Origin of the sequence: Nocardioides sp. 503, assembly GCF_004522095.1 — a bacterium.
GTDB lineage: Bacteria > Actinomycetota > Actinomycetes > Propionibacteriales > Nocardioidaceae > Nocardioides.
Map to the genome: position 1 here is coordinate 394,522 of NZ_SPUI01000002.1, position 112,932 is coordinate 507,453.

A 112,932-nucleotide genomic window follows, 5' to 3' on the forward strand; every position below is an offset into this window, starting at 1 on the left:
GGCGTTCGAGGCCGAGGGCCGCTCGGCCGTCGTGCGCTTCCGGATGCCCGACGGCGAGGTCGCCTTCGAGGACCTGGTGCGCGGGCGGATCTCCTTCCACTCCGACCACGTGCCCGACTATGCGCTGGCCCGGGCCAACGGCGACCCGCTCTACACGCTCGTCAACCCTGTGGACGACGCACTGATGGAGATCACGCACGTGCTGCGCGGTGAGGACCTGCTCTCCAGCACCCCGCGCCAGATCCCGCTGTACGCCGCCCTGCAGGACGTCGGCATCGGCATCGGCGCCCCGCAGTTCGGCCACCTGCCCTACGTCATGGGCCAGGGCAACAAGAAGCTGTCCAAGCGCGACCCCGAGGCCAACGCCCTGGGCTACCGCGACGCCGGCTTCCTGCCCGAGGGGCTCCTCAACTACGTCGCTCTGCTGGGCTGGGCGATCTCCGGCGACCGCGACGTCTTCACGCTCGAGGAGATGGTGGAGGCGTTCGACATCGGCGACGTCAACCCCAACCCCGCGCGCTTCGACCTCAAGAAGGCCGACGCCATCAACGCCTCCCACATGCGGCTCCTGTCGGTGGAGGAGGTCACGCACCGCGCGCTGCCGTTCCTCAAGGCCGCCGGCGTCGTCTCCGACCCCGTGTCCGACGCCGACGCGCAGCTGCTCGAGCTGGCGATGCCGCTGGTGGCCGAGCGCATCAACAAGCTCACCGAGGCCGTCGACATGCTCGGCTTCCTGTTCGTCGACGAGGCCGACTTCACCCTCGACCCCGCCGACGCCGAGAAGCTGCTCGACGACGACGGGCGGCGCATCGTGCAGGCGTCGTACGACGCGGTCGTCGAGCTGCGCGAGTGGTCGACCGCCTCGATCCAGGAGGCGCTCCAGTCGGCGCTGATCGAGGGTCTGGCGCTGAAGCCGCGCGTGGCCTTCGGCCCCGTGCGCGTCGCCGTCACCGGTCGTCGGGTCTCGCCCCCGCTCTTCGAGTCGATGGAGCTGCTGGGGCGGGAGCGCAGCCTCGCCCGCCTGCAGGGCGCGCTGGGCTGATGACCGGGCTGGCCTACCACCAGCTCCAGCGGGGCGGCCGCTGGTCGTGGTGGCGCCCGCTGGTGGGGGTGCTCGCGGTGGTCGCCTTGGTCTTCGTGCTCCAGCTGGTCGTCACCCTCACGGTGGCGGCGATCGTCGTCGCCCGCGGCACGCCGTTCGAGGAGGCGCTGGACCGGGTGTCGGGCGTGGGTCAGGTGATGCCGTCGTACCTCGCGGTCGTCAACCTCGGGTGGGCCGTGACGATCCCGGCCGTGTGGCTCGTGGCGTGGCTGGTGCACCGGATGAGGCCCGGCTGGCTGGCGTCGGTGGCCGGCCGGATCCGCTGGGACTGGTTGGCCGTCTGCTTCGGCCTCGCCCTGCTGGCGCTGGTCGCGACCGTGGCGGTCGGCGCCATCGTGCCGTCGCCCGCGGTCGAGACCAGCGGCGAGCTCAACGACTTCACGCGCCAGACGCGCGACTTCCTGCTGGTGATCCTGCTGCTCACCCCGCTCCAGGCGGCGGGGGAGGAGTACGCGTTCCGCGGCTACCTCACCCAGGCCCTCGGCGGCGTCTTCCGCGACCCCCGGCTGGCGATGGCGGTCGCGATCGTCGTGCCCGCGCTCCTGTTCGCGCTGGCGCACGGCGTGCAGGACCCGCCCATCTTCGTCGACCGGCTGGCGTTCGGGCTCGTCGCGGGTGCGCTCGTGATCCTGACCGGCGGTCTCGAGGCCGGGATCGCGATGCACGTCCTCAACAACTTCCTCGCGTTCGGCGCCGCCCTGGCCTACAGCGACATGACCTCCGCGCTGAACCCCACCGGCGGCACCTGGTGGAGCCTGCCGACGACCCTCACGCAGTCGCTGGTCTACCTCGGCCTGGCGGTCTGGGTGTCGCGCGCGATGGGCGTCAGGACGGTCCGGGAGCAGGGCGTTTTGGAGCCCGCCGAACCTCGCGTGTAAGGTTTCTCGTCGGCTCCTGAAGCACTGCGGAGGGAGCCGAACCGTAGTAAAACCATGGGATATGGTGTAATTGGCAACACGACTGGTTCTGGTCCAGTTATTCTAGGTTCGAGTCCTAGTATCCCAGCCAAGATCCCGGTGGAGACCGGGATTTTGTGCGGCAGATCGGCGTTCGATAGTCTGACGCAGCAACACCAGCACCACGTTGGCCCCCGTTGTGTAGCGGCCTAGCACGCCGCCCTCTCACGGCGGTAGCGCCGGTTCGAATCCGGTCGGGGGTACAGCACAGCAGAGGCCCCGCCCACCAGGGCGGGGCCTCCGCTCATTCTCAGCCCCTCCGGGCCTCGCGCTTCGCGGCAGCGGCCTCGCGCTGCTCGACGAACCTCGTGGCCTGCTCGTCCAGCGCGGCCATGGCCGCGACCAGCTCCTCGCGGGCGCGCTCGCCCTCCTCGTCGAGCCCCTCGAGCTCGAGCAGCCCCCACTGGCGCACGAGGGGCAGCACGATGTCGTCGTGGTGGATGCGCAGGTCGTAGATGCCGGCGCGCGCCATCTGGACCGCCTTGCGGGCGAACCCGGGGATCACCGAGCCCGGCATCTGGAAGCCGACGACCTCGTCGGTGATCGCCCGCATCGTCGGGCCGGGCGCGAGCTCGAGCGCCGCCTCGACGATGTTGCGGTAGAAGACCATGTGCAGGTTCTCGTCCTTGGCCACGCGGGTGAGGAGCCGCTCCGCCACCGGGTCCTCGGTGATCCGGCCGGTGTTGCGGTGCGACACCCGGGTGGCGAGCTCCTGGAACGACACGTAGGCGCAGACGTTGAGCAACGCCTTCTCGCCCGAGTCGAAGCCGGCCTCCATCGTCTGCATCCGCGCCCGCTCGAGCTCGTCGGGGTCCACCCCGCGGGTGACGAGGAGGTAGTCGCGGATGCAGAAGGCGTGCCGTCCCTCCTCGGCGGTCCAGCGGTTGACCCACTCGCCCCACGCGCTCTCGCGGCCGAAGGCGCGCTCGACCTCGCGGTGGTAGCTCGGCAGGTTGTCCTCGGTGAGGAGGTTGACCTCCAACGCCGTCCTGGCGATCGGGGAGAGGGTCGACTGCTCCACCGACCACGGGTCGCCGTCGAGCAGCGCGAAGTTGCGACCCTCGGCCCACGGCACGTACTCGTGCGGCATCCACTCCTGCGCCACCCCCAGGTGGCGGTTGAGGTTGGCCTCGACGGTCGGCTCGAGCTCGCGCAGCAGCGTGGCGGTGTCCATGTCTCGGCCTACCACAGAGGCGGGGCCGGGCGGAAGGGCCAGGCGGTCAGGCGCAGAGACCGGCCTCGAGGCGGGCCTCGGCCTGGGCCTCGGCGCGCTCGGTCTGCTCCGGGCTCGCGGGGGCGTCCGTGCTCGACTGCGACGGCGAGCCGTCCGGAGTGCCGACCGGGTCGCTGGCGCTGACGCTGCCGCCGTCGAACTCGCGACCCAGCGGGCGGTCGTTGCGGATCCGCTTCCACAGGTCGTCGGCCTTGTCGGTCCACACCAGGCGGTTGGGGTCCGGCTCGTACTCCGCGAACGGCACGGTGACGAACTTGATGTCGTCGAGCCCCGTGGTCCGCAGGTCCATGGCGAGGTCGACCAGCGCCGGGAGGTTGGCCAGCTCCTTGTCGAGCTGGAGCGATCCGGTGGCCGCGTCGAGGAACTTGTAGACGCGGTCGGGGCGCGAGAGCGTGCCGCCGGAGACCACCTTGTTGATCATCGAGGCGATGAACGCCTGCTGGCGCTTCATGCGGCCGATGTCGCCGGTCACCGAGAGGACGTAGCGCTCCCGGACGTAGTTGAGGGCCTGGCGACCGGTCAGCGTCTGGGTGCCGGCGTCGAAGTGGATGTCGTGCTCGTCGTCGTCGACGTCCTTGGGGATGCAGACCTCGACGCCGTTGACCGCGTCGACCATGCCCTTGAAGCCGTTGAAGTCCACGACGACCTGGTGGTCGATGCGGATGTCGGTGAGCTTCTCGACCATCTGCACGGTGCAGAGCGGGCCACCGACGGCGAAGGCGTCGTTGAACCACGCCAGCTTCTCGCCGGGGATCTTCCGGCCGCCGGGCATCACGCACTCGGGGCGGGTGACCAGCGCGTCGCGCGGCAGGCTCACGCCGTAGGCGTCTTTACGGTCGGCCGAGATGTGCAGCAGGATCGTGGTGTCGGAGCCGCCCTTGCCGGACTCGCCGTCGATCTTGTTGCCCTGCCCGTCGCGCGTGTCGGAGCCCATGACCAGGATGTTGATCGGCTGCTTGGGGCCCTCGACCTCCACCGCGTCCGGGCGGTCGACCTCGTCGGGGATCGCGGGCAGCGCCTCGATGTTGCCGTTGAGCTGGTGGTAGGCCACCGCGACCCCGACGCCGGTGAGCAGCGCGAGGACCAGGTGCGTCACCAGGATCACCCGGACGACCGCACGACGATGGGTGCGGTGCATCGCGCGATGCGTCGTCGGGGTCACCGGCTCGTCGGCCGGCGGCGTTCGGTCGTCGGCCACCTCGCCATCCTCCCAAACCCCTGGTTGGCGCGCGGGCGAACGCCGCAAGTCGTGAGGCCGTCGACGCGGTCGCACCGGTGTCCGATTCCCGCCAGTCACGTCCCCGCGCGTGGGCCATGATGGAGGCATGCAGACGAGCGAGCGATGGGACGCGGAGTCCTGCTACCGCGCCGTGCGGTCGCGCGACCGTCGCTTCGACGGCATGTTCTACACCGCCGTCCGCACGACCGGGATCTACTGCCGGCCCTCGTGCCCGGCGCGCACGCCGGCGTTCGCCAACGTGACGTTCCACCCCAGCCCCGCCGCCGCGCAGGCCGCGGGCTTCCGCGCGTGCAAGCGCTGCCTGCCCGACGCGACTCCGGGCAGCCCCGACTGGGACATCGCCGCGAGCGCAGCCGGTCGGGCCATGCGCCTGATCGCCGACGGCGTCGTGGACCGCGAGGGCGTCGACGGACTGGCCCGCCGGGTCGGCTACACCCCGCGGCACCTGTCGCGGCTGCTCGTGGCCGAGCTCGGCGCCGGACCGCTGGCACTCGCCCGGGCCAAGCGTGCTCAGACCGCCCGGGTGCTGATCGAGACCACGGACCTGTCCTACGCCGACATCGCGTTCGCGGCCGGCTTCTCCAGCGTCCGTCAGTTCAACGAGACCGTGCGCGAGGTCTACGCCGGCTCACCGACCGACCTGCGGGGCCGACGCGGTCGTCGCTCGACCACCGGCACCGTCACCATGCGTCTGGCGGTCCGGACGCCGTTCGCGGGCCGGGCGCTGCTGGCCTTCCTGGCCTACCACCTGGTGCCGGGCGTCGAGGTCGCCGGACCCGGGTGGTACGCGCGCACCCTCGACCTCCCGCACGGTCCCGGCACGGTCCGCCTCGACATCGAGGACGCCCTGGAGCCGGGGGAGACGGCGTTCGTGACGGCGACGTTCGCGCTGCACGACCTGCGCGACACCGCGGCGGCGGTGGAGCGCGCGCGTCGGCTCGTCGACGCCGACTGCGACCCGCTCGCCGTGGGCGACCACTTCGCGCACGACCCGGTGATCGGCCCGCTGGTGGGCGCGACGCCCGGCCTGCGCGTGCCGGGTCAGGTCGACGGTGACGAGGTGGCGGTCCGCACCGTGATCGGCCAGCAGGTCAGCGTCGTCGGCGCGTGCACCGTGGCCGGACGGATGGTCGCCGCCCACGGCCGGCGGATCGACTCCGACGTCCCGGGTCTGACGCACCTCTTCCCCGACGCGGCCACGCTCGCGACGGTCGACCCCGAGACGCTGCCGATGCCACGAGCCCGGGGCCGCGCGCTCGTCGGCCTGGCCGCGGCGCTCGCCGAGGGCACGGTGGCGCTGGACCGCGGCCCCGACCGCGACGCCGTGCGCACCGCCCTGCTCGACCTGCCGGGCATCGGCCCCTGGACCGCCGACTACGTCGCCATGCGCGCCCTCGGCCACCCCGACGTCTTCCTGCCGACCGACCTCGGGGTCCGCAACGCCCTCGCCGGTCTGGGCCACGACCCGGTCGCCGTCGTGGCCGACACCGACGCGTGGCGTCCCTGGCGCTCCTACGCGCTCATGCACCTGTGGAACACCCTGATGCCGGCCGTCGCTCCGGCGCCCACGACCGGCCCGAACGAGGAGAACTGACATGTGGACGACCATGGACTCACCCATCGGCGAGCTGCGGATCGTCGAGCAGGCCGGCGCGGTCACCGCGATCGAGTTCTCGCCGTTCGCCCCGGCGGACGGACGGGTGCGGGGCGCCCGTGACGACGCGCACCCGGTCCTCGCCGAGACGGTCCGCCAGCTGACGGCGTACTTCGAGCGCGACCTCAAGGAGTTCGACCTGCCGCTCGCCCCCGTGGGCACGGTCTTCCAGCAGCAGGTGTGGGAGCAGCTCGCCGGGATCCCCTACGGCCAGACCGCGTCCTACGGCCAGATCGCCGCGCAGCTAGGCCGCACCAACGCCGCGTCGCGCGCGGTGGGCCTGGCCAACGGGAGCAACCCGATCCCGATCGTCATCCCCTGCCACCGCGTCATCGGCGCCAACGGCACCCTCACCGGCTACGCCGGCGGCATCGCCCGCAAGCAGACGCTGCTCGAGCTCGAGCAGGATGCGCTCTTCTGACCTGAGCGCGAAGCGCTCCGGTCAGAAGTGGAGCGCAGGTCGCGCGACGGAGCTGTCGAGACCCGGTGAGACACATGCCGACCCGGGGGACGCCCCAGTGGCCGAGGCCCTGCGAACCTCACCGGGTTTCGAGACGGTCGCTGCGCGACCTCCTCAACCCACGAGGTCCCCGCCGCTACTCTGCCGCGGCGCGGCGCAGCGACTCGGACAGCCGCTCCGCGGCGGCGAGTACGGCGGGCGCGTGCATGCGGCCGGGCTGGCGCGAGAGGCGCTCGAGCGGACCGGACACCGACACCGCGGCGATGATCTTGCCGCCGGGGGAGCGGACGGGGGCGGAGACCGACGCCACGCCCTGCTCGCGCTCGCCGATGGACTGCGCCCAGCCGCGGCGGCGGATGCCGGACAGGGCGGCGGCTGAGAAGGCGGCGTTCTGCAGGCCGCGGTGCATGCGCTCGGGGTCCTCCCACGCAAGCAGCACCTGCGCCGCGGAGCCCGCGCGCATCGTGAGCTGGGAGCCGACCGGGATGGTGTCGCGCAGGCCCGAGGGGCGCTCGGCGGCGGCCACGCAGACGCGGTGCTCGCCCTGCCGGCGCCACAGCTGGGCGGACTCGCCGGTGATGTCGCGCAGCCGGGCCAGCACCGGGCCGGCCGTGGCCAGCAGGCGGTCCTCGCCGGCGGCGGCCGACAGCTCGGCCAGGCGCGGTCCGAGCACGAAGCGGCCCTGCATGTCACGGGCCACGAGCCGGTGGTGCTCGAGGGCCACGGCGAGCCGGTGGGCGGTCGGTCGGGCGAGGCCGGTGCCGGCCACCAGGCCCGCGAGCGTCGCCGGACCCGACTCGAGCGCGGTCAGCACGAGTGCCGCCTTGTCGAGCACGCCGACCCCACTAGAGTTGTCCATATGGCAATACTGCCGTCTCATAGGATGGGATGCAAGTACCCAGGGAGCCCCGACGTCGTGAGACTGGTCTCGCCCCGGCCCGTATCGAATGGTGAGATCCGAGTCTCAGATCATGGGACGAAGGCGTAGCGTGGGGCGCGCACGGATCAGCGGGAACGAAGGAGTGGAAGCCATGGGCAGGACCATGTCCGAGAAGGTCTGGGACGAGCACGTCGTCCGATCGAGGGCGGGCGAGCCCGACCTGCTCTACATCGACCTCCACCTCATCCACGAGGTGACCAGCCCGCAGGCCTTCGACGGCCTCCGGCTCGCGGGCCGCCAGGTCCGCCGCCCCGACCTGACGCTGGCCACCGAGGACCACAACGTCCCGACGGTCGACTGGGACAAGCCGATCGCCGACCCCGTCTCCCGCACGCAGGTCGAGACGCTGCGCCGCAACGCCGAGGAGTTCGGCGTCCGCCTGCACCCGCTCGGCGACGTCGAGCAGGGCATCGTCCACATCATCGGCCCGCAGCTGGGCCTGTCGCAGCCGGGCATGACGATCGTGTGCGGCGACAGCCACACGAGCACCCACGGTGCCTTCGGTGCGATCGCCTTCGGCATCGGCACCTCCGAGGTCGAGCACGTGCTGGCGACCCAGACCCTCATGCAGGCCAAGCCCAAGACCATGGCGGTCACCATCAACGGCAGCCTGCCCGCCGGGGTCACCGCCAAGGACATGGTGCTCACCCTGATCGCCCACACGGGCACGGGCGGTGGACAGGGCTACATCGTCGAGTACCGCGGCCAGGCCATCGAGGAGCTCTCGATGGAGGGCCGGATGACGGTCTGCAACATGAGCATCGAGTGGGGTGCCAAGGCCGGCATGATCGCTCCGGACCAGACGACGTTCGACTACATCGAGGGTCGTCCCGAGGCGCCGAAGGGTGCCGACTGGGACGCCGCCGTCGCGCACTGGAAGACGCTCGTCACCGACGCGGACGCGCAGTTCGACGAGGAGATCGTCCTCGACGCGAGCGAGATGACGCCGTTCGTCACCTGGGGGACCAACCCCGGCCAGGGCGTCCCGCTGGGCGCGACCGTGCCCCGTCCCGAGGACTTCGAGGACGCCCAGGACCGGGTCGCCGCCGAGAAGGCCCTGCAGTACATGGCGCTGGACGCCGGCACCCCCATGCGCGAGGTCAAGGTCGACACCGTCTTCGTCGGCTCCTGCACCAACGGCCGCATCGAGGACCTCCGCCTGGCCGCCGAGATCATCCAGGGCCACACCGTCGCCCCCGACACCCGCCTGCTCGTCGTGCCCGGCTCGGTGCGCGTGCGCCTCCAGGCCGAGGCCGAGGGCCTCGACACGATCTTCAAGGACGCCGGCGCCGAGTGGCGCGGAGCGGGCTGCTCCATGTGCCTGGGCATGAACCCCGACACGCTGGCCCCGGGCGAGCGCAGCGCGTCCACGTCCAACCGCAACTTCGAGGGTCGCCAGGGCAAGGGCGGCCGCACGCACCTGGTGTCGGTGCCGGTCGCCGCGGCGACCGCCGTGCGCGGCACCCTCTCCTCGCCCGCCGACCTCGAGCCCGTCGCCGTAGGGAGCAACTGACCATGGAGAAGTTCTCGAGCCACACCGGCGTCGGCGTCCCGCTGCGCCGCAGCAACGTCGATACCGACCAGATCATCCCGGCCGTCTACCTCAAGCGCGTGACCCGCGACGGCTTCGAGGACGGGCTCTTCAGCGCCTGGCGCAACGACCCGACGTTCGTGCTCAACAACGAGGCGTACGCCGCCGGCTCGGTGCTCGTGGCCGGGCCCGACTTCGGCACCGGCTCGTCGCGCGAGCACGCGGTGTGGGCCCTGCAGAACTACGGCTTCAAGGCGGTCATCTCGCCGCGCTTCGCCGACATCTTCCGCGGCAACTCCGGCAAGGCTGGCCTGCTCGCGGCCCAGGTCGACGAGAAGGTCGTCCAGCGTCTCTGGGACCACCTCGAGGAGAACCCCGGCGCCGTCGTCACCGTCGACCTCGAGTCGCGCACGGTGCGCGCCGGTGAGGGACCCGACGCGATCGAGGACTCCTTCGACATCGACGACTACACGCGCTGGCGGCTGCTCGAGGGGCTCGACGACGTGGGCATCACGCTCTCGCACGCCGACGACATCACGTCCTACGAGGCCCAGCGCCCGCGCTGGAAGCCGGCCACGATCCACGCCGGCTGACACCACCCGTTCACCCGCACAGGTGACATCCGTTTGACCGCGGGGTGTCGAATCGTCCGAGGAAGCACACCCTCCGGACGAAAGGCCTCACCGTGCCCCTCCTCGACTCCCACGGCATCTCCCTCAGCTACACCGACTCCGGGGGCGCGGGCCGCCCGGTCGTGCTCATCCACGGCTGGCCCCTCAGCGGCGCCTCGTGGAGCGAGCAGGTGCCCGCGCTGACCGACGCCGGCTACCGCGTCGTCACCTACGACCGTCGTGGCTTCGGTGGCTCCGACAAGCCCGACACCGGCTACGACTACGACACGTTCGCCGCCGACCTGGCCGGCGTGCTCGAGGGGCTCGACCTCACCGACGCCACCCTCGTCGGCTTCTCGATGGGCGGCGGCGAGGTGGCGCGCTACCTCGGCACGTACGGCGACGGGCGGATCCGCTCGGCGGTGTTCGCCGGCGCCGTGCCGCCGTACCTCCTCAAGACCGAGGACAACCCCGACGGGGGCCTGGAGGAGAAGGACGTGCAGGACATGCTCCAGGGAGCGGCGACCGACCGTGAGGCGTTCCTCGAGGGGTTCACCACCGGGTTCTTCTCGTCCGAGGGCGAGCTGAAGGTCACCGAGGAGCAGCGGCAGCAGGCACTGGCCCTGGAGGCCGAGGCCGGGGACGCCGGGCTGGTCGGCTGCATCACGGCCTTCGCCACCACGGACTTCCGCCCCGACCTCGCCACGATCGCCGTGCCGACCCTCGTCATCCACGGCGACTCGGACGCGATCGTGCCGTTCGAGGTGTCTGGAAAGCGCACCGCTGACAGTGTTTCGGGCGCCGAGCTCGTCGTCGTGGAGGACGGGCCCCACGGATTCAACGTCAGTCACGCCGACGAGCTCAACCGTCACCTGCTCGCGTTCCTGGAGAGGTAAGCACCCGAGCGGAATGCTCGATATCCCAAGCAGGTAAGGGATAACTCGCGCATTGCCGCAATAGGTCGAGGGCGTTTCCCCGTCAGCGGTAGGGGAAATGCCCTCGACCTGGGAAAACGTCGCGAAAAATAGGTGGGCGGTTCGTCGGCGTGGTGATTGTGGGAGCGCTCACGGATGCCTAGCGTGCGTTGATGAAAGTCGAGCAAATGTCTCGACACCAGTTCATTGGAAGGGAAGCTAGTGAACAAGTCACAGCTCATCGACGCACTCGCCACTCGCTACGAGGGCAACCGCAAGGCTGCCTCGCACGCGCTCGAGTCCGTCCTGGACACGATCACCCGTGAGGTCGCCAAGGGCGAGAAGGTCGCCATCACGGGCTTCGGCTCCTTCGAGAAGAGGATCCGCGAGGCTCGGTGGGTCCGTAACCCGCAGACCGGTGCGCGCATCAAGGCCAAGAAGACCGCGGTGCCGAAGTTCAGCGCCGGCGCGGACCTGAAGAACGTCGTCTCGGGCGCCAAGAAGCTGCCCAAGCTGACGGTCGCCGCGACCACCGCTCCTGCCAAGAAGGCAGCGGCCACGGCCAAGAAGGCGGCCGCTCCGGCCAAGAAGGCGGCACCGGCCAAGAAGGCCGCTCCGGCGAAGAAGACCACCGCCAAGAAGGCCGCTCCGGCCAAGAAGGCGGCTCCCGCGAAGAAGGCCGCTCCGGCCAAGAAGGCGGCACCCGCAGCCAAGAAGGCGGCCCCCGCCAAGAAGGCCGCTCCCGCGAAGAAGGCCGCCCCGGCCAAGAAGGCGGCACCCGCAGCCAAGAAGGCGGCCCCCGCCAAGAAGGCCGCTCCGGCCAAGAAGGCCGCGGCCAAGAAGGCGCCGGCCAAGAAGGCCGCTGCCAAGAAGTCCTGACCCACTGGCGTCACCGACCGGGCCGTCCTCCTTCGGGAGGGCGGCCCGTCGTCATGTCAGGCCGAGCTCGCCGACCATCCGCGCGGTCTCGACGCCCACCCCGAGGGTGACCGCCTCACGCAGGTCGTCCAGGTCGTCCACGTCCCGGCGCAGCGTGGGCAGCTCCAGCCGCAGCCCCAGGGCGCCCGACACCTGGTGGGCGTGGCTCGAGTCGACGCCGAAGTGCGGGTCGAACTCGTCGTACGGCGCGGTGTAGAGCGTGCTGCCCGTCCCCTCGGCGTCCGCGACGAACGACGGGCCGTCCGGGACGAACGACGTGAGTGCGAGGTCCAGCTCCTCGGGCCGCAGGGCCGGCAGATCCGCGAGCAGCGCGGCCGGAAGGAGGTCGGGCCAGCGCCGCCTCGCCTCCGCGACGGCCTGGCGCAGGGCGGCGTTGAGGTCGCTGGTGTCGCCGTCGGGGACGGTCGCGCAGCCGAGGGCGGCGAACTCGCGCGAGAAGGCCGCGTCGTCGGTCGCGACCAGCACCTCGGCGACGCGCTCGCAGGCGAGGCAGGCGGCCACGGTGTCGAGGGCGAACGCGCGGGCCAGCCCCCGTCGCTGAGCGTCGTCGAGACCGACGATGCGCGACTTGCCGAGTGCGGGGGACTTCACCGGCACGACGACGACGTACGACGGGGCCACCCGACGATCCTGTCAGGCGCCGACACCGGACGACACGTGGTGCTCGTCACGGCGGCGAGTAGCGTGCTCCCGTGAAGGTTCGTGTGCGCAAGCTGCAGGAGAGGCGGGGCTGGGCGTTCGGCTTCGCGGTGCTCATCGTGAAGCCCACGTTGCTGGCGACGACCACCCATGAGTGGATCGACGGCGACAAGCTGCCCGAGTCGGGCGGCTGCGTGCTGGTGCTCAACCACGTGTCGCACCTCGACCCCCTCACCGCCGCGCACCTGGTCTACGACCACGGCCGGATCCCGCACTACCTCGCCAAGTCGGGGCTCTTCAGGAACCGCGCCCTCGGGGCCTTCCTGCGCTCCGCCGGTCAGATCCCGGTGGAGCGGATGAGCCGCAACGCGGCCGGGGCCTTCGACGCCGCCGTCGCCGCCGTGCGCGACGGGCAGTGCGTCGTGGTCTACCCCGAGGGGACGCTCACGCGGGACCCCGACCTCTGGCCGATGACCGGCAAGTCCGGCGCGGCACGGATCGCGCTCGAGACCGGCTGCCCGGTGATCCCGGTCGGGCAGTGGGGCGCCCACGAGATCCTCTACCCCTACGCGAAGAAGCCCGACGTGTTCCCGCGCAAGAGGATCACCATGAAGGTGGGGGACCCCGTCGACCTCACCGACCTTCTCGACCGGCCGCGGGACCAGCACGTGATCCAGGAGGCCACCGACCGGATCATGGCGGCGATCACCACCCTGGTCGAGGATGTCCGAGGCGGGCGAGCACCCGCGGAGCGGTTCGACATGCGCAGGGCCGGCATCAGGCCGACCGGCAACCCCCGGAAGAAGGACGACGCGTGAGCAACAAGGTAGCGATCCTCGGTGCGGGGTCCTGGGGCACCGCCTTCTCGATCGTCCTCGCCGACGGCGGCAACGACGTCACGATCTGGGGCCGTCGCGAGGAGGTCTGCGCGAGCATCAACGACCAGCACGAGAACATCGACTACCTCCCGGGCATCCAGCTGCCGCCGACCGTCTCGGCCACGCACGACCCGGAGGAGGCCCTCGCCGGCGCCGACGTCGTCGTGCTGGCGGTCCCGTCGCAGTCGCTGCGCGACAACCTCGTCGAGTGGGCGCCGTACGTCGGCAAGGACGCGGTCATGGTCTCGTTGATGAAGGGCGTCGAGCTCGGCACCCTCAAGCGGATGAGCGAGGTCGTCGCCGAGGTGACCGGCGCCGGCCCCGAGCGCATCGCGGTCATCAGCGGGCCCAACCTCGCCAAGGAGATCGCGCGCCGCGAGCCCGCCGCGTCGGTCGTCGCCTGCGAGGACGAGGAGGTCGCGCGGATGCTGCAGAACCGCGTGCACTCCGCGGCGTTCCGCCCCTACACGAGCGTCGACGTGCTCGGCTGCGAGCTGGGTGGCGCCTACAAGAACGTCGTCGCGCTGTCGGTCGGCATGGCCGTGGGCCTGGGCTTCGGGGACAACACGACGGCCTCGGTCATCACCCGCGGGCTGGCCGAGACCGCGCGCCTGGCCATGAAGCTCGGCGCCAACCCCCTGACCCTGATGGGGCTGGCCGGGCTGGGCGACCTCGTCGCCACCTGCTCCTCGCCGCTCTCGCGCAACCGCACCTTCGGCGAGAAGCTCGGCCAGGGCCTCACCACCGAGGAGATCGTCGCCTCGACCCGTCAGGTGGCCGAGGGCGCCAAGTCCTGCCGCTCCCTGCTCGCCCTCGCCGAGCGCTCCGGCGTCGACGCCCCGGTCGCCCACCACGTCGACGCCGTCGTCGCCGGCACGATGACCGCCAAGGACATGGTCGACGCCTTCATCGCCCGCGACACGAAGGCAGAGACCGACTGAGCGCCTAGGGCACCAGCGTGTCCAGCGCCTGCGCCAGGTCGCGCCAGAGGTCCTCGACGTCCTCGACGCCGACGGACAGGCGGACGAGGCCGTCGGGGATCGTGACCGGCTCGGCCTTCCAGCGGCGCCGCCGCTCGAACGTCGACTCGACGCCGCCCAGGCTGGTGGCGTGCACCCACAGCCGGGTCTTCTGCACGAGCAGGTCGGCGGCGAGCGCCTCGCCGGCGAGCACGATGGAGACGATCCCGCCGAAGCCGGGGTAGCGCGTCTCGGCGACCGCGGGGTGCTCGCGCAGCCGGGCGACCAGCTCGGTGGCGTTGGCCTGGGAGCGCTCGACGCGCAGGTGGAGCGTGCGCAGGCCGCGCAGGGCCAGCCAGGTCTCGAACGTGCCGGGGATCGCGCCCAGGAGGTCGCGACGGCCCTTGAGGACGGCGTGGAGCTCGTCGTCGGCGGTGACGACCGCGCCCATGAGGACGTCGCTGTGACCGGCGAGGTACTTGGTGGCCGAGTGGACCACGACGTCCGCGCCGAGGGCGAGCGGCTGCTGGAGCAGGGGAGTGGCGAAGGTGTTGTCCACGACGACGTAGGCACCGTGCTCGTGGGCGGCCTCCGCGATCGCCGCGATGTCGGCGATCTCGAGCGCGGGGTTGGTGGGCGACTCGAACCACACCAGGGCCGCGTCGACGCAGGCGGCGGCGACGGCCGCGGTGTCGGTGATGTCCACCAGCTCGGTCGTGATGCGGCCGCGGGCCTCGAGGTCGGCGAGCTGGAGCAGGGTGCCGGTGTAGGAGTGCGCGGGGGCGACCACCTTGCCGCCCTGGGCGACCAGGTCGAGCACCGTGCTGACAGCCGCCAGGCCGCTGGAGAACGCCAGGCAGCGCCCGCCCTCCAGGGCTCCGAGCGCCTCCTCGAACGCCGCCCACGTGGGGTTGCCGTAGCGGCCGTACTCGAGCTGCCCGCCGGCGACGTAGGTCGACGTCATGGTGATCGGGGTGTTGAGCGGCTGGTCGGGGACGTGCGGGGGGCGACCCGCCGTGACCGCGATCGTGGCTGGCTGCAGGTCGGGCGAGTCCTCGGGCATGGCGAAAGCGTAGGAGACTAGGGTCGACGCGATGAACGCCCCCACCCCCGAGCGCAAGCCCCGCGTCGCCGTCGTGTTCGGCGGGCGCTCCAGCGAGCACGCGATCTCGTGCGTGACCGCCGGCAGCGTGCTCGCCGCCATCGACCGCGACGCCTACGACGTCGTCCCGATCGGGATCGCCCCCGACGGTCGCTGGGTCCTCGAGAGCGGTGACCCCGAGCGGCTGCGCATCCAGGGCGCCGACCGGCTGCCCAGCGTCGACGGCGACCTGGCGCCGGTGGCGCTGTCCCGCGCGGCCGGTGCGACCGACCTGGTCGTCTCCGAGCCCTCCAGCCCGCCTCGCACGCTCGGCGAGGTCGACGTGGTCTTCCCGCTGCTGCACGGGCCGTGGGGCGAGGACGGGACCATCCAGGGGATGCTCGAGATGGCAGGGGTGCGCTACGTCGGCGCCGGCGTGCTGGCCTCGGCGGTCAGCATGGACAAGGCCTACATGAAGGTCGTCCTGGGCGCCGCCGGGCTGCCGCTCATGCCGAGCATCACGGTCACCGCGCGCGAGTGGGCGGACGCGCCGTCCGCCGTACGCCACAGGGCGGCGGAGCTGGGCTACCCGCTCTTCGCCAAGCCGGCCCGGGGCGGCTCCAGCATCGGCATCTCCAAGATCCACGACGAGTCCGAGCTCGCGCAGGCGCTCGAGGACGCGCTCGTCCACGACCCGAAGGTCCTGCTCGAGGTGTCCGCCGAGGGCGCCCGCGAGGTCGAGTGCGGGGTCCTGGAGCGCTTCGACGGGGGCACGGACACCAGCGTGCCTGCGGAGATCCGGATCACCGGCGAGCACGAGTTCTACGACTTCGCCGCCAAGTACCTCCCCGAGGAGCACACCGAGCTCGACGTCCCGGCCGACCTGCCCGAGGACGTCGCGACCCGCCTGCGCGAGCTGGCGGCCCAGGCCTTCACCGCCGTGGGCTGCGAGGGCCTGGCGCGCGTCGACTTCTTCGTGCGCCCCGACGGCTCGCTGGTCGTCAACGAGCTCAACACGATGCCGGGCTTCACCCCCCTGTCGATGTTCCCGCGCATGTGGGCCGCCACCGGGCTGGACTACCCGGCGCTGGTCGACCGGCTGCTCCGCCTGGCGCTCGCGCGCGAGACCGGCCTGCGCTGAGCCTCAGTCCGGGGGAGCAAGGCAGGGCTCGACGAGGTCCAGGTCGGCCGCGAGCGGTGTCGCGACGCCGGCCAGCGCGTCAGGGACGCCGTCGGGACGGTAGTCCGACGGGATCCGGACCGAGACCAGCGGCGAGTGGGTGAGCGACCACACGGTGATGTCCTCGTCCTGGTTGCCCGCCTCGATCAGCGAGGGGTCGCCGAACCAGCCCACGCCCTCCACCTCCTGGCAGGCCCAGGTGACCTCGTCGAAGTCCTTCGGCTCGGCGGCCCCGCAGGTGACCACGATCGCCGGGTCGCCCCACGCCGCGCCCAGGGCGTCGTCGGGCTCCACGTCCACCCGGTCCAGGCCGGCGAGGCTCCCAGGCAGGTCGTCGACGAAGTCCCGGCACGCGGCCGCGTCGGCCTCGCCGAGGTCGACCGACTCGACCTCGGGCGGGCCGCTGCAGGCGGCGAGCGTGCTCATGAGGACGACGGCGCCGGCGGACGCGACGACGCCCCGGGCCCAGCGGGCCACGGGGCGTCGTACGGGACGGCGGAGGTGACTCAGCTCAGCGCCTCAGATGTGGACGACGGGGCAGGTCAGCGTGCGGGTGATCCCGTCGAGGGTCTGCACCTTGGCCACGACCAGCTTGCCCAGCTCGTCGACGTTGCGCGCCTCGGCGCGCACGATCACGTCGTAGGGGCCGGTGACGTCCTCGGCCAGCGTCACGCCCTTGACCGCCGCGATGGACTTGGCGACCTCGGCGGCCTTGCCGACATCGGTCTGGATCAGGATGTAGGCCTGGACGACCATGGGGGTCTCCCTCAATCTCGGTGACGACGGTGTGACAGTGGTGTGACGGTCAACCTATCGCGCCCGGCGTGAGTGTCCATAGCCGCATGGATCCCAGCATCTGGTGGGATGCCTGCATGACGTTCCCGCCCGACGCGACCTTGGCCGACGCCGGTGAGTTCGGCCTCATCTCCGAGCTGGTCGGGCTGTTCCCCCAGGGCGAGCACGTCCTGGTCGGCCCGGGCGACGACGCGGCCGTGCTGCGGGTCCGCACCGGCCACGTGGTCGTGTCCACCGACCTGATGGTCCAGGGCCGTCACTTCCGCCGTGACTGGGCCAGCGCCGAGGACGTCGGCCACCGGGCCGCGGCCCAGAACCTCTCCGACATCAACGCCATGGGTGGGCGCGCCCACTCGCTGACGGTCGGCATCGCCGCTCCTCCCGACCTGCCGGCGCAGTGGGCGCTGGAGTTCGCGGCCGGCTTCGCCGCCGAGTGCGGGCTCGTGGGCGCCAGCGTCGTCGGGGGAGACGTGACCCGTGCCGACGAGGTCGTCATCGCCGTCACGGTGATCGGTGCCTGCCTGCAGGCGCCCGTCGTGCGCTCCGGCGCGGAGGCCGGCGACCTGCTCGCCATCACCGGCCGCCAGGGCTGGGCCGCCGGCGGCCTCGCCGTGCTGGGCCGCGGCTTCCGCTCGCCCCGGGTCCTGGTCGAGGCCTACCGACGCCCCGAGCCGCCGTACGACGCCGGCGCGATCGCGGCCGCGGCCGGCGCCACGTCGATGATCGACGTCTCCGACGGGCTGCTGGCCGACGCCGGCCACCTCGCCGACGACTCCGGCGTCGCCATCGACGTGCGCCGCGACGCCTTCGAGGTGCCCGAGCCGCTCGTGGCAGTGGGTGCGGCCACCGGCGCGGACCCGCTGTCGTTCATCCTCGGCGGCGGCGACGACCACGCCCTCCTGGCGACCTTCCCCGACGCGGCGTCGGTGCCCGAGGGCTGGCACGTCATCGGCGACGTCCTCGAGGGCGACGCCGGCGTCACCGTCGACGGCGGGGCCTACGACGGGCCCACGGGGTGGACCCACTTCTAGGCACGACGCACGAACGGCCGCCACCCGAGGGTGACGGCCGTGCGTGGAAGAGCTTCAGGTCAGCGCGAGACCTTGCCGGCCTTGAGGCAGCCGGTGCACACGTTGAGGCGCTGCGGGGTGCCGTTGATCTTGGCACGCACGCGCTGGATGTTGGGGTCGAAGCGGCGCTTGGTGATCTTGCGCGACCACGGCCGGTTGTTGCCGAAGCCAGGCTTCTTGGCGCAGATGTCACAGACGGCAGCCACGGTGATTGACTCCTGAGTAGTGGTGATAGACGAGGGGCCCGCTCGGCGGGCAACCGCACAAGAGTATCCGAACCCCGGCCGAGCGGAAAATCGTGCCCGTCCCACTACTCTGTGGCTTCTGACACCCGACTGGGCACCCACCCCCGTGACTCTAGGCAGGCGATGGAAGAGACCCCGCGCGGCGGCATCATCGAGCTCGCGGTCGTGCTCCGGTTCGTCGACATCGCGACGGACGCGCTGGCGCGGGCGCGCGAGGAGATAGACGCGCTCAACGTCTACCCGGTGCCGGACGGCGACACCGGCACCAACATGTACCTCACGGTCTCGGCCGCTCGCGACGCGATCCGCGAGGCCGCCGAGGGTCCCGGGGGAGACCGGGACACCGCCCTCGCGGCGTTCAGCCGGGGCGCGCTGCTCGGGGCGCGGGGCAACTCCGGGGTCATCCTCAGCGAGATGCTCGGCGCGATCGCCCGCCGGATCTCCGCGTCGACGCCCCAGGAGCGCAACGCGCAGGTGATGGCCGACGCGCTGCGCCGGGCCACCGAGGCCAGCTACGCCGCGGTCGGGCGCCCCGTCGAGGGCACGATGCTCACCGTGGCCCGCGCCGCCTCCGAGGCGGCGGTCTCGCTCGCCTCGGACCCCACGGTGCGCGCCCGCGACGTGTTCACCGCGGCCGCCCGCGCCGCCCGCGAGGCCCTGGCCCGGACGCCGGAGCAGCTGCAGGTCCTCAAGGACGCCGGGGTCGTCGACGCCGGCGGACGCGGCCTGAGCGTGATCCTCGACGCCGCCGAGACGGTGCTGACCGGACGCCGCCCGGTGCCGGTCACCAGCCCGATCGGACGCCACGCGATCCCGATCCCGCTCACCGGCGGCCTGCCCGAGAACGACCTGAGCCCCGACGGCCCCGCCTACGAGGTGATGTACCTCCTGGACGCCACCGAGGCGGCGATCCCGACGCTGCGCACGACGCTGGACGGGCTGGGTGACTCCCTGGTCGTCGTCGGCGGCGACGGCCTGTGGAACGTCCACGTCCACGTGGACGACGTGGGCGCCGCGATCGAGGCGGGGATCGAGGCGGGGCGCCCGCACCGCGTGCGTGTCACCCACTTCGCCGAGCAGGTGGCCGACACTCGCCACGGCCGCGGTCACCAGCGCGACGGGCGCCGCATCGTCGCCGTCGCGGCGGGACCCGGGCTGCGCGCGCTCTTCGAGGAGGCCGGCGCCGTGGTGGTCGACGGCGGCCCCGGGCGCCGGCCGTCGACCGGGCAGGTCCTCGAGGCCATCACCTCGTGCGGCGCCAGCGAGGTCGTCGTCCTGCCCAACGACCCCGACTCGGTGCGGGTGGCCCAGATCGCCGGCCAGATGGTGGAGAACGACCCCGATCTCGACGGGCAGGTGCGCGTCGCGGTCATCCCGACCCAGGCGCAGGTGCAGGGGCTCGCCGCGCTGGCCGTCCACGAGCCGGGCCGCACCTTCGAGCAGGACGTCCTGGAGATGACCGCGACCTCCCGCCACGCGCGCCACGGCGCGGTGACGATCGCGGCCCGCCAGGCGATGACGATGGCCGGCCCGTGCGAGCCGGGCGACGTGCTCGGCGTGATCGCCGGCGACTTCGCCGTGGTCGGCCAGGACCTCGACGAGGTCGCCGGCGGCGTGCTGGGACGGCTGCTCGCCGGCGGCGGCGAGCTGGTGACGCTGGTGGCGGGGGAGAGCGCCGACGGTCTCGCCGAGCGCGCGGCCGCCTGGGTCGACCGGCACCACCCGCATGTCGACGTCGTGGTGTACGACGGTGGGCAGGAGCGCTACCCGCTCCTGCTGTCCGTCGAGTGAGAGGTCGCGCGTGATCAGCCCCGACTCCCCGGTCGCCGCCGTCTTCGGCGACGCCAAGAACAAGCGCGACAAGATCGTCAAGAACCTCCGCATCGAGACGGTCGGCGACCTGCTGCGCCACTTCCCGCGTCGCTACATCAAGACCGGGGAGCTCACCCGCGTCGACGACCTGCAGGTGGGCCAGATGCTCACCGTGGTCGGCGAGATCTCCGACAGTCGGATGCATGCCTACTCCGACCGACGCACCGGCAAGCCGGCCTACCGCCTGGAGACGGTGCTGCGCACCGACGGCCCCCGCCTGAAGATGACCTTCTTCGCCAAGTCCCAGCACGTCTCGGAGTGGCAGCAGCGCCGCCTCCCGGTGGGCCGCAAGGGCCTGTTCATCGGGCAGGCCGGCCAGTTCAACAACCAGTGGCAGCTCACCAACCCGACCATGGTGCTCTTCGGCGGCCCCGGCGACGACGAGGAGATGATCCGCCCCGAGCAGCTGCGCGGCCTCTACCCGCTCTACCCCCTCACCAAGGGCGTGGACCACTGGGACTTCCAGCGCGCGATCTCCTTCGCCCTCAGCGTGGTGGAGCCCCCGGTCGAGCTGCTGCCCGACGACGTCCTGGCGGACTACGACGTCGTCGACGCCGGCACGGCGCTGGAGTGGATCCACGGCCCCGACGAGTTCGAGCAGGTGCAGCGCGCCCAGCGCCGCTACCGCTTCGAGGAGGCACTGGTGACCCAGCTCGTCCTGGGCCGCCGACGGCGCGCGGTGCGCGCGCTCGGCGCCCACGAGCGCACCGGCGGCGACGGCGCGCTGCTGGCGGCGTTCGACGCGCGGCTGCCGTTCACCCTCACGGACGGTCAGCGCGAGGTGGGCGCCCAGATCGAGGCCGACCTCGCCCAGCCGCACCCGATGAACCGTCTCCTCCAGGGGGAGGTCGGGTCCGGCAAGACCCTGGTGGCGCTTCGCGCGATGCTGCGCACCGTCGACTCCGGCGGTCAGGCGGCCCTGATCGCCCCGACCGAGGTGCTCGCCCAGCAGCACTACCGCTCCATCACCGCGCTGCTCGGCGACCTCGCCCACGGCGGCATGCTCGGCGGCCCGGCCGAGGGCACGGCGGTCGAGCTCCTCACCGGGTCGATGACCAGGTCGCAGCGGACGGCGCCGATGTCGCGGCTGGCCAGCGGCGAGTCCGGCATCGTCATCGGCACCCACGCCCTGCTCGAGGACAACGTCATGTTCGCCGACCTCGGGCTGGTGGTGGTCGACGAGCAGCACCGCTTCGGCGTCGAGCAGCGCGCGGCGCTGACGGGCAAGTCCGTCGTGCCGCCCCACGTCCTGGTCATGACCGCCACCCCGATCCCGCGCACCGTGGCGATGACGGTCTTCGGCGACCTGGAGACCTCGGTGCTGACCGAGCTGCCCGCCGGGCGGGCGCCGATCCAGACCAACGTCGTCAACACCCAGGAGCACCCCGCCTGGATCGAGCGCGTCTGGCAGCGCGTGCGCGAGGAGGTCGCGCAGGGCCACCAGGCCTACGTCGTGTGCGCGCGCATCGAGGGCGACGAGCCCGAGGAGGGGGAGACCGACCAGCTCGAGGTCGACGAGGACGGGCTCCCGATCCCGCCGCAGCCCCAGCGGCCGCCGCTCGCGGCGGTCGAGGAGATCGTCGTGGAGCTCCAGCTCGGCGCCCTCAACGGGCTGCGCGTCGCCCGCCTCCACGGCCGGCTCCCTCCCGACGAGAAGGACGCCACCATGCGGGCCTTCGCGGCCGGGGAGATCGACGTGCTGGTGTCCACGACGGTCATCGAGGTCGGGGTCGACGTCCCCAACGCCACGACCATGGTGCTGCTCGACGCCGACCGCTTCGGCGTCTCCCAGCTGCACCAGCTGCGCGGCCGGGTCGGCCGTGGCGGGCACCCCGGGCTCTGCCTGCTGGTGACCGACCTGTCCCCGATGCTGCAGCCCACCGCGGCCGAGCGGCTCGAGGCCGTCGCCTCGACCACCGACGGCTTCGAGCTCAGCCGGGTCGACCTCGAGCTGCGCCGTGAGGGCGACGTCCTCGGCCGGTCGCAGGCCGGTGGCCGCTCCGGCCTCGTCAACCTCCGCGTCCTGCGCGACGAGGAGACGATCCTCGAGGCCCGCAAGGCCGCGGAGGCCCTGCTCGACCGCGACCCTGACCTGCTCGACTCGCCGGCGCTGGCCGTCGCGGTCGCCGACCTGGAGCTGAGCCAGCAGGGCCAGTTCATCGAGAAGTCGTGAGGCGACCGTGACCCGAGTGATCGCCGGACGTGCCAAGGGCCGCCGGCTCGCCACGCCCCGGGGTGACGCCACCCGCCCGACCAGCGACCGCGTGCGTGAGGCGCTGTTCTCCGCGGTCGAGTCCTGGTGTGGCTCGCTCCACGGCCTGCGCGTGCTCGACCTCTACGCCGGCAGCGGCGCGGTCGGCCTCGAGGCCTGGTCGCGCGGGGCCGAGGCGGTCACCCTCGTCGAGCAGGACCGCCGCACCGCAGCGCTGGTGAGCGACAACGCCCGCACCATCGGCTTCGCGCAGGCCGACGTGCGGGCCTCCTCGGTCGCCGCGACGCTGCGGCAGGCGCCGGCGGAGCCGTTCGACGTCGTGTTCCTCGACCCGCCCTACCCGCTGGCCGACGACGCGGTCGCCGCCGACCTGGCCGCTCTGGTCGAGCACGGCTGGCTCGCGGCGGGCGCCCTGGTCGTCGTCGAGCGCGCCAAGCGCAGCACCGAGCCGGACTGGCCCGACGGCCTGGTCGGCGACCGGTCGAAGCGCTACGGCGAGACCGTGCTTTGGTACGGTCACGCAGCCCAGGACGACCCGGACCCGGGCCACCCCAGCAGCTGAGGAGCCGCCGTGCGCCGTGCCGTCTGCCCGGGGTCCTTCGACCCCGTCACCCACGGTCACCTCGACATCGTGGCGCGCGCCTCGGCGCTCTTCGACGAGGTCGTCGTCGCGGTCGGGGTCAACAAGTCCAAGAGCCGCCTCTTCGACGCCGACGAGCGCCTGGCGATGCTCGAGCGCGCCTGCGCGCCGTTCGACAACGTGCGGGTCGACGGCTTCACCGGCCTGCTGACGACCTACTGCGCGGACAACGACGTCCAGGCGATCGTGAAGGGCCTGCGGGCGGTGAGCGACTTCGACTACGAGCTGCAGATGGCGCAGATGAACGCCTCGCTCACCGGCGTCGAGACCGTCTTCCTCCCCACCAGCCCCACCTACTCCTTCGTGGCCTCGAGCCTGGTCAAGGAGGTCGCGACGTTCGGGGGCGACGTCTCGGCGCTGGTCCCCGACTTCGTCAACGCCGCCCTCCTCGAGCGGCTCGCCGCCCGCAAGGCCGCCGGCGAGGCCTGAGCGCGCCCTCCGCCGGGCCGTTTTGCTCCGCCCACGACCGGGCGGATACGCTCTCCTCTGATCTGTTGTGCCCGGAACCAGAAAGTGAACCACTGAGCAACCTGGACCCGAGAGCGCCGCTCGTGCTCGACACTCGCGAGCTCGGCCGCCGCCCGGGGTCCCAGCGCGAGGTGTCACGATCGGTACCGGCGCCGGCAGATCTCGGCATCGAAGTCCTCCATGTCCCCGAAGGTGCACCGGTCGAGCTGGACCTGCGCATCGAGGCGGTCATGGAGGGAGTCCTGGTCACGGGTGAGGCGCGAGCCGCGCTCGAGGGCGAGTGCGTGCGGTGCCTGGAGCCGATCGACGACGAGATCGACGTGCGGTTCCAGGAGCTGTTCCTCTACGACGACCAGGTCACCCCCGGTGAGGAGCCGGAGGACGACGGGGTCAGCATGCTCGAGGACGACCTGCTCGACCTCGAGCCCCTGCTGCGGGACGCGGTGGTGCTCGCACTACCGTTCCAGCCGCTGTGCGAGGAGGACTGTCCGGGGTTGTGCGTCGAGTGCGGCGCACGGCTGAAGGATGATCCCGATCACACGCACGAGGCTGCGATCGACCCGCGATGGGCGGGCCTGACCGCGCTGAAGCACGACGAAGACTGACCAGCGACTACCCTGAGCTGTCCCAAGTTCTGGCAGAGCCTGACCGGGCCCCCGGTCGACGTATGAGGAGAAAACAGTGGCTGTCCCGAAGCGGAAGATGTCGCGCAGCAACACGCGCCACCGTCGCTCGCAGTGGAAGGCCGTCGCGCCGACCCTGGTGACCTGCGCCAACCCCGCCTGCGGTGCCAAGCACCTGCCCCACCGTGCGTGCGGCACCTGCGGCCAGTACGGCGCGAAGGCCGAGCGCCGTCAGGTCCTCTGAGGACCGCGCCAGACCGCTGAGCGACTACAGCGAGCTTCGAGCAGCGCTCGGTGACCCGATCCTGGATCCCGGGCTGCTCGAGCGCGCCCTGACGCACCGGTCCTACGCCTACGAGAACGGTGGCCTGCCCACCAACGAGCGCCTGGAGTTCCTGGGCGACTCGGTGCTCGGGGTCGTGGTGACCGAGACCCTCTACGTCACCCACCCGGACCTCTCCGAGGGCCGCCTGGCCAAGCTGCGGGCCGCGGTGGTCAACGCGCGCGCCCTCGCCGAGGTCGGCCGCACCATCGGGCTCGGCGAGTACGTCAAGCTCGGCCGGGGCGAGGAGGCCACGGGCGGGCGCAACAAGGCCTCCATCCTCTCCGACACCGTCGAGGCGGTCATCGGGGCGATCCACCAGAGCGGCGGCGGGATCACCACCTCCGCCGAGGTCGTGCACCGCCTCTTCGACCCGCTCATCGAGGCCGCCTCGGCCATGGGCGCCGGCCTGGACTGGAAGACCTCCCTGCAGGAGCTCACCGCCGAGCACGCGCTGGGCGTCCCGGAGTACCTCATCGAGGACGACGGGCCCGACCACATGAAGACCTTCACCGCCCGCGTGCGCGTCGGTGAGGAGATCTACGGCAACGGGGTCGGTCGCTCCAAGAAGGAGGCCGAGCAGGCCTGCGCCGAGACCGCCTACGGCGAGATCATGCGCGCCCTGTCGGCCACCGTCGGCGTCGCCGACGCGGCGGGCGGCGCCGAGCCCGTCGTCGGTACCGACTGACGTGCCCGAGCTGCCCGAGGTCGAGGTCGTCCGGGCCGGCCTCGAGCGCCACGTCCTGGGGGCCACCATCACCCGCGTCGACGTGCTCCACGAGCGTCCCGTCCGCCGGGACCCTCGCGGGCCCCGCGGCTTCGCCGAGGCCCTGACCGGCCGCCGGATCGAGGCGGCCCGCCGCCGCGGCAAGTACCTCTGGCTGCCCCTCGACAACGGCGACGCCCTGCTCGGCCACCTCGGCATGAGCGGACAGCTCCTGGTGCAGCCGCCCACCCTGCCCGACGAGCGCCACCTGCGCGTCCGGCTGGCCCTCGACGGCGCCGACGAGGGCCGCGAGCTGCGCTTCGTGGACCAGCGGATGTTCGGCGGGCTCTCGGTCTCCGACGGGGGAGCCGAGCTGCCTCGCGAGATCGCCCACATCGCCCGCGACCCGCTGGACCCGGCCTTCGACGACGACGAGTTCGTCCGGCGGTCACGTCGCCGCAGCGCGGGCGTCAAGCGGCTGCTGCTCGACCAGGGACTCATCTCCGGCGTCGGCAACATCTACGCCGACGAGGCCCTGTGGCGCGCACAGGTCCACGGCGACCGGCCCGGTGAGCGGCTCACCGGTCCGCAGCTGCGCGGCCTGCTCGGGCACGCCCGGGAGGTGATGTCGGAGGCGCTGGGCCAGGGCGGTACGTCGTTCGACGCCCTCTACGTCAACGTCAACGGCGAGTCCGGCTACTTCGACCGCTCGCTGCACGCCTACGGACGCGAGGGGGAGCCCTGCGAGCGGTGCGGGACCCCGATCCGCCGGATCGCCTTCATGAACCGCTCGTCGTACTTCTGCCCGGTCTGCCAGCCGGCCCCGCGCCGCCGTCGCCAGGTCGCCCCCGCGGTGCCGCTCGCAGATTGACCCCGCGCGGTTGTGGTGGGACTCTTGAAGACGGCCCTCTGTGGGCCGTCCACCACTCGAACCGGAAGGGTCTGTCCATGGCCAAGGCGCTGATCGGCTACCTGAGCAGCGACCTGCGAGACCCCCGCCTGACCGCCGAGAACGCTCGGCTGCGTGCACGCGTGGGAGAGCTCGAGGACCTCGTCCTGCGGCTCGCGGAGGAGAACGACCGGCTCGTCGCCTCCCGTGCGGCCGCCCTGATCGACCTCGAGTCCGCCGCCCTGCAGGAGATGCAGCCGGCCTGAGGTCGGCTTCGCCGTACGCGTGAGTTTCACCGGGTACCCGGTGAATCTTGGGACTCGAGTGACGCCCGGGACACCCCAGGCGGCACCGTCGGCCCGACGAGGGCGGGGTTCCGCGCTTGGGGGCGGTCGGCAGGTAGGGTGAGCCGCGCTGAGCTTCCCCCGCGGCGGGCGCCCCCGCACCCGCGTTTCAGTGACGAAGACGCCCCGCCGACCACTGATGGAGTCTCGCGTTGTACCTGAAGAGCCTGACCCTCAAGGGGTTCAAGTCCTTCGCCTCCTCGACCACGCTCCAGCTCGAGCCGGGCATCACCTGCATCGTGGGCCCCAACGGCTCCGGCAAGTCCAACGTCGTCGACGCGCTCGCGTGGGTGATGGGCGAGGCCAGCGCCAAGTCGCTGCGCGGCGGCAAGATGGACGACGTCATCTTCGCCGGCACGTCCGGGCGCCCGCCCCTGGGCCGCGCCGAGGTGCTGCTGACGATCGACAACAGCGACGGCGCGCTGCCGATCGAGTACGCCGAGGTGACGATCAGCCGCACGATGTTCCGCAGCGGCGGGTCCGACTACGCCATCAACGGCACCTCGTGCCGCCTCCTCGACGTGCAGGAGCTGCTCTCCGACTCCGGCATCGGCCGCGAGATGCACGTCATCGTCGGCCAGGGCCAGCTCGACCAGATCCTGCACGCGACGCCGGAGGACCGGCGCGGCTTCATCGAGGAGGCCGCGGGCGTCCTCAAGCACCGCAAGCGCAAGGAGAAGGCGCTCCGCAAGCTCGACTCCACCGACGGCAACCTCAACCGGCTCAACGACCTGCTCAACGAGATCCGCCGCCAGCTCAAGCCCCTCGGCCGCCAGGCCGAGGTCGCCCGCCGTGCCGCCGGAGTCCAGGCCGACGCGCGCGACGCCCGCGCCCGGCTCATGGCCGACGACCTGGTCACGGCTCGCACCGCGCTCGAGCAGGAGATGGCCGACGAGACGATCCTCGTCGAGCGTCGCGAGCAGGTGGAGGCCCAGCTCGCCCAGGGCCGCGAGGCCGAGGCGGCGCTCGAGGCGGCCCTGCGCGAGGACCTGCCGGCGCTCCAGCGCGCGCAGGACGTCCAGTACGCCCTCAACGGGCTGCGCGAGCGCCTGCGCGGCACCCAGTCCCTGGCGGCCGAGCGAGTGCGCAACGCCGCCGGCGTCGCCGACGCCGAGCTCCAGCAGGGCCGCGACCCCGACGAGCTCGAGGCCGAGGCCCAGCGCGTCCGCGCCCAGGAGCAGCAGATTGGCGAGGAGGTCGAGGTCGCCCGCACCGGCCTCGAGCAGTCCGTGACCGCACGCCGTACGGCGGAGGACGCGGCGGCCGAGGAGGAGCGCCGCGTCGCGGGGCTGGTGCGTGCCGCCGCCGACCGCCGCGAGGGCCTGGCCCGTCTCCACGGGCAGGTCAACGCGCTGCGCTCGCGCGCCGCCGCAGCGGACGACGAGATCGGCCGGCTCAGCCTCGCCCGCGAGGAGGCGACCTCCCGCGCCGACCGCGCCCAGCGCGACTTCACCGCCCTGGAGACGAAGGTCGCCGGGCTCGACGCGGGGGAGGAGGGCCTCGACGCCGAGCACGAGGCCGCCACCGACGCCCTGGCCGACGTCGAGGAGCGCCTCGCCAAGACCCGCGAGGAGGCCCAGCAGGCCGACCGCGACCGCTCCACCCTCGCCGCCCGCAAGGACGCGCTCGAGATGGGCCTCAACCGCAAGGACGGCGCCGGCGCGCTGCTCGCGGCCACCGAGTCGGTGTCGGGCCTCATGGGCTCGGTCGCCGCCCTGCTCACCGTCCGGAGCGGCTACGAGACCGCGGTCGCCAGCGCCCTCGGCTCCGCCGCCGACGCCGTGGCGGTCACCGACGCCGGTGCCGCCGTGGCCGCCATCGGTCACCTCAAGGGCGACGACCTCGGCCGCGCCGGCATGCTGCTCGGCGGCCTGGCCGAGACCGACGAGCGGCCCTGGCCCGGGCTGCCCGGCCATGCGTCGTACGCCGTCGACGTGGTCGAGTGCCCCGACACCCTGCGCCCCGCCCTGACCCGCCTGCTGTTCAAGGTCGCCGTGGTCGAGGACCTCGACACCGCCCGGTCCCTGGTCGCGGACCTGCCCGACGTCACCGCGGTCACCCGCGAGGGCGACGTCCTCGGCGCCCACTTCGCGGCGGGCGGCTCGTCGAGCCAGCCCAGCCTGATCGAGATCCAGGCGGCCGTCGACGAGGCGGCCGCGATGCTGGCCGAGGCGATCGCCTCCGCCGAGCGCCTCACCTTCGACCTGTCGCGCCTGGAGAGCGAGCGCCTGGAGGCGCAGAAGCGCGCCGACGTGGCCCTCGCCAAGCTCCACGAGTCCGACGCCACCCTCGCCGCCGTGGCCGAGGAGCTGGGCCAGTACGGCTCGCAGGCGCGCTCGGCCCGGGGCGAGGCCGACCGCCTGACCCAGGCCATCGAGAAGGCCGCGAGCGCCCGCGACCAGGACCTGGCCGGCCTCGCCGACCTCGAGTCCCGGCTGGCGACCGCCGAGGACGCTCCCGACGAGGAGCCCGACACCTCCGAGCGAGAGCGGCTGCGCGAGGCCGCCAAGGCCGCACGCCAGGCCGAGACGGACGCCCGGCTCGCGCTGCGCACCCACGAGGAGCGCTCCCGCGCCCTGCACGGCCGCGCCGACAACCTGCTCCGCGCCGCCCGCGCCGAGCGCGAGTCCCGCGCCAAGGCGGCCGAGCGCCGCGAGCGGCTGCTCCGCGAGGGCCGTGCCGCCGAGGCGGTCGGCATCGCGACGTCCTACGTCCTGTCGCGCCTCGAGGTCTCCATCCACCAGGCGACGCTCGCCCGCCGGGAGGTCGAGGAGGCACGGAAGGGCCGCGAGCAGGAGCTCCTCGCCATGCGCGGCACGCTGCGCCAGCTCACCAAGGAGCACGACGAGCTGGTCAACTCCGTCCACCGCGACGAGATGGCCCGCACCCAGCAGCGCATGCGCATCGAGCAGATCGAGGAGCGGGCGCTCGAGGAGCTCGGGCTCGACGCCGACGGCCTCGCCGCCGACTACGGCCCCTCCCAGCTCGTCCCGGCGACGACGCCCGACGAGGACGGCGTCTTCGCCGACCCCGTCCCCTACGTCCGCGAGGAGCAGCAGAAGCGGCTGCGCACCGCCGAGCGGGAGCTGACCACGCTCGGCAAGGTCAACCCGCTGGCGCTCGAGGAGTTCTCCGCGATGGAGGAGCGCCACAAGTTCCTCACCGAGCAGCTCGAGGACCTCAAGCGCACCCGCAAGGACCTGCTCGACATCGTGCGCGAGGTCGACGCGCGCGTGGAGGCGGTGTTCACCGAGGCCTACGCCGACGTGAGCACGGCCTTCGACTCGACCTTCGCCCGGCTGTTCCCCGGTGGCGAGGGCCGGCTGGTCCTGACCGAGCCCGGCGACATGCTCAACACCGGTATCGAGGTCGAGGCCCGCCCGGCCGGCAAGAAGGTCAAGCGGCTCTCGCTGCTCTCCGGCGGCGAGCGCTCGCTGGTCGCGGTCGCCTTCCTGGTCGCGCTCTTCAAGGCGCGGCCCTCGCCGTTCTACATCCTCGACGAGGTCGAGGCGGCCCTCGACGACACCAACCTCGGGCGCCTGCTGGAGATCTACGAGGAGCTCCGGGAGAACTCCCAGCTGCTCGTCATCACCCACCAGAAGCGCACGATGGAGGTCGGCGACGCCCTCTACGGCGTGACCATGCGCGGCGACGGCGTCTCCGCGGTCATCAGCCAGCGGCTCAGGGAGCAGCCGGCGTGAGCGACCGCCCCACCCGCGCCGACTATGTGGCGTGGCGCACCGTCACCACGCGCTGGCGCGACGACGACGCCTACGGCCACCTCAACAACGCGACCTACTACGAGCTGTTCGACACCGCGGTCAACGCCTTCCTCTACGAGGCCACCGGCCTCGACGTGCGCTCGCTGCCGCGGATCGGGGTCGTCGCGGAGACCTCGTGCCGCTACTACCGCGAGCTGGGCTTCCCGCAGCCGATCGAGACCGGGCTGGTCGTCGACAGGGTCGGCACCTCCTCGGTCATCTACCGGATCGGGCTCTTCCAGGGCGAGAGCGACGAGGCCGCTGCCGAGGGTCGCTTCGTGCACGTCTACGTCGACAACACCGACCCGGCCCGACCCGTCGCGCCGCTGCCCGACGAGATCCGCGCCGTCGTCGGAACCCTGGTGCGACCCGCCGACTGACCAGGCCGTCTCGGCCGGGCGACCAGGGGTGTGTCACGGTGGTACCCGGGGTACCAACCGCCCCATCAGCCACATCCTCGGGAGATCTTCGTCGTGCTCACCATCGTCATCGTCATGGCCGCGATCCTGGTCCTGTGCGTCCTGGTCCTGACCTACGTCGCGTTCCCGCACCGCGGGGAGCAGGTGCCGGCCGCGCCCTGGCTCGGCGACGCCATGGCCAAGGCGGTCGACGCCGTGCCGACCCTCGACGAAGAGGCCGCCGACCCGGTCCGTCGCGGCTGACCCCACCCCTCCCGGTCCGGGGGCCGGACTGATTGGATTGCGCCATGGATGCCCTGGCTCTCGTGATCCTGCTCATCGCCGTCGCGGGACTCGCGCTCGTCGCGACCGTCACGGGGCTGGTGGTGACGCGGCGGCGGCGCCCGCAGCCGCTGCCCGACACGCACACCGACGTCCTCGGCGTCCCCACGGCCGAGGGCGAGGCGCCGGTCGAGCTCAGCTCGCCGCCGGCGACGATCGAGCCGGACGCCGCGCAGCCGCAGGCCCCGACCCTCGAGCGCCCCGAGGGCACCGCGTCGCGCCTGGTGCGCCTGCGCCAGCGGCTGGCCGGCTCGCAGGGCGGGCTGGGGCGCGGCCTGCTCGCGCTGCTGAGCCGTGACCGGCTCGACGAGGACACCTGGGAGTCGATCGAGGACACCCTGCTCACCGCCGACATCGGCGTGGCGCCCACCCAGCAGCTCGTCGACAACCTCCGCACCCGCATGCGCGTCGACGGCGGCGCCGACCCGCGCGCCGCGCTGCGGGAGGAGCTGCTCGCCCTCGTCGACCCCGACATGGACCGCCGCCTCCAGGTGACCGGGGCCGACGGCCAGCCCGGCGTCGTCCTCGTCGTCGGTGTCAACGGCGCCGGCAAGACCACGACCGTCGGCAAGATCGCCCGGATCCTGGTGGCTGAGGACCTGCGCGTCACGCTCGGCGCCGCCGACACCTTCCGCGCCGCGGCCGTCGAGCAGCTCGCCACCTGGGGCGAGCGGGTCGGCGTCGACGTCGTCCGGGGCCCCGAGGGCTCCGACCCGGCCAGCGTCGCGTTCGAGGCCGTCCGCCAGGGCGCCGAGGCCGGGGTCGACACCGTCATCGTCGACACCGCCGGCCGCCTGCAGAACAAGCAGGGCCTCATGGACGAGCTCGGCAAGGTCAAGCGCGTCATCGAGAAGCAGGCGCCCGTGACCGAGGTGCTGCTCGTGCTCGACGCCACCACCGGGCAGAACGGCATGATCCAGGCGCGCGTCTTCAGCGAGGTCGTCGACGTCACGGGCATCGTGCTGACCAAGCTCGACGGCTCCGCCAAGGGCGGCATCGTCGTGGCCGTGCAGCGCGAGCTCGGCGTGCCGGTCAAGCTCGTGGGCCTCGGCGAGGGTCCCGACGACCTGGCGCCGTTCGACGCCGGCGCCTTCGTCGACGCCCTCCTCGGCTGAGCCGGGCGCCCCGAGCCGTAACAGGGAAGTAACACAACCCGGGAACTCGTTGCCTGCCCGCAACATCCGACGGTGAACCGCGAAACCTGCACGCCCGAGGGTTCTGACCAATGAGGTGGGGACCTCGCGGCGACAACGCGGTCGCTGCTGGGGCACGTCTCCCGGTTGTGAGTTTCCTGGAGGTTCTGTGGACGGCTATTACGCCTTCATGCTCGTCGCGACAGCTCTTGTCCTGATGATGACGGTGCCGGCGCTGGCGCTCTTCTACGGCGGTATGTCGCGGTCGAAGTCCGTGCTGAACATGATGATGATGTCCTACATCGCCGCGGCGATCGTCGGCATCCTGTACGTCGCCGTCGGTTGGTCGATGGGCTGGGCGGGTGACGGAACGTTCTTCGCCAGCCCGACCGACATGCTCTGGCTGAAGGACGTCCCGACCGACGGCTACATCGGCGTGATGTTCCAGATGACCTTCGCGATCATCACCGTGGCGCTGATCAGCGGCGCGGTGGCGGACCGGATGAAGTTCTCCGCCTGGGTCGTCTTCGTGCCCCTGTGGGCGCTGCTGGCCTACTTCCCGATGGCGCACATGGTCTTCAGCTGCACCGAGGACTCGCTCATCTGCGGTCGCATCGGCGCCCAGGACTACGCCGGCGGCACGGCCGTCCACATCAACGCGGGTGTCGCCGCGCTCGTGCTCGTGCTCCTGCTCGGCAAGCGCATCGGCTGGCCCAAGGACCAGATGCGTCCGCACAACCTGACGCTCACCATGCTCGGTGCCGGCCTGCTGTGGTTCGGCTGGTACGGCTTCAACGTCGGCTCGATCGTGTTCACCGGCGCCACCGACGAGGAGAACGTCGCGCAGTTCTTCTCCGAGACCGGCCGGACCTTCGCCAACACCACGCTCGCCACGATGGCCGCCATCCTCGGCTGGCTGCTGGTCGAGCGCCTGATGCACGGCAAGGCCACCTCCCTCGGCGCCGCCTCCGGCATCGTCGCGGGCCTGGTCGCCATCACGCCGGCCGCGGGTGCGGTCGACATCGAGGGTGCGGTCGCGATCGGCGTCATCGCCGGCGCGGTCTGCGCCTGGGCGGTGGGCTGGAAGTACAAGCTGGGCTACGACGACTCGCTCGACGTCGTCGGCGTCCACCTGGTCGGCGGCATCGCCGGCACCGTCCTGATCGGCGTCTTCTCGACCTCCGACGGCGCCGGTGGCATCGACGGCCTCCTCTACGGCGGCGGTCTGGGCTCCCTGGGCGACCAGGTGCTCGGCGTGCTCGTGGCCGTGGTGTTCTCGGGCGTGATCACCGCGATCATCGGCCTGGCCATCAAGTTCACCCTGGGCCTGCGGATCGACGAGGAGGACGAGGTCGAGGGCATCGACCTCGCCGCCCACGGTGAGACGGCCTACGACCTGCACACCGGGATGGGCGGCGGTGGCGGCGGCAAGACCGGCGTGCTCGGCACCCAGCCCGTCGTCACGGAAGGAGCACGCTGATGAAGCTCGTGACCGCGGTCATCAAGCCGCACAAGTGGGAGGACGTCCGCGAGGCCCTCGAGACCTTCGGGGTGACCGGCATGACGGTCTCCGAGGTCAGCGGCTACGGCCGCCAGAAGGGCCACACGGAGGTCTACCGGGGCGCGGAGTACGACATCGCCCTCGTGCCGAAGATCCGGATCGAGATCGTGGTGGACGGCGACGACGCGGACGACATCGTCGGCATCATCGTCAAGACCGCGCAGACCGGCCGGATCGGCGACGGCAAGGTCTGGGTGAGCCCGGTCGACACCGTCATCCGGGTCCGCACCGGGGACAAGGACGAGGCGGCGCTCTAGCCGCGTGGCTCGGCGACCCGGCTGTCCGAGACAGCCGGGTCGCCGTCACGTATGTGGGGCATCATCGGAGCCCCGCCCAGCCCTCGACCCCCAGGAGCCACCGCATGAAGCTCGTCACCGCGGTCATCAAGCCGCACAAGTGGGAGGACGTCCGCGTGGCCCTCGAGTCCGTGGGCGTCACCGGCATGACGGTCTCCGAGGTCAGCGGCTACGGCCGCCAGAAGGGCCACACGGAGGTCTACCGGGGCGCGGAGTACGACGTCGCGCTGGTGCCCAAGATCCGCCTCGAGGTCGTGGTGAGCGACGAGGACGTGGACACGATCGTCTCCGCGATCCAGACCAGCGCCAGCACCGGCCGCATCGGTGACGGCAAGGTCTGGGTCTCCCCGCTCGACTCCGTGCTGCGCGTGCGCACCGGCGACCGGGACGACGCGGCGATCTGACCAGATGACCGCCACCGAACGGGCCGAGCGGACCGCGGCGGCCGACGCCCTGTGCGTCTCCGCCTACGAGGGATCCGGCGGCCCCGAGGCCGGCGCCGCCCTGGTGGCGGTGGGCGGCTACGGCCGCGGCGAGCTCGCGCCGTACTCCGACCTGGACGTGGTGCTCGTCTCCGACGAGGGCGTCGACGTCGGGGCGCTGGCGGAGAAGCTCTGGTACCCGCTGTGGGACAGCGGCAGCAAGCTCGACCACTCCGTGCGCACGATGCCCGAGATGCTGTCGGCGGCCTCCGCCGACCTGCGCGTCGCCTCGGGGCTCCTCGACCTGCGCCACCTCGCCGGCGACCCCCACCTCACGCTGCGGCTGCGCACGACGATGCTGGCCGAGTGGCGTCGCGGCGCCCGGGAGCGGCTTCCGGCACTGCACGCGCTGGTCCGCGCGCGGCACGAGCTCGTGGGGGAGCTGGCCCACCTCTCGGTGCCGGACGTGAAGGAGGCCGAGGGCGGGCTGCGCGACGCCACGGTCCTGCGGGGTCTCGTCGCGACGTGGCTGGTGGACGTCCCCCACGTCGACCTCGAGCGCAGCCGGCTGGCCCTGCTCGACGTGCGCGACCTGGTGCACGCCAACGCCGGACGCGCCACGGACCGGATCACGCCCGAGGCCTGGGGCGACCTCGCCGCGGCGCTGGGTCTCGCGGACGACCTCGCCGCGCAGGTGCAGGTGCGCGACCTGGGTCGCCGGATCACCCACCTCTCGCGGCTGGCGTGGCGGCGGGTCGACGCGGTGCTGGCCCGGCCGGTCTCGGTGAAGGGCGCGCGGCGGCCCTCGCTCGAGCCCGTCGCGCCGGGCGTCGCGCTGTCGTCCGGTGAGATCGTCCTCGACCGCAAGGCTCGACCGGCCGAGGACCCGGTGCTGCTCCTGCGGGCCGCGACGGCGGCCGCCGAGCGCGACGTCGTGCTCGCCCCCGCCACCGCCGCGAGGCTGGTGCGGGAGTGCCCCCCGCTGCCCGACCCGTGGCCGGCCGAGGCACGTCAGCTGCTGGTGCGGCTGCTCGCCTCCGGCCGCAGCCTGCTCGGCGTGTGGGAGACCCTGGAGGAGACCGAGGCGCTCACCGGCTTCCTGCCCGAGTGGGAGCGGGTGCGCTCGCTGCCCCACGCGTCGGTCATCCACCGCTTCACCGTCGACCGGCACGTCGTCGAGACCTGCATCGAGGCCTCGGCGCTGATCCGCGGGGTCGCCCGCCCCGACGTGCTGATGGTGGCCGCGCTCCTGCACGACATCGGCAAGGGCGGGCTCACCGAGCACAGCGTCGCGGGGGAGCCGATCGCCCGCACCATCGCCGCCCGGATGGGCTTCGCCCCCGACTGCGTCGACCTCATCGCGCTGCTGGTGCGCTGGCACCTGCTGCTGGCCCAGACCGCCACCACCCGCGACCCCGACGACCCGGCGACCGTCGAGCTCGTGACCTCCCGTCTGCGCACCGTCGAGGCGGTCGCGCTGCTGGGCGCCCTCACCGAGGCCGACGCCAAGGCGACCTCGCCCAAGGCCTGGTCGTCGTGGCGCTCCGGGCTGGTGCTCGACCTCGCGCGCCGGGCCCACGCCGCGCTCGACACCGGCGCCGCGCTGCCGCCGATCAGCAGCGACGACGTGCCGGTGCCGGCCGACCTGCGCGGGGACGCGGTGTTCATCTCGGTCGAGCCGGTGCCCGACGGCTCCCGCGTGACGGTCATCGCCGTCGACCGGGTCGGGCTGCTCGCCGACTTCGCCGCGATGTTCGCGCTGCAGCGCACGCCCGTGCGCGCCGCCCGGGTCTGGTCGCAGGGCGAGTACGGCGTGTCGGTCTGGGAGGTCGCCGGCGAAGACCTCGAGCCCGCCATCCTGCGGCAGAAGTTCGACGCCATCGTGGACGGACGCGTCGACCCGTCCGCGCGGCTGCGGCCCGGCGGCAGCGGCTCGCTCGCCCCCACCGTGGTGGTGCGGCCCGAGGCCAGCGACCACGCGACCGTGCTGGAGGTGCGCACCGCGGACCGTCCGGGCGTGGTCTACCTGGTGTGCGCCACGCTCGCGCGCCTCGACGTGGAGGTGCGCTCCGCGCACGTCGACACGCTCGGGCCGCAGGCGGTGGACGTGTTCTACGTGGTGGAGCCGTCGGCCGGTGCGCTCTCCGAGACCCGCGCAGCGGACGCGGCTCACGCCGTACGCGCGGCGCTCACGGGGCCGGACGGCTCGGGCACCCCCGCGGGATAGGCTGGACCACGCTAGAAGCCCCTCACCTCGCCTGCCCAAGGACGCCACACCTGTGTTTGCCACCCTCTCCGACCGGCTTGCCGACACCTTCAAGAACCTTCGCGGCAAGGGCCGGCTCTCCGAAGCCGACATCGACGCCACGGCGCGCGAGATCCGCATCGCGCTGCTCGAGGCCGACGTCGCCCTGCCGGTGGTCAAGGAGTTCGTGGGTGCCGTCAAGGAGCGGGCGCGCGGCGAGGAGGTCAGCGGTGCGCTGAACCCCGCCCAGCAGATCATCAAGATCGTCAACGAGGAGCTCGTCACGATCCTCGGCGGCGAGACCCGCCGGCTGCGCTACGCCAAGACCGGGCCGACAGTCATCATGCTCGCGGGCCTGCAGGGCGCCGGCAAGACCACGCTGGCGGCCAAGCTGGCGCTGTGGCTCAAGGAGCAGGGCAAGTCCCCGGTCCTGGTCGCGTGCGACCTCCAGCGCCCCAACGCCGTCAAGCAGCTCCAGGTCAACGGCGAGCGCGCCGGCGTGCCCGTCTTCGCGCCGGAGGCCGGCAACGGCGTCGGGGACCCGGTCGCCGTCGCGCGCGAGTCGATCGAGGAGGCCAAGCGCAAGCTCTACGACGTCGTCATCGTCGACACCGCGGGGCGCCTCGGCGTCGACGCCGAGCTGATGCAGCAGGCCTCCGACATCCGCGACGCCGTGCGCCCCGACGAGGTGCTCTTCGTCGTCGACGCGATGATCGGCCAGGACGCCGTCGTCACGGCCCAGGCGTTCCTCGACGGCGTCGGCTACGACGGGGTGGTCCTCACCAAGCTCGACGGCGACGCCCGCGGTGGTGCCGCCCTGTCGATCGCCTCGCTCACGGGCCGGCCGGTCATGTTCGCCTCCAACGGCGAGAAGCTGACCGACTTCGACCTCTTCCACCCCGACCGCATGGCCTCGCGAATCCTCGACATGGGCGACATGCTCACCCTGATCGAGCAGGCCGAGAAGAGCTTCGACTCCGAGCAGGCCATGAAGGCCGCGGCCAAGCTCAGCGGCCAGGGCGGGGAGTTCACCCTCGACGACTTCCTCGAGCAGATGCAGCAGGTCCGCAAGCTCGGCTCGATGTCGAAGATCATGGGGATGCTGCCCGGGATGGGCCAGTTCCGCGAGCAGCTCGAGAACTTCGACGAGCGCGAGATCGACCGGATCCAGGCGATCATCCAGTCGATGACCCCGGCCGAGCGGGCCAACCCCAAGATGATCGACGGCTCGCGCCGCGCGCGCATCGCCAAGGGCTCGGGCCGCATGGTCTCCGACGTCAACCAGCTCGTCGACCGGTTCTTCGAGGCGCGCAAGGTCATGATGCAGATGGCCCGCGGCGGCGGGATGCCCGGGATGCCCGGCATGCCCGGGATGCCGGGTCTGCCGGGAGCCGGCGGCAAGCGGGGCAAGCAGAAGGCCCAGACCAAGAAGGGCAAGGGCGCCAAGCGCTCCGGCAACCCGGCGAAGGCGGCCCAGGAGGCCGCCGCCGCCAAGGAGCGGGCAGCCGCCGCGGCCGCCAACCCGTTCGGCGACCCCGATGCCGAGCCCGTCGACTACGAGAAGGCCGCCGCCAACCTCAACCTGCCGCAGGACTTCTCCAAGTTCCTGAAGTGACCACCACGCTCGTCGTCGACGGCGCCAACGTCGTCGGCGCCCGCCCCGACGGCTGGTGGAAGGACCGCGCAGGCGCGGCCGAGCGGCTGCACGCGCAGCTGATGGTGGCCGACGTCCCCCAGGACAAGGTCGTCCTGGTGCTCGAGGGTGCCGCCAAGGGCGGCGTCCGCGCCGGTCGCGACGCTCACGTGACGACCGTGCACGCGAGGGGCAGTGGCGACGACACGATCGTCGCCGAGGCCAAGAAGGCCGCGGAGCGCGGCGACCGGGTCACCGTCGTCACCGCCGACCGGATCCTCATGGGACGCGTCGAGCACCACGGCGCGATGATCCTCAGCCCCACCTGGCTGCTCGACCACCTCTGACGGGCCGGCTCACCGGTCGTAGGGGACGGTGTCGGCGACGTCGAAGAGCGTGGTCCGTCCTCGGAGGTCGGCCCACTGCTCGTCCGCGACGAGTCCGTCGGTGCCGCCGCGGGCGACGTGGAGCGGTGCGAGCCCCCCGGAGTCGTGGAGCAGGACCACGAGGTCGTCCGTGCCGTCGCCGTCCACGTCGCTGACGCCCATCGACTGGACCATCTCGAGCTCAGGGTTGTCCGGAGCCGGTGCGGGACGAGCCTGCGGGTCGAGCCGGGACCCGTCGACGTCGACGACGAGGATGGCTCGGTCGTACCACTGCGGCACGAGCACGACCTCGTCGGCGCCGTCGCCGTCGAAGTCGCCGGCCCGGGGGTGGGTGCCACCACCGTCGGAGTAGCGCTGGGGACGGCCCGGGGCGGTGAAGCCGCTGCCGGTGGAGAGCGCCAGCCGCAGCCGGGAGTCGCGCCGCGTGGCCTCGGCCAGGGGCGGCCCGGTGGTCTGGAACACGAGGTCGTCGCGTCCGTCGCCGTCGAAGTCACCGGCGACGACGGCCTGGTCGTCGTCCCAGTCCGAGGCGGTGAGCCACTGCTCGGGGTCGGCGACGTAGCCGTCGCGGAACCCCAGGAACGTGATCGACAGCTCGCCGTCGCTCCCGCCGACGGAGGCGAGGTCGTCACGTCCGTCGCCGTCGAAGTCGCCCACAACGGGCTGGCCCAGGAGGGGCAGCGTCTCGGTGCGGCTCCCGTCGGCCCACACCACCGAGGTGTGCTCGCGGTCGTCGGACAGGGCGAGGCCCACGACCTCGTCGGTGCCGTCGCCGTCGAAGTCGCCGGTGAGGATCGTGCTGAGCTCGTCGATCTCGGGCGATCGTCCCAGCGGCTCCGGGTCGTCGAAGGACGTGCCGGTGGAGCGAAGGATCTCGAGGCTGCGTACGGCGGGCTCGGGCTCGTAGACGTTCATGGTCACGGCGACGTCGCCGAGCCCGTCCCCGTCGAGGTCGCCGCGCACCGGCCCGTCGCCGGCGCCGAGCGCGCCCGAGGGCCCCTCAGGAGACGCCCGCGGGGTCGACGGGTCCTCGTCGCGGCCCACGACGACGGCGGTGGTCGCGCCGACGACGAGGAGCAGCGCGAGGCCGCCGACCGCCGTCAGCCTCCGGCGGCGCCGGGTCGCGTGTCGGTGGTCCGCGACGACCGTCGGCCGCCCCTCCAGCTCCTCCAGGGCGAGGAGCTCGGCGCGCAGCGTGGCCGCGTCCGGGCGCTTGGCCGGGTCCTTGGCCAGTGTCCTGGCCAGGACGCGGTTGAGACCGCGAGCGAGCGCGGAGTCGGTCGCGAGCCGCGGCACCGGTCCCCGCTCGTGGGCCAGCGCGATCTCGATGTCCGACCCGGTGTAGGGCGGCGCCCCGCTCAGCGCGGCCCAGAGCACGCAGCCCAGCGCGTAGACGTCGCTGGCGGGGCTGGCCGGTGCGCCGCGACCGCGTTCGGGCGCGAGGTAGCCCCAGGTGCCGGCGACGCCACCGGCCTGGGTGAGCGCGGTGGCGTCCCCGGCGTCGGTCTGGGCGATCCCGAAGTCACACAGGTAGGCGTGCAGGTCGGCGGCGTCGGGGTCGCGCAGCAGCACGTTGGACGGCTTGACGTCGCGGTGGACCACACCCACGGCGTGCGCCGCGGCGAGTGCCTGCGCGACCTGGGCGCAGACGCGCAGCGCCAGGCGTGGCGGCAGGGGTCCTCGGGCGCTCAGCAGGACGCCGAGGTCGCCGCCGGCGACGAGCTGGGTGATCAGGTAGGGGAGTCCGTCGGCCTCGCCGTGGTCGTAGATGGAGACCACGTGTGGCGAGTCGAGCCGCGCCAGCACCTCGGCCTCGCGGCGGAACCTGGCCCGGAACTCGGGGGAGGCCGCCAGGGCTCCCGACATCACCTTCATGGCCACGGTCCGACCGAGGGTCGTGTCGGTCGCGGCGTAGACCACTCCCATCGCGCCCGATCCCAGGACCGCGTCGATCCGGTAGCGGCCGACCGACTGACTCACCGACGTCTTCCTCCCTGCGCCACCGAGACCGCGAGGCGACGCGGCGATCGGTCACCGCAGCCTAGGAGGTGGCGTCGGCGGGGCGGACCAGCGGTCCGCCCCGCGTCTAGACGTGGACCGATGGCGGGGTCCAGTCGTTGCGGTTGGAGACGACGTCGGCGGCGTAGGCCTGCAGCCCCTGGTGGGCGAACGTGCTGCCGTCGCCGGGTGGTTCGGTGCGGAGACCGTCCAGGGCCTTGCCCATCTCCTCGGTGATCCGCTTGAGGTCGTTGAGGAAGCCCTGATGGATGGCGGAGGCGGTGGCGGCGCTGAGCACCTCCATCTCGATGGACTCGGCGGGGATGATGTAGGTCACGAGGCCCGTGACCAGGCTGATGTTGCCGGCGATGGCGGTCGCCGGCGGGATCAGCGCGATGAGTCCGCTGACGGTGCTGACGTGACCGAGGATCTCCTCCACACCGCTGTTGTCGGTCATGGCGCCGGTCGGCCAGGCGCCGCTGCTGTTCTTCCACGCCTGCCACTGCTCCAAGGCCTCGCGGACCCGGTCGCGGGCCTTCTCGGTCACTCGCAGCATGTTGGTCTGGTAGTCCGAGAGCACCGCGGCGACCTGGGCGCTGGACGAGGCCAGTCGGGCGGCGGCGTGGAGGTAGAGACCGCACTTGTCGTTGACGTCGGTCCAGAACGCGTAGAAGCTCTCCGAGCTCCGCGAGGTGGCCGGCCAGTGCTGGTGCAGGTCCGCCAGCCACTGCGCTGCGTCGCCGTCCTGCGGCGAGACCCAGCCGGCCTCGACCTGCAGCTGGTCGGAGAGCCAACGGGTCAGGTCGGTCAGCGCCTGGACCGGGGACTCCATGGCTGAGGGGTCCGGCTCCCAGACGTTGCGGCTGGCGCTGCGGTAGACGGCCGGCACGGCACTGTTCACCCAGCTGTCGTGGCCCTCGTTCCACACCGTGGTCAGCGCCTCCTGGAACAGCTTCTCGCGCTGGGCGTTGGTGACCGTCTGGTCGAACCAGTCGGGGTGGGTGGGGTGCATGGCGACGTAGTTGGCCGTGGTCTCCCACGGGTGCGATCCCGGGATCTTGAAGTAGCCGGTCTCGAAGCACCAGCCGTCCTCCAGGTGCCGGTTCTCCTCGCTGTCGAAGAGGTCGGAGCACCTCTCGTTCCCGTCGAGCTCGCCGATGCCGTCGACGATCTCGGTGAACAGGGGGTCCAGCCGCTCGATCAGCTCGCTCACCTCACACCGCCGGCGCGCTGGGCTCGGCCGCGACGTCGGGGTCGCCGACGTACTGCTGGTGCTGCGCGAACCAGGACGCGGCCTCGGAGTCGACCTCGACGAAGTCGTCGGCCATCACGTCGAGCGCGGTCGCGGTGTCGTTGAAGGTCCGCACCATCGAGCGCAGGTGCACGAACAGCTCCACGGAGAGGGCCGACAGGTCCTCGGCGATCGGATGGTTGCCGGCCAGCGCCACCTGGGCGGTGATGGCCTCGATCGCGCCCGAGATGTCGCCGGCGCGCGCCGCGAACTCGGTCGCCTTCTCCGGCAGCACGTCGTGGGAGGCGCGGTAGATCGCACTCATCCTGATGTCGATCACCGTCATGGTCGGACCCCCTCGACTCGGCGAGCCGCCGCCGTGGACGTTTCCTTGCGCATCGTGGATGTCTCCGTCTCCGCCCGTTCGGATGGTCGGGCTGTCAAGGCATGCCCGGACCGGCGGCGGGTAATCCACGGATTTCGTGGTTTCCGGATCGGCATCGGTGGGGTAGGCCGCCGCCCTCGTCGATTCCGCAGGCTCAGCCCGCCGCCACGCGCGCGATGGCCAGGGACACGGCGCCGATGATCTCCGCGCGGTCGCCCAGGCGCCCGGCGGCCACGCGGACGGCCGCCGCGGTGTCGGGCTGGGCGTAGCGGTCGATCGAGGCGCGGATCCCGACCGCCAGGGACGACGACGTGCCGAGCGAGCCGCCGAGCAGGACCATCTCGGGGTTGAGGGCGTTGCACAGGTCGGCCAGCGCCCGCCCGACCGTGCGGCCGGCGTCGCTCAGCACGCGGCGTACGCCGGCGTCGCCGTCCGCGTCGAGCTCCAGGACGCGCTCGACGTCGAGCTCCTCGTCGTAGGCCGGCTGCAGCACGTGCAGCAGGCGGGGCGCGGAGACCAGGGTCTCGAGGCAGCCGCGGTTGCCGCAGCGGCAGATGGGGCCGTCCTCACCGACCTGTACGTGGCCGAGCTCGCCGGCGATGCCGCTCGTGCCGCGGTGGAGCCGCCCGCCGAGCACGATGCCGGCCCCGACCCCGCTGGCGACCTTGACGTAGAGGACGTCGGAGAGCCCGCGCGCCGCGCCTCGCTCGACCTCGGCCAGCGCGCCCAGGTTGGCGTCGTTGTCGACGTAGACCGGCAGGCCGAGCCGGCGCTGCAGCTCCTCGCCGGGGGACAGCTCGCGCCAGCCGGGCAGGATGCCGGTGCTGACGCGCGACGAACGCCGGTCGAGCGGCGCCGGGACGCACATCCCGGCGGCGTGCACCTCCGCGCGATCGAGGCCGGCGGTGCGCAGGGCAGCGCGGACCATGGCGGCGGTGCGGTCCAGGGTGTCGGCGCCGTGGGTGTCGACGTCGACGGTGGCGCAGTCCTCGACCAGGACGTGACCGGTGCGGTTGGCGACGGCCACCCGGACGTGGCGGTGGCCGACGTCGACCCCGACCACGCCGCCGCTCGGGGCGCTCAGCACCACGAGCACCGGAGGTCGCCCGCTGCCGCCCTTGTGCGGCCGCGCCTTGTCGGTCGTCTCGGTGACGAGGCCGCTGTCGATCAGCTCCGCGACCAGGCTGGACACGGTGGTCCGCGAGAGGCCGGTGCCGCGGGCCAGGTCGGCGCGGCTCATCGGCCCGGCGGAGAGCAGCGAGGTGACCGCACGGCGGTTGGCCGTGCGGAGGCGCTCGAGTGACCCGGTGCTGGGGGCGGTCATGGCGCAAGAGCCTAGGCACTATTCGTCCGGGACGCGCACTAAAAACCGACTGTTACGCGATCTTTACGCATTGACTCGGCCGATTGCGCGTTCCTACGTTGGCGAGGCGCCCTCGGGGGCGCGCCCGGCGGGTCTCGGGACCCTCGGGTCTCCTGAACTCGGGCAAGGAGCATCGATGTCAACGCACGCCTCACGACCACGCACCCGCCGGACGTCCCGGCGCCGAGCCGCAGGCGGCGCCCTCGTCGCCGCCGCGGTCACCGCCTCGCTGCTGGCGCCGCCGACGGCGGACGCCCAGGCACCCGCCGCCGCCTGGGCGACCTCCTCGTCGGGGGCCGCGCGGCTGCCGTACCAGAACCCCCGGCTGTCCGTCCCTCGCCGGGTCGCCGACCTGCTGGCCCGGATGACGCTCGCTGAGAAGGTCGGCCAGATGACCCAGGCCGAGCGCGCCGACGTCATCGACGACCCCAGCCTGGTGACGACCTACGCCCTGGGCAGCGTGCTGTCGGGCGGCGGCTCGGTCCCGGCGCAGAACACGCCGCGCGCCTGGGCCGACACGGTCGACACCCTTCAGCGGGCCGCCCTGGACACGCGGCTCGGCATCCCGCTGATCTACGGCGTCGACGCGGTGCACGGCCACGGCAACCTGCAGGGCGCCACCGTCTTCCCGCACAACATCGGCCTCGGCGCCACCCGCAACCCGCGGCTGGTCGAGAGGATCGGTCACATCACCGCGATCGAGACCCGCGCGTCGGGCCCGCAGTGGGACTTCGCGCCCTGCGTCTGCGTCGCCCGCGACGACCGGTGGGGACGCACCTACGAGTCCTTCGGCGAGAGCCCGCGCCTGGTCAGGCGCCTGGAGACCGTCATCGACGGCCTGCAGGGCGGGCCCGGTCAGCTGCACCGCCGCGACCGGGTCCTGGCCACCGCCAAGCACTTCGCCGGCGACGGCCTCACCGCGTGGGACACCGGCGAGGGCGACTACACCGTCGACCAGGGCATCGACCGGGTCTCGCGCGCGGAGTTCGACGAGCTCGCGCTCTCGCCCTACCGGCCCGCCGTGCGCCGCCACCACGTCGGCTCGGTGATGCCGTCGTTCTCCTCGGTCGACTGGACCGAGGACGGGCTCGGCAACCCCGTCAAGATGCACGCCAACCGGGAGCTCCTCACCGACGTGCTCAAGGGCGACCTGGGCTTCGACGGTCTCGTCGTCTCCGACTGGCTGGCCATCGGGCAGCTCCCGGGCACGTACGCCGAGCAGGTCGCCACGTCCGTCAACGCAGGCGTCGACATGTTCATGGAGCCGGGCCGCTACCAGCAGTTCGTCACCACGCTGACCGAGGCCGTCGAGGGCGGGACGGTGCCGATGAGCCGCATCGACGACGCGGTCTCGCGGATCCTGACGGCGAAGTTCGAGCTCGGTCTCTTCGAGCGCCCGCTCACCGACCGCACCAACATCCGCACGATCGGCAGCAGAGCGCACCGCAGCGTGGCCCGGCAGGCGGTCGCGCAGTCGCAGGTGCTGCTGCGCAACAAGCAGCGCACGCTCCCGCTGAGCCCACGCCGCCAGCCGGTCTACGTCGCCGGCAGCAACGCCGACAACATCGGCAACCAGGCGGGCGGGTGGACCCTCACCTGGCAGGGCGGCTCGACCAACGTGATCCCCGGACAGACGATCCTCGACGGGATCCGGGACGCCTCGGGCGGGCCGGTGCGCTTCAGCGAGACCGCCGCGACGCCGGTGCCTCGCGGGGCAGCGGGCGTGGTGGTGGTCGGCGAGACGCCGTACGCCGAGGGGTTCGGCGACGTCGGCGGCCCCGAGTGGGCCTACGACCCCGGCGACAACGGCGTGCCCCGTCAGGAGCAGACGATGCAGCTGTCGAAGGCGGACCGGAAGGCGGTCCGCACGGTCTGCGCCCGCGCGGCGAGCTGCACCGTGCTGGTGGTCTCCGGGCGGCCGATGGTGATCCCGCGGCCGCTGCTGACGCAGATCGACGCGCTGGTCGCCTCCTGGCTGCCGGGCGGTGAGGGCGGCGGCGTGGCCGACGTCCTCTTCGGGCGCAAGCCGTTCACGGGCAGGCTCCCCGTCACGTGGCCGCGGTCGGTCGCGCAGGAGCCCATCAACGTCGGCGACGCCGACTACGACCCGCTCTACCCCTTCGGCTGGGGGTTGCGGACGCGCCGCTGAGGTCACGCCGTGTCGTGCCCCGGACGCCGGTAGCGTCCGGGGCATGACGGTGACGAGGTTCCGAGGTCCGGTGCTGCCCGACGGCGAGACGCGCGACCTCTTCGTGGTCGACGGGTCGGTCACCTACGAGCCCCACGGCGGCGCCGACACGGTCGCCGAGGGCTGGATCGTCCCGGGCCTGGTCGACGCGCACTGCCACCTCGGCCTCGACGACCACGGGGCGGTGGACGAGGCGACCACCGAGGAGCAGGCGGTGGCCGACCGCGACGCCGGCGCCTTGCTCATCCGCGACTGCGGCTCGGCCGCCGACACCGCCTGGGTCCACGACCGCGAGGACCTGCCCCGGCTGGTGCGCGCCGGTCGGCACATCGCGCGCACCAGGCGCTACATCCGCAACTACGCCCACGAGGTGGAGCCGGAGGACCTCACGGCCCGCGTCGTGCAGGAGGCCCGGCGCGGCGACGGCTGGGTCAAGCTGGTCGGTGACTGGATCTCCCGCGAGGAGGGCGACCTGGCGCCGTCCTTCCCGGCGGAGGCGTTCGCCGCCGCGATCGCGGCCGCCCACGAGCACGGCGCCAAGGTGACCGCCCACTGCTTCGGCCACGGGGTGCTGCCCGGGCTGGTCGAGGCCGGCATCGACTGCATCGAGCACGGCACCGGCCTCTCGACCGACCTCGTGGTGGCGATGGCCGAGCGCGGCATCGCGCTGGTGCCCACGGTGATGCAGCTGGACAAGTTCCCGGAGTACGCCGAGGCCGGCGCCGCGCGCTTCCCCGACTACTCCGCGACCATGACCGACCTCTTCGCCCGGCGCCGCGACACGATCATGACCGCCTACGAGGCCGGCGTCAGCCTCTACGCCGGCTCCGACGGCGGCGGGGTGGCCCGCCACGGCAACCTCGCCGGCGAGGTGGTCGCCATGGCCGACCTCGGGCTGCCGGCGGCGTACGCGCTGGGCGCGGCCTCCTGGCGGGCCCGGGAGTGGCTCGGGTTCGAGGGCCTCGAGGAGGGCGCCTCGGCCGACTTCGTCGTCTACGACCGCGACCCGCTCGCCGACCTCACCGCCCTGCACGAGCCCCGCTGCGTCGTCCTGCGGGGCCGAGTCGTCGCCTAGGGGGAGCGGGGGCGGCCGGTGGCGAAGAGGACACCGGTGACGATGAGGACCACCAGGCCACCGCCGCCCAGGAAGAGGGGGACGAAGATCGTGGCGAGCAGGCCCAGCACGAAGCTGTCGATCGCCGGGGCCGGACCGACGATGACCGTGCCGTCGCCGGTGCAGGTGACCTCGACGGTGCCCGAGCCGGCGTCGAAGGTGGCCTCGCCGGTCCAGTCGTCGTCGCCCTCCGAGCGGGTGAAGCTGCCGGTGACCGGCGACGTCTCCACGGCCTCGCCGGTCGTGGCGTCGACGACCTCGCAGCGCTGCGCGTGGGCGTCGTCGGTCCAGAGCATCCGCCGCTCGTCCCCGTCGAGGCGCACCGTCTCCGTCCGCCCGTCGGCGCGGACGGTGGCGTCGGAGTCCAGGAAGCCGCCGAGGGTGAGCACGAACAGGCTGACGCCGGCGACGACGGCGGCGACGACCAACGCCCCGCCGACCACGAACCACCAGGCGCTCGGTCGGCGGCGGCGGGCCACCGGAGCGGGGCCGTACGGCGGGTGCGGCGGCTGGTTCATCGCCTCAGCCTGCCCGATTTCATCAGTCCCGCGCACCTCTGGCAGAATCACCCGCTGAGTCCTGCGCGCCCGGTCCCTCTCACCCGGACGACGCAGAGCCCATCGAAGCAGCGGCTCCGTGTGTTCCCCACCCGGTGCTGCGACCTTCACCCACCACGAACCTCAAGGAGACACCACAACCGTGGCCGTCAAGATCCGTTTGAAGCGCCTGGGCAAGGTCCGGGTGCCGCAGTACCGCATCGTCGTCGTCGACTCGCGCAAGAAGCGCGACGGCAGGGTCATCGAGGAGATCGGCAAGTACCACCCCAAGGAGGACCCGAGCTACATCAGCGTCGTGTCCGACCGGGCGGCGTACTGGCTCGGTGTCGGCGCGCAGCCGACCGAGGCCGTCGCCAAGATCCTCAAGATCACCGGCGACTGGCAGTCCTTCAAGGGCATGTCCTCCGGCACCGAGGGCACCCTCAAGGTCGCCGAGCCCAAGCGGGACAAGCAGGAGATCTTCAACGAGGCGCTGAAGGAGTCGGCCAACGAGCCGAAGGCCGAGGCCACCACGAAGAAGAAGGCCGACAAGAAGACCGAGAAGAAGGCCGAGCCCGCCGCGGAGACCACCGAGGCGCCTGCCGCCGAGGCCCCCGCCGCCGAGGCTGCTCCCGCCGACGAGACCCCGGAGGTCGCGGCCGCTGAGGCCGAGGCCACCGAGGCCACCGAGACGAAGGCCTGAGCGACATGCTCGCCGACGCGCTCGAGCACCTCGTCCGGGGTGTCGTCGACAACCCCGACGACGTGTCCGTGAGCGACAAGCAGCTGCGTCGCGGCTCGATCCTCGAGGTCCGGGTGCACCCCGACGACCTCGGCAAGGTCATCGGCCGCGGCGGTCGCACGGCGTCGGCGTTCCGCACCGTCGTCTCCGCCCTCGCGGGCAAGGCCGGCGCACGGATCGACTTCGTGGACGTCGACCGGCGTCGCTGAACCGCTCGAACCGCTTGAATGGGTGTCGTCCTCCGGGACGGCACCCGTTCTGCGTCCTGAAGCCCCTTGAAGGAGCACCGTGAGCACCATCGACGTCGTCGTCGGCCGGATCGGCAAGCCGCACGGCATCCGCGGTGAGGTGACCCTCGACCTGCGCACCGACGAGCCGGAGCGCCGCTTCGCCGCTGGCGCCACGCTCGCCCTGCAGAAGCCCGCGGGGTCGGCCTTCCCGCACGACGCCCTCACGTTGACCCGCACCCGCTGGCACCAGACGCGGCTCCTGGCGACCTTCGAGGAGCTCACGACCCGCAACGACGCCGAGGCGGCGCGCGGGGTCATGCTCGTGGCCAGCGTCGACCCCGACGAGACCCCCGACGACCCCGACGAGTACTACGACCACCAGATCGTGGGCCTGGCGGCCTACGACGTCGACGGGCGCGAGCTGGGGATCGTCACCGCGATCGCCCACGGCGGCGCCCAGGACCTGCTCACCGTCACCACGCCCGACGGTCACGAGGGCCTCGTGCCGTTCGTGAAGGCGCTGGTGCCCGAGGTCGACCTCGCGGCCGGCCGGCTGGTCGTCGCGGACCGGCCCGGTCTCGTGACGCCGCTCGAGGACGACGCGTGAGGCTCGACTACCTCACGATCTTCCCCGACTACTTCGCCCCGCTCGCGCTCTCGCTGCCGGGCAAGGCCCGCGAGCGCGGCCTGCTCGACGTGCACGTCCACGACCTGCGCCAGTGGGCCCAGGACCGCCACCACACCGTCGACGACACGCCCTACGGCGGCGGCGCCGGCATGGTGATGAAGCCCGAGCCCTGGGGCGAGGCCTTCGACGCGCTCGGGCTCGATGGGTCGCCCGGCGTCACGCTGGTCGTGCTGACCCCGTCGGGCGTCCCTTTCTCGCAGGCGCTGGCGCGCGAGCTCGCGACGCGCGAGCGGGTCGTGTTCGCGTGCGGGCGCTACGAGGGCATCGACCAGCGGGTGCTCGACCACGCCTCCGCCCGCGTCGAGGTGCTCGAGGTCTCCGTCGGTGACTACGTGCTCAACGGCGGCGAGGTGGCCGCGCTCGCCGTCACCGAGGCCGTCGTGCGACTGCTGCCCGGCTTCATGGGCAACGCCGAGTCGCTCACCGAGGAGTCCCACGAGGACGGGCTGCTGGAGTACCCCGTCTACACCAAGCCCGCCTCCTGGCGCGGCCTGGACGTCCCCGACGTCCTGCTGTCGGGCGACCACGGCCGGATCGCGCGGTGGCGCCGCGACCAGGCCGAGCGGCGCACGGCGCAGCGGCGCCCGGACCTGCTCAGCCCCAGCACGCTCGCGGGGGAGTGGGCGATCGTCCCGGCGACCCGCGGCGACGCCGGCGAGCTGCTGACGCTGCAGCGTGCCTGCTGGCTGCAGGAGGCGATCGCCAACGAGAGCGTGACCGGCATCCCCGCCCTGAGCGAGTCCTACAACGACGTCGTCGCGTGGCTGGCCGGGTGGACGACGTTCGTGGTCCGCGTCGAGGGTCGCCTCGTGGGCGCCGTGCGTGGCCGGATGGAGGGCACCGCCTGGGACATCGGCCGGGTCATGGTCGCGCCGGACCTGCAGGGCCGCGGCCTTGGACGGGTGCTGCTCGAGCACATCCAGGCGGTCGCGCCGGCCGAGGCGACGTCGTACGTGCTCTTCACCGGAGCCCGGAGCACCGACAACCTGAGGATGTACAAGAGGGCCGGCTTCCGGCTGCGGCCCGACATCCCCGCGCCGCCGCTCGCGGTGGTGCTCACCAAGCCGCGGGGCTAGACAGGCGATTTCTGGCCGGCACGGGCGTTGTGGCAGACTCGTCCCTCGGTCCAAGTCGGCCGAAGGTCCGCTCCGAAGCACACCCGGGGGGACCGCGTCGGGCTCCTGCCACAGGGGGAGCCTCGCGCCGCCGGCCACCATGGCTTGACCGACACCGTTCGACCCATCCGATACCGCGGCTGACCTGTGGCACTCGTGAGGAGAACCATGACCAACCTCATCACCGACCTGGCCAACGCCGCCAAGCGCGACGACGTCCCCGCCTTCCGGGCCGGCGACACCATCAAGGTCCACGTCAAGGTCGTCGAGGGCAGCCGCTCGCGTGTCCAGATCTTCCAGGGCGTCGTGATCCGCGTCCAGGGCTCGGGCATCGGCCGCACCTTCACCGTCCGCAAGGTCTCCTTCGGCGTCGGCGTCGAGCGCACCTTCCCGCTGCACTCCCCGATCTTCGAGGAGATCGAGATCGTGACCCGCGGTGACGTGCGTCGCGCGAAGCTCTACTACCTGCGCAACCTGCGCGGCAAGGCCGCCAAGATCAAGGAGCGCCGCGACCTCTGAGGCGCGGTCCTCTCGGGACCTCTCTCTAGACTCTGCGCGTGAGCCACGACCGGGACGAGCCCCTCGACAGCGACGGGCCCGACGACCGGACCGACGGCGTCACCGTGCGCGACGACCCCCCGGGGTCCGACGACGCGCACGGTGACGACGAGGCGCCCGTACGCCGCCGGCGACTGCCGATCTGGCAGGAGACGATCCTGCTGCTGGGCATCGCCGTGGTGCTCGCGATCGTCATCAAGGCGGTGTTCGTCCAGGCGTTCTACATCCCGTCGGAGTCGATGGAGCCCGGGCTGGTCAAGAACGACCGGATCCTGGTCCAGAAGGTCTCCTACTGGTTCGGCGGCTCCCCGTCGCGCGGCGACGTCGTGGTCTTCGAGGACCCGGGCGGCTGGCTCGACGCCGCCGACAGCGCCGGCCCGACCAACCCGGTCGGCAAGGTCATGGAGAAGATCGGTCTCTACCCCTCCGGCGGTCACCTCGTGAAGCGGGTCATCGGCGTGGCGGGCGACACCATCGAGTGCTGCGACGACCAGGGTCGGCTCCTCGTCAACGGCCAGCCCCTCGAGGAGGACGACTACGTCCAGGCCGAGCCGGGCGTCGAGTGCCGGGGCCCGATGCCGGGCTGCGACTGGAAGGTCGGTCCGATCCCCGACGGGCAGCTGTTCGTCATGGGGGACAACCGCAACCACTCCGGCGACTCCTCGGCCCACCTGTGCACCGACGACATGACCGACTGCACGCTCAACCCCTACGTCGACGCCGACCTGGTCGTCGGCAAGGTGTTCCTGCTGGCCTGGCCGCGGGACCGGTTCGACTGGCTCGACCGGCCCGACACCTTCTCCGACGTGCCCGCGCCCACCGTCTCCACGAAGTGACGCGATGAGCCAGCTGCCCCGTGGACTGACTGTCCGTCGCGACGCCGGCCTCTACGGCTACGAGCGCGCGCTGCGCCGCCACGGCATCGAGCCCATCGCCGGCGTCGACGAGGCCGGCCGCGGCGCCTGCGCGGGCCCCCTGGTCGCCGGCGCGGCGATCCTGCCCCCCGGCAAGGCCGGGATCGTCCCCGGGCTCGCCGACTCCAAGCTGCTCACCGAGAAGGCGCGCGAGCGCTGCTACGAGCAGGTGGTCCGCCGTGCGTCCGCGTGGGCGGTCGTCGTGGTCAGCCACGAGGAGTGCGACCGGCTCGGCATGCACGTCGCCAACGTCGAGGCGCTGCGACGCGCGGTGGCGCTGCTGGACCTGCCGCCGGCGTACGTCCTGACCGACGGGTTCCCCGTCGACGGCCTGGGGGTGCCCGGGCTCGCGGTCTGGAAGGGCGACCGGGTCGCGGCGTGCATCTCGGCGGCCTCGGTGCTGGCCAAGGTGACCCGCGACCGGCTCATGACCGAGCTCGACCGCGAGTGGCCGGCCTACGACTTCAAGACGCACAAGGGCTACATCACCGAGGGGCACTCCGCGGCCCTCGAGGAGCACGGCCCCTCGCCGGTGCACCGCATGCGCTTCGTCAACGTACGGCGCGCGGCCGGCCTGGAGCCGGCTCTCGGTGGTCCCCTGTCGGAGGCGCCGTCAGAGCCGCTGGGGCAGCCCGAAGGTCGTGCGCACGCCGGGTGAGAACAGCACCGAGTCGGGCGGCCCGTCGGTGAGACCGGGCAGACCGGCACTGGCGACCAGCTGGTCGTCGAGGTGGGTGAGCCGCGCCTCGTGCAGCGGCCAGGGTCCGTGGGTGTTGGGCACCCACCAGGTGCGTCCGAAGGCGCGGGTGTGCAGCCCGAAGCGGGCAGTGAGGAAGAGGTGCAGCCCGGTCGGCTCGGCCACCGGCTGGCCCACCACGACCTCGATCCTGGTGCGCGGGTGGCGCCCGGTGCGGCGCCGCGACTCGTAGGACACCCAGGCGCCCGTCGGGTCGCCTGCCAGCAGCGGCGTCCCGGACATCCTGGCCCACTTGTAGGGGACCCCGAAGGACGCAACGGCCGCCGCGGACACGACTGCCCGCTCCGCCTCCAGCGAGGCGAAGACCACGCCCCGCCGCCCGGAGTCGTCGACGCCGTAGAGCCGGACGTTGGTCTCCAGGAAGTCGCCCAGCCACGGCACCGGCCGGGTGTCGCCCAGCCCGGCGCCGACCATCCGGAAGGGGATCAGCCCCACCCAGGTGCTGCCGTCGTGCACGTCGGGCCGCACTCCCGGCGGCAGGAGTGGGGCCACGACGGCCGGATCGGCGCGCCAGTGCAGGAACGCGATGTCGCGCCACCACTGGTGCATGATCTGCCGCGTCGGCAGCGGCGGCCCCTGGTCGACGATCTCCCGCGGTGTTCTCCGCGTCCCGTCGCTCCCGGCTGTGGCCACACGTCTACGATGCCAGTGCGGTGGGCATCCGGCCGCGCGCGAACCGACGACGACCCGCAGGAGTGCAGATGAGCGCCGAGGAGCTCGAGAAGTACGAGACCGAGCAGGAGCTCACCCTCTACCGCGAGTACCGCGACGTCGTCGGCATCTTCAAGTACGTCGTGGAGACCGACCGCCGCTTCTACCTGTGCAACCAGGTCGACGTGAAGGCGCGCACCGAGGCCGGCGACGTCTTCTTCGAGGTCTCGATGACCGACGCCTGGGTGTGGGACATGTACCGCCCCGCCCGCTTCGCCAAGAACGTCAAGGTCCTGACTTTCAAGGACGTCAACGTCGAGGAGCTCAACACCTCGGAGATCGACCCGCCGAAGGGCTAGCGCCTCTCCCGCCTCGTGGGTCCCACGGGCAGCCACCTGCTGTCCACAGGCAGCGTCTCCGTGCCGGATCCTCCCCAGGACCGAGCCTGACGAAGGCCCGATGTCGGCTCCGCTGCCGAGGCTGTCCTTCGAGGAGGTCGGCAGATGACGACGACAGCAGCGAGCAAGCAGGCACTGGGTGCCTATGGCGAGGCGGTGGCCGCACGGCACCTGGTCGCGGCGGGGCTGAGCCTGCTCGACCGCAACTGGCGGTGCGAGGAGGGCGAGGTCGACCTGGTGCTGCGCGAGGGCGCGGTGCTGGTGGTGTGCGAGGTCAAGACCCGCAGCAGCGAGGCGTGCGGCTCGCCCCACGAGGCGGTGTCGCCGGCCAAGCTCGACCGGTTGCGCCGGCTGGCCCAGCGGTGGGCCGAGGACCACGGGGTGCGGCCGCCGGAGACGCGGATCGACCTGGTGGCCGTGCGGCGGCCGCCGCGTGGCGCGGCGCTGGTCGAGCACGTGCGGGGGATCGGCTGATGCCCTTCGCCACCGCCCACACGGTCTCGCTGCACGGCGCGATGGGGCACCTCGTGGACGTCCAGGCCGACGTGTCGCCCGGTCAGGTCGGCACGACGCTGGTGGGGCGCCCCGACGCCTCGCTGAGCGAGGCGCGCGACCGGTGCCGGATGGCGGTGATCAACAGCGAGCTGGGCTGGCCGAGCACCAAGCGGATCACGATCCTGCTCTCGCCCGCCGACCTGCTCAAGCGGGGGAGCCACTTCGACCTCGCCATCGCCGTCGCGGTGGTGGCGGCCGACGGCAAGGTGCCGACGGCCCAGCTGCAGCTGACGGCGTTCATCGGCGAGCTGACCCTCGACGGCGGGCTGCGCTGCGTGCCGGGGGTGCTGCCGATGGTGCTGGCCGCCGCGGAGCGCGGCATCGCGCGGGTCTTCGTGCCCGAGCCGCTGGCTCGGGAGGCTTCGATGGTCCCGGGCATGGACGTCTTCGGCATGCGCTCCCTGGCCCAGGTCGTCGCCGAGCTGCAGGGCGAGGACGTCCCCGAGGCCCCGCCGGTGCCGCCGATGTCGGGCAGCCGGCTGCTGGCCTGGCGCGGCTCCGAGCGCCTCGAGGAGGTCGACCTGGCCGACCTGCGCGGGATGGTCGACGCGAAGTACGCCGTCGAGGTGGCGGCCGCAGGTGGCCACCACGTGCTGCTCTCGGGTCCCAAGGGGAGCGGCAAGACCAGCATCGCCGAGCGGATCCCGACGATCCTGCCGGCGCTCACCACCGAGGAGGCGCTCGAGCTCACCGCGATCCACTCGCTGGCGGGCACCCTCGACCCCGGCGACGGGTTGCTCACGCAGGCGCCCTACGCCGCGCCCCACCACGATGCCAGCAAGGCGGCCCTGATCGGCGGCGGCAGCGGTTACATCCGTCCCGGCGAGATCAGCCGCGCCCACTGCGGCGTCCTGTTCCTCGACGAGTTCCCGCTGTTCCGCTCCGACGTCATCGAGGCGCTGCGCCAGCCGCTGGAGAGCGGCGACGTCACGATCGCCCGCCGCGAGGAGCTCGTGACCCTGCCGGCGCGCGGGATGCTGGTGCTGGCCAGCAACCCGTGCCCCTGCGGGGAGTACCACCCGCGCGCCCGCGCCAACCGCTGCACGTGCGCCGAGCGGGTCCGCCGCGACTACCGCGCCAAGATCACCGGCCCCCTGGCCGACCGGATCGACATCGTGCGCCACGTCGAGCCGGTGGCCCCGCACGAGCAGGCCGACCGGTTCGCGGTCGTGGAGCCGTCGGCCGTGGTGAGGGAGCGGGTCGCGGCGGCGCGCCGGCTCCAGGCCGAGCGCTACGCCGAGCGCAGCTGGCGACTCAACGCCCATGCGCCCGGCCCGGTCCTCCGCGATGCCTGGCCGCTCGGCCGCGAGGCGCAGCGCCGGCTCGACGACGAGCTGTTCTCGGGCCGGCTCAGCAGCCGCGGCGCCGTGCGGGTGCACCGGGTCGCGTGGACGGTCGCCGACCTGACCGCCGTACGCAGCGGGGACGAGGTGACGCCCGGCCTCGAGGAGGTCGAGACCGCCCTGCAGCTGAGGACCGGGGAGCCGCTGCCGCACCGGCGGCTGGAGGTGCGGGCCGGATGAGCGACGCCGAGCGCGTGGCGCGCGCCGCCCTCAGTCGCCTCGCCGAGCCGGGCGACCCGCGCATGACGGGGTTGGTCGCCGAGCTCGGCGCGCCGAAGCTGCACCAGCTCCTCGTCGAGCAGCGTGACCCCGGCGGCATGCTCACGGACGTGGCGGCCCGGCTGGCCTCGAGCGACCCCGAGCGCGAGCTCGACCGGGCGCAGCGGCTCGGGCTGCGCTTCGTGATCCCCTCCGACGACGAGTGGCCCCACCAGCTCGGCGACCTCGTCCTGGCCGGACCGCTGCACGAGCGGGGCGGGCCGCCGATCGGGCTGTGGGTCCGAGGGCCGGTGCGGCTCGACTCGCTGGCCGGCTCGGTGGCCGTGGTCGGCGCCCGCTCGGCCACCGGCTACGGGACGCAGGTCGCGGGCGAGCTGGCCGCCGTCGCGGCGCGCGCGGGGCGCACCGTCGTCTCGGGGGCGGCGTTCGGGATCGACCAGGCCGCCCACCGGGGCGCGGTGGCCATGGACGCTCCCACCGTCGCGGTGCTGGCCTGCGGCGCCGACCGGGTCTATCCCGCGGCCCACCAGCAGCTCATCGAGCACATCGCCGCGACGGGGGCGGTCGTCTCCGAGGCCGCGCCCGGAGGCGCGCCCACCCGGATCCGCTTCCTCGCGCGCAACCGCCTGATCGCGGCGCTCTCTCGCGGCACCGTGGTGGTCGAGGCGGCCGCCCGCAGCGGGGCCCTCAACACCGCCACCTGGGCGACCCGCCTCAACCGGATCGTCCTCGGCGTGCCCGGACCGGTGACCAGCCCGCTGTCGCAGGGCGTCCACCACCTCCTGCGCCAAGGGGCTGCGAGCCTGGTCACCAACGGCCAGGAGCTCCTCGAGATGGTCGGCGAGTCCGGTGCCCACCTCGCCGCGGAGCCGCGGGGCGAGACCCGCGCCCGAGACCGGCTGAGCTCGCGGCACCGGCAGGTCCTCGACGCGGTCCCGGTCGCGCACCCGGCGCCCACCGACTCCGTGGCCCGGACCGCCGGGCTGGGGGTCGTCGAGGTCCGCTCGGCGCTGTCCTACCTGCTCAGGACGGGTCTGGTCGAGCAGGACGACGACGGCTGGCGGCTCGCCGCCCTGGCCCACACGTGAGGGAGGTCAGGCCCGGCAGCAGGTCTGAACCGGCCTGGCGGGTCGGCCGAGGGCGTCCTAGGGTCCGCAGATGGGCACGACGATGACCATGAACCGCGTGATCCACGCCGCCGTCAGGCGCGACCTCGACCGGCTCGAGTCCGCGCTGGCGGCCTTCCCCGACGGGGACGCCGAGCGCGCCGCCGCCCTGCACCGTGCCTACGCCCAGCTCCGCGACCAGCTGCACCACCACCACGTCGGCGAGGACACCCACATCTGGCCGATGCTGGCCGGCTTCGGCGTCGACGCCGGCCTGCTCGCCGCGATGGAGTCCGAGCACCACGCCATGGCGGAGTCCCTGACGTCGGTGGCGGAGGCCCTGGACGCCCTGGCCGCCGACCCCCGCGCCGCGCTGGCCGCCACGGCTCGGGTGCGGGTCGCCGACGCCCGCGAGGTCGTCGGCCAGCACCTCACCCACGAGGAGGACGCGCTCGAGCCGGCGCTGCTGCCCTACCTCGACACCCCCGAGTGGCACGCCACGGAGAAGAAGCTGCGCACGGCGCCGCCGCGGGTGGCAGGGGAGTTCTTCGCCTGGGTCCAGGACGGGATGGCGCCCGAGCACCGCGCCTTCCTCCACGCGAGCGTCCCGAGGCCGGTCACGTTCGTGCTGGGTCGGGTGCTCGGGCGTCGCTACCACCGCGAGGTTGCCCCGACCTGGCGCTCCTGAGAGGCGCGTGCCGGCCGTCAGTGCAGGTCGAGCGTCCGTGCGAGGAAGTCGCTGCGGAAGACCCCGTCGGGGTCCAGCCGCGTGGCCAGCGTCCGGAAGTCGTCGAAGCGCGGGTAGACCTGGCGCAGCTCGGCGGCGCCCGCCACGAAGCACTTGCCCCAGTGGGGCCGGGCGCCCAGCGGCAGCAGCGCCTCCTCGATCGCCGGGAGGACGGCGTAGACACCCGGGACGTCGCGGACCCACGTGAAGTGCAGCGCGACCGCGTCGACGTCGTAGGCGCCGCTGAGCCAGAGCGGGTCGGCCGCGACGGTGCGCACCTCGCTCACCTGCAGCAGCGGGCCGAACCGGCCGGCCAGCGAGCGCAGCGCCCCGATGGCCTCGACGGCGCGCGAGCGGGGGAGGAGGTACTCGGTCTGGAGCTCCTCGCCCCGGCTCGGGGTGAACGCCATCCGGAAGTGCGGCAGCCGCTCGTGCCACGGACCCGGGACCCCGCCCTGGTCGGTGACGGCCTCCAGGTCGGCGCCCGTCAGCATGTGCAGCGTGCCGACCGCCGCGGGAGCGCCGAACAGGTCGGGGGGCGGCGTGGTGTCCCGGCTCTTGAGCCACACCTGGGCGACGTCGTCGCCGGACCAGTCGGTGAACAGGCTGACGCTGCCCGCGCTGGCCGTCAGCTCGTCGAAGCGCTCGAGGGCCATGTCCCACGGCAGGTCGGTGTAGAGGTCCTGGCGCACGTCGTAGGTCGGCTCCACGTCCAGCGTCACGTGGGTCGCGACGCCGAGGGCGCCCAGCGCGACGACGTGGCCCTCGAAGTCGGGCCCGCCGCGCCGCACGGAGTGCCGGCTGCCGTCGGCGGTCACCAGGTCCAGCCCCGCGACGGCGGCCGCGAGCGAGCCGATCCGGTCGCCCGAGCCGTGCGTGCCCGTGGCGACGGCGCCCGCGACGGAGATGTGAGGGAGCGAGGCCATGGTCGCCAGCGCCCAGCCCTGGGCGTGCAGCTCGGCCGCCAGCCGTCCGTAGGTGACCCCGCCCGCCACGCGCACCTGGCGGCGCTCGGCGTCGATGTCGATGTCCTCGGGCAGGTCGGCCGTGACCACGAGGTCACCCGCGGTGTCCGCGACGTCGGTGAAGGAGTGCCGCGAGCCGAGGGCGTGCACGCGCTCGGCGCCGGCGACGATCGTCTGCAGCTCCTCCACGGTGGTGGGGCGGTGCACCCGCGCGGCCGCGAAGCGGTGGTTACCGGACCAGTTCGTCAGCACCCGGACATCATCCCTCCCACGGAAAGCCCGGACCCGGCGCCCACCCGGCCACGCACCCTCGGCGCGGGACCGCACGGCCCGGGCGAGCGCTCCTACGCTGGGACGGTGAGCTCCGAGACCCCCGACGCCGCCCCGGACGCCGGGCTGCTGCCGGAGCCGATGGCCCGGATCCTGGGGGAGTACGAGCGGCACCTGGTCTCCGAGCGCGACCTCACCACGCACACCGTCCGCGCCTACTCCGCCGACATCGCCGCCCTGCTGGAGCACGCCACGCGGCTGGGCTGCACCGGCGTCGACGAGCTGGACCTGCGCACGCTGCGCAGCTGGCTGGCCAAGCAGCAGACGATGGGCCTGTCGCGCACGACGCTGGCGCGGCGAGCCACGGCGGCGCGGGTCTTCACCGCCTGGCTGGCCCGCACCGGTCGGGCCCCGGCCGACGTCGGCGCCTCGCTCGGCTCCCCGAAGCCGCACAAGTCGCTGCCGCCGGTCCTGCGCACCGACGAGGCTGCCGACCTGATCGCCGCGGCCGCCGCGATCGCCGACGACGGCAGCGCCGTCGGGCTGCGCGACGTCGCCATGCTCGAGCTGCTCTACGCCACCGGCATCCGCGTCGGCGAGCTGGTGGGCCTCGACCTCGACGACGTCGACCGCGACCGCAACGTGGTGCGGGTCTTCGGCAAGGGTCGCAAGGAGCGCTCGGTGCCGTTCGGCCGTCCGGCGGCGCGGGCGCTGGACTTCTGGCAGCGCCAGGGCCGACCCCGGCTGCTCGTGGAGGGCTCGGGGGCGGCGCTCTTCCTGGGCGCGCGCGGCCGGCGGATCGACCCCCGCGCCGTGCGGACCCTGGTGCACCAGCGGATCGCGGCGGTGCCCGGCGCCCCCGACATCGGGCCGCACGGGCTGCGCCACACCGCGGCGACCCACCTGCTCGAGGGCGGCGCCGACCTGCGCTCGGTCCAGGAGCTGCTCGGGCACGCGTCCCTGGCGACCACCCAGCTCTACACGCACGTGACGACCGATCGGCTGCGTCGCGCCTACCAGCAGGCGCACCCGCGCGCCTGAGGCGCGCGCGCATCATCGGCTCCTCACGATGGCGTCGCCGCCGGGCCCGGCGGCGCGTCCCACCGTGGTCGTGACCGTGGGGACGGAGTCGGGCCCGGCTCCCCGGAGCGAGAGCAGCCGCACCGGTCCGCCGCCGACCAGCAGGAGCGGGTCGAGGTAGGTCGCGCCCTCGATCCAGCCCCAGTGCAGGCAGGCGCTCGGGAAGCAGTGCGACCCGGGCAGCTGCAGGACCCCGATCCGCTCGCCCGCGGACACGTGGTCCCCGACGCCGACCTCGGCGCCGACCGGCTCGTAGGTCGTGCGCGTGGGCCCGTGGCCGACCACGACCACGCCCCGGCCGGCCAGCGGGCCGGCGTAGGTCACGCGGCCCGCCAGGGCGGCGCGCACCGGCTGACCGACGCGTCCGGCCAGGTCGACGCCGCGGTGGCCGGCGCCGTAGGGGTCCTGCGGCGGGTCGAAGCCGGCGACGACCTCCGGCGTCGGCTGCAGCGGCCAGACGCCGACGGGCTGAGGGTCCCCGGGCCCGCCGGAGGCCGCGCCGCCCCCCAGCAGGGAGAGCGCGACGCCCAGGACGACGGCGGCGAGCCCGGGGACCCGGATCGAGGGGAGGGAGACCATGCCGTCGAGGGTGCCCCCGATCCCGGACGGTCGGCCCGAGCCGGGGCTCAGGCTGTGGAGGGTCCGTGCTCGAGCGGCGCCCTGTGGACGACTGGTGGCCCGCCGCACCCGCCTGGGCCGCCCCGGTCGATTCGCGGGGACCCGCGGGACTCGACTAGTCTGGGCCCATCGGCGTGCGGTCTCGACCGCGCACCGAAATTCGCATGTTCGCCGACCACGACGAGGCTCCCGGGCCTCGACCGCCCGTGGGCGACGGTCCTCAGTCCCGCGAGACCCTCCGGTCGAGCAGGTGGGGCCGCGCGCGAGCATCAGGCACGAGCGGCATCCGCCGGTCGTGGACGAACTGAAAACTATCGGAGCCAGCCCCGGTACGCCCTGACTCAAGGGTGTGCGCACGGCGCTGATCCACCAGGAGATACGAACCACCATGGCAGTTGTCACCATGCGCCAGCTCCTCGAGAGCGGCGTCCACTTCGGGCACCAGACCCGTCGCTGGAACCCCAAGATGAAGCGCTTCATCATGACCGAGCGCAACGGCATCTACATCATCGACCTGCAGCAGTCGCTGGCCTACATCGACCGCTCCTTCGCCTTCGTCAAGGAGACCGTCGCCCGCGGCGGCACCGTGATGTTCGTGGGCACGAAGAAGCAGGCCCAGGAGGCGATCGCCGAGCAGGCGACCCGCGTCGGCATGCCCTACGTCAACCAGCGGTGGCTGGGCGGCATGCTCACCAACTTCCAGACCGTGCACCAGCGGATCAACCGTCTCAAGGAGCTCGACGAGGTCGACTTCGACGACGTCGCCGGCAGCAGCCGCACCAAGAAGGAGCTGCTGCAGATGCGTCGCGAGCGCGACAAGCTGAACAAGTCGCTCGGCGGCATCCGTGAGATGAGCCGCACCCCCAACGCGGTGTGGATCGTCGACACGAACAAGGAGCACCTCGCCGTCGAGGAGGCCCGCAAGCTGAAGATCCCGATCATCGGCATCCTGGACTCCAACTGCGACCCCGACCTGGTCGACTTCCCGATCCCGGGCAACGACGACGCCATCCGCGCGGTCGGCCTGCTGACCCGCGTGGTCGCCGACGCCGTCGCCGAGGGCCTCATCGCCCGCTCGGGCGCCAAGACCGAGAGCACCGCTCCCGGCGCGGCCGAGCCGCTGGCCGACTGGGAGCGCGAGCTCCTCGAGGGTGACGCCGAGAAGGCCGCCGAGAAGGCGACCGCCGCCGACGCCGAGGCCCCGGCCTCCGAGGCGACGGGTGCCTCCTCCGAGGGCGCCGCTGCCGCCGAGGTCGCGGACGCCGCCACCGAGGCCCCGGTCGACGCGGCCACGGAGGCCACCCCGGTCCCCGAGGCCGGCGACGCCGACGCGACGACCGACGAGGTCGCTGCCGACGTCGACGCCGCCGTCGTGGAGGCCGAGTCCGTCGACACCGCCGCCGCGGTGACGGACGCCGACCCGGCCACCGACGAGGCCAAGGCCTGACCGTTCCGGACCGCGGTGGCGCGTACGACGTACGCGCCACCGCGCCGGCAACGGCGTCGCGCACCACCCCCTGACACGTTCCGAGCCACTCTCCGAGGGAGACCCACATGGCGAACATCTCCGCCGCCGACGTCAAGAAGCTCCGTGAGCTCACCGGCGCCGGCATGATGGACTGCAAGAAGGCCCTCACCGAGGCCGACGGCGACTTCGACAAGGCCGTCGAGATCCTCCGGATCAAGGGCGGCAAGAAGATGGCCGAGCGCGCCGCCGAGCGCGAGGCCTCCAACGGCCTGGTCGCCACCTCCGGTGGTGCCCTGGTCGAGCTGCGCTGCGAGACCGACTTCGTCGCCAAGGGCGACCAGTTCGTCGAGGCCGCCCAGCAGATCGCCGACGCGGCCGACGCTGCCAAGGCCGCCGACGCCGAGGCCCTCAAGGCCGTCCAGCTCGGCGACAAGACCGTCGGCGAGGTCGTCGACGAGCTCGCCGTCTCCATCGGCGAGAAGATCGAGCTCGGTCGCGTGGCCTACTTCGAGGGCCCCACGGTCGTCTACATGCACAAGCGTGCCGCCGACCTGCCGCCCGCCGTCGGCGTGCTGGTCGAGTACGACGGTGACGCCGACGCCGCCCGCGCGGCCGCCATGCAGGTCGCCGCGATGCGCCCGCAGTACCTCACCCGTGACGAGGTCCCCGCGGACGTCGTCGCCAAGGAGCGCGAGATCGCCGAGGCGACCTCCCGCGAGGAGGGCAAGCCCGAGCAGGCGATCGCCAAGATCACCGAGGGCCGCCTCAACGGCTTCTTCAAGGACGTCGTCCTCCTGGAGCAGCCGTCGGTGACCGAGAACAAGAAGAACGTCAAGACCGTCCTCGACGAGTCCGGCACCACCCTGAAGCGGTTCGCCCGCTTCGAGGTCGGCGCCTGACCACGTAGGTTCATACCTGACGTGCTCGACGAGGAGGCCGGTTCGATGACCCAGATCTGGAGCATCGGACCGGCCTTCTCGCACGTTCCCAGCCACGACGTACGAAGGGATCCCGCGTGACCGCCTACCAGCGTGTCCTCCTCAAGCTGTCCGGCGAGGTGTTCGGCGGCGGCCAGGTCGGGCTCGACCTCGACGTCATCAACGGCATCGCCAAGGAGATCGCGGACGTCGCCCGCTCCGGGGTCCAGGTCGCGATCGTAGTCGGCGGCGGCAACTTCTTCCGCGGCGCCGAGCTGCAGCAGCGCGGCATGGAGCGCGCCCGCGCCGACTACATGGGCATGCTCGGCACCGTCATGAACTGCCTGGCCCTGCAGGACCTCATCGAGCAGCACGGCGTCGAGACCCGGGTCCAGACCGCCATCACCATGGGCCAGGTCGCCGAGCCCTACATCCCGCGCCGCGCGATCCGCCACCTCGAGAAGGGCCGCGTCGTGATCTTCGGCGCCGGCGCCGGCATGCCGTTCTTCTCCACCGACACCGTGGCCGCCCAGCGCGCGCTCGAGACCCGCTGCGAGGTCATCCTCATGGGCAAGCAGGGCGTGGACGGCGTCTACGACTCCGACCCCCACCAGAACCCCGCGGCGGTCAAGTTCGACACCCTCACGTACGACGAGTTCCTGGCGCGCGGCCTCAAGGTCGCCGACGCCACCTCGGTGAGCCTCGCGCGCGACAACAACCTCGACATGGTCTTCTTCAACCTCTCCACGCCGGGCACCATCGGCCGCGCCGTCAGCGGTGAGAAGATCGGCACCACGGTCTCGCGCGACTGAGCCGCCGCGCGCCATCTACCCACCAGCTAGGGAGCACCAGTGATCAACGACATCCTCAACGAGGCAGACTCGAAGATGGACAAGTCCGTCGAGGCCACCCGGGAGGAGTTCGCCGCGATCCGGGCAGGCCGCGCGCAGCCCAGCATGTTCAGCAAGATCACCGTGGACTACTACGGCACCCAGACCCCGCTGCAGCAGCTGGCGTCGTTCACCGCCCCCGAGGCGCGGATCATCCTGGTCCAGCCCTTCGACATCGGCGCGATGCCCGCCATCGAGCGCGCGATCCGCGACTCCGACCTCGGCGTCAACCCGTCCAACGACGGCAAGCTGCTGCGCTGCGTGTTCCCCGAGCTCACCGAGGAGCGCCGCAAGGAGTACATCAAGATCGCCAAGGCCAAGGCCGAGGACGGCCGGGTCGCGATCCGCAACCTGCGACGCACCGCCAAGCAGAACCTCGAGAAGCTCGAGAAGGACGGCGAGGTCGGCAAGGACGACGTCACCGGGGCGGAGAAGCGGCTCGACGGCGCCACCAAGAAGCACACCGACGCGATCGACGAGATGCTCAAGAACAAGGAAGCCGAGCTGCTCGAGGTCTGAGGACCCCGCACCCCACTCCATGACCTCCACCTCGCCCACGCCCGCGCCGCCGCAGAAGGACCACGGCCGCGCCGGGCGTGACCTGAAGGCCGCGGTGGGCTCCGCCGTGGTGCTGCTGGGCGCGATCGCGGCCTCCCTGTTCTTCTGGAAGCCCGCGTTCATGGTGATCGTGGTCGTCGCCGTCGTGGTGGCGATCTGGGAGCTGCGCCGCGGCTTGTCGGCCAAGGGGATCGACCTCCCCGAGGAGCCGCTCATGGTCGGCGGGGCCGTGATGGTCGTCGTGGCCTACCTGTACGGCGCCCCCGCGCTGGTCACCGCGACCGCCGTGACCGCGCTGGTCACGATGCTGTGGCTCCTGCGCCGCGGCATCGACGGCTACGTCCAGAACGCCAGCGCCTCGGTGTTCACCCTCGTCTACGTGCCGTTCCTCGGCTCGTTCGTGGCGCTCCTGCTCTCCGAGGGCGGTCTCAGCGGAGCCGGGCTCGACGACGACGGCGTCGCGGGCATCATCACCTTCATCCTGATCACGGTGTGCTCCGACACCGGCGGCTACATCGCCGGCGTGCTCTTCGGCAAGCACCCCATGGCCCCGGTCATCTCGCCGAAGAAGTCCTGGGAGGGCTTCGCCGGCTCGGTGCTGGCCACGGTCGGCGCCGGCATCGTCCTGGTCGTCCACCTCCTCGACGGCGACTGGTGGGTGGGCGCCTGCCTCGGCGTGATCGTCGCGGTGATGGCGACGCTGGGCGACCTGTGCGAGTCGGTCATCAAGCGCGACCTCGGCATCAAGGACATGAGCCAGGTCATCCCCGGCCACGGCGGCCTGATGGACCGGCTCGACTCGCTGCTCGCCACGATCGCCCCGATCTGGCTGCTGCTGCACTACCTCGTCTTCACGTGACGCTCTTCCTGGTCCGCCACGGCCGCCCCCTCGTCGAGCGTGACCGCCCGGCCGCCGAGTGGGAGCTGGACCCGGCCGGCTTCGACGACGTCTGGTCGCTGCGCGAGTCGGGCCGGCTGCCCGAGCAGGCGGCGTGGTTCTGCTCCCCGGAGCCCAAGGCGGTCGGCACCGCCCAGCTGCTCACCGAGGGCGACGTCGGCATCCTCGACGACCTGCGCGAGCACGTCCGCGCGAGCAGCGAGTGGATGGACGACTTCGACGCCGTCGTACGCCGCGCGTTCGCCGAGCCCGACCTGTCGGCGCACCCCGGGTGGGAGCCGCTGGCCGCCTGCCGCGACCGCGTCCTGCCCGCCGTACGACGCATCCTCGACGTCCACCGCGGGGAGGACGTCGTGCTCGTGGGGCACGGCACCGCCTGGACCGTGGTGGCCGCCGCGCTGACCGCGGCCGAGCCGGACCTGGACCGGTGGGCGGCCCTGGCGATGCCGGACGTGATCGCGGTGCCCGGTGCCATGCTGGGGGCATGAGTCGCACGTCGCCCTGGCAGTCCCTGCGCAGCCGTGCCGGACTGCGCAACCTCGCAGCTACGGCCGCAGCCGCCGTCACGAGCGCCGGCCTCGGCGCCGCCGCGACGGCCCCCGACACCCGCTGGTACCGCGGCCTCGAGAAGCCCCCGTGGGACCCGCCCAGCATCGCCTTCCCGCTCGTGTGGACCCCGCTCTACGCCGACATCGCGGTCACGACGGCGGCCGCGCTGACCGTCCTGGAGCAGGAGGGCCGAGACGACGAGGCCACGCGCCTGCGCTGGGTGCTCGCCACCAACCTGGTGCTCAACACCGGCTGGAGCGTGCTGTTCTGGCGCGGGCGCCGGCCCCTGCTGGCGGCCGCGTGGTGCGGGCTGCTGGCCGTGCACTCGGCCGCGTTAGCCGGTCGGGTCGGCAGGGCCGATCCGTCGTTGGGCGCCGCGCTCGCGCCGTACCCGGCCTGGTGCGGGTTCGCGACCGCCCTCAACACCTCGATCGCGCGTCGCAACGACTGACGAGGTGACATGCTGACCCCATGACCGAGCCGGGGCAGCTGCGCGGAGGCCTGATCGCGTTGGGGCTCGTCCTCGGCGCGCTGGTGTGCTGGGCCTGGATCGCCGTCTCGTTGATCCTGGGGTTCGGCGTGGCCTACGGCAACGACTCCGGCGTGCCGGCCGTGCTGGGCGTGGTGCTGGCGGCACTGCCCGTCGTCGTGGGCATCGTGCTCCTGGTGCGGCCCCGCACGCGCCAGGTCGGCGCCGGCTTCCTGATGGGCATCTCGATCGGCTTCATCGCCGGGGCCGGCGTGTGCGCCTCGCTCTTCGCGCCCGGCGCCTTCGGGAGCCTCTGAGGATGTACCCCACCCTCGGGCCCCTCCCGACGCACGAGCTCTTCGTGCTGCTGGGCGTCATCGTCGCGGGCGCCGTCTTCGCCGTCGAGGCCCGACGTCGCGGCCAGACCGACGAGCGGCTCGCCTTCGTCATCCTCGGCGCGGTCGTCGGAGGCGCGGTGTTCATGCGGCTCGGCACCTGGATGCAGCACGTCGACCTGCGCGAGAACGCCTCGCTCGCCGAGCAGTGGCTCTACGGCAACCGCTCGATCCTCGGCGGGCTGGTGGGCGCGTGGCTCGGCGTCCACGTCGCCAAGCGCGCCGTCGGCTACCGCGTCCGCACGGGCGACCTGTTCGCCCCCGCGGTCGCCCTCGGCATGGCGGTGGGCCGCATCGGGTGCCTGCTCACCGAGGCGCCCGGCACCCCCACCGCGGGCGGCTGGGGCATCACGCTCGACGCCGCGGCCGCCGAGCGGACCGGCGCCCCGGCCGGCGTCGGCCTGCACCCCTCCTTCGTCTACGAGATCGTCTTCCACCTGGTGGCGTTCGTGCTGCTGTGGTGCTGGCTGCGCCACCGCTCGCTGCCCCCGGGGGAGTCGTTCGTCTGGTACATCGGCGCCTACGGCGTCTTCCGCTTCCTCGTCGAGCTCGTCCGCGGCAACGACGTCGCCTGGGAGGGCCTGACCCGCCCCCAGCTGTTCCTGCTGGTGACCATCCCGCTGGTCCTGCTCCGCATCGCCCTCCAGGTCCGTCGCGGTGCCTACCGCGACGCCCTCCGCCCCGCCCCCCGAGAGCAGGTCCGCACGTGAGCACCCCGGTCAGCGTCACCCGAGGTCCCGGCATGCCGCTGCGCGGCGACCGGATCCACCGCTACGTCAACGCCTTCTGCCCGCTGTGCCACGAGGAGAAGCCCGACCGCGCGCTCGCCGACGTGCGCCGGCTGTCCGGGTGGCTGGTCGAGCGCGACGACCGCATCTGGCTCGAGCGCGGCTGCCCCGACCACGGCCTGGTCCGCACGATGTACGACGAGTCGCCCGAGATCCTGCGCTACCTCGAGGAGTGGACCGCCCCGACCAAGGTCCACGAGCCCGACCTGCGCGGCAACTTCAAGCCGGTGCCCTCGGCCTACGAGGACGGGCTGCCGGAGATGCAGACCCAGCACACCTGCATCCTGCTCGAGGACCTGCTCGACCACTGCAACCTCAAGTGCCCGACCTGCTTCGCGGAGTCGTCGCCGGCGCTCGCCTCCGTGGCGCCGCTCGAGCAGGTGCTGGCCTCGATCGACGCGCGGCTCTCGCGCGAGAACGGCCGCATCGACGTGCTGATGCTCTCCGGCGGGGAGCCGACCCTCTACCCTCAGCTCGCCGAGCTGCTCGAGGCCGTCGTGGCGCGGCCGGTCGTGCGGATCCTGATCAACACCAACGGCCTGATGGTCGCCCAGGACGACGCCCTGCTGGCGCTGCTGACCCAGCACCGCGAGCGGGTCGAGGTCTACCTCCAGTACGACGGTGGGTCGGCCGAGGCGTCGACGTACCACCGCGGCGCCGACATCCGCCGCTTCAAGGAGCGCGCCATCGAGCGGCTCTCGGGCGCCGGCATCTTCACCACGCTGACGATGACCGCCGCGCTGGGCGTCAACGACGACGAGATCGGCTTCGTGCTCAAGCGCGCGCTCGACACGCCCTACGTCGGCGGCGTGACCATCCAGCCGGTCTTCGGCAGCGGCCGCTCGGGCGCGATCGACCCGATGGAGCGGCTCACCCACACCGGGGTGCTGGCGCGGCTCGAGGCCCAGACCAACGGCGTGGTCACCTGGCGCGACCTCACCGCGCTGCCGTGCTCGCACCCGCACTGCTGCTCGGTGGGCTACCTCATGCGCGACGACTCCGGGTCCTGGCGCTCGCTCACCGCGCTCATCGGCCACGACAGGCTCAAGGAGTGGCTCGACCTCGAGCCCGACCTGCTCGCCAACCGGATCGCCGACGACACCATCCCCGACGCCATGCGGCAGATCGTCAAGGGCTCGCTGCTCGACCTGCTCTCCGAGCAGTCGTCGCTGTCGCACCCGTCGATGAGCACCATCTGGCGCGACATCTGCCAGAACTGCGACATCGGCATCGGCACCCTCACGGCCCTCGCCTCGAGCAAGCTGCCCGGCCAGCACCAGCGGCTCCGGCGGATGCTGGGGGAGCGGGTCCTGCGCGTGACGGTCAAGCCGTTCATGGACATGGACACGATGATCGAGGAGCGCCTGACGCAGTGCTGCGTCCACGTCGCCACGGTCAACGAGGACACCGGCGGCCACCAGTGCGCGCCGTTCTGCGCCGTCCAGGCCTGGGCCCCGCTCAGCCGCACCCGCATCTCGACCGCCACGGGCGGTCGCACGTGAGCCGTGACCCGCGCCTGGTCGAGCCCCAGCGGGTGGACCAGCACTCCGGCCACGAGTCGCCGTACGACCCGCTGCGGCTGTGCGTCTTCGCCACCGTCGCGCTGCTCGGCTGGCTCCTGGGTCCGGCGGCCGTCGTGGTGTTCGCCGTGGTGGGCTTCGTCGGCTACTGGCAGGCACGCCGTGGCGGGCTGCTGCGCTCGCGCTGCAAGCTCGGCGACACCCGGCTGGTGCTCGTCTACCTCGCGGTGGTCGCGGCTGCGGGCGGCACCGGGATCGCGCTCGGGTGGTGGGTGTGGTGACCAGGTTTCGCCGCGCTCCCGCCCTAGAGTGAGACGGTGAGCCAGGAGCCCCCGCCGCCGCCCCCCGGCGACGGCCCCCACTACGGCGGTACGCCGCCCGGTCAGTGGGGACCCCCGGGGCCGTGGGGTCCCGGGCAGCAGCTGCCGCCGCGTCCGCCCGGAGGCATCGCGGTGTGGGCGCAGGTGCTGTCGGGCGCCGCGATCGGGCTGTTCGCCGGCGTCGCCCTGCTGATCCTGGTCGTCATCGTGGTGGCCGGCACCCTGGGCGACGACGAGGACATGTCGGGCACGACGTTCTTCCTGCTCGCGGCGCTGGTGCCGGTGCTGTTCCCCGTGCCCATGCTGTTCTTCCGGCAGACCCGGATGTGGGGCGTCGGGCTCATCATCGGCGTGGCCGTGTCCACCATCTCCCTGGCCGGCGCCTGCGCCGCGATCATCACCGGACTGGAAGGCTCCGCATGAGCGGCCGGCACCCCCTCGACGACCCGCGCGAGCCCGTCGAGCCGCCTCCCGAGGACCGGGTGGACGCCGAGCACCCCGACGGAGCGGACACCGACGCCGACGACGAGCCGGGCGCCGCGCCCAGCTGGTGGCACCGCGACCACCCGACGTTCACGGCGCTGTCGGGCTTCTTCACCGGTCTGGCCTTCATCATCGTGGTGCCCGGGATCTTCGCCGCGATCCTCAGCGCGGTCTTCGACACCGGCACCGCCGAGGACCTGTTCCCCTTCGTGGTGCTCACCCTGGCGGTGCCCATCGGCCTGCTCGTGGCCCCCCGCACGCGGCGCTTCGGTCGCTACATGGTCGTCGGGATCCTCACCACGCTGCTGGTGGTGGGCGGCGTGGCGGCGCTGGTCCTGTGGCTGCTCGTCAGCCTCGAGGGCTGACCCCCTCGTCGAGGTTTTCGCCGGGTCCCCGCCCCAGTGGGACACTGGTGACCTGATGTCCGAGCCGATCAAGACCCTTCCTCTCGTCTTCGACGAGCCCCGCGGGCGCAAGAAGCCCCCGCGCCACCTCGCCGACCTCACGGGCGCCGAGCGCAAGGCGCTGCTCGAGGAGAAGGGGCTGCCCGGCTTCCGTGCCAAGCAGCTCTCCACCCACTACTTCTCGCGCCTGGTCGACGACCCCGAGCAGATGACCGACCTCCCCGCCGGCCAGCGCGCCGACCTGGTCGAGGCGCTCCTGCCGACGCTGATGACGCCGCTGCGCACGATGGAGGCCGACAAGGGCACCACCCGCAAGACGCTCTGGCGCCTCTTCGACGGCGCGCTCGTCGAGTCGGTGCTGATGCGCTACCCCGGCCGCGTCACGATGTGCGTGTCCAGCCAGGCCGGCTGCGGCATGGCCTGCCCGTTCTGCGCCACCGGCCAGGGCGGACTGCAGCGCAACATGTCGACCGCCGAGATCGTCGAGCAGGTCGTGGCCGGTGCGCGCTCGCTGGCACGCGACGAGGTCCCGGGCGGACCCGGCCGCGTGTCCAACGTGGTGTTCATGGGCATGGGCGAGCCCCTGGCCAACTACAAGGCCGTCATCGGCGCCGTGCGCCGCCTGGTGGACCCCTCGCCCGACGGGCTCGGCATGTCCGCGCGCGGCATCACCGTCTCCACCGTGGGCCTGGTGCCGCGCATCAACCAGCTCACCGAGGAGGGCATCCCGGTCACCCTCGCGCTGAGCCTGCACGCCCCCGACGACGAGCTGCGCAACGAGCTGGTCCCGATCAACACCCGCTACTCCGTCGCCGAGACGGTCGAGGCCGCGTGGAACTACGCCCGGGTCACCAAGCGCCGCGTCTCGATCGAGTACGCCATGATGCGCGGCATCAACGACCAGGCGTTCCGCGCCGACCTGCTGGGCGACGTCCTCAACTCCTACGGCGACTGGGGCTGGGTGCACGTCAACCTGATCCCTCTCAACCCGACCCCCGGCTCCAAGTGGACCGCCTCCGACCCCGCCGACGAGCGGGAGTTCGTGCGGCGCCTGGAGGCCAAGGGCATCCCCACCACCGTGCGCGACACGCGCGGCAGCGAGATCGACGGAGCCTGCGGGCAGCTGGCCGCCGTCGAGGTCTGAGGGACAGACGAGTCCCGATCAGGGCGACGGCGGAGAGGTGTCCGCCGCCGCCCCATGGGTCCCGGTCAGAGGTCGGCCGGGCGCAGCACCTGGTCGATGCCGTGGGCGACCTGCTTGTTGCCCTTGTTGAGGTTGAGCAGCGCCGGGATGGCACGGGCGTTCCGGTCGTTCTTGTCCTGGTCGACCAGGATCACCTGCCCACGCCTGACCACGACCTTGAACGTCACGCCGGCAGCGGTCTTGACGTCCATGCCGTCGGCGGCGACGACCTTCTTGGCGCCCAGCGTGCGCCCCGGCACCACGTGGTAGAGCAGGACGGTCTCGATCGTGTCGACCCCCAGGCCGGCCACTGCCTTGAACGTCGCCCGCTCGGTGCGCGGCTTCGTGCCGGTGAGGTCGCCGACGAGCCGGCGGAAGGCGCGGTCGGTGGGGAGGAACGCGGTGGCGCGCTTGCGGCCCTGGGTGAGCAGGGCGACCGGGCTGTCGGGCTTGGCCTTCAGGACGGCCAGGACGGCGGCCTCGGTGATGTCGAAGTCACCCCACTTCTTGTCGAAGCGGGTCCCGTCGGCGGCCAGGACCTTGGCCAGGCTGCGGTTGCCCTGCGCGGCCGGGGCCGCCTCGGAGGGCGTGGCGAGCATCGTCGCGCTGGTGGCCAGGGCGGCGACGCTGGCGACGAGTCCGGCGGCGGCGCGGTTGAGCTTCCTCATGATCTGCTCCCTGTGGTGAGTGCCTGCTGATCGAGTGGACGAGCCGGAGCCGGTGGCCCCGGCGAGAGGTGCGGCCTGCTCCGGCCGCACCCCTCGCAGAGGCCTTCGGTGCCGACGCAGCAGCGGTTTGGTCCGGATCCCGGCGAATCTGAGAAAGTTGCGACGGCCGGTGTTCACCTCCCCGCCGGGTGGACCGGGGCCGCCGTTGCGCCGTCGTGCCTAGCGTCGGCGCCATGGCCGAGCTGGTGCAGCTGCCCCCCACCGAGGACCGGCTGCGCGTCCTCGTGGTGTCCGAGTCGTTCCTGCCCCAGGTCAACGGCGTCACCAACTCGGTGCGGCGCGTCCTGGAGCACCTGGCCGCCGAGGGCCACGACGCCGCGCTGGTGGCGCCGACCGGCCCGGCGACGTACGCAGGCTTCCCGGTGCGCCACGCCCGCGGCACCCACCTGCGGCTCTACCCCGACTTCCGCATCGGCCTCGACACCCGGCGGCGGCTGCGCGCGGTGATGGCCGACGTGCGCCCCGACGTGGTGCACCTCGCGTCGCCGGCCGCGCTGGGTCACCAGGCCGCGAAGGCCGCCGCCGACCTGGGCATTCCCACGGTCGCGGTCTACCAGACCGACCTGGTCGGTTTCGCCGAGCGCTACGACGTCCCCGGCGGGGCGCGGGCCATGGCCGCCCTGACCCGGCGCGTCCACGTGCGCGTCGACCGCACCTTGGCGCCGTCCACCGCCAGCCTCGCGCAGCTGCGCGACCTGGGCGTGCCGCGCACGGCCCTGTGGCCGCGCGGCGTGGACCTCCAGGCGTTCCACCCGGTCCACCGCGACGCCGGCCTGCGCCGCGAGCTGGCCCCCGACGGCCGGCTCCTCGTGGGCTACGTCGGCCGCCTCGCCGCCGAAAAGGAGCTCCACCTGCTGACCCACCTGGCCGACGACCCCCGGCTTCGGCTGGTGGTCGTCGGCGGCGGGCCCGAGGAGCAGCGGCTGCGCGCCCTCCTGCCCGGCGCCGCCTTCCTCGGGGTGCTCCACGGCGACGAGCTGAGCCGCGCGCACGCCTCGCTGGACGTCTTCGTCCACACCGGCCGTCACGAGACCTACTGCCAGTCGGCCCAGGAGGCCCTGGCGTCGGGGGTGCCGGTGGTGGCGCCCCGCTCGGGCGGCCCGGTCGACGTGGTCGCCGACGGCGTCTCCGGCTTCCTCTACCAGCCTGGCGACGGCCGGGCCATGGCGTGGTACGTCGACCGACTCGTCGGCCACCGGCTGCTGCGGCACACCATGGGGCTGGCCGCCCGGCGCAGCGTGGGCGACCGCTCCTGGCCGTCGGTCAACGCGGCGCTGGTGCGGCACTACCGACAGGTCGTCGCGGAGCGCTCCGGCGCGGCCCTCGCCGGCTGAGGACCTAGGCCTGCACCAGGGCGACGGCCTCGTCGACGGAGTCGACCAGGTGGACGTGGCCCTCCATGGGGCGGCCGAGGGCCAGGCGCTCGAGGAGCGGCCAGGCGGGGACGGTCTCGGTCCAGTGCCGCACGCCCACCAGGACCATGGGCGCCACCGAGCTCTCGTCGGCGTAGTAGTTCTCGCAGGCGTCCTGGAACACCTCCTGGGCGGTCCCCGCGGCCCCGGGGAGGAAGACGATGCCCGCGTCGCACACCTCGAGCAGGATCGCCTCGCGGGTCGAGTTGCGGAAGTACTTCGCGATCGCCGTGGCGAACAGGTTGGCCGGCTCGTGGCCGTAGTGCCAGGTGGGGATGCTCAGGCTCTCCGTGGGCTCGTCGAACCGGGCGCGCACCTCGCGGGCCGTCTCCACCCAGGCGTCGACCGACGGGTGGTACGACGGTGCCCCGGCCAGCACCTCGAGGGCCTCGGCCAGCTCGTCGGCCGTCCGGCGCGCCAGGCGGGCGCCGAGGTTGGCGGCCTCCATCGCGCCCGGGCCGCCGCCGGTGGCGACGACGTGGGTGCGGCCCAGGCCGGCGCCGAGCCGGGCGGCGTCGGCGTAGGTCTGCTCGCCGCGCACGAGCGCGTGCCCGCCCATCACGCCCACCAGCGAGCGGCCCCGCGTCCAGGTCGTCAGCGCCTCGTCGACCGCGTGGTCGTGCAGCGCGCGGGCGAGGGTGTCGTCCGCACCGGCGTCCTGCTGCGACCACGCGTAGGCGCGGGCGTCGGTGCTGGCGGCGTAGGGCGTGGCGTCGTAGAGCTCGTCGGCGTCGTAGAGCCGGCCGCGGTAGACGTCGACCGGGACCCCGCTGATCGTGGGCAGGACGAGCGCTCCGGCCGCCTCGACGCGCGCCGCGTCGCCCGGGGCGAACGTGCACCCCAGGAACGTCGCCCCCGTCAGCCGCCGCTCGAGCAGCGCGGGAGCGCGCCCGGTCAGGTCCAGTGCGTGCAGCCGCCAGCCGGACAGTCGCTGCGCGCCCCGCGCCAGGCGCCGGTCGAGGTCGTCGAGGGACTCGATCTGGACGCCACGGCCCCGGGTGCGCTTCACGTCACGAACCTATCCGGCCGGACGGCTCAGAACGCGTGCGCCATCAGCTCCCCGAAGAGGTCCTGCTCGTCGACGGCCAGCCCCCGCGCGCGGAACCACGCGCAGACGTTGGTGCAGTCGCGCAGCAGGAAGTCCATGCCGGCCGGGTTGGCGACCAGGTCCACCACCTGCGGCAGGTCGATCACGACCAGCCGGTCACCCGCCGCCAGGATGTTGTACGGCGACAGGTCGCCGTGCACCACGCCCTGCTGCGCCATCAGCGCGAGCGCGTCGCGCAGCTGGTCGTAGTAGGACGCCAGCAGGTCCGGCTCGGGCCGGGTCTGGGCCAGCCGCGGCGCGGTCTCGCCGTCGACGGTGACCCACTCCATGAGGATCTCCGTCCCGTCGATCTGCACCGGGTAGGGGACCGGGACGCCGAGGCCGTGGAAGCGCACCAGCGCCTCCCACTCCGCCCACGCCCACTGGCCGGCCGCGACCGCGCGGCCGTGGGCGCTCTTGCGGGCCAGCGCGCGGGCGTCGCGGGTGTTGCGCATGCGCCGGCCCTCCCGGTAGGCCGTGGAGCGGTGGAAGGAGCGGTGCTCCTCGCCGCGGTAGCGCTTGGCCGCCATGACGACGGCGCGCTCGGGCTCGTGGGGGTCGGCGCGCTCCAGGAGGAAGACGTCGGCCTCCTTGCCGGTCTTGAGGATGCCGAGGTCGGTGTCGACCGCGCCCTGCGAGGTCACCAGCCAGTCGGGGCGGGGCTCCGGGCCACGGCACAGCGGCTCGACCGAGAGCCAGGTGGACCAGCGCTTGCCGGGGTCGTCGAGGTCGTCGTAGGCCGTGAAGTCGATGACGAACGAGGGGTCAGGGGTGAAGCCGTCCTGGGTGGACATGGGTGGCGGTGCTCCGATGCGTCGAGGGGGAGTGGTCTGCGGACAGGCCGAGGACAGTCGTGGACATGTCGGCTCTCCTCTCGAACGGGCACCGGCACGGTCGCCGGGCAGCACCAGGGTGGCGGGGCGAGGCCCCTGCGGGCAACCGATTTAGCCCAGCAGGGGCGCGACGGCCCGGGCGATGACGCTGGGGCGCCCGGTCAGCCGCTCCTCGCCGTCGGCCAGGGTCATCGCGCGCAGGCCGGCGTTGATGCCCAGCCAGCGCAGCGGCTCCGGCTCCCAGGCGCGGGAGCGGTGCCCCACCCACGGCAGCCGGGTGAGCGCGGTGTCGCGGCGCAGGAGCAGGTCGCGCAGCGTGCGCCCGGCCAGGTTGGACGTGCCGACCCCGTCCCCGACGTAGCCGCCCGCCCAGGCGAGCCCGGTCGCGGGGTCCACGCCCACCGACGCGCACCAGTCGCGAGGGATCCCCAGCGGCCCGCCCCACGCGTGCGTGACCGTCGTGCCGCGCAGCACCGGGAACAGGTCGAGCAGGGTGTCGAGGAGCGCGGCGTGGACCCGCGGCACCCGGTCGAACTCCGGGCGCACCCGGGAGCCCAGGTGGTACGGCGCACCGCGCCCGCCGAACGCCAGCCGGCCGTCGGCGGTGCGCTGGCCGTAGATGACCAGGTGCCGGTGGTCGGTGAAGGTCTCCCGCTCCCGCAGCCCGATCCGGTCCCACACCGCCTCGGGCAGCGGCTCGGTGGCGATCATCAGCGAGTAGACCGGAGCGACGGCCCGCGCCGAGCCGGGCAGCAGCGCCGTGAAGCCCTCGGTCGCGCGGACGACGTGCCGCGCGCGCACCGTGCCGTGTGCGGTCACCGCCCGCCCGGGCTCGATCGCGGTGACCCGGGTGCCCTCGTGGATCGTCACGCCGCGTCGCTCGCAGGCCTCGGCGAGGCCGCGCACCAGCTTGGCCGGGTGGATGACCGCGCAGTCCGGCGTGTACGTCGCACCGTGCACGCGCGTGGCGCGGAGCCGGCGGCTCGCGGTGCCGGCGTCCCACAGGGCCAGGTCGTCCTCGCCTCGCCCCCAGGTGCGGGCGGCGGCCACCTCGGCGCGGGCCCGGTCCCACTGCGGACGGGTGCGCGCCAGCGTGATCGTGCCGCCCCGGGCGACGTCGGCGTCGATGCCCTCGTCCGCGGCCACGCGCACGACCTCGTCGACCGTGGCCCGCATCGCGGCGTGCTGGGCGAGCGCCGCGTCGCGCCCCGCGAGCCGGCTCAGCGAGCCGAGCGAGGCGGGGAACAGCGCCGAGCACCAGCCGCCGTTGCGCCCGGAGGCGCCGAAGCCGGCGACCTCGCTCTCGAGCACCACGACCCGCAGCGTCGGGTCTGCCTCGGCGAGGTAGTAGGCGGTCCACAGGCCGGTGAAGCCCGCGCCCACGATCGCGACGTCGGCCTCGGTGTCGCCGTCCAGCCGGGGGCGCGGCGCCCAGGACCCGCCGGCGGCGGCGTGCCAGAGCGACAGGCCGGCGTACGGGCTCAGCGCACACCCCACGAGTAGGTCTGCTTGCGCAGCTTGAGGTACATGAAGGTCTCGGTCGAGACCACGCCCTCCAGCGAGCGGATCTTGGAGGAGATCAGCTCCAGCAGGTGCTCGTCGGTCTCGCAGACCACCTCGACCAGCAGGTCGTAGCGGCCGGCGGTGACGACGACGTAGTCGACCTCGTCGAGCTCGGCGAGCGCGTCGGCCACCGACTCGAGGGGGCCGTGGACGCTGACGCCGATCATGGCCTGGCGGGCGAAGCCCAGCTGGAGGGGGTCGGTCACCGCCACCACCTGCATCACCCCGCCCTCGACGAGGCGCTGGACGCGCTGGCGGACCGCCGCCTCGGAGAGCCCCACGACCTTGCCGATGGCGGCGTAGGAGCGACGACCGTCCTGCTGCAGCTGCTCGACGATGGCCTTGGACACCTGGTCCAGGACGACGGGCGGGCGTTCCTGCTTGCGGGTCATGGCGGGACCGTACCCGGCGGGCCCGGTCCTACACGTTTCCGGCATGCGACGCGGACGAGGGAATTCGTTGCCGGGAGGTTTCTTGTCCACGGTTTCGCTTGTCGGACCCCCCTGGTCATGGCACTATCCGATGGTCGATGACGCCAGGCCGAGGGAGTCGCATGTCGCAGGACGGTCCCGCTCGCAGGTCGACGCTGTCGCGTCGTGGGGTGCTCAAGGGCGGGGGCGCCGTCGCCTTCGCCGGCGTCAGCGTGGCGGCGCTCAAGCTCCCGTTCTTCTCCGTGCCGGGCGCCCAGCAGGACCCGGCCTCGTGCCGCGCGAGGGACGTGTCGGAGGAGGAGATGTCGCTGGTGATCTCCAACTGGACCGGCTACATCGACCCGCGCAAGGACCCGAAGTCGACCTGGAAGGGCTTCCGGGAGTCCACCGGCATCAAGGTCGACTACAACGTGGACGTCAACGACAACGCGGAGTTCTACGCCAAGGTCAAGAACCAGCTCGGCTCGTGCGACCCGATCGACCGCGACCTGATCGTGATGACCGACTGGATGGCGGCCCGCATGATCGGGCTCGGCTGGATCCAGCCGCTCGACAAGGCGAACGTCCCCCAGCTCCACGCCAACATCCTCGACTCGCTGCGCGACAAGCCCTGGGACCCCGGCCTGGAGCACCACGCCCCGTGGCAGAGCGGGCTCACCGGCATCGCCTACAACTCCGCGGTCACCGGCGAGATCAAGAGCTTCGAGGAGCTCGTCACCCGCCCCGACCTCAAGGGCAAGATCACGCTGCTCTCCGAGATGCGCGACACGATGGGCTTCCTGCTCAAGGTCGCCGGCGCCGACCCCGGCGACTTCACCGAGGACGAGTGGCACGACGCCCTCGACCTGCTGAAGAAGGCGATCGCGGACAAGCAGCTGCGCAGCTTCGCCGGCAACAACTACCTCCAGGAGCTCTCCGGCGGCAACGTCGTGGCCTGCGAGGCATGGTCCGGCGACGTGATCCAGGCGCAGTTCGAGAACCCCGACATCAAGTTCGTGGTGCCCGAGGAGGGCCTGTCGCTGTGGAGCGACAACATGCTGGTCCCCAACCAGGCGACCCACCAGGCCAACGCCGAGAAGTGGATCGACTACTACTACGACCCCGCGGTCGCCGCCAAGCTCGCCTCGTGGGTCAACTACATCTGTCCCGTCGCCGGTGCCCGCGAGGAGATGGAGAAGATCGACTCCTCGCTCGTGGACAACCCGCTGATCTTCCCCGACGACGACCTCCTGTCGAACACCTTCGACTTCATGGATCTCGACGACCGCCAGAACGCGCAGTACGAGAGGGAGTGGGCCGATGTCACAGCTGGCTGAGGATGCCCAGAGCGAGCCGGCGTCGGCCGCGCCCGCGAGCGACCCGACGTACGACGGACTGCGGCTGCACCAGCTGACCAAGTCGTTCGGGGGCGGGTTCACCGCGGTCGACGCGCTCGACCTCGACGTGCCGCGCGGCTCGTTCTTCGCCCTGCTCGGCCCCTCGGGCTGCGGCAAGACGACGACGCTGCGGATGGTCGCCGGTCTCGAGACGCCGACGTCCGGCTCGATCACGCTGTCGGGCCAGGACATCACCTTCGCCAAGCCCTACCGGCGCCCGGTCAACACGGTATTCCAGAGCTATGCGCTCTTCCCGCACCTCGACATCTACGAGAACGTCGCCTTCGGCCTGCGGCGGCGACGCGCCAAGGAGGTCAAGGCCAAGGTCGAGGCGATGCTCGACCTGGTCGAGCTGACCAGCCAGGCGCGCAAGAAGCCGGCCCAGCTCTCCGGAGGCCAGCAGCAGCGTGTCGCGCTGGCGCGGGCGCTCATCAACGAGCCCGAGGTGCTGCTGCTCGACGAGCCGCTGGGCGCGCTCGACCTCAAGCTGCGCCGCGCGATGCAGATCGAGATCAAGCGCATCCAGACCGAGGTGCAGCAGACCTTCATCCACGTCACCCACGACCAGGAGGAGGCCATGACCATGGCCGACACCGTCGCGGTGATGAACGCCGGCGTCATTGAGCAGATGGGTGCGCCCGCCGAGCTCTACGAGAACCCCCGCAGCACCTTCGTCGCCAACTTCCTGGGCCAGTCCAACCTGATCTCCGGCACCGTCGCGTCGCGCAGCGCCGACGTCACGACCGTCGACATGCACGGGATCCAGGTCTCGGTGCCGGCCGGTCGCAGCCACGTCGACGGCGACCGGGGCTGGGTGGGGATCCGGCCGGAGAAGGTGCTGATCGGCGAGGAGGGCGCCGAGCTCGACGCTCCCGGCAACACGATCCCCGGCGGGGTCATCAGCGACGTGAGCTTCGTGGGCGTGAGCACGCAGTACCTCGTGCGGATGCCCTGGGGCCAGGAGCTGCAGGTGTTCTCCCAGAACACCGGCCGCACCCGGATGTTCCGCACCGGCGAGCGGGTCGAGCTGTCCTGGCGCCCGGAGTACGCGTTCCTGCTGGACCAGGCGCAGGACGCGACCGCCGGTGCCCAACGGGACGCCCAGTGAGCGAGGGCGTGCGGCGCCGGGGGCGCATCGGCTACCTGCTCCTGCTGCCGGCCGCCGCCTGGCTGCTGCTCTTCTTCGTGGTGCCGTTCTACTCCCTGGTGGCGACCAGCCTGTTCGACCCGTCGGGCTCGGACTTCCGCGGCTACGAGATGGACTACGCCTTCGGCAACTACGCCGACGTCGTGCGCGACTACGCCGGCCCGTTCGGGCGCTCGCTGCTCTACGGCGCCCTGGCCACGTTGTTCTGCCTCGTGCTCGGCTACGTGCTGGCCTACGCGATCGCGTTCAAGTCCGGGCGCTGGAAGAACCTGCTGCTGGTGCTGGTCATCGCGCCGTTCTTCACCAGCTTCCTCGTGCGCACCCTGTCGTGGAAGCTGATCCTTGCCGACGACGGCGTCGTCGTGAACACCCTCCAGGCGCTGCAGGTCCTCGGCGACGACGGCCGGCTCCTGGCCACCCCGGTCGCCGTGGTGGCGGGCCTGACCTACAACTTCCTGCCGTTCATGGTGCTGCCGCTCTACGCCAGCCTCGACAAGATCGACCACCGCCTCATCGAGGCCTCCGGCGACCTCTACGCCAACCCGTTCGTCGGCTTCTTCAAGGTCACCTGGCCGCTGTCCCTGCCCGGCGTCGTGTCCGGCACGCTGCTGACCTTCATCCCCGCCGTCGGTGACTACATCAACGCGCAGTTCCTCGGCAGCACCAACGAGCGGGTGATCGGCAACGTCATCCAGTCGCAGTTCACCGATGCCAACAACTATCCCGTGGCCTCGGCCCTGTCGGTGCTGCTGATGGTGCTGATCCTGGCGATGGTGCTGGTCTACGTGCGCCGCGCCGGGACCGAGGAGCTGCTCTGATGCGCTGGGTCAAGGAGCGGCTCGTCCTGATCCTCGGGCTGCTGGTGCTCGTCTACACGTTCGTGCCGATCTTCGTGGTCGTCGCGATGAGCTTCAACAACCCCGGTGGGCGCAACGTCTACAAGTTCGGCAGCTTCACCATGGACAACTGGAAGGACCCCTGCGCGCCCGACGACCTGTGCAGCACGCTGGCGACGAGCATCCAGATCAGCCTGCTCGCCACCCTGGTGGCCACGGTGCTCGGCACGCTGGCGGCGTTCGCCCTGGTGCGGCACGACTTCGCGGGGCGCTCGGCGTCCAACCTGCTGATCTTCCTGCCGATGGCCGCGCCCGAGATCGTGCTCGGCTCCTCGCTGCTGGCGCTCTTCGTGGCGTCGGGCTTCGCCGGGCAGCTGGGCTTCTGGACGATCCTGATCGCGCACGTGATGTTCTGCCTGTCGTTCGTGGTCGTCACGGTCCGGGCCCGCCTGGCCGGCATGGACGACGACCTCGAGCAGGCGGCGATGGACCTCTACGCCACCCCGATGCAGACCTTCTGGCGCGTGACCTTCCCGCTCGTGCTGCCCGGCATCCTGGGGGCGGCGCTGCTGAGCTTCTCGCTGTCCTTCGACGACTTCATCGTCACCAACCTCAACTCCGGCAACACCACGACCTTCCCGATGTACGTCTACGGCCAGGAGCGCGTCGGCGTGCCGATGCAGGTCAACGTCGTCGGCACCCTGATGTTCGTCGTCTCGATCGCGATCGTGCTGGGCATGGAGCTGCGCAACCGGCGCCGCGTCGCGGCGTGAGCTCGCAGCCCGGCACCCGCGCCCTCGCCCAGGCGGCCCGCTCGGTCTTCTGGCTCGACGACCCCGGACGCCCCGAGGCCCTGCCGGCCCTGGCCGGGCGGGTGGAGGCGGACCTGGTCGTCGTCGGCGGCGGGTACGCCGGCCTGTGGACCGCGCTGCGCGCCGTCGAGCGCGACCCGGGTCGCTCGGTCGTCGTGCTGGAGGCAGGAGTCTGTGGGCAGGAGGCCAGCGGCCGCAACGGGGGCTTCGCCTCGGCCAGTCTCACCCACGGCTTCGCCAACGGCCTGGCGCGCTGGCCCGCGGAGCTCGCCACCCTCGACCGGCTGGGCGCGCAGAACCTGCGCGACCTCGGCGAGACCGTCGCCCGGCACGGCATCGACTGCCACTGGGAGGAGACGGGTGAGCTCTCGGTGGCCTCCGCCCCGCACCAGCTCGCCGAGCTCGAGGAGCGAGCCGGGGCGATGACGGCCGCGGGCCACGAGGTCGCGCTGCTGGACCGGACCGCCGTACGGGAGCGGCTGGACTCGACGACGTACGTCGGCGGGCTGGCCGACCCCCACGGCACCGCGCTCGTGGAGCCGGCGCGGCTGGCGTGGGGGCTGCGCCGCGCGTGCCTGGAGCTGGGCGTGCGGATCTTCGAGGGCACCCGCGCGCTGGCGCTGGGCGACGCCGGCGCGGCGGTCGTGGTGACGACGCCCGCCGGATCGGTGCGTGGCGCGCAGGTGGCGCTGGCGACCAACGCGTTCCCCTCCCTGCTGCGGCGGCTGCGGCTGATGACCGTGCCGGTCTACGACCACGTGCTGATGAGCGAGCCGCTGTCGGCGGTGCAGCTCGCGTCGATCGGGTGGGCCGGGCGCGAGGGCGTCGGCGACTGCGCCAACCTGTTCCACTACTTCCGGCTCACGCGCGACGACCGGATCCTGTGGGGCGGCTACGACGCGGTCTACCACTACGGCTCCCGCATCGCGCGCGAGCTCGAGCAGAGCGACCGCACGCACGCGCTGCTGGCCGCCCAGTTCTTCGAGGCCTTCCCGCAGCTGGAGGGGCTGGGCTTCACGCACCGCTGGGGCGGCGTGATCGACACCTGCACCCGCTTCACCGCGTTCTTCGGCACCGCGCGGGGCGGCCGGGTGGCCTACGGGCTGGGCTACACCGGGCTCGGCGTCGCGGCGACGCGCTTCGGCGCCGACGTCGTGCTGGACCTGCTCGGCGGCGAGGAGACCGAGCGGACGTCGCTGGAGATGGTGCGCCGGCGGCCGCTGCCGTTCCCGCCCGAGCCGGTGCGCTACGCGGGCGTCCAGCTGACCCGGTGGTCGCTGGAGCGGGCCGACCGTCACGATGGACGACGCAACCTGTGGCTCCGCGGGCTCGACGCGGCGGGGCTGGGATTCGACTCATGAGGGAGACAGCGATGGACGTGGTGACCCACTGGCGTGCTGGCGAGCGCTGGACCGGCTCCGGCGACAGGCTCGGCGACGTCTACGACCCCGCGACCGGGCAGGTCGCGCGCCAGGTGGCGCTGGCGTCGGCAGGCGACGTGGAGGCCGTGGTGTCCGTCGCGGCCGAGGCCGGACGCGAGTGGGCGGCGGCGTCGCTCTCACGCCGTACGGCGGTGCTGTTCTCCTTCCGCGAGGTGCTCGCGCGCCGCCGCTCCGAGGTCGCCGCGGCGATCACCGCCGAGCACGGCAAGGTCCTCGACGACGCGCTGGGGGAGGTGCAGCGCGGGCTGGAGGTCGTGGAGTTCGCCTGCGGCGCGCCGCACCTGCTCAAGGGCGGCTTCAGCGACGGCGTCTCCACCGGCGTCGACGTCTACTCGCTGCGGCAGCCGCTCGGCGTCGTCGGCGTCGTCTCGCCGTTCAACTTCCCGGCGATGGTGCCGCTGTGGTTCGTGCCGGTGGCGATCGCGTGCGGCAACGCCGTGGTGCTCAAGCCCTCCGAGAAGGACCCGTCGGCCTCTTTGCTGCTCGCGGAGATGTGGGCGGAGGCGGGGCTGCCCGCCGGCGTCTTCTCGGTGCTGCAGGGCGACAAGGTCGCGGTCGACGGGCTGCTCACGCACCCGGACGTGAAGGCGGTGTCCTTCGTCGGCTCGACGCCGGTCGCGCGCTACGTCTACGAGACCGGGACCGCCCACGGCAAGCGTGTGCAGGCCCTCGGCGGCGCCAAGAACCACATGGTCGTGCTGCCCGACGCGGACCTCGAGGCCGCCGCCGACGCGGCCGTCTCCGCCGGCTTCGGCTCGGCGGGGGAGCGCTGCATGGCGATCTCGGCGCTGGTCTGCGTCGACCCGGTGGCCGACGCGCTGGTGCCGCTCATCGCCTCCCGCATGGCCGCCCTGGTGACCGGCGACGGCCGCCGCGGCTGCGACATGGGCCCGCTGGTCACCGGCGAGCACCGCGCCAAGGTCACCTCCTACGTCGAGGCCGGCGTCGCCGCCGGGGCCTCGCTCGTGGTCGACGGTCGCGAGGTCGTGCCGACCGGCGAGCCGGGCGGGTTCTGGCTCGGCCCCACCCTCTTCGACCGGGTGGAGCCGGGGATGTCGGTCTACGACGAGGAGATCTTCGGGCCGGTGCTCTCGGTCGTGCGCGTGGCGACGTACGACGACGCGCTGGCGCTCGTCAACGCCAACCTCTACGGCAACGGCACCGCGATCTTCACCCACGACGGCGGCGCCGCCCGGCGCTTCCAGCGCGAGGTGGAGGTCGGCATGGTCGGCATCAACGTCCCGATCCCGGTGCCGATGGCCTACTACTCCTTCGGCGGCTGGAAGTCCTCGCTCTTCGGCGACACCCACGCCCACGGCACCGAGGGCGTGCACTTCTTCACCCGCGGCAAGGTCGTCACCTCGCGCTGGCCCTCACCCGACGCGCCGCGGGCCGGCGTCGACCTGGGGTTCCCGCAGCACGAGTAGGGGGCTCAGAGCAGCGTGTACGCCTTGTCGAGCACGACGCGCAGGATCTGCTCCATCTCGTCGAAGTGCGACTGGTCGGCGATGAGCGGGGGAGCGAGCTGGACGACCGGGTCGCCGCGGTCGTCGGCGCGGCAGTAGAGGCCCTCGGCGTAGAGCGTCTTGGAGACGAAGCCGAACAGCAGGCGCTCGCACTCCTCGGCGGTGAAGGTCTCCTTGGTGTCCTTGTCCTTGACCAGCTCGATGCCGTAGAAGTACCCGTCACCGCGCACGTCGCCCACGATCGGCAGGTCCTTGAGGCGCTCCAGGGTCGCGCGGAAGCTCGGCTCGTTGGTGCGGACGTGCTCGAGGATGTTCTCCTCCTCGAAGAGCTCGAGGTTGCGCAGACCGACCGCGGTGGAGACCGGGTGGCCGCCGAAGGTGTAGCCGTGGGCGAACATCGCGCCGGGCTCCAGGAAGGGCTCCATCAGCTTCTCCGAGGCGATCATCGCGCCGAGCGGTGCGTAGCCGGAGGTGAGGCCCTTGGCGCAGGTGATCATGTCGGGCTGGTAGCCATAGCGCTCCGAGCCGAACATGTGGCCCAGCCGCCCGAAGGCGCAGATGACCTCGTCGGAGACCAGGAGGACGTCGTACTCGTCGCAGATCTCGCGGACGCGCTGGAAGTAGCCCGGGGGCGGCGGGAAGCAGCCGCCGGCGTTCTGCACGGGCTCGAGGAAGACGGCCGCGACGGTGTCGGGGCCCTCGGCCTCGATGGCCACGGCGATCTGGTCGGCCGCCCACCGGCCGAAGGCCTCGGGGTCGCTGCCGTCGAGGAAGCCGCCGGTGATCTCGTCGGCGCGGTAGGAGTTGGTGTTGGGCACCCGGAACGTCGAGGGCACCAGCGGCTCGAACTGCTGCTTGAGCAGGGGGAGCCCGGTGATGGACAGCGCGCCCTGGGTGGTGCCGTGGTAGGCGATCGAGCGGCTGACCACCTTGTGCTTCATGGGCTTGCCGGTGAGCTTGAAGTAGTTCTTGGCGAGCTTCCACGCGGTCTCGACGGCCTCGCCGCCGCCGCTGGTGAAGAACACGCGGTTGAGGTCGCCCGGGGCGTAGGACGCCACCTTGTCGGCCAGCTCGATGGCGCTGGGGTGCGCGTAGGACCACAGCGGCATGAACGCGAGCTCCTGGGCCTGCTTGGCAGCGGCCTCCGCCAGCTCCGTGCGGCCGTGGCCCAGCTGCGAGACGAACAGGCCGGCCAGCGCGTCGAGGTAGCGCTTGCCGTTGCTGTCCCAGATGTAGGCGCCCTCACCGCGCACGATCACCGGGACGTCCGCCTCGGCGTAGGACCCGTGCCGGGTGAAGTGCATCCACAGGTGGTCCTTGGCCGCGCGCTGCAGCTGCTCGTTGTCCATGCTCATGTGACCATGGTGCGCGTACGGAGCGCCAGGAGCAAGCGGATCCGGGGTCAGGTGCCCCATTTTCGACGGAATCCGTTGCCCTGGGGTCCGGAGCGGCCTGCTAGACATGCCGCATGACGACGACGGTCCTGCACGGCGGCGCCCTCTTCACCGGCGCCGGGTACGCCGGTCGCGGCGCCGTCGTGGTGCGGGACGGCCGGATCGCGCAGGTGGTCCTCGGCGAGGACGTTCCGGACGTCCCCGGCGCCGCGCGGGTCGACCTCGCGGGCGGGCTGCTGGCGCCCGGGTTCGTCGACGCCCACGTGCACGCCGTCCAGGGCGGGCTGGAGCGGATCCGCTGCGACCTCTCCGGGCTGGAGGACCGCGAGGCCTACCTCGACCACATCGCCGGCTACGCCCGCGAGCACCCCGATCTGCCCTGGATCCTCGGCGGCGGCTGGTCGATGTCGGCCTTCCCCGGGGGCAACCCGACCGCGGCCGACCTGGACCGGGTCGTGCCCGACCGGCCGGTGTTCCTGCCCAACCGCGACCACCACGGCGCCTGGGTCAACACCCGGGCGCTCGAGCTGGCGGGCATCGACGCGGCGACGCCCGACCCGCCCCACGGTCGCTTCGAGCGCGACTCCGACGGTCGTCCCACGGGCACGCTCCACGAGGGCGCCATGCACGCGGTGGCGCAGCACGCCCCGGCCACGAGCGAGGAGGAGTACTACCGCGCGCTGCTCGCGGGCCAGTCCTACCTCCACTCCCTGGGCGTCACCGGCTGGCAGGACGCGATCGTCGGCTCCTACGCCGGCATGGACGACCCGGGGCCCACCTACCTGCGCGCCGCGCAGCGCGGTGACCTGACGGCTCACGTCGTCGGCGCGCTGTGGTGGGACCGCGAGCGCGGCGAGGAGCAGGTGGCCGAGCTGGTCGCCCGGCGCGAGGCCTACACCCACGGCCGCTTCCGCGCCACCAGCGTCAAGGTCATGCAGGACGGTGTCGCCGAGAACGGCACTGCCGCGCTGCTCGCGCCGTACCTCGACCGCTGCGGGCACGCCACCGCCAACACCGGCCACTCCTTCGTCGACCCCGCCGCGCTGCGCCGCCACGTCGCCCGGCTCGACGCGGAGGGCTTCCAGGTCCACGTCCACGGCATCGGCGACCGCGGCGTCCGCGAGGCCCTCGACGCCTTCGAGGGGCTCGACGCCTCCCGCGACCTGCGCCACCAGGTCGCCCACCTCCAGCTCGTGCACCCCGACGACGTGCCGCGCTTCGGCCGGCTCGGCGTGGCCGCCAACATCCAGGCGCTCTGGGCCTGCCTCGACGAGCAGATGGTCGAGCTGACGCTGCCGTTCCTCGGCGAGGAGCGCGCGGGGTGGCAGTACCCCTTCGGCGACCTGCACCGCGCCGGAGCCCGCCTGGTCGCCGGCAGCGACTGGCCGGTGAGCACCCCCGACCCGGTCCAGGCCATCCACACGGCCGTCACCCGCACGGCGTACGGCGAGAGCGGGCGTGCCGGCGAGGAGCCGTTCCTGCCCGAGCAGGCGCTCGACCTCGCGACGGCGTTCGCGGCCTCCACGTCCGGCAGCGCCTGGGTGAACCACCGCGACGACGCGGGTCGCCTCGCCCCTGGCGCCGTGGCCGACCTGGTGGTGCTCGACCACGACCCCTTCGCCGGGCCGCCGGACGCGATCGGCGCCGCGCGCGTCGTGTCCACGTGGGTCGACGGAACCCCCGTCTACGAGGCCTGAGCCGACGAAATCCGTGGGAAGAGGCGCCGTGCCCCTACAGATTCCGTTGTTCTGTCACTAGGCTCCCGGCATGGCCGACCTGTCCTTCCGCAATGTCATCAACGGTGAGCTCGTCGACAGCGTGTCGGGGGAGAGCTACGACATCGTCGACCCGACGACCGGGGAGGTCTACGCGCAGGCGCCCCGCTCGGGCGCCGAGGACGTCGACCGCGCGTACGCCGCCGCGGCCGACGCGTTCGCGGGCTGGGGCGGCGCGACCCCGCAGGACCGCTCCAACGCGCTGCTGAAGATCGCCACGGCGATCGAGGAGCGCGTCGAGGAGATCAACGCCGTCGAGTGCAAGGACACCGGCAAGCCGCTGGGGCTGACCATGGACGAGGAGATGCCCTACGCCTCGGACCACTTCAAGTTCTTCGCCGGCGCCGCGCGCGTCCTCGAGGGCCGCTCGGCCGGCGAGTACATGGCCGACCACACCTCCTGGGTACGCCGCGAGCCGGTGGGCGTCGTCGGCCAGGTCACGCCCTGGAACTACCCGCTGCTGATGATGATCTGGAAGATCGCCCCGGCCCTCGCCGGCGGCAACACGATCGTCCTCAAGCCCAGCGACACGACGCCCGCCAGCTCGACGCTGCTGGCCGAGCTGGCCCAGGAGTTCCTGCCGCCCGGCGTGCTCAACGTCGTCTGCGGCGACCGCGACACCGGCCGCCTGCTCGTCGAGCACAAGACCGCGCAGATGGTCGCGATCACCGGCTCGGTGCGTGCCGGCATGGAGGTCGCCACCTCCGCGGCCCGCGACCTCAAGCGCGTCCACCTGGAGCTCGGCGGCAAGGCGCCGTGCATCGTCTTCGACGACGCCGACGTCGCCAAGGCCGCCGAGGGGATCGCCGGCGCCGGGCTCTTCAACGGCGGCCAGGACTGCACCGCCGCCACCCGGGTGCTCGTGGCGCCGGGCATCCACGACGAGTTCGTCGCCGCGCTGACCGAGGCCGCCCGCGGCATGAAGACCGGGATGCCCGACGCCGAGGACACCTACTACGGCCCGCTCAACAACGCCGACCAGCTCTCCCGCGTCACCGGCATGGTCGACCGCCTGCCCGACCACGCGACCCTGCAGACCGGCGGCGCCCGTCAGGGCAGCGCGGGCTACTTCTACGAGCCCACCGTCGTGTCGGGCCTGCGGCAGGACGACGAGCAGATCCAGTCCGAGATCTTCGGCCCGGTCATGACCGTGCAGAAGTTCACCGACGAGGCCGAGGCGCTGCGCTGGGCCAACGGCGTGGAGTACGGCCTGTCCTCCAGCGTCTGGACCCGCGACCACGCCCGCGCCATGCGGATGTCCAAGGGCCTCGACTTCGGCGTCGTCTGGATCAACACCCACATCCCCTTCATCTCCGAGATGCCCCACGGCGGCTTCAAGCACTCCGGCTACGGCAAGGACCTCTCCATGTACGGGCTCGAGGACTACACCCGCATCAAGCACGTGATGTCCTACATCGGTCAGGACTGACGTGCGTATCCTCCTGGTCGGCGCCGGCGGCGTCGGGGCGGCATTCACCGCCATCGCCGCCCGGCGCGACTTCTTCGAGACGATCGTCGTCGCCGACTACGACGAGGTGAAGGCCCAGCGGACCGCCGCGACCGACAGCCGCTACGTCGCCGCGCGGGTCGACGCCTCGGAGGCGGCCTCGGTCACGGCGCTGTGCCGCGAGCACCGCATCACCCACGTGATGAACGCCGTCGACCCGGTCTTCGACATGCCGGTCTTCGAGGGCGCCTTCGAGGCCGGCGCCGACTACCTCGACATGGCGATGTCGCTGTCGAGGCCGCACCCCGAGGCGCCGTACGAGCAGTGCGGCGTCAAGCTCGGCGACGAGCAGTTCGCCGTCGCCGACACCTGGGAGCAGGCCGGTCGCCTGGCGCTGGTGGGCATCGGCGTCGAGCCGGGGCTCTCCGACGTCTTCGCGAGGTACGCCGCCGACCACCTGTTCAGCGAGATCGACGAGCTCGGCACCCGCGACGGCGCCAACCTGGTCGTCACCGACGACGAGGGCAACGAGGTCTTCGCGCCGTCGTTCTCGATGTGGACCACGATCGAGGAGTGCCTCAACCCGCCGGTGATCTGGGCCGGCGACGGCAAGGGCGGCGGCGACTGGCACACGACCGCGCCGTTCAGCGAGCCGGAGGTCTTCGACTTCCCCGAGGGCATCGGGCCCGTCGAGTGCGTCAACGTGGAGCACGAGGAGGTGCTCCTGATGCCGCGCTGGGTCGACTGCAAGCGGGCGACGTTCAAGTACGGCCTGGGCGAGCCGTTCATCAACATCCTCAAGGTCCTGCACACCCTCGGCCTCGACAGCACCGAGAAGGTCCGCGTCAAGGGGGTCGAGGTCAGCCCGCGCGACGTGGTCGCCGCGGTGCTGCCCGACCCCGCGACCGTGGGTCCGCGGATGAAGGGCAAGACCTGCGCGGGCCTGTGGGTGACCGGCAAGGGCAAGGACGGGCAGCCCCGGTCGACGTACCTCTACCACGTGGTCGACAACGAGGACACGATGCGCGACTACGGCCACCAGTGCGTGGTCTGGCAGACCGCGATCAACCCCGTGGTCGCCCTCGAGCTGCTCGCCACCGGTGTCTGGAGCGGCGCGGGCGTGCGCGGCCCGGAGTCGTTCGACGCGGTGCCGTTCCTCGACCTGCTCACCGACTACGGCAGCCCGTGGGGGATCAAGGAGCTCTGAGCCGCGGCGAGGCTGTCGCGCCGGACAGGCGACCGCCGCGGGATTCGTCCGGCCGGCCCGAGCGAGGGGCTCGGCGGCGCACCTAGGTTGGTGGGATGAGCACCCCCGTCCTGCTGACCGGTGGCACCGTCGTCGACCCGGAGGGCGGGACGGCGACCGTGCAGGACGTGCTGGTGCAGGACGGCCGGGTGGCGGCGCTGGGCGACCTGCAGCCTCCCGAGGGCGCGATCGTGCTCGACGTGACCGGACTCGTGGTCGGGCCGGGCTTCATCGACCTGCACAGCCACGTGCACTCGGTGGCCGGGCAGCGGCTCCAGGCGTTCGACGGCGTGACGACGGCGCTCGACCTCGAGGCCGGGCTGATGCCGGTCGCCCGCGCCTATGCGGAGGCCGCCGCCGAGGGCCGCCCGCTCCACTACGGCTTCGCCGCCTCCTGGGCCGGCGCCCGCGCGCAGGTGCTGCTGGGCGTCGAGCCCGACGCCACGCTCGAGAGCAGCCTGGCGGTCCTCGGCAACCCCGACTGGCAGCGGTCCTCGAGCCCGCGCGAGCTCGCCGAGAGCCTGGCGCTGATGGAGCGCGAGATCGGCGAGGGCGCGCTCGGCATCGGCGTGCTCCTGGGCTACGCCCCGCGGATCGACCCGGCGGAGTACGTCGCGGTGGCCCGCCTGGCCGCGGCCGCCGGCGTGCCGACGTACACCCACGTGCGCGAGCTCGTCGAGGCCGACCCGACGACGCCGATCGACGGCTCCGAGGAGGTCGTGCGCGCGGCCGCCGAGACCGGGGCGGCCATGCACCACTGCCACGTCAACAGCACCTCGCGCCGCCACGTCGACCGGGTCCTGGCGATGTTGGAGCGCTCCCGCGCGGAGGGCTCGCGGGTCACCGTCGAGGCCTACCCCTACGGCGCCGGCAGCACCGCTGTCGGCGCGGCCTTCCTGGAGCCGGCGCTGCTGGGCCGCTGGGACATCGGGCCGTCGAGCATCGTGATGGTCGGCACCGGCGAGCGGGTCCGCGACGAGGGGCGCCTGCTCGAGCTGCGGGCGGGCTCGCCGGGGGAGGCGTGCATCATCGAGTTCCTCGACGAGACCGACCCCCGCGACCTGGCCCTGCTGCGCCGCTCGCTCGAGCACCCCGACGCCATGGTCGCCAGCGACGCGATGCCGGTCTCCTGGCCCGACGGCACCCACGAGACCCGCGAGTGGCCGCTGCCGCCGGGCGGCACCACCCACCCGCGGACCGCCGGCACGTTCCTGCGGGCGCTGCGGATGATGGTGCGCGAGCACGGGTCGTGGAGCTGGCCTGAGGCCTTCCGCCGCTGCTCCTACCTGCCCGCGCAGGTGCTGGCGGAGACCACCGACACGGTGCACGGCAAGGGCCGCCTCGGGGTCGGCGCGGACGCCGACCTGGTGGTGCTCGACCCCGCCCAGGTGACCGACCGGGCGACGTACACCGATCCGACGCGGCCGTCGGTGGGCGTGCGCCACCTGCTGGTGGCCGGCCGCCTGGTCATCCGCGACGGCGAGCTCGACGCCTCGGCCTACCCGGGGCAGCCGGTCCGCGCCTAGCGGCTCAGGGACGGACCGGCGGCCGGCGGTAATCGGGGCGACGGATGTCGGTGCCGACCCGTAGCGTCGACCCCGATGTCCACGACTCTCGGCGACCGCCCCACGACCACCCGGTCCCTCGACCGCCCGACCTCCGGCGCGGCCATCGACTGGCGACGCCTGCGCGGCCCGGTGGCCGTGACGGCGCTCGTGGCGTGCGGCGTGGCCGCGGTCGGCACGTCGCTGGGCTCGCTGGTGGCCGGGATGCTCGCCGAGGAGGCGTCCAGCCGGCTCGTCGGCATCCTGGCGCTCTGCGTGGTCGGCGCCGCGGTGCTCGACACCGCCGCCCGCACCCTGTGGGCCGGGGTCATCGACCGCGCCGAGGGGCGCCTGCGCGCCGACCTCCTCGACGCCGCCATGCACCAGCCGTTGTCGGCGCTCACCGAACAGGCCGTGGGCGAGGTGCTCGACCGGGTCGACGACGACACCCACGAGGTCGGCACGCTGCTGCGCCAGAGCGCCTGGATGGCGATCCGCACCACGCTGGGCGCCGGCCCGCTGTGGATCGTCGCAGGCGTGACCTGGTGGCCGGCGTTCTTCCTGTTCCCGGTCACGGGCTGGGCGGCCCTGGCCGTCGTACGCCCGCTGCTGCCCGAGATCTCGAAGCGCAAGGTCGTCGAGGAGGCCGCCTGGACCGACCACGCCGCCGCGCTCGAGGAGGGCATCGCCGGACGCGACGACCTGCGCGCCAGCGGCGGCCAGGCCCACGTGCTGCGGCGATGCACCGAGCTCGCCGCTCGCGTGCACGAGCTCTTCGACGTCGTGCTCCGGCTCGAGGCCACGGTCACCCGACGCACCGGCACGATGCTGCACGCCGTGCTCGCCGCCACCGCCGTGCTCGGCGTGGCGCTGGTCAGCACCGACCACCTCGGCACCGCCGAGCTCGTGACGCTGTTCCTGGTCACGACGATGTTCGTGGGCCAGGTCGACCAGCTCGCACGTCACCTGCCCGACCTGCAGGCCGGCTTCGGAGCGGTGCTGCGCCTGCGCGACCTGCTCGGCACCGAGCGCGAGCCGACCGGCGGGCTGCCGGTGCCCACCCGCCGTCTCGACGTGCACTTCTCCGAGCTGCACTTCGCCTACGCCGAGGGGCGCTTCGCCCTGCAGGACGTCGAGCTCTCGGTGCCGGCCGGCACCACCTGCGCCCTCGTCGGGCGCACCGGCTCCGGCAAGTCGACGCTGGCCGCGCTGCTGTCCCGGGCGGTCGAGCCCGAGCGCGGCACCGTGTTCCTCGGCGGGGTCGACGTCCTCGACCTCGAGCTCCAGTCGCTGCGCTCCGCCGTCGGCGTCGTCACCCAGCGCACCGAGATCCTGGCCGGCACGCTGGCCGACAACGTCGCCCTCTTCGAGGACCTCCCGCGCGAGCGCATCACCGCCGCGGTGGTCGAGCTCGGTCTCGACGACTGGGTCGCCGGGCTCACCGACGGGCTCGACACCCTGCTCGGACCCGGCGGCACGACGCTGTCGGCAGGCGAGGAGCAGCTGGTCGCGTTCGCCCGGCTGCTCGTGCGCGACGTCAGCGTCGTCGTGCTCGACGAGGCCACCGCCCGCATGGACCCCGTCACCGAGGCCGCCGTCGTCCGCGCCGCCGACCGGCTGCTCGCCGGCCGCACCGGCCTGCTCGTCGCCCACCGGCTGTCCACCACCGAGCGGGCCGACCAGGTCGCCGTGCTCGACGGCGGCCGCGTCGTGCAGCGCGGCCCGCGCGCCGAGCTTGCCACGACGCCCGGGCCGTTCCGCGCGCTGCTGCGCGCCTCCGCCGACGACGACCGGGCCGAGCCCGTGGCGACGACGACCACCCAGGTCGGCACGGCCCGCAGGGTGGGCGAGCCCCCGGCGCAGCCCGCGATGGAGCCGGTGCCGAGCCTGACGCGCGCCACCTGGTCGGCGCTCGTGATCGAGCCGCAGTGGGGGGCGCTCAGCGTCGTCATCTTCCTGGCCTCCGCGCTGTGCGGCGCCTTCGGCGCGGTCACGGGCTGGATCTGGGGCCACCTGGTCGTCGCCCTCCAGCGCGGCGAGACCCCGACCATGCTCACGCTCTGCGTCGTGGTGTCGCTGGTGGCCTCCCCGCTGATGCTCGCCGAGGCGATCCGCCTCTACCCGCGCTGGTGGATCGCGGTCATGCTGCGCGTGCGCATGGCCGTCCTGGCCGGCCAGACCGACCAGCGCCGACTGCGGCGTACCCCTCCCGGCGAGGTCGTCGCACGCACCATGGACGCCGACCGCATCGCGCGCTACGCCGACCGCTGGGTCGACTTCGTCAACGGCCTCGCGATCGCGGCGGTGACCGCGATCTTGGCCCAGAGCTGGCTCGCCGGCGGGGTGCTCCTCGCTGTGATGGTGGCCTCCGCGCTGGCCTCCTCGCTCGGGCGCCCGTTGGCCGGCCGCTCCGCGGCGGCGTCCGCGGCGGCCCGCGCCGGGTTCGGCCGGTCGCTGGTCTCGGCGCTCGACTCCGTGCGCACCGTCAAGCTGGCCGCCTCCACCCCCAGCGTCCACCGGCACCTGCGCGAGGTCGACGGCGGCCGGGTCGACGCCGCCGTGCGCGAGCACCGCGTGCAGGCGCTGCTCGACGGCGTCCCCATCGTCATGGTGCAGTGCGGCGTCGTCGCCGCGTGGGGCGTGATGGTGGCGGGCGGCTGGGGACTGGCGACCGCGCTGCTGGTCGCCGGAGCGGTCAACGGCTTCGACTGGTTCGGTCGCGTGGCGGGCTCGGTGGTCACCGAGGCCCCGGGCACCCGCGCCTGGATGCAGACCACCAGCCGGCTCGCCGGCGGTGGCGACCTGATGCACCTGCCCGCCGGGGTCGACCTCGTCCACGGCGCCTCGCCGGCCCCCGCGCCCGACCACCGCGACCCGCTGCACATCCTCGAGCTGGTCGGCGTCTCCGCCGTCCACGACGACGGCACGATCGGGGTCAGCGACGTCGACCTCACCGTCGGCTCCCAGGAGCTGGTGCTGCTGCTCGGCCAGGTGGGCTCGGGCAAGTCCAGCCTGCTCTCCACCCTCGCGGGGCTGGTCACGAGCACGGGGGAGATCCGGTGGAACGGCGTGCGCGTCGACGACCCCGAGACCTTCCTGCGTCCCGGCCGGGTCGCCCACGTCGCGCAGGTGCCGCGGGTGCTGTCGGGCACCTTCACCGACAACGTCCGCCTCGACCACCCCGACCGCGTCGTCCTGCCGGCGCTCGAGGCGTCCCGCATGCGGCCCGACGTCGAGGCCGCCGGCGGCCCCGACTCCCTCGTGGGCCACCGCGGCGTCCGCCTCTCCGGGGGCCAGGTCCAGCGCCTCGCCCTGGCCCGCGGGCTCGCCGCCGACGCCCAGCTCCTGCTGGCCGACGACGTCTCCTCGGCACTCGACGCCGCCACCGAGATCGAGCTGTGGGCGGCCCTGCGAGAGCGGGGCGCCACGGTCATCGGCGCCACGAGCAAGCGCGCCGCCCTCGCCCAGGCCGACCGCGTCGTCGTCCTCGCCGAGGGCCGGGTCGCGGCCGTCGGTCCGTGGGCGGAGCTGGCCCCGCGCTGGGGACACCTGGCGGGGTAGGGCCTGGCCGCCAGGTGCCACCTTCGCTAGTCGCCCTTCACGTTGACGATCTGGCGCAGGGTGTGGTCGACGCTCACCAGGTCGGCGGCGTCCTCCATCACGACGTCGATGTCCTTGTAGGCGTCGGGGTGCTCGTCGAGGAAGGCATCGGAGCGGCCCCATTCGATCCCCGTCATGCGGGCGTCGAGATCGGCCTCCGCGAAGGCGCGGCGCGACTCCGAACGGGCGGGACTCAACAAGAACGACGGCAACGGCAAGGTCAGCACGGCTCACCGCTTGCGGCACACACGCGGGACGAACGGTTCCGGGCCAGAGAGCAACGTTCGGAGGGCGAGGTCGGTGAGTGTTTGGGTTCGCCTCGGCGACTGGGAGTTCAAGGACTACCGCCCTCAGGCCAGGAAGTCCTCGACGTTGCGAACAACTGCCGCGTACGCACCGTCGACGTCCCTGAACTCCGGGCAGAGGTCCACTGCTTCGCCGTCCTTCATCATCACGACGTCGGCCCAACCGCCGGTCCAGACAACGAACTCCATCTCGTCGTCTGGTTCCAGCGACAGCCGGATTCCCAACGACTCGGGCACTTCGACGGCCGTGCGGTCCGTGACGATCGGTTGTGGCCACGAGGCCTTCTCGTCCCGCCAGGTCAGCGGCCCCACCGTCGCCTGCTCGCGCCACTGTTCAACCGTCGAGCGGAGGCGGGCTGCGAGTTCGTCAAGATCGACAAGGTGCTCCACAGGTCACCATCCTGCCGCGTCGGGCGGTCGGAGGCCCTCGGAGGGTCAACGGGATGACGCATTCTCCACAGGCGACGTCGGAGCCGCTGGGCGGGTGTCGGTGGGCGGGTCTAGGGTCGAACACATGTTCGAGTCGTTGATGGATCAGGTGCGGGGGGCGCGGTCCGCGCTCGCGGCCTGTCCGAGCGACCTCACGGACGCCGAGCGGGTCGACCTGCTGCGTGAGCTGGAGGACCTGAAGTGCGCTGCGTCGGCGGCGCAGGCGGTGACCGCGGTGGAGCTGGAGGCTTCGCAGCGTGCGGCCCAGGTCGAGGCCGGGGTCCGTGCGAGTCGGGTGGGGGAGGGCGTCGCGGCGCAGATCGGTCTGGCGCGGCGGGAGTCGCCGCACGCGGGGGCGCGGTTGTTGGGTCTGGGGAAGGTCCTGATCGCCGAGATGCCCCACACGTTGCGTCTGATGCAGGAGGGCCGGCTGAGTGAGTGGCGGGCCATGATCCTGGCCCGTGAGACCGCGTGCCTGTCCGTGGAGGACCGTGCCGAGGTCGACGCCCGTTTGTGTGCGAACGGGGAGGCGGCGTCGATGAGCGACCAGGGTCTGAGCCGCGCCGCGAGAAAGTTGGCGTGCGAGCTCGACCCGGCCGCGGTCGCCGCACGAGCCCGTCGCGCGGAGGCTGAGCGGCACGTCTCGCTGCGCCCGGCGCCGGACACGATGTGCTGGATCCGGGTCCTGCTGCCGGTCAAGCAGGCGGTGTGGGTCTACGCGGTGCTGCTCACGATCGCCAAGAATGCCCGCTCCCAGGGCGACCCCCGCTCCCAGGGCCAGCTCATGGCCGACGCCCTGGTCGAGCGTGTGACGAGCGAGTCCGCCGAGGCGGCGCCGAAGGTCGAGCTGAAGTTGGTCATGAGTGACACCGCCTTCTTCGGGACCTCCGAGGATGCCGCGGACCTGGAGGGCTACGGGCCGGTGCCGGCGCCGTGGGCGCGGGCGTTCGTCAGGGACGCCGCTGCGCAGGCGAGGTTGTGGGTGCGGCGGCTCTACGTGGCTCCGAGCACCGGTGAGCTGATCGGCATGGACTCCCGCGCCCGGTGTGCCCCGGGCGGGTTGGCCGCGTTCGTGGCGACCCGTGACCTGGGTCTGTGCCGGACCCCGTGGTGCGGCGCCCCGATCCGCGAGGCCGACCACGTCGTGGCCTACGAGGACGGCGGCGTCACCGCCGCGTTCAACCTGCAGGGCCTGTGTCGGCGGTGCAACCTCGTCAAGCAGGCCCTCGGGTGGCGTGCGGCGCAGGTCTTCAGCCTGTGGCGCCATACCGTCGAGACGACCACCCCGACCGGTCACACCTACCGCTCCCGCGCACCCGCCCCACCGGGCCACGTGGACATCTACTCACCCGGCGAACGACTCCTCCTCGAGCTCATCGCCTGAACGAGCGAGCGCGTGAGCCGAGAGGTCGCGGGTACCGAGCGCGCGTGACCCACAGCGATCCCGGTTTCACCGCCTTCGTCGGCGCGCCCGTCCCCACGACCGAGGGCGGTGAGGCGCGCCTCGAGATGGAGGTCGACGACCGCCACCTCAACCCCGCCGGCGCCGTCCACGGGGGCCTGCTCGCCACCCTGGTCGACACGACGATGGGGGCCGCGGTCCGCAGCGTCGCCGACGGCGACGGTGCGGCGACCAGCCAGCTCTCGGTCACCTACCTGCGCCCGGGGAAGCCGGGGACGCTGGTGGTGACCGCGAGGGTGCGCAAGCGCGGCGAGAACCTCACGGTGTGCGAGGCCGACGTGGAGCAGGACGGGAAGTCCCTGGTGCACGCGCTGGCGACGTTCGCGCTCGTCGAGCGCTGAGTGCTGCGCGCGGGCTACGGCTGAGGCGTCACGCGCAGTCGCGGCACAGGTCGGCGCCGGGGGACTCCCGCCGGGACCCGTGCTGCACGAGGTAGCACCCGGTGCAGGTGAACTCGTCGGCCTGCTCCGGAGTGACCTCGACCGACAGGGTCTCGTGGGAGAGGTCCGCGCCGGGGAGCTCATAGGACTCGGCGACGACCGCCTCGTCCTCGTCCACCGTGCCCGATGTCTTGTCCTGCTCTCCTGACGTCAGGCGGCGAGCCTCCAGGCTCTCCTCCTTCTGCTCGTCCTCGGTCTTGCGCGATGCGTCGTAATCGGTGGCCATGCACGGTCCTCTCGGGTGGAGGGCGCACTGTAGTCCCGCACGGGCGCGCGGCCTTCATCACCCGTGCTCACCGCGCTGGTCGGAGGCCTGGGCGTGGTCCAATCAGCACCGAACGACACCGAACGGCACGATCGTCTGGAGGGACGTGTGGAGCACCCGGAGGACGAGGCACGCGTCGACGTCCGCATCCCCTTGAGCGAGCACGACGCCGCGCCCAGCGCCTTCATCGAACCCTCGGCGCACGTCGCGAGGCGCGACGTGCCCGAGGCCTGCGTCATCACGTTCTTCGGCGACGTGGTCGACCGGCTCGTCGAACGTCGCGGGGCGAGGGTCCTGGCCCAGAACCGGTGGGAGGACGGGCCGCACCCACTGCTGGAGGTCGAGCACGACGGCCGACGGCTGGCCGTGCTGCGCTGCGGCGTCGGCGCGCCCCTGGCCGCGGGGCTCCTCGAGGAGGTCATCGCCACGGGCTGCCGCTACTTCGTCGTCTGCGGCGGCGCGGGCAGCCTCCACGGGGACCTGACCCTGGGTCACTTCGTGGTGGTGACCGCGGCGCTCCGCGACGAGGGCACGTCCTTCCACTACCTGCCGCCCTCCCGCTGGGTCGAGGCGGACGCCGACGCGCGACGCGTCCTCGAGGCGGTCCTCACGAGCAGGTCCGCGCCGTACGTCTCGGGACCGACGTGGACCACGGACGCCCCCTACCGCGAGACCGCGGGCAAGGTGGCCGCTCGGCGCGACGAGGGCTGCCTCACCGTCGAGATGGAGGCCTCCGCCCTGGCCGCGGTCGCGCGGTTCCGCGGGGTGTCGCTCGCCCAGGTCGTCTACTGCGGGGACGACCTGTCCGGCTCCGAGTGGGACCACCGCTCGTGGCAGAGCGTCTCCGACGTCCGTGACGACCTCTTCGACCTGGCCGCCACGGCCGCCCTGGCCCTCGCTCAGACGTGACCGCTGAGCTGCGCCAGCCGGGTCGCGAGCGCGTCGACCATGGCTGCGGCCCTCTTGGCCGGGATCGCCGCGCCGCGGTCGCCGCCCTGGCTGGAGACCGGGAGGACGTCGACGGAGAGCTTGGCGCCGCCGGCCAGCGCGCGCAGCTCGTCGACCTTGTCGCCGAAGGGTGACCCGCTGCCGGGGGAGTAGTACTCGACGACCTCGTCCAGCTCGTCGACGAACAGGTCGGCCTTGGTCACGGCGATCACGAGCCAGACCGGCCGGTCGCGGCGCACGGCCATGGAGGCGATCCGGTGGGCGGTGATCGCCCAGTCCTCGAGCTCGGCGGCGAGCTGCTGCTCGCGGGTGGCGGTGGCCGCTCCGGTGGTGCCCGCCGTGCGGCGAGGGGTCGCGTGGCCGTTGGCGACGACGTGGATGACCCCGTCGACCGGCTCGTCGTGGAATACCTCGTCGAGCGCGCCGAGCCGCGTCGCCGCGTTGTCGCCCGGCACCACGAGGAAGCGGAAGCCCTGGAGGCGGTGGGAGCGACGGGTACGCCGCTCCATCACGGCCGAGCCGACCTCGGCGACGCCCTCGCCGCCGGTCCGGCGCGCGAGGCGGTCGGCGAGCTGGCTCTTGCCGACCCCCGTCATCCCCGTGACGGCCACCGTCGGGAAGCGCCGCCGCAGGAGCCGGCCCATGCGCTCGGGGGCCGAGGCCAGGCCGGTCAGGACGCCGCCCGCGATCGTCGCCCCCAGGGCGGCACGACCCGAGCCGGGCAGGATCGTCCGGAGGCGGGCTGCGGGGTGGGGCACGGTGCCTCCTGGGCTGCGGGGACGTGGGTCTGGCACGCCAGAGCCTACGTTCCACCGTTCGGCGCGCTCAGCGGCCCGCATGGCTCCCACCGGGTGCGGGGTACCAGCGCCCATGGCGAGACCTCGGAGGGCGGCGGTGGCCGCGACCGGCTCCTGGATCGACCCGGACGGCTTCCGGAGCCCAGCCGGGGAGGTGCACGCCTGGCTCCCAGGCACCAACCAGACCGTGTGCGGCCTCCCGATCAAGAAGTCCGGCCTCGGGCGCTTCTCGCACATCGACTGGTCGGACGTGCAGCCGGCGACGGGTCGCGATGCCGACCGCGTGGCGTCGGTGTGCCGCCGCTGCCTGGCCGGGATGGGGCAGCGGCGCGACGACAAGCCGTGGACCCGCCACGACCCTCGGCCCTGAGGATGTCGGAGCGCGCCACTAGAGTGCGCGCGTGGCGACGAGTCGGGTGCCGGCCTGGCTGCGGGTGGCGGTGGCGCTGTTCGCCGTCGGGTGGGGCGCCAACCAGTTCGCCGCCATGCTCCTGGTCTACCGCGAGGAGAGCGGCGCGTCGACCGAGGCGGTCACGGCACTGTTCGGCGCCTACGCCCTCGGGCTCATCCCGGCGCTGCTGGTCGTCGCGCCCATCTCGGACCGGATCGGCCGGCGCAAGGTCATGCGCCCGGTGCTCGTGCTGTCGGTGGTCGCGACGGTCGTCCTCATCGTCGGCGGTGACCACCAGGCCGTGCTCCTCCTCGGCCGGCTCGCCGCGGGGGTCGCGTCCGGAGCGGCGTTCGCCCCCGGCACGGCGTGGGTCAAGGAGCTGTCCGCCGACGGCCCGCCCGGCACGGGCGCCCGCCGCGCGACGCTCGCGCTGTCGGCCGGCTTCGGCTCGGGGCCGCTGGTCGCGGGCGTCGTGGCCCAGTGGCTGCCCGCACCGACCGTGCTGCCCTACGTGCCGCACCTCGTGCTGATGGCCTTCGTCATCGCCGTCGCGTGGAACGCGCCGGAGGCGAGCGTCGTGCGCAGCCACGACGAGGCGCGGCGCCGCTCGCAGGTGTGGCGGGCCATGCGCTCGCGCCCGTTCGCACTGGGCATCACCCTCACGGCCCCCTGGGTCTTCGGCGCCGCCTCCACCGCCTTCGCCACCGTTCCGACGTTCGTCGAGATCGGGCTCGCGCCAGTCGCGGTGACCGGCGCGCTGTGCGGGTTGACGCTGTGGACCGGGGTCGCGGTGCAGCCGCTGGGCCGGCGCATCGGCGACCCGCGCCTGGTGATCGGCGCCGGGCTCGCTGCCGCCGTCGCGGGGCTCGCGACCGGCCTGCTGCTGGCCTCGACCGAGCAGGCGTGGCTCGTGCTCCCCACCGCGATGCTCCTCGGCACGGCGTACGGGCTGATCCTGGTCGGCGGGCTCACGACGGTGGAGGGTCTCGCGGATGCCAGCGACCTGGGCGCCCTCAACGCGGTGTTCTACAGCCTCACCTACGTCGGCTTCGGCGCGCCGCTGCTCAGCACCCTGGCCCTGCGCCACCTGTCGCCCGAGGAGCTGATGCTCGTCGGAATCGCGGTGATCGTCGTCTCCGCGCCGGTCGTGCTCGCCGCGCTGGACCGCCGCGAGCCGGCTCGCCGTTAGTCGCTAGCCGCGCGCGCTGCCGTCGGGCAGCATCTCCGGGCACTCACCTCCGGGCTCGGTGGCCAGCTCGTAGTGCCACATCTCGTTGGCGAAGGTCTGGCACAGCCCGTAGCGGTCGCCGTGCTGGCTGAGCCAGCTCAACGCGTCGGTGGGCCCGATGTCGACGGCGTCGCCGGTGACGTGGGCGGAGCCGTCCGGTGTGGCGACATAGCGGCGGGCCTCCTCCTCGCTGCCGTACTTCTGCACGGCCTCGTCGTAGAGGCGCTGCTGGTGCTCACGGCTGCGCCAGCCGCTGGTGACGAACATCTTCTGGCCGTCGGACCGGGCGTCGCGGGCCGCCGCCTGGAGCGCGTCGAGCAGGCCCGGCTCCAGCCGTGAGATCGCGGGGCTCGAGGTGTCGAAGGGGTCGGTGTAGTCGGAGGTGGCCGGGACCTCCTCGGGCGGCGGCAGCGGCGGTCCGCCCTCCGATGCGCGGCCCTCGGAGAGACGGTCGGGCCTGGCCGTGCCGGACTCGGAGTCGGCCCCGGCGCAGCCGGCGGTGGCAAGGCTGGCGACGAGCAGGGTCGCCGTGAGAGCGGGCAGGGAGCGTTGTCTGATCACACACTCAACGCTGGCAGCGGTGGGCGGCCCGGACCTCCCTCGCAGGTGCCGAGCGGTCCGCCCGGAGGACCTCGCTCCTCCTCCGGGCGGCCAGCGGGCGTCGTCACACGCGGCGGTGCGCACGGCCTCCGAAGTGCAGGTACGTCGGGCGGGCGCCGACGTCCTCGGGGTTGAAGAACGCCGCGAGCAGGTCGGCGTCGGCGATGGGGAGCTTGAGCATGAACGAGTCGTCGCGCGCCACCGGCACCAGGGGCAGGTCGACCATCGGCGGCCAGCCCTGGTCCTCGGCGATGCCGTGGGACGGCGTGACCGTGGTCAGCAGCCGCCCCTCGTCCTCGCGGATCTCGAAGGTGAGCCCCTCGCGCTGGTAGGTGCCGGTGTAGCGGCCGGGCTCGTCCACCGCGACCTCGTCGAGCAGGGCGGGATCGGGCCGCGGGCCGACGCCCAGGCGGTCGCCGAAGAGCCAGTCGGCGAGCTCGCGGTAGAGGTTGAGCGCACTGTCGACGTTGGTCTGCAGGCAGAAGCCGAAGCGCTGCTCGGGGGCGACCCGCATGAAGGCGTTCTGCCCGATCGAGTTGCCGTCGTGGCCGACGACGGCCACGTCGCCCCATTGGTCGAGGATCCAGCCGAGGCCCCAGCCCTGGCCGAGCACGGAGTCGTCGACCAGCTCGACCTGCTGCTCGAGCATGCTGGCGGCCAGGCCGGCGTCCAGCAGGCGGGTGCCGTCGGGGGCGACGCCGCCGTCGAGGTGCAGCTGGGTGAACTTCAGGACGTCGCCGGCCGAGGCCACCACGGCGCAGCCCATCGGCCCGAACGCCCGCCACAGCCCCCACGTCGGGCTCACGACCAGCTTGGTGGGGTCCTCGGGGTCGGCCACGTGGCCCACCGAGGTCGGGTGGACGATCGCCTCGTCGGCGAAGGAGACCGTGTGCTCCAGGCCCAGGGGCGCGAAGATCCGCTCCCGCAGTGCGTCCTCGAACGTCGTCCCGAGCAGCACCTCGACGATGCGACCCAGGAGCGAGAAGCCGCTGTTGCTGTAGCTCCAGATCAGCCCCGGGGGAGCGATCTGCGGCAGGTCGACGCACCCGGCGACGTACCTCGCGAGGGCGTCGTCGCCCCGGCCGGTGTCGGTGAAGTGGTCGCCGTCGAAGCCGCTCGTGTGCGTGAGCAGGTCGCGGGCCGTGACCGTGTCGCGGGCGTGGTGGTCGGCGACCTCGAATTCCGGCAGGTAGGTGCGGATCGGGACGTCCAGGTCGAGCCTGCCCTCGTCGACCAGCATCATCACCAGCGTCGCGGTGTAGAGCTTGCCGATCGAGCCCGGCAGGAAGAGCGCGTCCGGGGTCGTCGGCTGCTGCGTGCGCAGGCTCAGGACGCCGGCGGCGACCTCGGTGACGGCGTCGCCGTCGAGGACGGCCAACTGGGCGCCGGGGACGTCGTGCTTCTGGATCAGCTCGGCGAGCTTCTGCTCGAGCTCCTGGGACGTGAACATCGGGTCTCCCTCATCGCTGGACCTACACTGTAGGTCTCACCATACCTACACTGTAGGTATGACTGTCAATGGCGCTAGGCTCCGCGGTGTGGCGGCCCTGACGCGAGAGCGGATCCTGACCTGCGCGGTGGCCATGGCCGACCGTGACGGGCTCGACGCGGTGACCCTGCGGCGGATCGCGGGGGAGCTGGGCGTCCACGTCACCTCGCTCTACAACCACGTCGAGACGCGCGACGCGATCACCGACGGGATCGTCGAGGCCCTGCTCGACGAGGCGCACCTGCCCGTCACCCCCTTGGGCTGGGAGGAGTGGACCCGCAGCTTCCTCTCCGCGATGGACACCTTGGCCGGCCAGCACCCGGGGGCCTTCGCGGCGTTCTCCCACCGACCGGTCCAGGGCCCGCGCGCGGCGGCGTCGTTCGAGGTCGCCCTGGGCGCCTTCGGCGAGGCGGGCCTCTCCCCGCAGGACGCGTACGGCGCCGTGAAGTCCGTCGCCTTCGTCGGACTCATGGTCGGCACCGAGCGCAGCATGGCGGCGCGCGGTCAGCAGCTCGAGACCGCCATGGACGAGCTGCCGGCCGAGTCCTTCCCGCGATTCCACGCGCTCGAGGGTCACGACCCGACCTCGGCGTGGTCGTTCAGCACGGAGACCCTCGTCGCCGGTCTCCGGGCGCAGATCGCCGCATCAGGTCACTGAGACACGCTTCCTCGCACCTGCTCCGGACCGCCTCGGGCCGGGGGTGCCCCTCAGCCGTTCGCGCGGGGGAGGTCGGCGGGCGCCGTCCACGAGGCGAGCAGCCCCAGCCGCTCGGCGGAGGGGGAGCCCGGCTCGGCGGTGTAGACGAGCAGCGCGAGCCCGGGCTCGGCGGTGATCGCCAGCTCCTCGTAGGCCAGCGTCAGCTCACCCACGACCGGGTGCGCGAAGCGCTTCGTGCCGGTCCCGTGGGTGCGCACGTCGTGCTGCGCCCACAGTCGGCGGAACGTCTCGCTGCGCGTGGACAGCTCGCCGACGAGGTCCTGGAGACCACGGTCGTGGGGGTCGCGGCCGGCCTCCGTGCGCAGGTTGGCGACGCACATCGCGGCGAGCAGGTCCCAGTCGGGGTAGAAGTCCCGCGCGGCGGGGTCGAGGAACTGGAAGCGGGCGAGGTTGGGGACCCGACCGCCCTCGCCGATCACCGGCGAGTAGAAGGCGCGGCCCAAGGCGTTGGTGGCGAGCAGGTCCTGGCGCCCGTCGCGGATGAAGGCCACGCCGTCGGTGACGGCGTCCAGCGCCCAGCGCAGGCTGGGTCGCGACACGGCCCTCTCCGGCGTACGCCGCCGCGCCCGGCCCGAGGTGGGGACGCCGTCGGCGGCGCGCGCGAGGTCGTAGAGGTGGGCGCCGTCGGTCTCGTCGAGCTGCAGCGCTCGGGCCAGCGCCTCCAGGACGCCTGAGGAGGCACCGGCGACCTGGCCGCGCTCGAGGCGCGCGTAGTACTCCACGCTGAGGCCCGCGAGGGAGGCCACCTCGCTGCGCCGCAGACCCGGCACCCGCCGGGTGCCGGTGGTCGGGAGCCCCACCTGGTCCGGGGTGAGGCGGGCGCGGCGCGTGGTGAGGAACTCGCTGACCTCCCGACGGTTGTCCACGTGTCGACCCTAAGCGGAGTCGGTGGGTGTGCCCGGCCGCGAAGGGCGCCCTGCGGGTACACCCCTCGCCAGTGCCTTCCTCACTGCCCGCGCCTCGGCTTCACTCGAGAGGACGCCGAGCCGACGGAGGAGACATTCGATGACAGACCTGGCGCAGTTCCGCGCCCACGTGCGCACCGGGGCGGTGATCGAGGGCGGGTCAGAGCTGCACCGGTTCATGCACGGTGCAGCCCAGGAGGCGCTGCGGACCGTCGCGCAGATCAACACCGGCTACCGCACGCCGGAGGAGGTCCGCGCCCTGCTGAGCCAGCTCACCGGCACCGAGGTGGACGAGTCGGTGACGGTGTTCCCGCCGTTCTACAGCGAGTTCGGCAAGGGCCTCACCTTCGGCAGGGACGTCTTCGTCAACCTCGGCTGCCGCTTCCAGGACACCGGCGGCATCTCCATCGGCGACGGCACCCTCATCGGCCACGGCAGCACGCTGACCACCCTCAACCACGCCGTCGACCCCGACCGCCGCGCCGACATGGTGCCGGCGCCGATCGTGATCGGGCGTCGGGTCTGGCTGGGCGCGTCGGTCACGGTGGTGCCCGGCGTCACCATCGGCGACGGCGCGGTGGTCGGAGCCGGCGCGGTCGTCACCAAGGACGTGCCCGCGCACACGATCGTCGCCGGGGTGCCCGCCAAGGTCGTGCGACCGACGGGCTTCGGTCCGTCAGCCTAGGCTCGCCTTACTGGAACCATTCCAGAAAAGCCGCTTGGATGGACGGACAGCACCACGTTCGTCGAGACGAGAGGCACCACCCGTGACCCAGACCATGAACCCCCAGCACACCGCTCACCCGGCCTTCCAGGCCACGCCTCAGCTCGGTGGCCACCTCCAGCAGCTCCTCGTGGACCTCACCGACCTCCACCTGCAGGGCAAGCAGCTGCACTGGAACGTCGTCGGCAAGAACTTCCGTGACACCCACCTGGTCCTGGACGAGGTCGTCGACGCGGCGCGCGGGTTCTCCGACGTCGTGGCCGAGCGGATGCGCGCGGTCTACATCACCCCGGACGCGCGCTCGAAGACCGTCGCGGCCACCACGAGCCTGCCCGACCTCCCCACCGAGGAGATCGACACCGCCGACACGGTCGACGCGATCGTGGCCGCGCTCTACGCGACCGCCGGCACGGCCCGCCGCATCCACGACGACGTCGACGCCGAGGACCCCACCTCCGCCGACATCCTGCACACCATCCTCGAGCGCCTCGAGCAGCTCGCCTGGATGATCGACGCCGAGAACCGCGTCGCCAACAACAGCATCCCGCGCTCCATGCACCAGTGACACCACCCGCTTCGCCGGCGACGGCCCCGCTCCACGAGCGGGGCCGTCGTGCGTCTCAGCCGAGGCACTCGGCGAGAGAACGAACTGCCGTGCTCCCTCGTCGGTCGGTGTCGAGACGCTACCTAAGTCGCCCGGGCGTGGACCTCCGCTCCTGGCAGGTGCCGCACCCGGCTGCTGCACTCGAGGCATGCGCACTCGAGGGGTCCCGGTCCTCGCCGTCCTGCTGCTGTCCCCGGTGTGCGCGGAGTACCTGTCGGCCTACGACGTCTCGACCGACGGCCTGCTGACCCTGCTGGGTGGGCTGCTCGTGCTCGCCCCCTTGTACGGCGCACCGGCGCTGCTGGCGCGGGAGGTCGCCGTACGACGGGGTCTCGGATGGCCGGGGCTGCTCCTGCTCCTGACCGCGCTCGGCGTGCTGCAGGCGGTCGTCATCGACCAGAGCGTCGTCAACGCCGACTACCGGGACTTCGCGGGCTGGAGCGACCTCTGGCAGCCGACCTACGTGCCCGGCCTGGATTTCTCGGCCTACGCTGCGGTGGCGTTCGTGCTCGGGCACACGGTCGGCTCCTTCGGCGCCCCGCTGGCGATCGTCATGGTCGCCTCCCGCGACGGGGCGCGTGCCTGGCTGGGTCGTGGGTCCGCGCCCGCGCTGGGTGTCCTGTACCTCGCCGCGGCGGTGCTGGTGCACGCCGACCACCTGTCCTCGGAGGGCTGGCAGCTGTCCACGGGACAGCTCGTGGGCGCGCTCGTCCTCGTGGCGGCCCTGGCCTGGCTGGCGCTGCGGTCATGGCGGACCCCCACTCGCGCCTGGCGGCCGCCGCCCCCGGTGGTGCTGGTGCTGATCGGCATGGCCGTGGAGTCGGCGCTCGGCTGGTCGGTGGTCTGGCCCGCTCTGGTGGTGACCGTCGCGGGCCTCGGCGTCCTGGCGCTGGCGTTGGTCCACTGGGGCGCCTGTCCCCGCTGGACCGATCGCCATCTGGCAGCCCTCGCGGTCGGCGTGCTGCTGTCCCGGGCGCTGGGCGGGTTCCTGGTGGTCCCGGTGGATGGCGGGCGCAACGCGACGACGTACCTCGTCAACGTCGGCGCCACGCTGCTCGTGCTGGCTCTCGCCGCCCTGACGTGGCGCTCGACTCACCCGAGACGCTGACTCGACTGCTCTCTCCGGCGCCTCAGGGGGTCGGCACCGGGGTCGCGGCCGCCGGCTCGCTCGTGCGCACGGCCGGCGCCTTCTCGCCGGCGCGCAGGAAGCGACCCGTCCGCTCCTTGCCGAGTACGTCGGTCGCGTCGCCGTCGCGCCACACCACGCGTCCGCCGACCATCACGAGCGGGACGGTGGCGTCGTTGCGGTTGACCATGCGGGAGAGCCCGTCGTACTGCGCGACCGGCGCCTCGGCGTACTCGGTCAGCGAGTCGTCCAGGCGGGTGGGGTCGAGCAGGAAGAGGTCGGCGCGGTCGCCGAGGCGCAGGTGGCCGGCGTCGATGCCGTACCAGTCGGCAAGCTCACCGGTGAGGCGGTGGACCGCGCGCTCCATGGGCATGAAGGGGCGCCCGGCCTGCTCGGCGTCGCGGACGTGCTTCAGCAGGCGCAGGCCGAAGTTGTAGAACGCCATGTTGCGCAGGTGGGCGCCGGCGTCGGAGAAGCCCATCTGCACGCCGGGGCTCTTCGCCATCTTCTTGAGGATCTCGGGGCGGTGGTTGGAGATGGTGGTGCGCCAGCGCAGCGCGGTGCCGTGCTCGAGGACCAGGTCGAGGTAGGCGTCGACCGGGTGCAGGCCGCCGCGCTCGACGCCGACCTGCCCGAAGGACTTGCCGATGACCGAGGCGTCGGGGCACTCGACGATCTCGGCGTCGAAGAAGTCGCGGTGCCAGACTCGGGGGCCGTACTTGAAGTCGTAGTCCTTGCGGAAGCGGCGGCGGTAGTCCTCGTCGCGCATCAGCTCGTCGCGCGCCATCTTCTCCTGCAGGTGGAGCGCGGCGGCGCCGGAGCCGAACTCCTCGAAGATCACCAGGTCGATGCCGTCGGCGTAGACCTCGAACGGCACCGGCAGGTGCTGCCACTTGAAGTCCGCGCCGGCGCGGTTGACGACCGCGGCGAGCAGGCGCATCAGGTGGATGATGAACGGGATCGCCTTGATGTCGGCGGCCGAGAGCAGGCTGGTCTTGAGCGGCTTCGTCCTGCCCAGGCCGATCGAGCCCAGGCCGATCGAGCCCAGCGCCTGGGTGACGATCGTGTGCGGGTGGCTGGCGTCGGGGCCGGCCTGCAGCGCGCGCTCGCGTGAGCGCAGGATGCGGCGCAGGCCGCGCATCTCGCGCCACTTCGCGTACGTCGACGGCAGGGTGCGCGAGCGGCACGCGTCGCCGTCGAGCTTGTCGAAGAGCAGCTGCTGGGCCGACATCCCGACGAAGCCGGCGTCGAGCGCCTCGGTGAGCATCGACTCCATGCGCGACTGCTCGCCGCGCGACGGCCTGACGTTCTTGCGGGTGGCGCGGTCCAGCCCCATGGTCGCGGTGCGCATGTCGGAGTGGCCGATGAACGCCGCCAGGTGCGGGCCCAGGGGCAGCGACTCGAGCGCGGCGACGTACTCCTGCGCCGTGGACCAGGTCTTGGCCTCCTCGACCGAGCGGATGACGTGCTGGCGGGGGATCGCCTCGACGCGCCCGAACAGGTCGCCGGCGTCGACGCCGCCCACGTGGACCGTGGAGAGCGAGCACGAGCCGAGCAGGATCGTGGTGACGCCGTGGCGCAGCGACTCGGGCAGGTGCGGGTCCTTGAGCACCTCGACGTCGTAGTGGGTGTGGATGTCGACCATGCCGGGCAGGACCCAGCGCCCGGCCGCGTCGATCACCTCGGGGCAGCCGGCGGGGTCCAGAGGCTCAGCCGAGACCTCGACCACGTGGCCGTCGCGGATCCCGAGGTCACGGCGCGCGGGAGCCGCACCGGTGCCGTCGAACCACAGGCCGCCGGTGATGATCGTGTCGAAGGTCATCCTTGGATCGAACCGGACGGATTGACACGCGTCAAGAGGTGGCGGCGATCACAGGTAGCCTCCCGCCTCATGAGTCTCGGGAAAGACACATCGCGCACCGGCACGCCCGACGTCCCGGTCACCGACAAGCGCAAGATGGCGGCGGCCGGCGTGCTGCTCGCCCTGCCGGTCATCGCCCTCATGTGGGTGTCCAGCTATGCGCGGGAGGATCCGAAGCTCTTCGGCTTCCCGTTCTTCTTCTGGTACCAGTTCCTCTGGGTGTTCCTCTGCTCGGCGATGACGTGGAGCGCCTACAAGCTCACGCTGTCGGCGCGCGCCCCCCGCAAGCCGAAGGGTGAGGGCCGATGAGCGCGCCCGTGGCCCACGCGGTCACGCCGATGGTGACTGGCGGCGGGGTCAACACCGTCGCGCTGGTCGTCCTCATCGCGCTGTTCCTGGTGGTGACGGTGCTGGGCTTCATGGCGTCGCGCTTCAAGCGCGCCGAGAGCCTCGACAGCCTCGACGAGTGGGGCCTGGGCGGTCGCAAGTTCGGCACCTGGATCACGTGGTTCCTGCTCGGCGGTGACCTCTACACCGCCTACACGTTCGTGGCCGTGCCCGCCGCGATGTTCGCCACCGGCGCCGTCGCCGGCTTCTTCGCGGTGCCCTACACGATCGTGCTCTACCCGATCATCTTCATCTTCATGGCACGGCTGTGGTCGGTCAGCCAACGCCACGGCTACGTCACCACCGCCGACTTCGTGCGCGGGCGCTACGACGACCGCTCGCTGTCGCTGGCGGTCGCGGTCACCGGCTTCATCGCGACGATGCCCTACATCGCGCTCCAGCTCGTCGGCATCCAGGCCGTGCTCGAGGTCGCGGGCGTCGGTGGCTCGGACAACGTCATCGCCAAGGACGCCCCGCTGCTGGTGGCGTTCGCGGTGCTCGCGGCCTACACCTACTCCTCGGGGCTGCGCGCGCCGGCGGTGATCGCCTTCGTCAAGGACATCCTGATCTACGTCGTCATCATCGTGGCGATCGTCTACCTGCCCTCCCAGGTGGGTGGCTGGGACAACATCTTCGGCTCGGCCGAGAAGAAGATGGAGGCCTCGCCCACCGGCTCGTTCGTCCCTGAGACGGGCCAGATGTGGGCCTACGCCACGCTGGGCCTGGGATCGGCGCTGGCGCTGTTCATGTACCCGCACTCCATCACCGCGAGCCTGTCGTCGGGCAGCCGCAACACCGTGCGCCGCAACGCGGCCCTGCTGCCGGCGTACTCCTTCGTGCTGGGGCTGCTCGCGCTCCTCGGCTGGGTGGCCATTGCGGCCGGCACCGACCCGACGGGCCTCGACGGGAAGGTCAACCCGCAGCTGGTGATCCCGCAGCTGTTCGAGGACTTCTTCCCCGACTGGTTCGCGGGCGTGGCCTTCGCCGCGATCGCGATCGGCGCGCTGGTGCCGGCGGCGATCATGTCCATCGCGGCGGCCAACACGTTCTCCCGCAACATCTACAAGGAGTGGCTGAAGAAGGACGCGACCCCGCAGCAGGAGGCCAAGGTCTCCAAGCTGATGTCGCTGGTGGTCAAGGCGTTCGCGCTGGTCTTCGTGCTCACCCTCGACAAGCAGAACGCCATCAACTTCCAGCTGCTCGGTGGCATCTGGATCCTGCAGACCTTCCCGGCCATCGTGTTCAGCCTCTACACGCGGTGGTTCCACCGCACGGCGCTGCTCGTCGGATGGGCGGCCGGCATGGTCTACGGGACGATCAAGGCCTACCAGGTCATCAACCCCGCCACCGGCAAGCACTTCGGCGGCTCGCTGGGGGAGATCCCGGGGCTGGGCGACATGGGCTACATCGCCATGACGGCGTTCGCGCTCAACCTGGTCGTGACCGTGGTCCTGTCGTTGGTGCTCAACGCCGCCAAGGTCTCCAACGGCCGCGACGCCACCGAGCCGGGCGACTACTTCGCCGACGCCGACGACCCGCGCGTCCAGACCGACCTCGCCCACTCCGACGACACCTGGCGCGGCGAGCCCGAGGCCACTCCCTGACTCACCCTCCGGTGGCGGCGAAGGCCTCCTCGACCACGTCGAACGCCTCGGCGAGCAGGGCGTCGGGGATGGCGAGGGGCGGCAGGAAGCGGAAGACGTTGCCGTAGGTGCCGCAGGTGAGGACGACGACGCCGTGGGCGTGGCAGTACGCCGCCACGGCGGCCGCCCGGGCGGCGTCGGGCTCGGTCGTGCCAGGGGTGCAGAGCTCGATCGCCATCATGGCGCCGCGACCGCGGACGTCGCCGATCACGGCGTAGGTCTCCTGCAGCGAGGCCAGGCGGCCGGCCATGGTGGCGCCGATCTCGCGGGCGCGGGCCGGAAGGTCGTGCTCGCGCATCTCCTCGATCGCGCCGAGCGCGGCGGCGCAGGCGACCGGGTTGCCGCCGTAGGTCCCGCCGAGGCCGCCGACGTGCACGCTGTCCATGAGCTCGGCGCGCCCGGTGACGGCGGCGAGCGGCAGGCCGCCGGCGATGCCCTTGGCGGTCGTCACGAGGTCCGGCACGACGCTCTCGTGGTCGCTCGCGAACCAGTCGCCGGTGCGGCAGAAGCCCGTCTGGATCTCGTCGGCGACGTAGACGACGCCGTGCTCGCGCGCCCACGCCGCGATCGCGGGGAGGAAGCCCGGCGCCGGGACGATGAAGCCGCCCTCGCCCTGGACCGGCTCGATGACGACGCAGGCGAGGTTGGCCGCGCCCACCTGCTTCTCGAGCACGTCGATCGCGCGCGCGGCGGCCTCCTCGCCGGACAGGCCGTCGCGGAACGGGTAGGACATCGGTGCGCGGTAGACCTCGCCGGCGAACGGCCCGAAGCCGTCCTTGTAGGGCATGTTCTTGGCGGTCATGGCCATCGTGAGGTTGGTGCGACCGTGGTAGGCGTGGTCGAAGACCGCGACGGCGTCCTTCCCGGTGGCGACCCGGGCGACCTTGACGGCGTTCTCGACCGCCTCGGCGCCGGAGTTGAAGAGCGCCGACTTCTTCGCGTGGTCGCCGGGCGTCAGCTCGGCCAGCTCGGCGCACACGTCGACGTAGCCGTCGTACGGCGTGATCATGAAGCAGGTGTGCGTGAACGCCGCCAGCTGCTCGCTCGCCCGGCGTACGACGTGGGGCGCGGCGTTGCCGACGGTGGTCACCGCGATGCCGGAGCCCAGGTCGATCAGCGAGTTGCCGTCGACGTCCTGCAGCACGCCGCCGCCTGCGGCCACCACGAAGACCGGCAGCATGGTGCCGACCCCGTCGG

114 protein-coding genes and 2 tRNA genes (2 of these 116 cut by a window edge) are annotated in these 112,932 nt (G+C 72.7%); 85 read left to right on the top strand and 31 right to left on the bottom strand.

Annotated features, from left to right (window positions below; genetic code table 11):
- From gltX to E4622_RS02880, 4 genes are all read left to right on the top strand, one after another.
- Positions 1-1,042: the 3' portion of a glutamate--tRNA ligase gene (gene gltX / locus E4622_RS02865; RefSeq protein ID WP_134738565.1), read on the top strand. 446 nt of this gene lie to the left of the window's left edge; only the last 1,042 of its 1,488 coding nucleotides appear in the window; its start codon lies beyond the left edge, outside the window; the stop codon is at positions 1,040-1,042.
- Entirely contained in the window at positions 1,042-1,980 is a 939-nt protein-coding gene (locus E4622_RS02870; protein WP_134738566.1) for a type II CAAX endopeptidase family protein, read from the top strand. Before gltX ends, E4622_RS02870 begins: the two co-directional genes overlap by 1 nt.
- Before the next feature lie 55 nt (positions 1,981-2,035).
- Positions 2,036-2,110: transfer RNA gene (locus E4622_RS02875), tRNA-Gln, on the top strand.
- A 78-nt stretch (positions 2,111-2,188) separates the two neighbouring features.
- Positions 2,189-2,261, top strand: a tRNA-Glu gene (locus tag E4622_RS02880).
- A 47-nt stretch (positions 2,262-2,308) separates the two neighbouring features.
- Here the strand turns inward: E4622_RS02880 and E4622_RS02885 are convergent.
- The gene (locus tag E4622_RS02885) at positions 2,309-3,232 is read right to left on the bottom strand and encodes an acyl-ACP desaturase (RefSeq protein ID WP_134738567.1); all 924 of its coding nucleotides are present in this window, start codon (positions 3,230-3,232) and stop codon (positions 2,309-2,311) included.
- Positions 3,233-3,278: 46 nt separating this feature from the next.
- Positions 3,279-4,490, bottom strand: a complete 1,212-nt coding sequence (locus E4622_RS02890; protein WP_167735956.1) for an LCP family protein — start codon at positions 4,488-4,490, stop codon at positions 3,279-3,281.
- A gap of 127 nt (positions 4,491-4,617) precedes the next feature.
- On the opposite strand from E4622_RS02890, the gene E4622_RS02895 reads away from it, so the two are divergent.
- Both E4622_RS02895 and E4622_RS02900 read left to right on the top strand, forming a co-directional pair.
- Entirely contained in the window at positions 4,618-6,126 is a 1,509-nt protein-coding gene (locus E4622_RS02895) for an AlkA N-terminal domain-containing protein (RefSeq protein ID WP_134738569.1), read from the top strand.
- 1 nt (position 6,127) lies between these two features.
- Positions 6,128-6,607 (top strand): methylated-DNA--[protein]-cysteine S-methyltransferase, encoded by a 480-nt coding sequence (locus E4622_RS02900; RefSeq protein WP_134738570.1) that lies wholly within the window; start codon positions 6,128-6,130, stop codon positions 6,605-6,607.
- A gap of 175 nt (positions 6,608-6,782) precedes the next feature.
- On the opposite strand, the gene E4622_RS02905 is transcribed toward E4622_RS02900, so the two are convergent.
- Positions 6,783-7,505, bottom strand: coding sequence for an IclR family transcriptional regulator (locus E4622_RS02905; RefSeq protein ID WP_134738571.1), 723 nt, complete (start codon positions 7,503-7,505; stop codon positions 6,783-6,785).
- A 172-nt stretch (positions 7,506-7,677) separates the two neighbouring features.
- Here E4622_RS02905 and leuC point away from each other — a divergent pair, with 172 nt between their 5' ends.
- The 4 genes from leuC (at position 7,678) to E4622_RS02925 (ending at position 11,521) form a co-directional block, all read left to right on the top strand.
- A complete protein-coding gene (gene leuC / locus E4622_RS02910) occupies positions 7,678-9,099 on the top strand; it encodes a 3-isopropylmalate dehydratase large subunit (RefSeq protein ID WP_134738572.1) in 1,422 nt (473 codons plus the stop codon).
- A 2-nt stretch (positions 9,100-9,101) separates the two neighbouring features.
- Positions 9,102-9,710, top strand: coding sequence for a 3-isopropylmalate dehydratase small subunit (gene leuD, locus E4622_RS02915; RefSeq protein WP_134738573.1), 609 nt, complete (start codon positions 9,102-9,104; stop codon positions 9,708-9,710).
- 92 nt (positions 9,711-9,802) lie between these two features.
- Complete coding sequence (locus E4622_RS02920) at positions 9,803-10,624, top strand: alpha/beta hydrolase (RefSeq protein WP_167735957.1); 822 nt, start codon at positions 9,803-9,805, stop codon at positions 10,622-10,624.
- A 240-nt stretch (positions 10,625-10,864) separates the two neighbouring features.
- A complete protein-coding gene (locus E4622_RS02925) occupies positions 10,865-11,521 on the top strand; it encodes an HU family DNA-binding protein (protein WP_134738574.1) in 657 nt (218 codons plus the stop codon).
- Between the two features lie 51 nt (positions 11,522-11,572).
- Here the strand turns inward: E4622_RS02925 and cofC are convergent, their stop codons facing one another.
- Entirely contained in the window at positions 11,573-12,202 is a 630-nt protein-coding gene (gene cofC / locus E4622_RS02930) for a 2-phospho-L-lactate guanylyltransferase (RefSeq protein ID WP_134738575.1), read from the bottom strand.
- A 71-nt stretch (positions 12,203-12,273) separates the two neighbouring features.
- Here cofC and E4622_RS02935 point away from each other — a divergent pair, with 71 nt between their 5' ends.
- Both E4622_RS02935 and E4622_RS02940 read left to right on the top strand, forming a co-directional pair.
- Complete coding sequence (locus E4622_RS02935; RefSeq protein ID WP_209021762.1) at positions 12,274-13,038, top strand: lysophospholipid acyltransferase family protein; 765 nt, start codon at positions 12,274-12,276, stop codon at positions 13,036-13,038.
- Positions 13,035-14,039, top strand: a complete 1,005-nt coding sequence (locus tag E4622_RS02940) for an NAD(P)H-dependent glycerol-3-phosphate dehydrogenase (RefSeq protein WP_134738576.1) — start codon at positions 13,035-13,037, stop codon at positions 14,037-14,039. Before E4622_RS02935 ends, E4622_RS02940 begins: the two co-directional genes overlap by 4 nt.
- Before the next feature lie 4 nt (positions 14,040-14,043).
- Here the strand turns inward: E4622_RS02940 and E4622_RS02945 are convergent, their stop codons facing one another.
- On the bottom strand, positions 14,044-15,120 hold the full coding sequence (locus tag E4622_RS02945) for a PLP-dependent aspartate aminotransferase family protein (RefSeq protein ID WP_134738577.1): 1,077 nt from the start codon (positions 15,118-15,120) through the stop codon (positions 14,044-14,046).
- Between the two features lie 31 nt (positions 15,121-15,151).
- On the opposite strand from E4622_RS02945, the gene E4622_RS02950 reads away from it, so the two are divergent.
- Positions 15,152-16,279, top strand: a complete 1,128-nt coding sequence (locus E4622_RS02950; protein ID WP_134738578.1) for a D-alanine--D-alanine ligase family protein — start codon at positions 15,152-15,154, stop codon at positions 16,277-16,279.
- Positions 16,280-16,282: 3 nt separating this feature from the next.
- On the opposite strand, the gene E4622_RS02955 is transcribed toward E4622_RS02950, so the two are convergent.
- Both E4622_RS02955 and E4622_RS02960 read right to left on the bottom strand, forming a co-directional pair.
- On the bottom strand, positions 16,283-16,795 hold the full coding sequence (locus E4622_RS02955; protein ID WP_134738579.1) for a DUF3515 domain-containing protein: 513 nt from the start codon (positions 16,793-16,795) through the stop codon (positions 16,283-16,285).
- Between the two features lie 42 nt (positions 16,796-16,837).
- A complete protein-coding gene (locus E4622_RS02960) occupies positions 16,838-17,074 on the bottom strand; it encodes an Lrp/AsnC ligand binding domain-containing protein (protein WP_134738580.1) in 237 nt (78 codons plus the stop codon).
- A gap of 116 nt (positions 17,075-17,190) precedes the next feature.
- Here E4622_RS02960 and E4622_RS02965 point away from each other — a divergent pair, with 116 nt between their 5' ends.
- Positions 17,191-18,144 carry a thiamine-phosphate kinase gene (locus tag E4622_RS02965; protein ID WP_134738581.1) on the top strand — a complete coding sequence of 318 codons (954 nt, stop codon included), beginning with the start codon at positions 17,191-17,193 and terminating at the stop codon, positions 18,142-18,144.
- Between the two features lie 59 nt (positions 18,145-18,203).
- Here the strand turns inward: E4622_RS02965 and rpmB are convergent, their stop codons facing one another.
- Complete coding sequence (gene rpmB, locus E4622_RS02970) at positions 18,204-18,389, bottom strand: 50S ribosomal protein L28 (RefSeq protein WP_134738582.1); 186 nt, start codon at positions 18,387-18,389, stop codon at positions 18,204-18,206.
- Between the two features lie 162 nt (positions 18,390-18,551).
- On the opposite strand from rpmB, the gene E4622_RS02975 reads away from it, so the two are divergent.
- The 19 genes from E4622_RS02975 (at position 18,552) to E4622_RS03065 (ending at position 38,642) form a co-directional block, all read left to right on the top strand.
- Positions 18,552-20,219: a DAK2 domain-containing protein gene (locus tag E4622_RS02975; protein WP_134738583.1), complete on the top strand. Its 1,668-nt coding sequence runs from the start codon at positions 18,552-18,554 to the stop codon at positions 20,217-20,219.
- Positions 20,220-20,229: 10 nt separating this feature from the next.
- Positions 20,230-22,473, top strand: a complete 2,244-nt coding sequence (locus tag E4622_RS02980) for an ATP-dependent DNA helicase RecG (RefSeq protein WP_134738584.1) — start codon at positions 20,230-20,232, stop codon at positions 22,471-22,473.
- Positions 22,474-22,480: 7 nt separating this feature from the next.
- A complete protein-coding gene (gene rsmD, locus E4622_RS02985) occupies positions 22,481-23,074 on the top strand; it encodes a 16S rRNA (guanine(966)-N(2))-methyltransferase RsmD (RefSeq protein WP_134738585.1) in 594 nt (197 codons plus the stop codon).
- Positions 23,075-23,083: 9 nt separating this feature from the next.
- The gene (gene coaD / locus E4622_RS02990; RefSeq protein WP_134738586.1) at positions 23,084-23,581 is read left to right on the top strand and encodes a pantetheine-phosphate adenylyltransferase; all 498 of its coding nucleotides are present in this window, start codon (positions 23,084-23,086) and stop codon (positions 23,579-23,581) included.
- A 122-nt stretch (positions 23,582-23,703) separates the two neighbouring features.
- Positions 23,704-24,225, top strand: a complete 522-nt coding sequence (locus tag E4622_RS02995) for a YceD family protein (RefSeq protein WP_245155853.1) — start codon at positions 23,704-23,706, stop codon at positions 24,223-24,225.
- Positions 24,226-24,301: 76 nt separating this feature from the next.
- The gene (rpmF, locus tag E4622_RS03000) at positions 24,302-24,487 is read left to right on the top strand and encodes a 50S ribosomal protein L32 (protein ID WP_134738587.1); all 186 of its coding nucleotides are present in this window, start codon (positions 24,302-24,304) and stop codon (positions 24,485-24,487) included.
- A 16-nt stretch (positions 24,488-24,503) separates the two neighbouring features.
- Entirely contained in the window at positions 24,504-25,253 is a 750-nt protein-coding gene (rnc, locus tag E4622_RS03005; RefSeq protein ID WP_134739381.1) for a ribonuclease III, read from the top strand.
- 1 nt (position 25,254) lies between these two features.
- Complete coding sequence (gene mutM, locus E4622_RS03010) at positions 25,255-26,142, top strand: bifunctional DNA-formamidopyrimidine glycosylase/DNA-(apurinic or apyrimidinic site) lyase (protein ID WP_134738588.1); 888 nt, start codon at positions 25,255-25,257, stop codon at positions 26,140-26,142.
- A gap of 77 nt (positions 26,143-26,219) precedes the next feature.
- A complete protein-coding gene (locus tag E4622_RS03015; RefSeq protein WP_134738589.1) occupies positions 26,220-26,426 on the top strand; it encodes a hypothetical protein in 207 nt (68 codons plus the stop codon).
- 230 nt (positions 26,427-26,656) lie between these two features.
- The gene (gene smc / locus E4622_RS03020) at positions 26,657-30,205 is read left to right on the top strand and encodes a chromosome segregation protein SMC (protein ID WP_134738590.1); all 3,549 of its coding nucleotides are present in this window, start codon (positions 26,657-26,659) and stop codon (positions 30,203-30,205) included.
- The gene (locus E4622_RS03025; RefSeq protein ID WP_134738591.1) at positions 30,202-30,645 is read left to right on the top strand and encodes a thioesterase family protein; all 444 of its coding nucleotides are present in this window, start codon (positions 30,202-30,204) and stop codon (positions 30,643-30,645) included. Before smc ends, E4622_RS03025 begins: the two co-directional genes overlap by 4 nt.
- Positions 30,646-30,738: 93 nt before the next feature.
- Positions 30,739-30,927 (top strand): hypothetical protein, encoded by a 189-nt coding sequence (locus tag E4622_RS03030; protein WP_134738592.1) that lies wholly within the window; start codon positions 30,739-30,741, stop codon positions 30,925-30,927.
- A 44-nt stretch (positions 30,928-30,971) separates the two neighbouring features.
- Positions 30,972-32,120 carry a signal recognition particle-docking protein FtsY gene (gene ftsY / locus E4622_RS03035; protein ID WP_209021764.1) on the top strand — a complete coding sequence of 383 codons (1,149 nt, stop codon included), beginning with the start codon at positions 30,972-30,974 and terminating at the stop codon, positions 32,118-32,120.
- Between the two features lie 187 nt (positions 32,121-32,307).
- The gene (locus tag E4622_RS03040) at positions 32,308-33,618 is read left to right on the top strand and encodes an ammonium transporter (RefSeq protein WP_245155854.1); all 1,311 of its coding nucleotides are present in this window, start codon (positions 32,308-32,310) and stop codon (positions 33,616-33,618) included.
- Positions 33,618-33,956 carry a P-II family nitrogen regulator gene (locus E4622_RS03045; protein WP_134738593.1) on the top strand — a complete coding sequence of 113 codons (339 nt, stop codon included), beginning with the start codon at positions 33,618-33,620 and terminating at the stop codon, positions 33,954-33,956. The genes E4622_RS03040 and E4622_RS03045 overlap by 1 nt, the downstream gene beginning before the upstream one ends.
- Before the next feature lie 104 nt (positions 33,957-34,060).
- Positions 34,061-34,399 (top strand): P-II family nitrogen regulator, encoded by a 339-nt coding sequence (locus E4622_RS03050; protein WP_134738594.1) that lies wholly within the window; start codon positions 34,061-34,063, stop codon positions 34,397-34,399.
- Positions 34,400-34,403: 4 nt separating this feature from the next.
- The gene (locus E4622_RS03055; RefSeq protein ID WP_134738595.1) at positions 34,404-36,644 is read left to right on the top strand and encodes a [protein-PII] uridylyltransferase; all 2,241 of its coding nucleotides are present in this window, start codon (positions 34,404-34,406) and stop codon (positions 36,642-36,644) included.
- Between the two features lie 52 nt (positions 36,645-36,696).
- Entirely contained in the window at positions 36,697-38,277 is a 1,581-nt protein-coding gene (ffh, locus tag E4622_RS03060) for a signal recognition particle protein (protein ID WP_134738596.1), read from the top strand.
- The gene (locus E4622_RS03065; protein ID WP_134738597.1) at positions 38,274-38,642 is read left to right on the top strand and encodes an NYN domain-containing protein; all 369 of its coding nucleotides are present in this window, start codon (positions 38,274-38,276) and stop codon (positions 38,640-38,642) included. The genes ffh and E4622_RS03065 overlap by 4 nt, the downstream gene beginning before the upstream one ends.
- 9 nt (positions 38,643-38,651) lie before the next feature.
- Here E4622_RS03065 and E4622_RS03070 read toward each other — a convergent pair whose 3' ends face one another.
- The 4 genes from E4622_RS03070 to E4622_RS03085 all read right to left on the bottom strand — a co-directional run bounded on the left by E4622_RS03070 (position 38,652) and on the right by E4622_RS03085 (position 43,619).
- A complete protein-coding gene (locus tag E4622_RS03070) occupies positions 38,652-40,661 on the bottom strand; it encodes a protein kinase (RefSeq protein WP_134738598.1) in 2,010 nt (669 codons plus the stop codon).
- 106 nt (positions 40,662-40,767) lie between these two features.
- A complete protein-coding gene (locus E4622_RS03075; RefSeq protein ID WP_134738599.1) occupies positions 40,768-41,892 on the bottom strand; it encodes a hypothetical protein in 1,125 nt (374 codons plus the stop codon).
- A 1-nt stretch (position 41,893) separates the two neighbouring features.
- Positions 41,894-42,256 (bottom strand): hypothetical protein, encoded by a 363-nt coding sequence (locus E4622_RS03080; protein WP_134738600.1) that lies wholly within the window; start codon positions 42,254-42,256, stop codon positions 41,894-41,896.
- 193 nt (positions 42,257-42,449) lie between these two features.
- The gene (locus E4622_RS03085) at positions 42,450-43,619 is read right to left on the bottom strand and encodes an ROK family transcriptional regulator (protein ID WP_134738601.1); all 1,170 of its coding nucleotides are present in this window, start codon (positions 43,617-43,619) and stop codon (positions 42,450-42,452) included.
- A gap of 175 nt (positions 43,620-43,794) precedes the next feature.
- Here E4622_RS03085 and E4622_RS03090 point away from each other — a divergent pair, with 175 nt between their 5' ends.
- Complete coding sequence (locus tag E4622_RS03090; RefSeq protein WP_209021765.1) at positions 43,795-45,807, top strand: glycoside hydrolase family 3 protein; 2,013 nt, start codon at positions 43,795-43,797, stop codon at positions 45,805-45,807.
- A 43-nt stretch (positions 45,808-45,850) separates the two neighbouring features.
- Positions 45,851-46,921, top strand: coding sequence for an amidohydrolase family protein (locus tag E4622_RS03095; RefSeq protein ID WP_134738603.1), 1,071 nt, complete (start codon positions 45,851-45,853; stop codon positions 46,919-46,921).
- Here the strand turns inward: E4622_RS03095 and E4622_RS03100 are convergent.
- On the bottom strand, positions 46,918-47,478 hold the full coding sequence (locus E4622_RS03100) for a hypothetical protein (protein ID WP_134738604.1): 561 nt from the start codon (positions 47,476-47,478) through the stop codon (positions 46,918-46,920). The two genes, E4622_RS03095 and E4622_RS03100, sit on opposite strands and share 4 nt — an antisense overlap.
- Positions 47,479-47,659: 181 nt before the next feature.
- Here E4622_RS03100 and rpsP point away from each other — a divergent pair, with 181 nt between their 5' ends.
- From rpsP to E4622_RS03135, 7 genes are all read left to right on the top strand, one after another.
- Positions 47,660-48,199 (top strand): 30S ribosomal protein S16, encoded by a 540-nt coding sequence (gene rpsP / locus E4622_RS03105; protein WP_134738605.1) that lies wholly within the window; start codon positions 47,660-47,662, stop codon positions 48,197-48,199.
- 5 nt (positions 48,200-48,204) lie between these two features.
- On the top strand, positions 48,205-48,447 hold the full coding sequence (locus E4622_RS03110) for an RNA-binding protein (protein ID WP_134738606.1): 243 nt from the start codon (positions 48,205-48,207) through the stop codon (positions 48,445-48,447).
- Between the two features lie 79 nt (positions 48,448-48,526).
- A complete protein-coding gene (gene rimM / locus E4622_RS03115) occupies positions 48,527-49,075 on the top strand; it encodes a ribosome maturation factor RimM (RefSeq protein ID WP_134738607.1) in 549 nt (182 codons plus the stop codon).
- Positions 49,072-50,232: a tRNA (guanosine(37)-N1)-methyltransferase TrmD gene (trmD, locus tag E4622_RS03120; protein WP_134738608.1), complete on the top strand. Its 1,161-nt coding sequence runs from the start codon at positions 49,072-49,074 to the stop codon at positions 50,230-50,232. Before rimM ends, trmD begins: the two co-directional genes overlap by 4 nt.
- Positions 50,233-50,439: 207 nt before the next feature.
- Positions 50,440-50,790, top strand: coding sequence for a 50S ribosomal protein L19 (gene rplS, locus E4622_RS03125; RefSeq protein WP_134738609.1), 351 nt, complete (start codon positions 50,440-50,442; stop codon positions 50,788-50,790).
- Positions 50,791-50,828: 38 nt separating this feature from the next.
- Positions 50,829-51,665, top strand: coding sequence for a signal peptidase I (gene lepB, locus E4622_RS03130; protein WP_245155855.1), 837 nt, complete (start codon positions 50,829-50,831; stop codon positions 51,663-51,665).
- Positions 51,666-51,669: 4 nt separating this feature from the next.
- Positions 51,670-52,401 (top strand): ribonuclease HII, encoded by a 732-nt coding sequence (locus E4622_RS03135; protein ID WP_167735958.1) that lies wholly within the window; start codon positions 51,670-51,672, stop codon positions 52,399-52,401.
- On the opposite strand, the gene E4622_RS03140 is transcribed toward E4622_RS03135, so the two are convergent.
- Positions 52,357-53,133 (bottom strand): DUF2071 domain-containing protein, encoded by a 777-nt coding sequence (locus E4622_RS03140; RefSeq protein ID WP_245155856.1) that lies wholly within the window; start codon positions 53,131-53,133, stop codon positions 52,357-52,359. The two genes, E4622_RS03135 and E4622_RS03140, sit on opposite strands and share 45 nt — an antisense overlap.
- A gap of 68 nt (positions 53,134-53,201) precedes the next feature.
- On the opposite strand from E4622_RS03140, the gene E4622_RS03145 reads away from it, so the two are divergent.
- The 5 genes from E4622_RS03145 (at position 53,202) to E4622_RS03165 (ending at position 57,460) form a co-directional block, all read left to right on the top strand.
- The gene (locus E4622_RS03145; RefSeq protein ID WP_134738610.1) at positions 53,202-53,510 is read left to right on the top strand and encodes a DUF2469 domain-containing protein; all 309 of its coding nucleotides are present in this window, start codon (positions 53,202-53,204) and stop codon (positions 53,508-53,510) included.
- A 144-nt stretch (positions 53,511-53,654) separates the two neighbouring features.
- Positions 53,655-54,023, top strand: a complete 369-nt coding sequence (locus tag E4622_RS03150; protein ID WP_134738611.1) for a YraN family protein — start codon at positions 53,655-53,657, stop codon at positions 54,021-54,023.
- Positions 54,023-55,627 carry a YifB family Mg chelatase-like AAA ATPase gene (locus tag E4622_RS03155; RefSeq protein ID WP_134738612.1) on the top strand — a complete coding sequence of 535 codons (1,605 nt, stop codon included), beginning with the start codon at positions 54,023-54,025 and terminating at the stop codon, positions 55,625-55,627. Before E4622_RS03150 ends, E4622_RS03155 begins: the two co-directional genes overlap by 1 nt.
- Complete coding sequence (dprA, locus tag E4622_RS03160; RefSeq protein WP_134738613.1) at positions 55,624-56,754, top strand: DNA-processing protein DprA; 1,131 nt, start codon at positions 55,624-55,626, stop codon at positions 56,752-56,754. The genes E4622_RS03155 and dprA overlap by 4 nt, the downstream gene beginning before the upstream one ends.
- A gap of 70 nt (positions 56,755-56,824) precedes the next feature.
- Positions 56,825-57,460, top strand: coding sequence for a hemerythrin domain-containing protein (locus E4622_RS03165; protein ID WP_134738614.1), 636 nt, complete (start codon positions 56,825-56,827; stop codon positions 57,458-57,460).
- 17 nt (positions 57,461-57,477) lie between these two features.
- Here the strand turns inward: E4622_RS03165 and E4622_RS03170 are convergent, their stop codons facing one another.
- Positions 57,478-58,716: an FAD-binding protein gene (locus E4622_RS03170; protein WP_134738615.1), complete on the bottom strand. Its 1,239-nt coding sequence runs from the start codon at positions 58,714-58,716 to the stop codon at positions 57,478-57,480.
- Positions 58,717-58,875: 159 nt separating this feature from the next.
- Between E4622_RS03170 and E4622_RS03175 the strand changes: the two genes are divergently transcribed.
- The gene (locus E4622_RS03175) at positions 58,876-59,775 is read left to right on the top strand and encodes a tyrosine recombinase XerC (protein WP_134739386.1); all 900 of its coding nucleotides are present in this window, start codon (positions 58,876-58,878) and stop codon (positions 59,773-59,775) included.
- A gap of 12 nt (positions 59,776-59,787) precedes the next feature.
- On the opposite strand, the gene E4622_RS03180 is transcribed toward E4622_RS03175, so the two are convergent.
- On the bottom strand, positions 59,788-60,393 hold the full coding sequence (locus E4622_RS03180) for a peptidoglycan DD-metalloendopeptidase family protein (RefSeq protein ID WP_134738616.1): 606 nt from the start codon (positions 60,391-60,393) through the stop codon (positions 59,788-59,790).
- Between the two features lie 427 nt (positions 60,394-60,820).
- On the opposite strand from E4622_RS03180, the gene rpsB reads away from it, so the two are divergent.
- The 14 genes from rpsB to rlmN all read left to right on the top strand — a co-directional run bounded on the left by rpsB (position 60,821) and on the right by rlmN (position 71,235).
- Positions 60,821-61,879 carry a 30S ribosomal protein S2 gene (gene rpsB / locus E4622_RS03185; protein ID WP_134738617.1) on the top strand — a complete coding sequence of 353 codons (1,059 nt, stop codon included), beginning with the start codon at positions 60,821-60,823 and terminating at the stop codon, positions 61,877-61,879.
- 107 nt (positions 61,880-61,986) lie between these two features.
- Positions 61,987-62,799, top strand: coding sequence for a translation elongation factor Ts (gene tsf, locus E4622_RS03190; protein ID WP_134738618.1), 813 nt, complete (start codon positions 61,987-61,989; stop codon positions 62,797-62,799).
- Between the two features lie 116 nt (positions 62,800-62,915).
- Positions 62,916-63,629: a UMP kinase gene (gene pyrH / locus E4622_RS03195; protein WP_134738619.1), complete on the top strand. Its 714-nt coding sequence runs from the start codon at positions 62,916-62,918 to the stop codon at positions 63,627-63,629.
- A gap of 42 nt (positions 63,630-63,671) precedes the next feature.
- A complete protein-coding gene (gene frr / locus E4622_RS03200; protein WP_209021809.1) occupies positions 63,672-64,226 on the top strand; it encodes a ribosome recycling factor in 555 nt (184 codons plus the stop codon).
- 19 nt (positions 64,227-64,245) lie between these two features.
- A complete protein-coding gene (locus E4622_RS03205; protein ID WP_134738621.1) occupies positions 64,246-65,124 on the top strand; it encodes a phosphatidate cytidylyltransferase in 879 nt (292 codons plus the stop codon).
- Complete coding sequence (locus tag E4622_RS03210) at positions 65,121-65,651, top strand: histidine phosphatase family protein (protein ID WP_167735959.1); 531 nt, start codon at positions 65,121-65,123, stop codon at positions 65,649-65,651. Before E4622_RS03205 ends, E4622_RS03210 begins: the two co-directional genes overlap by 4 nt.
- Entirely contained in the window at positions 65,648-66,163 is a 516-nt protein-coding gene (locus tag E4622_RS03215) for a TspO/MBR family protein (RefSeq protein WP_134738623.1), read from the top strand. Before E4622_RS03210 ends, E4622_RS03215 begins: the two co-directional genes overlap by 4 nt.
- A 20-nt stretch (positions 66,164-66,183) precedes the next feature.
- Positions 66,184-66,498: a hypothetical protein gene (locus E4622_RS03220; protein WP_134738624.1), complete on the top strand. Its 315-nt coding sequence runs from the start codon at positions 66,184-66,186 to the stop codon at positions 66,496-66,498.
- A 2-nt stretch (positions 66,499-66,500) separates the two neighbouring features.
- A complete protein-coding gene (locus E4622_RS03225) occupies positions 66,501-67,286 on the top strand; it encodes a prolipoprotein diacylglyceryl transferase family protein (protein ID WP_134738625.1) in 786 nt (261 codons plus the stop codon).
- Complete coding sequence (locus E4622_RS03230; RefSeq protein WP_209021766.1) at positions 67,283-68,866, top strand: radical SAM protein; 1,584 nt, start codon at positions 67,283-67,285, stop codon at positions 68,864-68,866. Before E4622_RS03225 ends, E4622_RS03230 begins: the two co-directional genes overlap by 4 nt.
- The gene (locus E4622_RS03235; RefSeq protein WP_209021767.1) at positions 68,863-69,165 is read left to right on the top strand and encodes a hypothetical protein; all 303 of its coding nucleotides are present in this window, start codon (positions 68,863-68,865) and stop codon (positions 69,163-69,165) included. Before E4622_RS03230 ends, E4622_RS03235 begins: the two co-directional genes overlap by 4 nt.
- A gap of 36 nt (positions 69,166-69,201) precedes the next feature.
- Complete coding sequence (locus tag E4622_RS03240) at positions 69,202-69,627, top strand: hypothetical protein (RefSeq protein WP_134738626.1); 426 nt, start codon at positions 69,202-69,204, stop codon at positions 69,625-69,627.
- Positions 69,624-70,052 (top strand): hypothetical protein, encoded by a 429-nt coding sequence (locus E4622_RS03245; protein ID WP_245155857.1) that lies wholly within the window; start codon positions 69,624-69,626, stop codon positions 70,050-70,052. Before E4622_RS03240 ends, E4622_RS03245 begins: the two co-directional genes overlap by 4 nt.
- 55 nt (positions 70,053-70,107) lie before the next feature.
- On the top strand, positions 70,108-71,235 hold the full coding sequence (rlmN, locus tag E4622_RS03250; RefSeq protein ID WP_134738627.1) for a 23S rRNA (adenine(2503)-C(2))-methyltransferase RlmN: 1,128 nt from the start codon (positions 70,108-70,110) through the stop codon (positions 71,233-71,235).
- A 65-nt stretch (positions 71,236-71,300) separates the two neighbouring features.
- Here rlmN and E4622_RS03255 read toward each other — a convergent pair whose 3' ends face one another.
- On the bottom strand, positions 71,301-71,942 hold the full coding sequence (locus E4622_RS03255) for a fasciclin domain-containing protein (protein ID WP_134738628.1): 642 nt from the start codon (positions 71,940-71,942) through the stop codon (positions 71,301-71,303).
- A gap of 233 nt (positions 71,943-72,175) precedes the next feature.
- On the opposite strand from E4622_RS03255, the gene E4622_RS03260 reads away from it, so the two are divergent.
- A complete protein-coding gene (locus E4622_RS03260) occupies positions 72,176-73,336 on the top strand; it encodes a glycosyltransferase family 1 protein (RefSeq protein ID WP_134738629.1) in 1,161 nt (386 codons plus the stop codon).
- A gap of 4 nt (positions 73,337-73,340) precedes the next feature.
- Here E4622_RS03260 and E4622_RS03265 read toward each other — a convergent pair whose 3' ends face one another.
- The 4 genes from E4622_RS03265 to E4622_RS03280 all read right to left on the bottom strand — a co-directional run bounded on the left by E4622_RS03265 (position 73,341) and on the right by E4622_RS03280 (position 77,289).
- Positions 73,341-74,423 carry a Rossmann fold nucleotide-binding protein gene (locus E4622_RS03265; RefSeq protein WP_134738630.1) on the bottom strand — a complete coding sequence of 361 codons (1,083 nt, stop codon included), beginning with the start codon at positions 74,421-74,423 and terminating at the stop codon, positions 73,341-73,343.
- 26 nt (positions 74,424-74,449) lie between these two features.
- A complete protein-coding gene (locus E4622_RS03270; protein WP_134738631.1) occupies positions 74,450-75,295 on the bottom strand; it encodes an RIO1 family regulatory kinase/ATPase in 846 nt (281 codons plus the stop codon).
- A gap of 150 nt (positions 75,296-75,445) precedes the next feature.
- The gene (locus E4622_RS03275) at positions 75,446-76,831 is read right to left on the bottom strand and encodes an FAD-binding oxidoreductase (protein WP_134738632.1); all 1,386 of its coding nucleotides are present in this window, start codon (positions 76,829-76,831) and stop codon (positions 75,446-75,448) included.
- Positions 76,816-77,289 (bottom strand): Lrp/AsnC family transcriptional regulator, encoded by a 474-nt coding sequence (locus tag E4622_RS03280; RefSeq protein ID WP_134738633.1) that lies wholly within the window; start codon positions 77,287-77,289, stop codon positions 76,816-76,818. The genes E4622_RS03275 and E4622_RS03280 overlap by 16 nt, the downstream gene beginning before the upstream one ends.
- A gap of 161 nt (positions 77,290-77,450) precedes the next feature.
- Here E4622_RS03280 and E4622_RS03285 point away from each other — a divergent pair, with 161 nt between their 5' ends.
- The 6 genes from E4622_RS03285 to E4622_RS03310 are packed head-to-tail and all read left to right on the top strand — an operon-like array spanning position 77,451 to position 84,368.
- The gene (locus E4622_RS03285; RefSeq protein WP_167735960.1) at positions 77,451-78,644 is read left to right on the top strand and encodes a spermidine/putrescine ABC transporter substrate-binding protein; all 1,194 of its coding nucleotides are present in this window, start codon (positions 77,451-77,453) and stop codon (positions 78,642-78,644) included.
- The gene (locus E4622_RS03290; protein ID WP_134738635.1) at positions 78,628-79,812 is read left to right on the top strand and encodes an ABC transporter ATP-binding protein; all 1,185 of its coding nucleotides are present in this window, start codon (positions 78,628-78,630) and stop codon (positions 79,810-79,812) included. Before E4622_RS03285 ends, E4622_RS03290 begins: the two co-directional genes overlap by 17 nt.
- Positions 79,809-80,669: an ABC transporter permease gene (locus E4622_RS03295; protein ID WP_134738636.1), complete on the top strand. Its 861-nt coding sequence runs from the start codon at positions 79,809-79,811 to the stop codon at positions 80,667-80,669. The genes E4622_RS03290 and E4622_RS03295 overlap by 4 nt, the downstream gene beginning before the upstream one ends.
- On the top strand, positions 80,669-81,460 hold the full coding sequence (locus E4622_RS03300; RefSeq protein WP_134738637.1) for an ABC transporter permease: 792 nt from the start codon (positions 80,669-80,671) through the stop codon (positions 81,458-81,460). Before E4622_RS03295 ends, E4622_RS03300 begins: the two co-directional genes overlap by 1 nt.
- Positions 81,457-82,860 carry an FAD-dependent oxidoreductase gene (locus E4622_RS03305; RefSeq protein ID WP_134738638.1) on the top strand — a complete coding sequence of 468 codons (1,404 nt, stop codon included), beginning with the start codon at positions 81,457-81,459 and terminating at the stop codon, positions 82,858-82,860. Before E4622_RS03300 ends, E4622_RS03305 begins: the two co-directional genes overlap by 4 nt.
- Positions 82,857-84,368 (top strand): CoA-acylating methylmalonate-semialdehyde dehydrogenase, encoded by a 1,512-nt coding sequence (locus tag E4622_RS03310; RefSeq protein ID WP_245155858.1) that lies wholly within the window; start codon positions 82,857-82,859, stop codon positions 84,366-84,368. Before E4622_RS03305 ends, E4622_RS03310 begins: the two co-directional genes overlap by 4 nt.
- A 5-nt stretch (positions 84,369-84,373) precedes the next feature.
- Here the strand turns inward: E4622_RS03310 and E4622_RS03315 are convergent, their stop codons facing one another.
- A complete protein-coding gene (locus E4622_RS03315) occupies positions 84,374-85,756 on the bottom strand; it encodes an aspartate aminotransferase family protein (protein ID WP_209021811.1) in 1,383 nt (460 codons plus the stop codon).
- A 119-nt stretch (positions 85,757-85,875) separates the two neighbouring features.
- Between E4622_RS03315 and E4622_RS03320 the strand changes: the two genes are divergently transcribed.
- The 5 genes from E4622_RS03320 to E4622_RS03340 all read left to right on the top strand — a co-directional run bounded on the left by E4622_RS03320 (position 85,876) and on the right by E4622_RS03340 (position 95,374).
- Complete coding sequence (locus E4622_RS03320) at positions 85,876-87,498, top strand: amidohydrolase (RefSeq protein ID WP_134738640.1); 1,623 nt, start codon at positions 85,876-85,878, stop codon at positions 87,496-87,498.
- 70 nt (positions 87,499-87,568) lie between these two features.
- On the top strand, positions 87,569-89,005 hold the full coding sequence (locus E4622_RS03325) for a gamma-aminobutyraldehyde dehydrogenase (protein ID WP_134738641.1): 1,437 nt from the start codon (positions 87,569-87,571) through the stop codon (positions 89,003-89,005).
- Between the two features lies 1 nt (position 89,006).
- Positions 89,007-90,230: a saccharopine dehydrogenase C-terminal domain-containing protein gene (locus tag E4622_RS03330; protein ID WP_134738642.1), complete on the top strand. Its 1,224-nt coding sequence runs from the start codon at positions 89,007-89,009 to the stop codon at positions 90,228-90,230.
- Between the two features lie 95 nt (positions 90,231-90,325).
- Positions 90,326-91,795 carry an amidohydrolase family protein gene (locus E4622_RS03335; RefSeq protein WP_134738643.1) on the top strand — a complete coding sequence of 490 codons (1,470 nt, stop codon included), beginning with the start codon at positions 90,326-90,328 and terminating at the stop codon, positions 91,793-91,795.
- A 75-nt stretch (positions 91,796-91,870) separates the two neighbouring features.
- On the top strand, positions 91,871-95,374 hold the full coding sequence (locus E4622_RS03340) for an ABC transporter ATP-binding protein (RefSeq protein WP_134738644.1): 3,504 nt from the start codon (positions 91,871-91,873) through the stop codon (positions 95,372-95,374).
- A gap of 26 nt (positions 95,375-95,400) precedes the next feature.
- On the opposite strand, the gene E4622_RS03345 is transcribed toward E4622_RS03340, so the two are convergent.
- Both E4622_RS03345 and E4622_RS03350 read right to left on the bottom strand, forming a co-directional pair.
- Positions 95,401-95,610, bottom strand: a complete 210-nt coding sequence (locus E4622_RS03345; protein WP_280633739.1) for an RtcB family protein — start codon at positions 95,608-95,610, stop codon at positions 95,401-95,403.
- A gap of 153 nt (positions 95,611-95,763) precedes the next feature.
- Positions 95,764-96,108, bottom strand: coding sequence for a hypothetical protein (locus tag E4622_RS03350; protein ID WP_134738646.1), 345 nt, complete (start codon positions 96,106-96,108; stop codon positions 95,764-95,766).
- A gap of 124 nt (positions 96,109-96,232) precedes the next feature.
- Here E4622_RS03350 and E4622_RS03355 point away from each other — a divergent pair, with 124 nt between their 5' ends.
- Both E4622_RS03355 and E4622_RS03360 read left to right on the top strand, forming a co-directional pair.
- Positions 96,233-97,531 (top strand): HNH endonuclease signature motif containing protein, encoded by a 1,299-nt coding sequence (locus tag E4622_RS03355; protein ID WP_134738647.1) that lies wholly within the window; start codon positions 96,233-96,235, stop codon positions 97,529-97,531.
- Positions 97,532-97,575: 44 nt separating this feature from the next.
- Entirely contained in the window at positions 97,576-97,950 is a 375-nt protein-coding gene (locus E4622_RS03360) for a PaaI family thioesterase (RefSeq protein ID WP_134738648.1), read from the top strand.
- A gap of 28 nt (positions 97,951-97,978) precedes the next feature.
- On the opposite strand, the gene E4622_RS03365 is transcribed toward E4622_RS03360, so the two are convergent.
- A complete protein-coding gene (locus E4622_RS03365; RefSeq protein WP_134738649.1) occupies positions 97,979-98,275 on the bottom strand; it encodes a DUF4193 domain-containing protein in 297 nt (98 codons plus the stop codon).
- 147 nt (positions 98,276-98,422) lie between these two features.
- On the opposite strand from E4622_RS03365, the gene E4622_RS03370 reads away from it, so the two are divergent.
- Complete coding sequence (locus E4622_RS03370) at positions 98,423-99,223, top strand: nucleoside phosphorylase (RefSeq protein WP_167735961.1); 801 nt, start codon at positions 98,423-98,425, stop codon at positions 99,221-99,223.
- On the opposite strand, the gene E4622_RS03375 is transcribed toward E4622_RS03370, so the two are convergent.
- Positions 99,214-100,020, bottom strand: a complete 807-nt coding sequence (locus tag E4622_RS03375) for a hypothetical protein (RefSeq protein WP_209021768.1) — start codon at positions 100,018-100,020, stop codon at positions 99,214-99,216. The genes E4622_RS03370 and E4622_RS03375 overlap by 10 nt on opposite strands.
- 112 nt (positions 100,021-100,132) lie before the next feature.
- Here E4622_RS03375 and E4622_RS03380 point away from each other — a divergent pair, with 112 nt between their 5' ends.
- Together E4622_RS03380 and E4622_RS03385 are read left to right on the top strand one after the other, a co-directional pair.
- Positions 100,133-100,429, top strand: a complete 297-nt coding sequence (locus E4622_RS03380) for a hypothetical protein (RefSeq protein ID WP_134738651.1) — start codon at positions 100,133-100,135, stop codon at positions 100,427-100,429.
- Positions 100,430-100,460: 31 nt separating this feature from the next.
- Positions 100,461-101,639, top strand: a complete 1,179-nt coding sequence (locus E4622_RS03385) for an MFS transporter (protein ID WP_134738652.1) — start codon at positions 100,461-100,463, stop codon at positions 101,637-101,639.
- 3 nt (positions 101,640-101,642) lie between these two features.
- On the opposite strand, the gene E4622_RS03390 is transcribed toward E4622_RS03385, so the two are convergent.
- Together E4622_RS03390 and E4622_RS03395 are read right to left on the bottom strand one after the other, a co-directional pair.
- A complete protein-coding gene (locus E4622_RS03390; RefSeq protein WP_245155859.1) occupies positions 101,643-102,239 on the bottom strand; it encodes a M15 family metallopeptidase in 597 nt (198 codons plus the stop codon).
- Positions 102,240-102,342: 103 nt separating this feature from the next.
- Positions 102,343-103,728, bottom strand: coding sequence for a serine hydrolase domain-containing protein (locus E4622_RS03395; protein ID WP_134738653.1), 1,386 nt, complete (start codon positions 103,726-103,728; stop codon positions 102,343-102,345).
- 88 nt (positions 103,729-103,816) lie between these two features.
- On the opposite strand from E4622_RS03395, the gene E4622_RS03400 reads away from it, so the two are divergent.
- On the top strand, positions 103,817-104,425 hold the full coding sequence (locus E4622_RS03400; RefSeq protein ID WP_167735962.1) for a TetR family transcriptional regulator: 609 nt from the start codon (positions 103,817-103,819) through the stop codon (positions 104,423-104,425).
- Between the two features lie 50 nt (positions 104,426-104,475).
- Here the strand turns inward: E4622_RS03400 and E4622_RS03405 are convergent, their stop codons facing one another.
- Positions 104,476-105,351 (bottom strand): helix-turn-helix transcriptional regulator, encoded by an 876-nt coding sequence (locus tag E4622_RS03405; RefSeq protein WP_134738655.1) that lies wholly within the window; start codon positions 105,349-105,351, stop codon positions 104,476-104,478.
- A gap of 139 nt (positions 105,352-105,490) precedes the next feature.
- Between E4622_RS03405 and E4622_RS03410 the strand changes: the two genes are divergently transcribed.
- The 3 genes from E4622_RS03410 (at position 105,491) to E4622_RS03420 (ending at position 107,826) form a co-directional block, all read left to right on the top strand.
- Positions 105,491-106,075 carry a DapH/DapD/GlmU-related protein gene (locus E4622_RS03410; RefSeq protein WP_134738656.1) on the top strand — a complete coding sequence of 195 codons (585 nt, stop codon included), beginning with the start codon at positions 105,491-105,493 and terminating at the stop codon, positions 106,073-106,075.
- A gap of 82 nt (positions 106,076-106,157) precedes the next feature.
- Positions 106,158-106,679 carry a DNA starvation/stationary phase protection protein gene (locus tag E4622_RS03415; RefSeq protein ID WP_245155860.1) on the top strand — a complete coding sequence of 174 codons (522 nt, stop codon included), beginning with the start codon at positions 106,158-106,160 and terminating at the stop codon, positions 106,677-106,679.
- 187 nt (positions 106,680-106,866) lie between these two features.
- Positions 106,867-107,826 (top strand): hypothetical protein, encoded by a 960-nt coding sequence (locus E4622_RS03420; protein WP_134738657.1) that lies wholly within the window; start codon positions 106,867-106,869, stop codon positions 107,824-107,826.
- A 22-nt stretch (positions 107,827-107,848) separates the two neighbouring features.
- Here E4622_RS03420 and E4622_RS03425 read toward each other — a convergent pair whose 3' ends face one another.
- On the bottom strand, positions 107,849-109,666 hold the full coding sequence (locus tag E4622_RS03425) for an amidohydrolase family protein (RefSeq protein ID WP_134738658.1): 1,818 nt from the start codon (positions 109,664-109,666) through the stop codon (positions 107,849-107,851).
- Between the two features lie 69 nt (positions 109,667-109,735).
- On the opposite strand from E4622_RS03425, the gene E4622_RS03430 reads away from it, so the two are divergent.
- Entirely contained in the window at positions 109,736-110,014 is a 279-nt protein-coding gene (locus E4622_RS03430) for a DUF3311 domain-containing protein (protein ID WP_245155861.1), read from the top strand.
- Positions 110,011-111,696, top strand: coding sequence for a sodium:solute symporter (locus E4622_RS03435; protein ID WP_280633740.1), 1,686 nt, complete (start codon positions 110,011-110,013; stop codon positions 111,694-111,696). Before E4622_RS03430 ends, E4622_RS03435 begins: the two co-directional genes overlap by 4 nt.
- 1 nt (position 111,697) lies before the next feature.
- Here the strand turns inward: E4622_RS03435 and gabT are convergent, their stop codons facing one another.
- Positions 111,698-112,932 carry the 3' portion of a 4-aminobutyrate--2-oxoglutarate transaminase gene (gabT, locus tag E4622_RS03440; protein WP_134738659.1) on the bottom strand. The gene runs 88 nt beyond the window's last position, so only the last 1,235 of its 1,323 coding nucleotides appear in the window; its start codon lies beyond the right edge, outside the window; it ends in the stop codon at positions 111,698-111,700.

Bases quoted from the DNA above. Each gene is read 5' to 3' on its own strand.
- E4622_RS03280 (WP_134738633.1), bottom strand. From the start codon at position 77,289: ATGACCCGCAAGCAGGAACGCCCGCCCGTCGTCCTGGACCAGGTGTCC.
- E4622_RS03300 (WP_134738637.1), top strand. From the start codon at position 80,669: ATGCGCTGGGTCAAGGAGCGGCTCGTCCTGATCCTCGGGCTGCTGGTG.
- leuD (WP_134738573.1), top strand. From the start codon at position 9,102: ATGGAGAAGTTCTCGAGCCACACCGGCGTCGGCGTCCCGCTGCGCCGC.
- E4622_RS03220 (WP_134738624.1), top strand. From the start codon at position 66,184: ATGACCGAGCCGGGGCAGCTGCGCGGAGGCCTGATCGCGTTGGGGCTC.
- E4622_RS02960 (WP_134738580.1), bottom strand. From the start codon at position 17,074: ATGGTCGTCCAGGCCTACATCCTGATCCAGACCGATGTCGGCAAGGCC.
- E4622_RS03410 (WP_134738656.1), top strand. From the start codon at position 105,491: ATGACAGACCTGGCGCAGTTCCGCGCCCACGTGCGCACCGGGGCGGTG.
- E4622_RS03205 (WP_134738621.1), top strand. From the start codon at position 64,246: ATGACCTCCACCTCGCCCACGCCCGCGCCGCCGCAGAAGGACCACGGC.
- E4622_RS03045 (WP_134738593.1), top strand. From the start codon at position 33,618: ATGAAGCTCGTGACCGCGGTCATCAAGCCGCACAAGTGGGAGGACGTC.
- E4622_RS03085 (WP_134738601.1), bottom strand. From the start codon at position 43,619: ATGACCGCCCCCAGCACCGGGTCACTCGAGCGCCTCCGCACGGCCAAC.
- E4622_RS03175 (WP_134739386.1), top strand. From the start codon at position 58,876: ATGGCCCGGATCCTGGGGGAGTACGAGCGGCACCTGGTCTCCGAGCGC.
- E4622_RS03090 (WP_209021765.1), top strand. From the start codon at position 43,795: ATGTCAACGCACGCCTCACGACCACGCACCCGCCGGACGTCCCGGCGC.
- E4622_RS03145 (WP_134738610.1), top strand. From the start codon at position 53,202: ATGAGCGCCGAGGAGCTCGAGAAGTACGAGACCGAGCAGGAGCTCACC.
- E4622_RS03245 (WP_245155857.1), top strand. From the start codon at position 69,624: ATGAGCGGCCGGCACCCCCTCGACGACCCGCGCGAGCCCGTCGAGCCG.
- E4622_RS03420 (WP_134738657.1), top strand. From the start codon at position 106,867: ATGCGCACTCGAGGGGTCCCGGTCCTCGCCGTCCTGCTGCTGTCCCCG.
- E4622_RS02870 (WP_134738566.1), top strand. From the start codon at position 1,042: ATGACCGGGCTGGCCTACCACCAGCTCCAGCGGGGCGGCCGCTGGTCG.
- E4622_RS03055 (WP_134738595.1), top strand. From the start codon at position 34,404: ATGACCGCCACCGAACGGGCCGAGCGGACCGCGGCGGCCGACGCCCTG.
- E4622_RS03260 (WP_134738629.1), top strand. From the start codon at position 72,176: ATGGCCGAGCTGGTGCAGCTGCCCCCCACCGAGGACCGGCTGCGCGTC.
- E4622_RS03150 (WP_134738611.1), top strand. From the start codon at position 53,655: ATGACGACGACAGCAGCGAGCAAGCAGGCACTGGGTGCCTATGGCGAG.
- E4622_RS03050 (WP_134738594.1), top strand. From the start codon at position 34,061: ATGAAGCTCGTCACCGCGGTCATCAAGCCGCACAAGTGGGAGGACGTC.
- E4622_RS03435 (WP_280633740.1), top strand. From the start codon at position 110,011: ATGAGCGCGCCCGTGGCCCACGCGGTCACGCCGATGGTGACTGGCGGC.
- E4622_RS03215 (WP_134738623.1), top strand. From the start codon at position 65,648: ATGAGTCGCACGTCGCCCTGGCAGTCCCTGCGCAGCCGTGCCGGACTG.
- E4622_RS02900 (WP_134738570.1), top strand. From the start codon at position 6,128: ATGTGGACGACCATGGACTCACCCATCGGCGAGCTGCGGATCGTCGAG.
- E4622_RS03015 (WP_134738589.1), top strand. From the start codon at position 26,220: ATGGCCAAGGCGCTGATCGGCTACCTGAGCAGCGACCTGCGAGACCCC.
- E4622_RS03430 (WP_245155861.1), top strand. From the start codon at position 109,736: ATGAGTCTCGGGAAAGACACATCGCGCACCGGCACGCCCGACGTCCCG.
- E4622_RS03080 (WP_134738600.1), bottom strand. From the start codon at position 42,256: ATGACGGTGATCGACATCAGGATGAGTGCGATCTACCGCGCCTCCCAC.
- E4622_RS02885 (WP_134738567.1), bottom strand. From the start codon at position 3,232: ATGGACACCGCCACGCTGCTGCGCGAGCTCGAGCCGACCGTCGAGGCC.
- E4622_RS03315 (WP_209021811.1), bottom strand. From the start codon at position 85,756: ATGGACAACGAGCAGCTGCAGCGCGCGGCCAAGGACCACCTGTGGATG.
- E4622_RS03380 (WP_134738651.1), top strand. From the start codon at position 100,133: ATGGCGAGACCTCGGAGGGCGGCGGTGGCCGCGACCGGCTCCTGGATC.
- E4622_RS03320 (WP_134738640.1), top strand. From the start codon at position 85,876: ATGACGACGACGGTCCTGCACGGCGGCGCCCTCTTCACCGGCGCCGGG.
- E4622_RS03255 (WP_134738628.1), bottom strand. From the start codon at position 71,942: ATGAGGAAGCTCAACCGCGCCGCCGCCGGACTCGTCGCCAGCGTCGCC.
- E4622_RS03110 (WP_134738606.1), top strand. From the start codon at position 48,205: ATGCTCGCCGACGCGCTCGAGCACCTCGTCCGGGGTGTCGTCGACAAC.
- E4622_RS03285 (WP_167735960.1), top strand. From the start codon at position 77,451: ATGTCGCAGGACGGTCCCGCTCGCAGGTCGACGCTGTCGCGTCGTGGG.
- rplS (WP_134738609.1), top strand. From the start codon at position 50,440: ATGACCAACCTCATCACCGACCTGGCCAACGCCGCCAAGCGCGACGAC.
- E4622_RS03365 (WP_134738649.1), bottom strand. From the start codon at position 98,275: ATGGCCACCGATTACGACGCATCGCGCAAGACCGAGGACGAGCAGAAG.
- E4622_RS02965 (WP_134738581.1), top strand. From the start codon at position 17,191: ATGACGTTCCCGCCCGACGCGACCTTGGCCGACGCCGGTGAGTTCGGC.
- tsf (WP_134738618.1), top strand. From the start codon at position 61,987: ATGGCGAACATCTCCGCCGCCGACGTCAAGAAGCTCCGTGAGCTCACC.
- leuC (WP_134738572.1), top strand. From the start codon at position 7,678: ATGGGCAGGACCATGTCCGAGAAGGTCTGGGACGAGCACGTCGTCCGA.
- E4622_RS03290 (WP_134738635.1), top strand. From the start codon at position 78,628: ATGTCACAGCTGGCTGAGGATGCCCAGAGCGAGCCGGCGTCGGCCGCG.
- E4622_RS03165 (WP_134738614.1), top strand. From the start codon at position 56,825: ATGGGCACGACGATGACCATGAACCGCGTGATCCACGCCGCCGTCAGG.
- E4622_RS03310 (WP_245155858.1), top strand. From the start codon at position 82,857: ATGAGGGAGACAGCGATGGACGTGGTGACCCACTGGCGTGCTGGCGAG.
- E4622_RS03340 (WP_134738644.1), top strand. From the start codon at position 91,871: ATGTCCACGACTCTCGGCGACCGCCCCACGACCACCCGGTCCCTCGAC.
- E4622_RS03135 (WP_167735958.1), top strand. From the start codon at position 51,670: ATGAGCCAGCTGCCCCGTGGACTGACTGTCCGTCGCGACGCCGGCCTC.
- rlmN (WP_134738627.1), top strand. From the start codon at position 70,108: ATGTCCGAGCCGATCAAGACCCTTCCTCTCGTCTTCGACGAGCCCCGC.
- E4622_RS03100 (WP_134738604.1), bottom strand. From the start codon at position 47,478: ATGAACCAGCCGCCGCACCCGCCGTACGGCCCCGCTCCGGTGGCCCGC.
- E4622_RS03355 (WP_134738647.1), top strand. From the start codon at position 96,233: ATGTTCGAGTCGTTGATGGATCAGGTGCGGGGGGCGCGGTCCGCGCTC.
- E4622_RS02895 (WP_134738569.1), top strand. From the start codon at position 4,618: ATGCAGACGAGCGAGCGATGGGACGCGGAGTCCTGCTACCGCGCCGTG.
- E4622_RS03155 (WP_134738612.1), top strand. From the start codon at position 54,023: ATGCCCTTCGCCACCGCCCACACGGTCTCGCTGCACGGCGCGATGGGG.
- E4622_RS03225 (WP_134738625.1), top strand. From the start codon at position 66,501: ATGTACCCCACCCTCGGGCCCCTCCCGACGCACGAGCTCTTCGTGCTG.
- E4622_RS03095 (WP_134738603.1), top strand. From the start codon at position 45,851: ATGACGGTGACGAGGTTCCGAGGTCCGGTGCTGCCCGACGGCGAGACG.
- rpsB (WP_134738617.1), top strand. From the start codon at position 60,821: ATGGCAGTTGTCACCATGCGCCAGCTCCTCGAGAGCGGCGTCCACTTC.
- E4622_RS03325 (WP_134738641.1), top strand. From the start codon at position 87,569: ATGGCCGACCTGTCCTTCCGCAATGTCATCAACGGTGAGCTCGTCGAC.
- dprA (WP_134738613.1), top strand. From the start codon at position 55,624: ATGAGCGACGCCGAGCGCGTGGCGCGCGCCGCCCTCAGTCGCCTCGCC.
- E4622_RS03180 (WP_134738616.1), bottom strand. From the start codon at position 60,393: ATGGTCTCCCTCCCCTCGATCCGGGTCCCCGGGCTCGCCGCCGTCGTC.
- E4622_RS03425 (WP_134738658.1), bottom strand. From the start codon at position 109,666: ATGACCTTCGACACGATCATCACCGGCGGCCTGTGGTTCGACGGCACC.
- E4622_RS03335 (WP_134738643.1), top strand. From the start codon at position 90,326: ATGAGCACCCCCGTCCTGCTGACCGGTGGCACCGTCGTCGACCCGGAG.
- E4622_RS02950 (WP_134738578.1), top strand. From the start codon at position 15,152: ATGAACGCCCCCACCCCCGAGCGCAAGCCCCGCGTCGCCGTCGTGTTC.
- E4622_RS02975 (WP_134738583.1), top strand. From the start codon at position 18,552: ATGGAAGAGACCCCGCGCGGCGGCATCATCGAGCTCGCGGTCGTGCTC.
- E4622_RS02945 (WP_134738577.1), bottom strand. From the start codon at position 15,120: ATGCCCGAGGACTCGCCCGACCTGCAGCCAGCCACGATCGCGGTCACG.
- E4622_RS02905 (WP_134738571.1), bottom strand. From the start codon at position 7,505: ATGGACAACTCTAGTGGGGTCGGCGTGCTCGACAAGGCGGCACTCGTG.
- ftsY (WP_209021764.1), top strand. From the start codon at position 30,972: ATGGATGCCCTGGCTCTCGTGATCCTGCTCATCGCCGTCGCGGGACTC.
- E4622_RS03270 (WP_134738631.1), bottom strand. From the start codon at position 75,295: ATGTCCACCCAGGACGGCTTCACCCCTGACCCCTCGTTCGTCATCGAC.
- E4622_RS03395 (WP_134738653.1), bottom strand. From the start codon at position 103,728: ATGTTCACGTCCCAGGAGCTCGAGCAGAAGCTCGCCGAGCTGATCCAG.